The organism is Streptomyces sp. NPDC031497 (assembly GCF_055580905.1).
The window spans coordinates 228,716-341,596 of sequence record NZ_JBVIKO010000004.1 but is presented as its reverse complement, the minus strand read 5'-3'; the positions used below and the strand labels follow the sequence as shown (position 1 = coordinate 341,596).

The following is a 112,881-nucleotide window of genomic DNA, read 5'->3' as shown; positions in this document are numbered from 1 at the left end:
TGGGCGTGGCGGAGCTCCCGACGCGGCCGTGGCGGGAACGGCGGTCGGCCGACGGTGAGGTGGAGAGCGTCGGCTTGTCCGCTCGCCGGCCCCGCCGGGCCTCCGGCGCGTGCTGCGGGCTGACGTACCTCTCGACGGGCCAACTCGACGAGGCGCGCGCGGTGTTGCGCCGCACCCTCGACCTCCTGGGCCCCTTCGTGCTGCCGGAACTGGCGGACGTGGAGGACCCGCCCCTCTTCGTCGTCCTGGAACCCAGCTGCGCGGCCGCCCTCCGCGCGGACCTGCCGGAACTCCTCCCGGACGACCCGCGCGCGGCCCGCCTGGCGGGGGCGGTGATCACCTTCGCGGAGGCCCTGGAACGCCTGGCCCCCGACTGGACCCCACCCCGCCTGAACCGCCGGGTCACCGGCCAGACCCACTGCCACCAGCACGCGGTACTGGGCGACACCGCCGACCGCCGTCTCCGCGAGGCCGCCGCCCTCACCGGCGACCTGGCCGGCGGCTGCTGCGGCCTGGCAGGCAACTTCGGCTTCGAGAAAGGCCACTTCGAGGTGTCGAGGGCGTGCGCGGAGGAGCAGCTGCTGCCGGCGGTGGCCGAGGCACCGCAGGACACGGTGATCCTGGCCGACGGCTTCTCCTGCCGCACCCAGCTGGAACAGCTGGCGGGGGTGCGGGGTAGGCACCTGGCGGAGGTACTGGCCGAGGGGCTGGAACCGGAAGGGGACGGGAAGTGATCGTGCACGAGGCGGAATTGAACCGGGTGGCGGTCCTCTCCGACATCCACGGGGTGTTGCCGGCCCTGGAGGCGGTCCTCGCGGAGCCGGACGTGTGCACGGCCGACCGCATCGTCCTCACCGGCGACATCACGGCGGGCCCGCAACCGGCCCAGGTGATCGAGGCGTTGCGCGAGCTGGGCGACCGGGTGCTGTGGGTGTCGGGAAACGCGGACCGGGAGCTGGTGGAGTACCGCAGGGGCGAACGCACCGAAATCCCCGACCCGATCGGCCCGTTCGCGGCGAACGCGCTCACCGCCGAACAGGTCGACTTCCTCACCGCGCTCCCCAGGACGGCCACCCTCACGATCCGAGGCCTGGGCCGGGTCCTGTTCTGCCACGCGACGCCCCGCGACGACGAGGAGATCGTCCTGGTCGACTCCTCGCCGGACCGCTGGGCGGAGGTGCTCACCGGCATCGACCCCGCCGTCACCACCGTCGTCTGCGGCCACACCCACATGCCGTACACACGCCTCGCCCACGGCCGCCTGGTCGTCAACCCCGGCAGCGTGGGCATGCCCTACGGCCGTCCGGGCGCCCACTGGTGCCTCCTGGGCCCCGGCACCGACCTGCGTGTGACGTCGTACGACATCCCGGCGGCGGTGGCCCGGCTCCGCGCCGAGTGCGCGTACCCGGACATCGCGGAGTGGGCGGACTGCTACCTCAACTCCCGGGTGACCGACACGGAGGCGCTGACGGTGTTCGGGCCGGGTGACGGGAGGGCGGCGGCCACCGGGGCTCCGTAGCGGGGCGCGGCGGGGGGTGGTCGGGCCGTTCGTGCTGGCGAGGGCGGGCGCGGGCGGGGGTGGCCGTGCCGGAGCGAGCGGGCGCCGGGGCTGCCGGGTCGTTCGTGCCGGAGCGGTGGTGGGGGTTTGCGCGACACGCGGTTCCTGGGCGGCGTGGGGAAAGCGGCCGCCCGGGGTGCGTCTGTTGTCCTTGACGGAAATGACCGGTTTCGCAGTCCGAGGAGTTCTCCGCCGATGACAGCAGCCCTTCGCCTTCGGACGATCACCCGTGCCGAACACCTCGCCTTCGTCGGCTCCCGGCCGTCCGTCAGCCATATGCAGGTGCCGTCCTGGGGGGACGTGAAGCCCGACTGGCGGGCGGAGAGTCTCGGCTGGTGCGACGGGGAAGGGCGGATCGTCGGGGCCGGGCTGGTGTTGTTGCGGGCGTTGCCCAAGGTGAAGCGGTATCTCGCCTATCTGCCGGAGGGGCCCGTCATCGACTGGCACGACCCGGCGCTGGAGCGCTGGCTCGATCCGCTGCTCGCGTACCTGAAGGGGCGCGGGGCCTTCACGGTGAAGATGGGGCCGCCGGTCGTCGTACGACGGTGGAGCGCGGAGGCGGTGAAGGAGGCGATCGCCGACCCCGCCGCCCGGCGGCTGCGGGACGCCGAGGCGACCTCGGAGGAACCCCGTGCCCTCGAACTCGCCGACCGGCTGCGCCGGACGGGATGGCGGCAGGCGGCGGCCGGCGGGGAGGAGGGGTTCGCGGCCGGGCAGCCCCGGTACGTGTTCCAGGTGCCGTTCGCCGGGCGGCCGTTGGAGGACATCCGGAGCGGGCTCAACCAGCAGTGGCGGCGCAACGTGAAGAAGGCCGAGAAGGCGGGGGTCAAGGTGGTCCGCGGCGGCTACGAGGACCTGCCCGCCTTCTACACCCTCTACGCCGAGACCGCCGAACGCGACCGCTTCATCCCGCGCCCCCTCCCCTACTTCCAGCGCATGTGGACCGCCCTCACCACGGAACACCCCGACCGTATGCGCCTCTACCTCGCCCACCACGAGGGCGAGGTCCTCGCCGCCGCGACCATGCTCACCGTCGGCCGGCACGTCTGGTACTCCTACGGCGCCTCCACCAGCCGCAGGCGCGAGGTCCAGCCCAACAACGCCATCCAGTGGCGGATGATGAGCGACGCCCACGAACTCGGCGCCTCCGTATACGACTTCAGGGGCATCACCGACACCCTGGAGGAGTCCGACCACCTGCTGGGGCTGCTCCGCTTCAAGGTCGGCACCGGCGGCGAGGCCGTCGAGTACCTGGGGGAGTGGGACTTCCCCCTCAACAAGCTGCTCCACAAGGCGTTCGACTTGTACCTGGCCCGCCGCGCTTCATAAGCCGGCTCTCAGGTTCATAAGAGAACTCTCAGGTTCGGGGTCGTTATACAGCTGTTACCCAGGTATTCACAGCACCTGTTTGCCGTTCGCAAGCCGACTTTGCTGTTCCTTGAGATCCGGGCCGTGTAAGTTCATCGGTGTCGGGCGGCGGGGATTGCCGAGGATGACGATCCGAAATCTCCGTACGTTGCCCAAGAGAATTCTCGTACCATCCCGCACCACTTGCACCTCGAACTCTCAAGGAGTCGGAATGAGCCTCAAGAAGCTCGCCCCGCTGCCCCCCAAGCCCAAGAAGCAGCTGCCCCCGCCGCCCCCGCCGAAGCCGAAGAAGAAGGCCCACAAGCCGCTTCCGAAGCCGATCCCCGGCCAGGACAACTGAGTCAGCCGTAAAGAGGACCGACGGTTCGCCGTCGGTCCTTTTTCACTCCTGAATTCCCGTAATTCCAGCGTCGGAGAGCGGAGGTAGTGAGAAATGCGCGCAAAGGAGAGTGCAGGCACGGAATACGAGTACGAAGTCGACACCTCGAAATACGAGGACGGCGACGAGTACGACGGGGACCAGTACGACGGGGACGACGAGGACGACGAGTACGCACCCGTCATCCCGGCCCGCACCGCCTTCCGCCGCTTCTGGCCGCTGACCCGGGGCCTGCGCGGCTGGCTGGTGATCGTCTGGGTGTGCACGGTGATCGCCGCGCTCGCCGAGACCGAGGCCATCCTGCTCTTCAGCGACCTCACCGACCACGCCCTGCAGAAGGGTTCGCTCAGCGCCTTCTGGAGCCCGGCCGGCCAGTGGCTGGGCATCGCGATCGTCGGCGCGATCGTCGCGTACGCCGGGAACTCCATCGCCGCCTGGGTCACCGAACGCTTCGTCATGCGGCTGCGCGAGCACGTCTTCGACCACGTCCAGCAGCTGCCCCCGCACTTCTTCCAGCGCCACCGCCAGGGCGACCTGCTCTCCCGCCTGACCAGCGACGTCGAGGCCATCGAGACCATGGTGGTGTCCGGGCTCGTCGGCGCCGCGTCGGCCCTGTTCAGCGCCCTGTTCTACGCGGCCGCCGCGTTCTGGCTGCGCTGGGACCTGGCCGCCGCCACCTTCGTCCTCGCCCCGCTGTTCTGGCTGGCCGCCCGCCGCTTCTCCGGCTCCATCAAGGACGTGTCCAGGGAGGGCCGGGTCGCCGACGGCGCGATCACCTCCGTGGTCGAGGAGTCCCTCGGCAACATCGTGCTGACCCAGGCGTACGACCGCCGTGACGCCGAGCGCCGCCGCCTGCACGAGGAGGCGAGCGCCTGGTTCCGCGCCTCCGTCCGCTCCACCCGCCTCAACGAGGCCTACGAGCAGCTCGTCCAGGTCATCGAGACGATCTGCGTCCTCGCGGTGATCGGCATCGGCGCCTGGGAGATCTCCACCGGCCGGATGACCCTCGGCCAGCTCCTCGCCTTCTCCGCCTTCCTCGGCTACCTCTACCCGCCCGTGCGCGGCCTCGCCCAGCTCGGCCTCACCGTCACCGCCGCCACGGCCGGCGCGGAACGGCTGATCGAGATCCTCGACGTCCGGCCGTCGGTCGCCGACCCCCGCCGCGGCACCGGCACGGACACCGGCCGCCCCGACGGCACCGTCGAACTCCGCGACGTCGGCTTCCGGTACCCCGGCGCCGACCAGGCCGCCCTGGAGGGCCTCTCCTTCACGGTCAGCCCCGGCGAACTCGTGATCATCACCGGGCCCAGCGGCGCCGGCAAGTCCACCGTCTCCAAGATGCTGCTCCGGTTCTACGACCCCGACAGCGGCGAGATCCTCCTCGACGGCGTCCCGATCCGCGACTTCCCGCTGGCCCGCCTGCGCGAGTACGTCACTCTCCTCCCCCAGGAGACCCTCGTCCTGCACGACACCGTGCGCGCCAACATCGCCTGCGGCCGCCCCGGCGCCAGCGAGCAGGCCATCGAGGAGGCCGCCAGGGCCGCCGACGCGCACGACTTCATCGTCCGGCTCCCCGACGGCTACGACACCAGGGTCGACCCCAACTCGGCCCGGCTCTCCGGCGGCCAGCTCCAGCGCCTGGCCATCGCCCGCGCGATCCTGCGCGACGCCCCCGTGCTGGTCCTCGACGAGCCGACCACCGGCCTGGACGCGATGGCCGCGCGCCGCGTCGTCAAGCCGCTGCGGCGCCTGATGGCCGGCCGCACGACCATCATGATCACCCACGACCTGAACCTCGCCCCCGACGCCGACCGCATCCTCGTCGTCGACCGCGGCCGCATCGTCGAGACCGGCCGCCACGACGAACTCCTCGCCCGCGGCGGCTCCTACTCCCGGCTGCACCGCTCCCAGAACAACGCGGTGATGGACACCGGTGAACTGCGGCTGCCGCTGTTCATGGACCAGGGCACACCGGCCGAGCCCGTCGCGGTGCCCCAAACCTCCTACGCGGGGGCGCAGGGCGGCGAGTACGTCCACCAGCAGCCGTACGGGAACATGTACGACTACGACGTGTACGCGGCGGCGGGGCTGTGGCCGCAGCCCGTGTACGACGCCTACACCGGGCCGGCCATGGAGCCCGACTACGGGGCGAACGTACCCACCACGCTCCCCGACGGCCGGCCTCTGTTCCGTGACGAGGAGCCGTGGCCGGGCATCTGAGCCCGCGGGTGCTGAATGCCTGTCAAAAGCATCCTGTTACACACCTATTGCACAAAGAATCTTCAAGGGTTCTCCATTCGATTTGTACGCTGCGTAGATCCGTGGCCCGGCGGGGCGAGACCCCGGCGGGCCTCTCGCGATCCCAGGGGATTCACATGCGCATACGCGTCGCGGCCACTGTTCTCTCCGGCGCGGTCGTTCTGTCCGCGCTCGCTGTTCCGGTGGCCGCTCAGGCGGCGGAACGTTCCGGCGCGCAGGACGGACTCGGCTCCTTCTCCGCCAAGACCGTCCAGCCGAAGGACGCAGAGGGGAACATCAAGTTCTCGAAGGGCGTCGTCAACGGCGGCAAGGACATCGTCCTCGGCACCACCACGAAGAAGGCCGTCACCGCCACCTACACCGCCACCAGCTCCAGCGGCGTCGCGCTCACAGTGGCCTACCTCTGGCAGGGCACCGACCCCTCCAATGACCTCACCGGCGAACTGGACATCGACGACGACCCCATCTGCACAGAGTCGACCACCCAGACCGGCGTCTACAGCTGCAAGGCCGTCTTCAACATCAACGCTGCCAAAGACCTGAAGAACAACGGCGTCGCCGGAACCTGGAAGTTCGCCCTCGGCGGCTGGGACCTCTACGCCAACGCCAGCTTCGACGACAACGTCGCCACCACCAAGATCAAGAAGGCGTCCCAGCTGACCGCCGACGCCACCCCGGAGCCCGTGAAGAAGGGCAAGACCATCACCGTCACCGGCAAGCTGACGCGCGCCAACTGGAACACCGGGACGTACGGCGGCTACGCGAGCCAGAAGGTGGAGCTGCAGTTCCGTAAGAAGGGCAGCACCACCTACACCAACGTCAAGGCCATCACCGCCGGCACCGGCGGCGCGCTCAAGACCACCACCAAGGCCACGGTCGACGGCTACTACCGCTTCTCCTTCGCGACCAACGCCACCACCGGCGCCTCGACGGCCACGGGTGACTACGTCGACGTGAAGTAACCCGAAGATTCGTTTCACCACCGTTCGGCCTCGCCCCTGCCAGGAATGAGGCCGAACGGTATGGATCGACAAATTCCCGGAGGGTGACCATGACGGCGGAGTTCGGGCTCTCCTGGCTGTCCATGCAGTGCGACGGCATGGACCTGACCATGACCGTGGCGGAACTGGACTGCCTCGTGGAAAGCAGCAGCAAGAGCGCCCTGCTCATGATCGCCGCCCGTTCGGTGACCGACGTTCCCGCGCCGCGCCACACCCTGCTCGGCCGGGACGTACGACGCCTGCTGGAGTCACCCCTCGACGACGCGGTGCTGCGCACGGTGTGGGTCGGCGGCGCGGACCATGCCTTCGATCCCCGATGGGACGAGGAGAGCATGCGGGACTGGCCGGCCGGGATCGAGGCGGCCTGGCTGGACGCCGAACGGCTGACGGACCCGGGTTTCCTCCCGCCTTCGTCGGCGCCGGCGTCTGATCCAGGTCTGCGCGCGGCGGTGCTGGAAGTCATCGACGGCGTGGCGGCCCGGCTGGCGGCCGCGACGCAGAACCGCGTCTGGCCTCCCAAGCTCCCCGGCTTGGTGCCCGCTCTGGCCGAGGTGGTCGAGAAGGTCGACGCGGACCTGGGTTTCCGGCTCTTTCTGCGGGTGCTGAAGTCCTCGGCCCTGCCCATCGGCCCGCGTGAGCACCAGGCGTTCCTCGCGGTCGGCGAACGGTTCGGCTACCCGGACCTGGTCGAGGAAGGCTATCTCCACGTTGTCCCGGCCGTGACATAGCGCAGTCGACATCTCACCGTCCAGGACAGCTCCATAAGGGGTTCACGCGCCTGCCTGAGTCCACTACCCTGGACTGGTTAGTGCATCGTAATGAACGACGAATCCCATGGACCGCCCGTGACCACCCCCAGCACCTCACAGCCGACGTCGACGCCCACGGTCACTTCGGTGGCCGCGCCTGCCGCCACCGGCGCTCCGGGCCGGCTCGGCTCGCTCGGGCCCGTCGGGCTGGTCCTGGCCGGCGGGATCTCCGTGCAGTTCGGCGGTGCCCTGGCGGTGACCCTGATGCCCAGGGCGGGTGCGCTCGGCGTGGTGACCCTGCGGCTGCTCGCGGCCGCGGTGATCCTGCTTGTCGTCTGCCGGCCACGGCTGCGCGGCCACTCCCGCAGCGACTGGGGCACGGTGATCGTCTTCGGTATCACCATGGGCGCGATGAACGGCCTCTTCTACGAGGCCGTCGACCGCATCCCGCTGGGCCTCGCCGTCACCCTCGAAGTGCTCGGACCGCTCGCCCTGTCCGTACTGGCCTCCCGGCGCCTGATCAACGCCCTCTGGGCGGGACTCGCGCTGGGCGGTGTGTTCCTGCTCGGCGGCGGAGACTTCAGCGGCCTCGACCCCGTGGGTGTCGGCCTGGCCCTGGGCGCCGGTGCCATGTGGGCCACCTACATCATCTTCAGCGCCCGCACCGGCCGCCGTTTCCCGCAGGCCGACGGTCTGGCCCTGGCCATGGCGGTCGCGGCTCTGTTGTTCCTCCCGCTGGGCATCGCCGGAGCCGGCAGCAGGCTCCTGGACCCGACCACCGTCGCCCTGGGGTCGTCGGTCGCGGTCCTCTCCTCGGTCCTGCCCTACACCCTCGAACTCCTCGCCCTGCGCCGCCTTCCGGCCCACACCTTCGCCGTCCTCATGAGCCTGGAACCTGCCATCGCCGCCACCGCCGGCTTCCTCGTCCTCGGCCAGGCCCTGTCGGCCACCCAGGCGGCCGCCGTCGCCCTCGTCATCGCGGCGAGCATCGGCGCGGTCCGCTCCCAGGTGGGACGACGCCGGCAGGCGGCGGCCGGTGCGCAGCCGGACCCGGTGGCCGTGGCCCAGCCGGAGCCCGTCGTCGGCGCTCAGCCGGAGGGGAACGGCAGCGCGTCCTGATAGCCGTTCGAGGGTCGCTGGATCTTCTTCACGTTTGGGCGTCCAGCGTGACCGGCGCGGACTTCGTACGAGGCACACCGTCTGCCAGGCCTGCAACGCGGCGTTGCTCACGCCCTGGCCGAGGAGGAAGAGGCCGGTACCGGGGAGGACGGCGGCGGCCATGAGGAGGAGGGGCCGGTAACGGGGAGTTGACGCGAGGGTGTGCCCGCGACCTCCTCGGCAGTCGTACGACCGCTTGCCGTGGGCTCCACGACGATCGTCGCGTTCGCCCCCGCGCCGAGTTCGTCTGTCCTCCGCATACGGGCGTCGGTGCCGCGACGGGTCGTCCCAAGGAATGCCCCCCGGAATGCCCCAGGAATGGCCGCGGATGCCGCAGGAAGGGCCGCGCATGTCCCCGGGCAACCCCGGGATCGCCCCGGGGAGGCTCCTGCTCCCGGGCACGGGCGCAAATTCATGCAAGCGTGCTTGATTGTTTCTCGGGTCGCTGCCATGCTCCTCCCCATGTCCGATCCGACGCCCGTCATCGACGACCTGCGTGAGGAGAGTGCGGAACTCGACCGGCTGGTAGCCGAGTTGGGAGCCGAGCAGTGGGCTCTCGCCACCCCCGCGCCCCGCTGGACCGTCGCCCACCAGATCGCGCACCTCGCCTGGACCGACCACTCCTCGCTGCTGGCCGTGACCGATCAGGACGCCTTCGCCCGCGAGGTCGAGAAGGCGCTGGCCCAGCCCGGCGACTTCGTGGACAACGGGGCCGAGGAAAGCGCGGCCAGGCCCCCCGCACAGTTGCTGGCGGACTGGCGGGCCGGGCGCGAGGCCCTGGACCAGGCACTGCGCGCGGCGCCGGTCCGGGCGCGTTTCCCCTGGTACGGCCCCCCTATGTCGGTCGCCTCCATGGCCACCGCCCGGCTGATGGAGACCTGGGCGCACGGCCTGGACATCGCCGACGCGCTGGGCGTGACCCGCACGCCCACCGACCGGCTCCGGCACATCGCCCGCCTCGGCGTCCGCACCCGCGACTTCGCCTTCGGCGTGCACGGACAGCCCGTGCCCTTCGAGGAGTTCCGCGTCGAACTGACCGCCCCCTCCGGCGAGCTGTGGACATACGGCCCCGAGGACGCCGACGACCGGGTCACCGGCCCTGCCCTCGACTTCTGCCTCCTGGTCACCCAGCGCGCCCACCGCACCGACCTCGCCGTGCGGGCCGTCGGCGCCGACGCCGACCGCTGGCTCGACATCGCCCAGGCATTCGCGGGGCCGCCCGGCCCCGGCCGCACCCCGAAGGGCGGTGCCGCGTGACCCTGCGGATAGGCAACGCCTCCGGCTTCTACGGCGACCGTTTCGACGCCCTGCGCGAGATGCTCACCGGCGGCGAACTCGACGTCCTCACCGGCGACTACCTCGCCGAGCTGACCATGCTCATCCTGGGCCGCGACCGGCTGAAGGACCCCGGCGCCGGATACGCCCGCACCTTCCTCCGCCAGCTGGAGGACTGCCTGGGCCTCGCCCACGAACGCGGCGTACGGATCGTCACCAACGCCGGCGGCCTCAACCCGGCCGGACTCGCCGACGCGGTACGGACGTTGGCCGACCGGCTCGGCATACCTGTGCGCGTCGCACATGTGGAGGGCGACGACCTCACCGCCGCCCACCCCGGCAGCCTCGCCGCCCACGCCTACCTCGGCGGCTTCGGGATCGCCGAGTGCCTGCGGGCCGGCGCCGACATCGTGGTCACCGGCCGGGTCACCGACGCCGCCCTCGTCACCGGACCCGCCGCCGCCCACTTCGGCTGGCAGCCGGGGGAGTACGACCGGCTCGCGGGCGCCGTCGTCGCCGGACACGTCCTGGAGTGCGGAACCCAGGCCACCGGCGGCAACTACGCCTTCTTCGCCGAAGCAGCAGCCGCAGCCGCAGTGGGGGCCGGCCGGGACCTGCGGCGGCCCGGCTTCCCGCTCGCCGAACTCCACGAGGACGGCGGCTGCGTCATCACCAAGCACCCCGGCACCGGCGGCTTCGTCGACGTCGGCACGGTGACCGCCCAGCTCCTGTACGAGACCGGCGGCGCCCGGTACGCGGGCCCCGACGTCACCGCCCGCCTCGACACCGTACGGCTGAGCCAGGACGGCCCGGACCGGGTACGGATCGAGGGCGTGCGGGGCGAGGCACCGCCCCCGACCCTCAAGGTCGGCCGCAACCGCCTGGGCGGCTTCCGCAACGAGGTCGTCTTCGTCCTCACCGGCCTCGACATCGAGGCCAAGGCGGCACTGGTACGCGAGCAGATGACCGACGCCCTCGCCAAGTCGCCCCCGCAGGAGGTGCGATGGGAGCTGGTGCGCACCGACCGGGCCGACGCGGACACCGAGGAGACGGCCAGCGCGCTGCTCCGGCTCGTCGTACGGGACCGGGACCAGGAGGCCGTCGGGCGGGCGCTGAGCGGAGCCGCCGTGGAGCTGGCGCTCGCCAGCTACCCCGGCTTCCATGTGCTCGCGCCACCTGGGAAGGGCGCGCCCTATGGGGTCTTCGAGGATGTGTACGTCCCCCAGGGCGAGGTGCCTCATATGGCCATCCTCCATGACGGGCGACGGATCCCTGTGCCGCCGGCCCAGGACACCCTCGTACTCCAGGATCTGCCCGAACCGCCGCTGCCCGAGCCGCTCCCGGCCGGTCCCACCCGGCGGGCGCCCCTCGGGCTGGTGGCCGGGGCCCGCAGCGGCGACAAGGGCGGGAACGCCAACGTCGGCGTCTGGGTGCGCTCGGACGAGGCCTGGCGCTGGCTCGCGCACACCCTGACCGTCGACACCTTCCGGCACCTCATACCCGAGAGCCGCGAGTTGACCGTCACCCGGCACCTCCTGCCCGACCTCCGCGCCGTCAACTTCACCGTCGAAGGCATCCTCGGCCGGGGTGTGGCCGCCCAACACCGTTTCGACCCCCAGGCCAAGGCCCTCGGCGAATGGCTTCGCTCCCGCCACCTGGAGATCCCGGAGGCCCTGCTGTGACGGTCATCGAGACCACGCTCGACACCCGCGACCCCGACTACCGGGCGAACCGCGACACCATGCTCGCCAAGCTCACCGACCTGGAGGCCGAGCACGCCAAGGCACTCGCGGGTGGTGGCGAGAAGTACGTCGCCCGGCACCGCAAGCGCGGCAAACTCCTCGCCCGCGAGCGCGTCGAGCTCCTCCTCGACCCCGACACGCCCTTCCTGGAGCTGTCGCCGCTGGCCGCCTGGGGCAGCGACTACGCCGTCGGCGCCTCGCTCGTCACCGGGATCGGCGTCGTCGAGGGCGTGGAGTGCCTGATCACCGCCAACGACCCGACCGTGCGCGGCGGCGCCAGCAACCCCTGGTCGCTGAAGAAGGCCCTGCGCGCCAACGACATCGCCCTCGCCAACCGGCTGCCCTGCATCAGCCTGGTCGAGTCGGGAGGTGCCGATCTGCCGTCCCAGAAGGAGATCTTCATCCCCGGAGGCGCCATCTTCCGGGACCTCACCCGGCTCTCGGCCGCCGGCATCCCCACCATCGCGGTCGTCTTCGGCAACTCCACGGCAGGCGGCGCCTACATCCCCGGCATGTCCGACCACGTGATCATGGTCAAGGAGCGCGCGAAGGTCTTCCTCGGCGGACCGCCCCTGGTGAAGATGGCCACCGGCGAGGAGAGCGACGACGAGTCCCTGGGCGGCGCGGAGATGCACGCGCGCGTGTCGGGTCTCGCCGACTACTTCGCCGTCGACGAACCGGACGCCCTGCGCCAGGCACGCCGCGTGGTCGCCCGTCTCAACCACCGCAAGGCGCACCAGGATCCGGGGCCGGCCGAGCCCCCCAAGTACGCCGCCGACGAACTCCTCGGCATCGTCCCCGGCGACCTCAAGATCCCCTTCGATCCACGCGAGGTGATCGCCCGGCTCGTCGACGCCTCCGACTTCGACGAGTTCAAGCCGCTGTACGGGACCAGCCTGACGACGGGCTGGGCCACCCTGCACGGCTATCCCGTGGGGGTGCTCGCGAACGCCCAGGGCGTCCTGTTCTCCGCGGAGTCGCAGAAGGCGGCCCAGTTCATCCAGCTCGCCAACCAGCGCGACATCCCGCTCCTGTTCCTGCACAACACCACCGGCTACATGGTCGGCAAGGAGTACGAGCAGGGCGGCATCATCAAGCACGGCGCGATGATGATCAACGCGGTGAGCAACAGCCGTGTCCCGCACATCTCCGTCCTCATGGGCGCCTCCTACGGCGCCGGCCACTACGGCATGTGCGGGCGCGCCTACGACCCCCGTTTCCTGTTCGCCTGGCCCAGCGCCAAGTCCGCCGTCATGGGCCCGCAGCAGCTCGCCGGCGTGCTCTCGATCGTCGCCCGCCAGTCGGCCGCCGCGAAGGGACAGCCGTACGACGAGGACGGCGACGCCGCCCTGCGCGCCATGGTCGAGCAGCAGATCGAGTCCGAGTCGCTGCCGATGTTCCTGTCCGGGCGGCTGTACGACGACGGCGTCATCGACCCGCGCGACACCCGCACCGTCCTCGGCCTGTGCCTGTCCGCCATCCACACCGCCCCCTACGAGGGCGCGCGGGGCGGCTTCGGCGTCTTCCGGATGTGAGGGATCACATGATTTCGACTCTGCTGGTCGCCAACCGCGGCGAGATCGCCTGTCGGGTCTTCCGCACCTGCGCCGACCTCGGCATCCGGACCGTCGCCGTGCACTCGGACGCCGACGAGAACGCGCTCCACGCGCGCGTGGCCGACACCGCGGTACGACTGCCGGGCGCCACGCCCGCGGACACCTACCTGCGCGGCGACCTGGTGGTGAAGGCCGCCGTGAGCGCCGGCGCGGACGCCGTGCACCCCGGGTACGGCTTCCTCTCCGAGAACGTCGACTTCGCCCGCGCCGTCCTCGACGCCGGTCTGGTCTGGATCGGGCCGCCCCCGAAGGCGATCGAGGCGATGGCGTCCAAGACGCGCGCCAAGGAGCTGATGGGGATCGCGCCGCTCGGCGAGGTCACCGAGTCCGACCTGCCGGTGCTGGTGAAGGCGGCCGCGGGCGGCGGGGGGCGCGGGATGCGCATCGTGCGCCGCCTTGAGGAGCTGAGCGCCGCGTTGGACGGCGCGCGTGCCGAGGCCGCGAGCGCCTTCGGTGACGGCGAGGTCTTCGTCGAGCCGTACATCGAACGCGGCCGCCATGTGGAGGTGCAGATCCTCGCCGACGCGCACGGCACGGTGTGGCCGTTGGGCACCCGCGACTGCTCACTCCAGCGCAGGCACCAGAAGGTGATCGAGGAAGCGCCGGCGCCCGGGCTCCCCGAAGGGCTCACGAAGGAGCTGTACGCGCTGGCCGTGCGCGCCGCGCGCGCCGTCTCCTATGTCGGCGCGGGCACCGTCGAGTTCCTCGTCGCCGACGGAAAGGCGCACTTCCTGGAGATGAACACCCGCCTCCAGGTGGAACACCCGGTCACCGAGGCCGTCTTCGGTATCGACCTGGTCGCCGAACAGATCCGCGTCGCCGAGGGCCACGCCCTTCCGCTCGAAGCCCCGCGCGCGCACGGTCACGCGATCGAGGCCCGCCTCTACGCCGAGGACCCCGCCCACGACTGGGCCCCGCAGACCGGAACCCTGCACCGCCTCGCCGTCCCCGGCAGCGTCCGCCTGGACACCGGCTACACCGACGGCGACGAGATCGGCGTCCACTACGACGCGATGCTCGCGAAAGCGGTCGCGCACGCTCCCACGCGTACGGAAGCGCTGCGCAAGCTGGCGCACGCGCTCGACAACACCACCCTGCACGGCCCCGTCACCAACCGCGACCTCCTCGTCCGCTCCCTGCGCCACGAGGAGTTCACCGCCGCCCGCATGGACACCGGCTTCTACGACCGCCACCTCACCACCCTCACGGCGCCCGCCGCCGACCCGCACGCCCCCCTCGCGGCCGCCCTGGCCGACGCCCATGGCCGCTCCCGCTTCGGCGGCTGGCGCAACGTCTCCTCCCAGCCGCAGACCAAGCGCTACCTGATGGCGGGCGAGGAACACGAGGTCCACTACCGGCACGCGCGCGAGGGCCTCACGGCAGAGGGCGTGCGGGTCGTGCACGCGGGCGCGCGTCTGGTCGTACTCGACATCGACGGCGTACACCGGAAGTTCGAGGTGTCCCGGTACGGCGACCAGGTCCACGTCAACAACACCGCCCTCACCGCACTCCCGCGCTTCCCCGACCCGAAGGCCCAGCTGGCGCCCGGTTCGCTTCTGGCGCCGATGCCGGGGACGGTCGTCCGGATGGCGGAGGGCTTGGAGGAGGGGGCGACGGTAGAGGCCGGCCAGCCCCTGTTGTGGCTTGAGGCGATGAAGATGCAGCACCAGATCACAGCCCCGGTCGCCGGCACGCTGAGCGAACTGCGGGTCGTGGTCGGCCAACAGGTGGAGCCCGGCTCTCTACTGGCGGTGGTGCAAGCGCCCCTTTAGGGGCGCGGGGCGGTATTCGATATGCGGCTACCGCCGCGTGAGCGCGACCAGCCACCGACAACCCGCACGCGAAGGAGCCACCGTGACCCCCCAAATCGAATCCGACGAGCACAAGGCACTCCGCGAAGCGGTGGCCACCCTCGGCAAGAAGTACGGCCGCGACTACATCACCCGCACCATCGCGGAGGGCCGCGCCCCCGCCGAACTTTGGCAGGAGGCCGGAAAACTCGGCTACCTCGGCGTCAACCTCCCGGAGGAACACGGCGGCGGAGGCGGCGGCATCACCGAACTCTCCATCGTGCTCGAAGAACTCGGCGCCGCGGGCTCCCCGCTCCTCATGCTGGTGGTCTCACCCGCGATCTGCGGCACGGTGATCGCCCGCTTCGGCACCGAGGAACAGAAGCGGACCTGGCTGCCCGCACTCTCCGACGGTTCCCGCCTCATGGCCTTCGGCATCACCGAACCCGACGCCGGCTCCAACTCCCACCGCATCACCACCACCGCCCGCCGCGACCCCGACACCGGCGACTGGCTGCTCACCGGCCGCAAGGTCTTCATCTCCGGCGTCGACATGGCCGACGCCGTCCTGATCGTCGGCCGTACCGAAGACGCTCGTACCGGACGTCTCAAGCCCTGCCTGTTCATCGTCCCGACCGACGCCGAGGGCTTCCACAAGCACCCCATCGACATGGAACTCAGCGCCGCCGAGAAGCAGTTCGAGCTGGTCCTCGACGACGTACGGCTGCCCGCCGACGCACTCGTCGGCGACGAGGACGCCGGCCTGCTGCAGCTCTTCGCCGGACTCAACCCGGAGCGGATCATGACGGCCGCCTTCGCGATCGGCATGGGACGCTACGCGCTGTCCAAGGCCGTCGAGTACGCGCGCGACCGCACCGTCTGGAAGACCCCCATCGGCGCGCACCAGGCCATCGCCCACCCCCTCGCCCAGGCGCACATCGAACTCGAACTCGCGCGCCTGATGATGCAGAAGGCGGCCCATCTCTACGACGCCGGGGACGACATCGGCGCAGGCGAGGCAGCCAACATGGCCAAGTACGCGGCGGGCGAGGCATGCGTGCGCGCCGTCGACCAGGCCGTGCACACCCTCGGCGGCAACGGACTCACCCGGGAATTCGGGCTCGCTTCGTTGATAACGGCCGCGCGTGTGGCTCGTATTGCTCCGGTGAGCAGGGAGATGATTCTCAACTACGTCTCCCACCAGACGCTTGGCCTTCCCAAGTCGTACTAGGCCACGCACTGGCACTGGCAGCCGCTTGGAGGAACCGTGTTCCGCAGCGAGTACGCAGACGTTCCACCCGTAGAACTCCCCATCCATGAGGCGGTGCTGGGCCGGGCCGCCGCGTTCGGTGACACGCCCGCCCTGATCGACGGCACCGACGGCACCACCCTCACCTACGAGCAACTGGACCGGTTCCACCGCAGGGTCGCGGCCGCACTCGCCGACGCGGGTGTCCGCAAGGGCGATGTGCTGGCCCTGCACAGCCCGAACACGGTCGCCTTCCCGACGGCGTTCTACGCGGCCACGCGCGCGGGTGCCTCCGTCACCACCGTGCACCCCCTCGCCACGCCCGAGGAGTTCGCCAAACAGCTCAGGGACTCCGCGGCCCGCTGGATCGTCACCGTCGCACCGCTGCTGGAGGCCGCTCGCCGGGCCGCCGAACTCGCCGGCGGCATAGCGGAGATATTCGTCTGCGACAGCGCCCCCGGACACCGCTCGCTGATCGACATGCTGGCCGGCGACGCCCCCGAACCACAGGTCGACATCGACCCCGCCGAGGACGTCGCCGCACTGCCGTACTCCTCCGGCACCACCGGCGTCCCCAAGGGCGTGATGCTCACCCACCGGCAGATCGCCACCAACCTGGCCCAACTGGAACCCGCCGTCCCCACCGGCCCCGGCGACCGCATCCTCGCCGTACTCCCCCTCTTCCACATCTACGGCCTCACCGCGCTCATGAACGCGCCCCTGCGGATGGGCGCCACCGTGGTCGTACTGCCCCGCTTCGACCTGCAGACCTTCCTCGCGGCAATCCAGAACCACCGCATCACCGGCCTGTACGTCGCCCCGCCGATCGTCCTCGCCCTCGCCAAGCACCCGCTGGTCGAGCAGTACGACCTGTCGTCCCTGAAGTACGTCATGAGCGCCGCCGCCCCTCTGGACGCCGGCCTGGCCGCCGCCTGCTCCGAGCGCCTCGGCCTGCCGCCCGTCGCGCAGGCCTACGGCATGACGGAGCTCTCGCCCGGCACCCACGTCGTCCCGCTCGACACCATGCACCAGGCACCGCCCGGTACCGTCGGCAAACTCATCGCCGGCACGGAGATGCGGATCGTCTCCCTCGACGACCCGCACAAGGACCTCGACATCGGCGAACCCGGCGAGATCCTCATCCGCGGCCCCCAGGTCATGAAGGGCTACCTCGGCCAGCCCGACGCCACCGCCGCGATGATCGACAGCGACGGCTGGCTGCACACCGGGGACGTCGGCCACGCCGACGCCGACGGCTGGCTGTTCGTCGTCGACCGGGTCAAGGAACTCATCAAGTACAAGGGCTTCCAGGTCGCCCCGGCCGAACTGGAGGCGCTTCTGCTCACCCACCCCGGCATCGCCGACGCCGCCGTGATCGGCGCCTACAACGAGGACGGCAACGAGATCCCGCACGCCTTCGTCGTCCGCCAGCCCACCGCCGCCGACCTCACCGAGAACGAGACCATGCTCTACGTCGCCGAACGCGTCGCACCCTACAAACGCGTCCGCAAGGTCACCTTCATCGCCGGCGTGCCCCGCGCGGCCTCCGGGAAGATACTCCGCCGCGAACTGCGCGCACTCGGCCGGACCGGGGAACCGGGGGAGCGGCCATGACGTTGATCGGACAGACAAGCGCGCGTGCCGTCGCCACCCTCAGCCTCGACTCCGCCCCTACCCGCAACGCCCTGTCCGCCGCCCTCGTCGCCGAACTCGCCGAGGCCCTCACCGACTGCGCCAAGGACCCCGACGTCCGCGCCGTCGTCCTCACCCACACCGGTACGACCTTCTGCGCCGGCGCCGACCTGCGCGACCCGCCCCACCCCGACGCCCTCGTCGGCCTCCTGCGCCAGATCGTCGAACTGCCCAGACCGGTCGTCGCCCGCGTCACCGGCCACGTCCGCGCCGGCGGCCTCGGCCTCCTCGCCGCCTGCGACATCGCGGCCGCCGCCACCGCGGCCACCTTCGCCTTCACCGAGGTACGCATCGGCGTCGCCCCCGCCGTCATCTCCCTGCCCCTCCTCCCGCGCACCGACCCCCGCGCCCTGGCCCGCTACTACCTCACCGGCGAACGCTTCGAAGCCCCCGAAGCCGTACGCCTCGGCCTTCTCACCACCACCGCCGACGACGTCGACACCGCCCTGGAACCCATCCTCGACGGCCTCCGCCGCTCCGCCCCCCAGGCCCTGACCGAGACGAAACAGCTGCTCACAGCTAGGGTGCTGGAAACATTCGACCGGGACGCGGCCACCCTGACCGCACTCTCGGCCCGGCTGTTCTCCTCCGACCAGGCCCGCGAGGGGATGACGGCCTTCCTCGAACGACGGGATGCGGCGTGGGTGGTGTGAGTACGGCCGGCGTGAACACGGCGGAACACGCGCGCGGACCTCAACAGGACCGCGCCCCCAAACAGGACCGCAGCCGGGCCACCCGGCAACGGCTCCTGGAAGCCGCCGTGGCCTGCCTCGCCGAACACGGCTGGGCAGGCTCCACTGTCGCCGTCGTCGCCGAACGCGCCGGCGTCTCCCGGGGCGCCGCCCAGCACCACTTCCGCACCCGCGAGGACCTCTTCACCGCCGCCGTCGAATACGTCGCCGAAGAACGCTCCACCGCTCTGCGCGCCCTGTTCCCGCAGGGCGCGGAGGGCGACCGCCGGGCCGTCGTCTCGGCCCTGGTCGACCTCTACACCGGCCCTCTCTTCCGCGCCGCCCTGCACCTCTGGGTCGCCGCCTCCAACGAGGAGCAGCTCCGCCCCCGGGTCACCGAACTGGAAGCCCGGGTGGGCCGCGAGACCCACCGCATCGCCGTGGACCTCCTGTCCGCCGACGAATCCCGCCCAGGCACCCGGGAAACCGTCCAGGGCCTCCTGGACATGGCCAGAGGCCTGGGCCTCGCCAACCTCCTGACGGACGACGGGACGAGGAGAGAACGAGTGGTGAGCCAGTGGGCGGCGTTGCTGGACGAGACCCTGGGCTGAGCGCCCCTCCGGGCGGCGACTCCGCCGGCCGCCTCCGGCTCGGTCAGCTGCCGACGGCGGCGTCCCCGCGGAACGCTCCGGCCACCACGGGGACCAGCCGCCGCTCGATCTGCTCGGCGGACATGGCGGCCAGCTCGGTGCCGATGGGTGCCAGCGCGAGCCAGTTCAGCAGGCCGGCCGCGCAGCGCGTACGGAAGTTCAGTTCCTGCTCGTCCACTCCGGGAAGGTTCGGTGCCAGCACCCGGACGGCGCCCCGGCGGCTCTGGTCGAACTTGCCGTTCAGCCGCTCCCATCCCTGGGGCGGATCGATGCCGACCCGCGCCACGGTCCGCATCACAGCCAGGTCCTGACCGCCGGCCGCCAGTGCGCGCACCATCGGCCGTGCGAAGGCCGTCGCCACCTCGTGGAGCGTCGCGGTGGAGGCGAGGGAATCCAGTTCCAGGATCTTCTCGTCCAGATACCGTTCCAGCGCGTGCTCGATCGCGGAGTCGCACAGCGCCTTCAGCGACCCGTAGTGGTAGCTCACCGCGGCGACGTTGGCTCCGGCGCGATCGGTGATCTCGCGGAGCGTCACGCCCTCCTGGCCTCGCTGCGAGAGCAACTCCAGGGCGGCCGTCTGCAGGCCGTCCCGCGTGCGCTGCCCGGCCTCCCGGCGTAGGTCCGTCTTCTCCACCCGTGTCATGCAATGTACTCAATCATATGCTTGAGTACATTGTCAACGACCGTGTCGCGCGACCATGGAATTCAAACAGTGGCTTGACAGCCTGTACGGCCGTTCATAAGGTTAAGCGAGCGTTTGAATTACTAAGGACGCGACCGAGACCGTTGCGACGGATCTCGAATCCTGAGTACCTGACCTGGAGGAACACGACATGAAGCTGCTCAGCCGGAAGTCGATCACCGCCGCGACCGCGATAGCTGTCCTGGGTGGTCTTTCCATCGCCGCCGTGCCGTCACAGGCCGCGAGCCCCGCACACGACAAGGCAGCGGTCCACAGCACCACGGCCGCCCCGACCCTGACCGCACGCCAGCTGGCGAAGCTGCCGCTCACCGACCGCCACCTGACCAAGCACGAGAAGGCCAACCTCGCGGTCGTCCTGCGCGACTACTACGTGGCGGACGGCAGCCACATCGACGTCCCGACGTTCGTCAACAGCTTCACCAAGGACGGCGTCTTCAACGACATGGTCGCCGGCCAGGCCTATCGGGGGGAGAAGCTCGGCAACGTCCTGCCCTACATGAAGAGCCTCTTCTCCGACGTGCACCGTGACCTCAAGCGCATCACCGTGAACGGCGACGTGGTCAGCATCGAGCTGTCGATCGACGGCACGTTCGACGGTCAGCTCCAGACGCCGGCGGGCGTCCTCAAGGGGAACGGCAACAAGGTCGCCGCGCCGACCGCCGACTTCTGGTACCTGAAGAACGGCAAGGTCAAGATGTTCAACTGCTTCGTGGGGTACTCGAAGATGTACTCCGACATGGGCGTGGACTTCGACTGGGCCTCCGCCGTCAACAAGCACTGAAACCCGCTCGTCCGGCGGGTGATGCCCGGCGCCACCGGCCGCGCATCACCCGCCGAGCCCGACCGCCGGCACGCCCGCGCAGGCCGGGCCGTGCGGCTCCTGGGGGCGAGGCGCGGTCACCGGTCGGAGTACCTCACGACCTGGCCGGCGATCCGGCCCTAGCGGGCGATGTCCCCGTACCCCTCGATGTCCTGAGGCCCCCGCACACCCGGCCCCACATACTCCGCCGACGGCCGCACCAACCGCCCCGTCCGCTTCTGCTCGAGAATGTGCGCCGACCACCCAGCGGTGCGCGCACACGTGAACATCGACGTGAACATGTGCGCCGGCACCTCCGCGAAGTCCAGCATGATCGCAGCCCAGAACTCCACATTGGTGGCGAGCACACGATCCGGCCGACGGTTGTGGAGCTCCTCCAGCGCCGCCTTCTCCAACGCCTCCGCGATCTCGAACCGCGGCGCCCCCAGCTCCCGCGCCGTCCGCCGCAGCACCCGCGCCCGCGGATCCTCCGCCCGGTACACCCGGTGCCCGAACCCCATCAGCCGCTCGCCCCGGTCCAGCGCACCCTTGACGTAGGCCTCGGCGTCCCCGGTCCGCTCGATCTCCTCGATCATCCCCAGCACCCGGGACGGCGCGCCCCCGTGCAGCGGCCCCGACATGGCCCCCACCGCACCCGACAGCGCGGCGGCGACATCCGCGCCGGTGGAAGCGATGACCCGCGCGGTGAACGTGGACGCGTTCATGCCGTGCTCGGCGGCCGACGTCCAGTACGCGTCCACGGCCGCCACATGCTTGGGATCCGGCTCCCCCCGCCACCGGATCATGAACCGCTCCACCACCGAGCTCGCCTTGTCGATCTCCCGCTGCGGCACCATCGCCAGCCCCTGCCCACGCGCGGACTGGGCGACGTACGACAGCGCCATGACCGCGGCCCGCGCCAGGTCCTCCCGGGCCTGCTCCGCGTCGATGTCCAGGAGCGGCTTCAGCCCCCACACCGGCGCGAGCATGGCGAGCGCGGACTGCACATCGACCCGGATGTCACCCGAATGGACCGGGATCGGAAACGGCTCGGCGGGCGGCAGACCGGGATTGAAGGCACCGTCGACGAGCAGCCCCCACACGTTCCCGAACGAGACGTGCCCGACCAGGTCCTCGATGTCCACGCCCCGGTACCGCAGGGCGCCCCCCTCCTTGTCCGGTTCGGCGATCTCCGTCTCGAACGCGACGACTCCTTCGAGCCCAGGTACGAAGTCGGACATGGGGCGGCTCCTCGATGAGGTGTATGGCGGAGGCATCAGCACCATAACCCCGAGTGCCAAAGATGGGGAGCCCAGCGGCACTCAGTGCCACATCAGGTAGGCGCCCACATGTGGCCCGGACCTATATGTGCATACGGCAGGATGACCGCGTGACCGACCCCGACGCTGCCGCCGCCGACCCCATCCTCAACCCCGCGCTGATGCGCAAGCACTACCAGGCCGAGGGCCTCGCCGAGAACGACCTCGCCGCACACCCCATGGACCAGTTCACCCGCTGGTTCGAGCAAGCCGCGCGGGCGGCCGCCGACGGCATGATCTACGAACCCAACGCGATGATCGTCTCCACCGCCGACACCGAGGGCCGCCCCAGCTCACGTACGGTCCTGATGAAGCAGTACGACACCCAGGGCTTCGTCTTCTACACCAACTACGACTCCCGCAAGGCCCGGGACCTCGCCGCGAACCCGCACATCTCGCTGCTCTTCCCCTGGCACGGGATCGCCCGTCAGGTCATCGTCACCGGCACCGCCCGCCGCACCGGCCGCGACGAGACCGCCGCCTACTTCCGCACCCGCCCGCACGGCTCCCAGCTCGGCGCCTGGGCCAGCGCCCAGTCCTCGGTCATCCGCTCCCGCACCGAACTCGACACCGCCTACGCCGAGCTGAGCGCCCGCTACCCCGAGGGCGAACAGGTCCCGGTCCCTCCGCACTGGGGCGGCTTCCGCGTCGAACCCCGCACGGTCGAGTTCTGGCAGGGCCGCCACAACCGTCTCCACGACCGCCTCCGCTACGTCACCGGCGCCGACGGCGCCTGGCACGTGGAACGCCTCAGCCCCTGAGGCCCCGACGGGGCAGGGCCGGAAACGCAGACGACCCGCGAGCTCGGGTCTCTCCGTCTGACGACGGAGAAGCCGGCCGGACGTACCGGCGAGCTCGCGGGTCGGGTGACTGCGTCGGATTGGCCGGCTGCGTGCGTCTCGCGCACGCTGGTCCGGCACCGCACATCGTGTGGTGGCGAGCCGCTAGCCCGCAGCCACCTCTTCCGTCCGATATGCATACATCTACCGAACCACCTCCCTTCCGAAGTACCAGCCACTCTAGGAAGCTGCCGGGAAAGGCTCAACTGTTTTTTTGGAGACGTTGGCGGAATGAGCTCCCGCCGAGCGCCGTATCCGTCCCCTCTTCAGGGTTTCCTCCGGCGCTGCTTGATCGACTTCTGAGTCACCCCCTAGCGTTTCGTACATGACAAAGCGGCAGGTGATTCTCAGCGGATCGGTGTTCGAGGAGCAGATCGGGTACGCGCGAGCCGTGGTGGACGGGGACTGGGTGCATGTGTCCGGGACCACGGGGTTCGACTACGCGGAGATGACCATCTCCGAGGACGTGGTGGAGCAGGCCGAGCAGTGTCTGCGGAACATCGGGGCGGCGCTGGCCGAGGCCCGGTGCGGGTTCAAGGATGTGGTGCGGGTGCGGTACCTGCTGCCCGCGCGGGAGGACTTCGAGCCGTGCTGGCCGGTGTTGCGCCGGGTGTTCGGGGATGTGCGGCCGGCCGCGACGATGATGGTGTGCGGGCTCGCGGATCAGCGGATGAAGATCGAGATCGAGGTGTGCGCGCGGCGGGCGGCGGGAGCGGCGGGCGACGCGTGAGCGGTGTGCTGAGGGTCGTCGGCGTCGGTGGGGACGAGGCGCTGGAGGAGTGGCGGTACGTGCACAACGTCGTCGTACCGCCGGCCGCGATGTCGACTGCCGAGGCGCGGGAGCGGCTGGCGCGGGGATACCGGCTGGAGAACGCGTATCTCGGGGACGTGCTCGTGGGGTGTTCCACCGTGCGGCCCGCGGTCGACGGGGCGGTGACCGTGATCGCCCGGGTGCTGCCGGGGTTTCGGGGGCGGGGGTTCGGCAAGGCGTTGTACGAGCGGGGGCTCGCGCACGCGCGCGTGCAGGGTGCCGAGGCCATCGAGACGTGTGTGCTGGCGGTCAACGAGGACGGGCTGCGGTTCGCCGGGCGGCACGGGTTCGTCGAGGTGGAGCGGTATGTGCTCGACGGAGGGAACGATGAGTGGGTGGATCTTCGGCTCGGGTTGTGAGCGTCGGCTTGCAACGATTCCTTCAATCTTGCGGGAACACAGTGTGGGCTGCGTCACGTTCGAGTTGAATGAAGGGCAGCGAGGAACCGGCGCGCCGTGCGTGCGGACGCAGCCTGATGGGGGTCCAGGTGAGTGCTTCCCGGCGTAGTGGGACCACCGACGAGCTGGGGCCCGACGAGCCCGAGCCGGAACCGGAGCGGGACGGTCCGGAGGACTCGGGCGGGTCCGATCTGCTCGCCGCGCTCCTCGACGGCATGGACGCGGCCCTGTGCGCGTTCGACGCGGACGGCTTCGTCACGCACTGGAACCGTGAGGCCGAGCGGATCCTGGGGTGGACGGCGGCCGAGGCGGTGGGCCGGCACGGGTTCGCCGGCTGGGCGGTGCGTGAGGCGGACGCCGACGAGGTCGAGGGGCGGCTGCTGTCGGCCATGCACGCCCCGGGGCGCCAGGTGCATGAGTTCGCGCTGCTCACCAAGGACGGCGGGCGGGTGCTCGTACGGACGCAGTCGGCGGCCGTGCGCGGCCCGGACGGGAAGCCCGCGGGGGTGTACTGCGCGTTCAGCGAGGTGCATACGCAGATCGACCTGGAGCGGTCGATCGCGCTGAGCGAGGCGCTGTTCGAGGACGCGGCCTGGGGTGTCGTCCTGGTGGACGCGGATCTGCGGCCCGCCGTCGTCAACGCGCATGCCGCGCGGGCGCTCGGGACCGGGCGTACGTCGGCGCTGGGGCGCCCCCTCGGGGAGCTGCTGGCGCAGGGCGTGGAGGATCTGGAGGCCGCGCTCACGCATGTGCTGGCCGAGGGCGCGCCGCCGGCACCGGCCGAGATGTGGGTGAGCGTGCGGACGGCCGAGGGCGAGCAGCGGCGCTGCTGGCGGTCCGGGTTCGTGCGGCTGGCGTCGCCGCTCGCGGAGGAGCCGGTGCCGCTGGGGGTGGGCTGGCTGTTCCAGGACGTCACGGAGGCCAAGCAGGCCGAGCAGGAGGCGGCCATGCTGCGCTTCCGCGCGAACCAGCTGCATCGTGCGGGCCGGGCGGCCTCCGAGTGCGAGGATTCGGTGGAGGCGGCCACCGTCCACCTGGACTTCGCGCTGGCCGGGTTCGCCGATCACGCGGTGGTCGACCGGGTGGTGGGCGGTGCCCGGGCGGACGGCGACGTGGGTCCGGTACGGCTGGTGCGGATCGCGGGCACGCCCTCCGGGGCGCCCGGACCGAGCCTGCTGACGGGCGCGGCGGGGCTGCCGGTGCGCTACGAGGAGGGGCATCCGGCGCTGCAGTGCGTGGCGCGCGCCGGGAGTGTGCGGGCGGACGCCGGGAGCGTGCCGGCGGACCGCGCGCGGGAGTGGGCGCTGGAGCGGCAGTGGCCGGGGGACGCGGTGCACGCGTTGTGCGCGGTGCTGCGCAGCCGGGGGCGGACGCTGGGTGTGCTGACGTTCCTGCGCGGGTCGGCGCGCAGCCGCTTCGAGCGGGTGGACGCGACGTACGCGGAGGACGTGGCCGTGCGGATCGCCACGGCGCTGGATCTGGCCCAGCTGGCGAAGGAACAGCAGCAGCAGTAGCAGTCCAGTGGCTGCGTCTCAGTGCTGGTAGAAGATCCGGTCGCGGTACTCCTCGAACACCCGGGCGTTCCACTCGTGGCCGCCGTCGACGTTGCCGGAGCGCAGCAGCGGGGGTTCGATGCCGCGGTCGGCGAGGGTGGCCGCGGTGGTCGCCAGGACCGCCTGGAGCAGGGCGCTGGTGACGACCGTGGAGGCGGGGGCGAAGGGCGCCGGGATGGTGTCGAGGGTGAGTTCGGCGTCCCCGATGGCGATCTTCGAGTCGAGTACGACGTCGCAGTGGTCCTTGAGATACGTGCCGGAGGAGTGCCGGGACGCGGTCTCGGCGGCGTAGGCCACGGAGGTCACGCCGATGACCCTGGCGCCGCGGGTGCGGGCGCTGACGGCCATTTCGACGGGCAGGGCGTTGCGGCCGGAGAGGGAGATGATCACGAGGGTGTCCCCGGCGCGCAGGGGTGAGGTGTCGAGGACGGCGGTGGCGAGTCCGTCGACGCGTTCCAGGCGGGAGCCGAGGGTGGCGGGCATCACGTCGACGCCGACCAGGCCGGGGGCGGCGAGGAGGTTCATGAGGGCGAGGCCGCCCGCGCGGTAGACCACGTCCTGGGCGGCGAGGGAGGAGTGCCCGGCGCCGAAGGCGAACAGCCGGCCGCCGGAGGCGACGGTGTCGGCGAGAAGGGTGCCGGCGGCGGTGATCGCCTCGGCCTCCTCGTCGCGGACGCGTTGCAGGAGGCCGATCGCGGCGTCGAAGAACAGGTCGGCGGGTGTGCCGTCGCTCATGCGGTGCCCCTTTGCGCGGTCGACGCCGTGGCCCGTGTCGCGGAGATCCGTGGCACGGAAGTCTGTGTCGCCGATCACCCTCCGGTCTGGACCATCTCGGTGTCAATACGGCCGGGGACGGCAGCGGCGGCCGGGATGTCCGACCTCTGTTCTCCCGGCGTCCCCCGCTTGTCAGTGGGATCCGGCAGAATTGGTGACAGGGCCAGCGCACGCACGCGGCCGGGCTTCCGGCAGAGGTAATCGAGGGGCACGTATGTCCGGACTGATCGACACCACGGAGATGTATCTCCGCACCATCCTCGAGCTTGAAGAGGAAGGCGTGGTCCCCATGCGCGCCCGCATCGCGGAGCGGCTCGACCAGAGCGGGCCGACGGTGAGCCAGACGGTGGCGCGGATGGAGCGGGACGGCCTGGTGTCCGTCGCCAGCGACCGCCATCTGGAGCTGACCGACGAGGGCCGCCGGCTGGCGACGCGCGTGATGCGCAAGCACCGGCTCGCCGAGTGCCTGCTGGTCGATGTGATCGGCCTGGAGTGGGAGCAGGTGCACGCCGAGGCGTGTCGCTGGGAGCACGTGATGAGCGAGGCCGTGGAGCGGCGGGTGCTGGAGCTGCTGCGCCACCCGACCGAGTCGCCGTACGGCAACCCGATCCCGGGACTGGAGGAGCTGGGCGAGAAGGACGGCGCGGACCCCTTCCTCGACGAGGGCATGGTGTCGCTGGCCGACCTGGACCCGGGTGCGGACGGCAAGACCGTGGTCGTACGCCGGATCGGCGAGCCCATCCAGACCGATGCGCAGCTGATGTACACGCTGCGGCGGGCGGGTGTGCAGCCGGGTTCGGTGGTGAGCGTGACGGAGGCGGCCGGCGGGGTGCTGGTGGGCAGCGGCGGCGAGGCGGCCGAGCTGGAGGCGGACGTGGCCTCCCACGTGTTCGTCGCCAAGCGCTGAGACCGGAGGGCCGTTCAACTTCCCTTGCTCGTGGGGGAGTTGACGCCCCCTGTCGCCGTCTCTCCCGGGTCGGTCGAACGTGTCGAATCCAAGATTCAGTGCGCCGAATCGCAGCGCTGGAACGTTTCGCGTGCCAGGCTGTCGCGAGAGGCGTATGACCTGAGGGGGGCGGGGAGGATGTGCCGAAGACATGGACATGGGCCTGGGGTTGGCCCCGGCACCCTTCGGTGCCGGGGCCTGTCCTCCCCAGTGCTGACCCGGAGCCCCGAGCTCTCAGGGTCATCCCCTCGGACCGTCTTCCCCGAGCGGTCCGCCCCCCGCAGAACAAATCCCCCTGGTGGCGCCGATCATGCCTGGGAAGGGGTCACTCGAACGAGGGGTGTTGCCCGCAGGGACCCGATTTTCGAATAGATATTCGATAGTCTGCAGCGGTACCGAAGCATCACGAAGCGATACGAGGCGACACTAGGCACGCGGAGCTAGGGGGGTGCCAGGCTCATGGCACGACGCATCGACGTGACAGGAGCCGGCGGCGTACACCTCGCCGCCTGGGAGTTCGCGGACCCGCCCAAGGAGGGGGACCCGGCGCGGCCGCACGGTGATCGTGCCGACCCGGACCGCTCGCTCCCCGGCGTGCTGTTACTGCACGGCCTGATGGGCCGTGCCTCGCACTGGGCCTCCACCGCCCGCTGGCTCTCCGACCGGCACCGCGCCGTCGCTCTCGACCAGCGCGGCCACGGCCAGAGCGACAAGCCCCCGCAGGCCGCGTACACCCGTGAGGCGTACGTCGAGGACGCCGCGGCCGCCATCGAGCAGCTGGACCTCGCCCCGGCCGTGCTCATCGGCCACGCCATGGGCGCGCTGACCGCCTGGCAGCTCGCCGCGAAGCGCCCCGAACTGGTCCGGGGCCTGATCATCTGCGATATGCGGGCCTCCGCGCTGGGCGCGGCCTCGCAGCGCGAGTGGGCCGACTGGTTCAAGTCCTGGCCCGTCCCCTTCGCCACGCTCGCCGACGTACGCAAGTGGTTCGGCGAGGACGACCCGTGGGTGGAGCGGCCGAACCCGGCGCGCGGGGAGTTCTACGCCGAGGTGATGCACGAGTGCGCCGACGGGTGGCGGCCCGTCTTCGACCCCGACCAGATGCTGAAGTCCCGGGAGACCTGGGTGTACGACGCGCACTGGGAGGAACTGGCCCAGGTGCCGTGTCCCTCGCTGGTGGTGCGCGGGGTGGACGGGGAGCTGGGGCGGGCGGAGGCGCAGGAGATGGTGCGGGTCCTTTCCAAGGGGGAGTACGCCGAGGTGGCCGAGGCGGGGCATCTGCTGCCGTATGACCGGCCGGAGGCCTGGCGGGCGGCGGTCGAGCCGTTTCTTGATCGGGTGGGGGAGTGAAGGGTGCCTACGGGGGAGGGTGTGCAGGAGGTTCGGCGGGTGCGGGTGCGGGTGCGGGTGCGGGTGCGGGTGCGTTGTGGTTGCTCGCGCCCACGCGGCGGAGCCGCAAATTCATCACAGCCCCGCGCCCCTGAAGGGCGCATGTTCCGCCTGTCGGCTGAGAGGGGTCGCGTCCATGCGGCGGTAGCCGGAAGTCGGTACAGCCCCGCGCCGCTGAGGGGCGCTGCGGTCAGCCCCTGCTGACAGCCGTCAGGATCTCCGGCAGGTTTGCCGCCGTCCGCGGTGCCGCCGCGCGCAGCCCCGACCACGTGATCGCCGCCCCGTAGGCCGCCCCCACCGGCAGTAGCACCCATGTCCACTCCCTGCCTCCCGCGCTCACGTTCAACGCGATCGTCAGGGCGATGACGGGGGCGCACAGCAGGGCCGCCGAGACCATGCCGCCGAAGATCGCGATCCAGGCGAGGCCGGCCTGGCCGGGGGCGACGTTCTTGTGGCCCTCCTGGGGGATGGAGTACGGGAAGCGGGCCGAGGTCCAGGCGCCGGTCGCCAGCATCGCGCCGAGCAGGGCGAAGGACAGGCCGAGCACCTCGGGCAGCCGCGGCCAGTCGCCCAGCATGGCCGTGGTCAGGACGGTCACCAGCGCCGCGTACGGCAGCGTGATCACCAGCAGGGCCAGCGCCCGCCCGCGCAGCTCGACATAGGCGTCCCGCGGGGACGAGATGGTCATCGCGACCATCCAGAAGGCCGAGGTGTCCTGCCCGAACTGGTTGTACATCTGGATGCCGAGCATCCCGGCGGCGAAGCACGCGAAGTAGATCGACCCGGTGCCCTGGAGGGCGTTGAAGACGGGCACGATCAAGCCGATGGCCAGGGACGTCACCCACGCGGCCTTGGTCTTGGGGTCGCGCCAGACATAGCGCAGGCTGCGCGCCATGACCGTTCCGGTGCGGCCGGCCGGCAGCAGGCGCCCCAGGCCCGCGCCGTCGGAGGCACGGCTCCGGACGGCCGAGTCGGGCGCCTGGAGCGTCGAGCCGTCCGGCGAGGTCATCAGCCGGGTCAGGGTCCGCGCCCAGGCGCCGATCAGCAACACCAGCGCGGTGACGGACAGGCCCAGCTGTGCGGCGGCCGTGCCGTACGACCCCTCGCTCGCCGAGTGCACCGCGCCGATCGCCGACGCCGGCGGCAGCCAGCGCACCACGTCGGCCACCGGCGCGAGTTCCCCGAGCCCGGCCGCACCGAGGCTGCGGGCACCGAAGTTGACCAGCTGCGCCCCGATCGCGATGACCAGGCCGCTCAGTACCGCGAGGTCACGGCCCTTGCGGCTGCTGAGCAGCCGTACGTTCGCGGCGGCCACGGCCCGCGCGAGGGCCACGCAGACCAGCAGCGCGAGGGCGACCGCGACGACCGCGACACCGTACCCGGCCGCCCCGTGCGCCACGGACACCACACAGCCCACCAGCAGCAACAGCGAGAACAGCGGGCCGATGCCGACCAGGGAGGCGGCCAGCAGGGCCCGTACCAGCGGTCGTGGCCGCAGCGGGAGCATCACCAGGCGGGTCGGGTCCAGAGTCTCGTCGCCGCTCGGGAAGAACAGCGGCATGACCGCCCACCCGAGCGCCAGCACGGCCGACGTCAGCATGGCCACGGCGTCCGCGTGCGCATGCCCGCGCAGCAGGATCAGCCCCAGCAGCTGCACCGCCCCGAACAGCAGCGCGAGCACGGCCGACGCGACGAACGCGGCCCGCCGGCCACCGGACTGCCGCAGCCCGTTGCGCAACAGCGACAGCTTCAGCCGTACGACGGTGGAGGTCACGTCCGTCATCGGGCCGCCCCGCCGCCCAGCCAGTCCAGGTCCGCCCCGGCGTTCCGCCCGCTCGCCCCGACCAGTTCGAGGAACGCGGCCTGGAGGGTGCCGTGCGCCCCGCGCACGTCCTCCAACGTCCCCGTCGCGCGGATCCGCCCGGCGGCCAGCACCGCCACCCAGTCGCACAGCGACTCGACGAGTTCCATGACGTGGGAGGAGAAGACGACGGTCGCGCCGGAGGCCGTGTAGCGCTCCAGGACGCCCCGGATGGTCTGCGCGGACACCGGGTCGACGCCCTCGAACGGCTCGTCCAGGAAGAGGGCTTCGGGGTTGTGGAGGAGAGCCGCCGCGAGCCCGATCTTCTTGCGCATGCCGGTCGAGTAGTCGACGACGAGCTTGTGCTGGGAGCCGGCGAGATCGAGGACGTCGAGGAGTTGCGTGGCCCGCTTGTCGACCTCGGCGCCGGGCAGTCCGCGCAGGCGGCCGCTGTAGCCGAGCAGTTCGCGTCCGGAGAGCCGCTCGAAGAGCCGGAGCCCTTCGGGCAGTACGCCGATACGGGCCTTCACCGCGACCGGGTCCTGCCAGACGTCGTGCCCGACCACCTCGACGCTCCCCTGGTCCGGCCGGAGCAGCCCGGTCACCATCGAGAGGGTGGTGGTCTTCCCGGCCCCGTTGGGCCCGACCAGTCCGACGAACTTCCCGGCGGGCAGCGACAGATCGATCCCACCGACGGCGACCTGCTGCCCAAACCGCTTCCAGAGCCCACGAACACGTACGGCATCGGTCATGCCAGAACCCTACGGGGGAGTCGGGTCTACGAGGGTGCGGGTGGGCGGGGGCTGAGGGCCGGGGGAGGGGCGCTTACCGGCGCTGGCAGGGTGCCTCCCCAGAGGGGGTACCCCCAGCGCCCACCCGTGCCGCCCGACGGCACGCCTGCCCGCAGCTACGACGGGCCCCGTCAGGGGCGCGGGGAACTGCGCGACCAGCCACGACGCACCCGCGCTCGCCTACGACACCGCACCCGCGGTCGCCGATGGCACCGCACCCGCGCTCGCCGACGACACCGCACCCGGCAGCCCAAAAGGCGCTACCGGTCCCGCCCACACGCATAAGCCAACGGCGAGATCAACTCCTCCGCATCCGGCAGCCACCGGTTCGCCGGTGTCGGCCGGCAGGCCCACTGCACCGCACCCCGGGAGCCCAGCCGCGTAGGCGGCGCCGGCACGTACGCGCCCTCACCCAGCGCCGTGAGGTCCAGCGACGCCGGCGCCCAGCCCAGCTTCCGTACCAGCTCCGGCACCTTCGCCGACCCGCCCGGCAGCACGAAGAACTGCATCCGGCGATCGGGCGTGAGCGTCACCGGCCCGAGCGTCAGCTCCATCCGCTCCATCCGCGCCAGCGCCAGGAACCCGGCCGTCTCCGGGACGGACAACGCGTCGAAGGTCCGCCCCGTCGGCAGCAGGATCGACGCCGTCGGCTGCTTCTGCCACATCCGGCGCGCGACCGTCGCACTACCGGTCGCCTGCGTCGCCCAGTCCGGGCGCGCCGCGTGCGCGCCGGGCGCGCCGCACGCGACCTCACCACAGGAACAGTGCTGCACCCCCTCGACCGCTTCCAGCCAGGTCCCGGGGAAGACGTCCCAGTGGCGCTCCTCGGCGTAGCGTACGGCGGTCTCCAGCAGCGATTCCCCGCGCTGCTTCGGAATCTGAGCGGCTTCGGTGCCAACGATCGTCTCTTCCACGCTCAACACAACTCCCGCACCCACCTGGAGTTACGGGCGTAGCGCGCGCGGGGGAGGAGCATCTTTTCCGCAACTGGGGCGCATGGATGCACGTGTGGGGGCGCGCAGGAGGAACCGGGGCGTGAGCGGGTAGTCACACATGGGGGGTTGGCAGCGGTCGTACCCGTGAATCCGCTGCCTTTACCCGGCAATCCTCGCATGTCCCGCATTTTCGGTATGTCCGCTGGGCAGTGATCGTCAAGGCCGGATCTTTTCCCTACAGGGAGTTCGCAGGGGGTACGCCATGGCCGCAAGGCCGCTTGTCGCGCGGCAGCCGAACGAACGGTTGCAGGCGCTCATCCAGGAGGCGGGGTGCTCGAACGCCGGGCTCGCCCGCCGGGTCAACATGTGCGGCGCGGAGCACGGTCTCGACCTCCGGTACGACAAGACGTCCGTGGCCCGCTGGCTGCGCGGACAGCAGCCGCGGGGCCGCGCGCCCGCGATCATCGCCGAGGCGCTGGGACGCAAGCTGGGCCGTACGGTCACGATCGACGAGATCGGCATGGCCAACGGCAAGAACCTCGCGTCGGGCGTCGGCCTCCAGTTCTCGCCGACGGTCCTGGGGGCCATCGAGCAGGTCTGCGAGCTGTGGCGCAGTGACGTGGGCCGCCGGGACTTCCTGTCCGGCTCCTCGGTCGCCGCGTCCGCGCTGGTGGAGCCCAGCCGGGACTGGCTGATCTCGGCGCCGGACGCGCAGGTGGCACGGCAGGCCGGGCCGCGGGTCGGGCCGTCGGACGTCGCGGCCGTGAAGGCCATGACGCAGGCGCTCACCGACCTGGACCACCAGTACGGCAGCGGGCATGTGCGCCCGGTCGTCGTGCACTACCTCAACAGCGTGGTCTCCGGGCTGCTCGCCGGGTCCTACCGGGAGTCCGTCGGACGGGACCTGTTCGCCGCCGTCGCCCGGCTCACCGAGCTCGCCGGGTACATGGCCGTCGACACCGGTCAACCCGGGCTCGCCCAGCGGTACTACATCCAGTCGCTGCGTCTCGCGCAGGCCGCCGGCGACCGCGGCTACGGCGGCTATGTGCTCGCCGCCTCCATGAGCCACCTCGCCGCGCAGCTCGGAAACCCGCGGGAGATCGCCCAGTTGGCGCGGGCGGCGCAGGAGGGGGCGCGCGGGCGCGTGACTCCGCGCGCGGAGGCCATGTTCTACGCGGCCGAGGCCCGCGGGCACGCGCTGCTGGGGGACGCGCGGTCGGCGCAGCTGGCTTCGGGGCGCGCGGTGTCGGCGATGGAGGCGGCCGATCCGTCGTCCGGGGACGACCCGGCGTGGATCGCGCACTTCGACGAGGCCTATCTGGCCGACGAGTTGGCGCACTGCCACCGTGACCTGGGCCAGGCCGAGGCGGCCGCGAGGACCGCGGAGCAGTCGCTGGCCGGGCACCCGCCGACGCGGGCACGGCGCCGCGCGATCGGCTATGTGCTCCTCGCCACGGCGCAGGTGCAGCAGCGCGAGATCGAACAGGCCTGTGCCACGGGGCTCAAGGCGGTGGAACTCCTTGAGACGGTCCGTTCCAACCGGGGCGCCGAGTACCTGGAGGACTTCCAGCAGCGTCTGGAGCCGTTCCGGGACGAACCGGTCGTCAGGGAGTTCGGCGCCCGGCTGGATCTGCAGGCGGCCGCATGAATTCATGCCCCGCGGATGCGTGAACGTGTGGGAAACCACACCTTGCCGGGCGAGAGACGGCATATACAGCGCACCGCGGGGCGGTTTTGTTACTGCTGTCCCAGGGAAGAAGATCGCGTCCTTGGCCGCGTGGCACCTGGCTGAGGGGACCCGGTAGCGTGAGCCGACGATTCACAAGGTCCCCCATTAGTAGGAGTCCCGGTGACGCAGAGTGGACAGGGCGAGCCCGCACGCGAAGGCATCGTGCTGCCCTCCGACGGTGGCGAGCCGCTGCTGCCGGGCATGACGGGCGTTCCCGCCCCCCTGTCGCAGCCGCCCGCGGCGGCCCCGGCGCCGACCACCGCGCCCTCCGAGGGCCAGGCCTGGGGGCAGCCGTGGGGTCCCGGTCACCAGCAGGGCGCGCCGCAGCCCGAGCAGGGCTGGCCGCAGGCGGCCGGCCAGGAGTGGAACACCCAGGAGCCGGCGCCGGAGCTGCCGCCCGCCTGGAACGCCCAGTCGCACGCCGCGCAGGCCCAGGCGCAGGCGCAGGCCGACCAGTACCAGTCCCCCGCCTCCGGCGGCGGCCCGCTCCCGCCGGAGGGGGCGCCCGCCCCGTCGTACGGCGGCGGCTACGAGCAGTCGTACGGCTACGGCGCCCAGCCCCAGCAGCCGTACGGTGCCCCGCTGCCCCCGGCCGGCGGCCAGGACCCCTACGGCGCTCCGGGTGCCGCGCTGCCGCCCGCCGTCCCGCACGGAGGCCACGGCGGGTACCCCGGTGCCCTGCCGTCCGCCGACGAGGGCGCGACCCAGTACATCCCGCCGGTGCCCGCCGCGCCGGTGGACGAGGGCGCCACGCAGTACATACCGCCGGTGGCCGCGGCTCCCGAGGGGGCCACCCAGCTGATACCGCCGATCGGCCCGGGTGCGCTGCCGCCGGAGACATCCCACGAGCAGACCGCATTCCTGGGGCGGCCGTCCGCCCCCGCCGGGCACTCCGACGCCGAGGCCACGCAGTACATACCGCCGTACCAGGCCGGGGCCGAGCAGGGCGGGGACCGGCAGCCGCCCGCCGAGTTCGACAACCTCTTCCGCAGCGGGCCGGGCGGCGAGCCCCCGGCCGCGTCCACGGCCCAGCTGCCGCGCTACCAGCAGCAGCCGCAGAGCTTCCAGCAGCAGCCGCCGCCGGCCTACACCCCGCCCCCGTCGTCGTACGACCACGATCACGACGGTGACGGCGGTGGCCGGGGCGGTCGTGGCCGGTCGAAGGTGCCGCTGATCGCGGCCGTCGGGATCGGGATCGTCGTCCTCGGCATCGGGGCCGGTGCCCTGTTCAGCGGGGGCGGCGGGGGCTCGGACGACGCCAACAAGACGGTCGCCGCGTCCGTGGGCGCCACCGGCGGGTCCGCGTCCGCCGCGGGCGACCCGGCGAAGGCGCAGGCCGCTGCCCTGGACCAGCTGCTCGCCGACAGCGGCAGCAGCCGCGCCTCGGTGATCAACGCCGTCGCCCAGGTGAAGCAGTGCAAGAACCTGGACGGTTCCGCCTCCGACCTGCGCAACGCCGCCCAGCAGCGCACCGAGCTGGTCACCCGGCTGGCGAAGCTGTCCGTCGACAAGCTGCCGGGCAACGCCGAGCTGACCACCGCCCTCACCAAGGCCTGGCAGGCCTCCGCGAACGCCGACAACCACTACGCGGCCTGGGCCGACCAGGCCAAGGGCAAGCACGGCTGCCGCAAGGGCCAGGCCCGCACCACCGGCCAGACCGCGGCCGGCAACCAGGAGAGCGGCACCGCCAGCGCCCAGAAGGTGAAGGCGGCCGCGCTGTGGAACACGATCGCGAGCAAGTACGGGCTGACCCAGCGGCAGCCGACCCAGCTGTGAGAGCGGGCCGGCTGTAGGAGCCGGTCGGGCCGACCGGGCGGTCAGCTGAGGTTCGCGCTCTCCAGGATCTTGGTCATGTCGAGGGCTTCCTTGTTGGCCGACTGGAGCAGGCCGCCCTTGACGGTCTGGACGTTCACATCGGTGTTGACCAGCCGGGAGAAGCCGGCCGCGGACAGCTTGCCCTGGTAGGGCCAGGACAGCGACGGGGTGAGGTTGCCGGTGGAGACCTTCAGGCCGTCGTTGAGGGTGCGGCGCACACTGTCGGCGGTCACCTCGCCGCCGCCGATCTTCTCCAGGGCGGCGGCCAGGACCTTGTAGGCGATCCAGGTCGTCTGCACCCCGGCGTCGGCCGGGTCGATCCGGTTGTCGCCGAAGGCCTCCTTGCTGATGACCTTCTTCATCTCGTCCCAGCGCGCGTCCGAGGCCGCCGGGTACCACCCGGTGATGTACGACCCCTCGTACGGGCCGGACGCACCGCCGGTGGAGTTGATCACCGTCTGGTCGACGCTGCCGACCTCGGCGGCCGTCTTCACCTTCGGGTAGTCCTGGCGGGCCCGCTGGAAGTTGTCCATGAAGGTGGCCGTGCGGTCACCGAGCTCGGGCACCACACAGCCCGTCTTCAGCGAGTCCGAGGTGGCGCTCTCCAGCGCCGACTGCGACTGCCTGTCGTACTCGGTGAGGTCCTCGGCCGCGAGCTGGTCGACCGCCTTGGCGTGGTTGCCGGCCTGCAGGCCCGAGTCGAGGAGCTGGGGCAGCTGGTCGCCGGCGATGGTGTCCGGCCGGACCAGGGTGACCGGGCCGCACTTGTCGGCCAGCGCCTCCCCGAGCCCGGACAGCAGGGTGAGCTGGCCGCCGTTGACCGGGTAGGAGACGGGGCTGGTGAACTCCTGGTTCGACGCCCCGTAGCCGCCTATGTAGGGGATGGCGGCGCCTTCCAGCGGGGCGAAGTAGGAGTCGCCGAACTGGCTGTAGGAGCCGACGACGGCGACGACGTTCTGGTCGGCCGCCTTCTGTGCGCAGTTCGCGGCGCCCACGCTGGTGTTGTGGTCGTTGCAGGTCAGCAGCTTGAGCTTGCGGCCGCTGATACCGCCCTGGGAGTTGATCCAGCGGACGACGGCCGACGCCATGGCGGGCATGCCGGGCTTGTTGGTGGCGGTGGTCTTCTGCGGCGCCCAGGTCATCACCTTGATCTCTTCGTCCCCCGAGCCCGAGAATCCTGGGACGACGCCGCAGCCGGCGGCGAGTGACGCACAGGCCGTCATGGCCACCGCGGACAGCGCGGTCGCTCTGACGCGCCGGTGGGTCGTGGGGAGGATGGTGCCGAGGGTGGTGCTGAGGGTGGGGCGCCTGCCGGTCATGGACACGCACGATTCCCTCACATCGCTAACCGGCGAGTGACCCATGCTCAACAAGGAGTGACGCGCAGGTGAATTGCGGGGGGCGGTGACGGGCGTGTGACGAGGAACGTACGATCGATGACCGTGCAAGGTTCGGAGAACTCTTCCCGTCGCGGCCGTCGCTCCTCCACCATGGGCGGCATGCCACTCAATGACATGCCATGGTGGCGCTGGCGCAGCAATGTGCGCTCCGCGCTGCACATGCTCTCCGACCCGGAGTTCCAGCGGAACGTCTGGCTGGTCGGCACGGACGGCTACGGCGACGTGACCGACGCGGTCTACCGGCTGGTCGAGGACACCTGGCTGGACAGCTGGTCCGCGGAGAAGTACGTCGGGACGATATTCCGCGACTCGCAGGAGGCGGCGCTCGTCGACACCGCCGTGCTGCGGGTGCTGCGGATCATGCACCAGGTCGGGCCGGACGCGCCGGTCTCCGCGTACCTCGACCACCAGGCGTGGCCGGACGCGGTCCGGGCGGCCCGGGACGCGCACATACGCCTGGCGACGAGCGACGGCGACGACCCGGAGGCGCCGCCGCGCAGCCTTGAGGTGCTGCGGATCATGACGCGGGCGGCGTGAGTCCGCGAAGCGGACGCTGACCGCCCTGGGCGGCCGGGCATGAGATTCTGTGGTGCATGACTGAACAGTCCACCCGAGCCCAGGCCGCCCTGGCCGACCAGTACGTCCTCACCCTTTCCTGCCCGGACAGGCAGGGCATCGTGCACGCCGTGTCGAGCTACCTGTTCATGACCGGCTGCAACATCGAGGACAGCCAGCAGTTCGGGGACCACGACACGGGTCTGTTCTTCATGCGCGTCCACTTCTCGGCCGAGGAACCGGTGACGGTCGACAAGCTGCGGGCCAGCTTCGCGGCGGTCGGTGACTCCTTCCACATGGACTGGCAGATCAACCGGGCCGACGAGCGGATGCGGGTCGTCCTCATGGTCAGCAAGTTCGGGCACTGCCTGAACGACCTGCTCTTCCGCGCGCGCATCGGCGCGCTGCCGGTGGACATCGCCGCGGTGGTCTCCAACCACACCGACTTCGCGGAGCTGGTGGAGTCGTACCACGTGCCTTTCCGCCACATTCCGGTGACGAAGGAGACGAAGGCCGACGCGGAGGCCCAGCTTCTTGAACTCGTCCGCGAGGAGAACGTCGAGCTGGTGGTCCTGGCCCGGTACATGCAGGTCCTCTCGGACGACCTGTGCAAGCAGCTCAGCGGCCGGATCATCAACATCCACCACTCGTTCCTGCCGAGCTTCAAGGGTGCGAAGCCGTACCACCAGGCGCATGCGCGGGGCGTCAAGCTGATCGGGGCGACGGCGCACTACGTCACGGCGGACCTCGACGAGGGCCCGATCATCGAGCAGGAGGTCGAGCGGGTGGGCCACGGCGTCACCCCGGACCAACTGGTCGCGATCGGGCGTGACGTGGAGTGCCAGGCGCTGGCGCGGGCGGTGAAGTGGCACGCGGAGCGCCGCATCCTGCTCAATGGCCGGCGAACGGTCGTCTTCGCCTGACCGTTCGGCCCGCCCGAGGGGCGGGTCGGTTGCGGTCGTACGGCGACCGCGGGTGGCTCGTGGCCGTTCGCGCCGTTCCCCGCGCCCCTGGAAAAGACGGGGCTGCGCCCCGCTTTTGGCTTTCAGGGGCGCGGGGAACTGCGCGAACAGCCCCCACGTACCCGCGGCCGCCGGCGAAACCGAACCACCCGCCCCTCGGGCGAACGTCTCTACATCCGGCTCAGGCTCGCCGCCGCGAACAACACGTCCCTGATCGCCGCCCGGTCTCCCAGCTGCCCCGCCGCCGCATCCTCCGGAGGAACGTGGCCCGCGGCCAGCCGGCAGAACTCCACGTCGTCCAGCGCCACGTGCGCCACCTCGAACTCCTCCGAGCCCACCGCCCCCGGCGAGTCCAGCGGGATCAGCCACTCGCCGCCCCCGTGGCCCTCGATCTCCAGCCGCAGGCTGCGGCCGGGCTGTCCCGCGGGGACCAGGTGCGGGGTCGGCCCGGGCGCCGCCAGCCCCGCCTGCCGGCGTGCCGCCAGCGCAGCGGGAAGCATCCGTGCCGCGAGGTCGATCATCCGGTGCAGATACCTCGGCGCCGGCGGCCCGTAGGGGTAGTCCACGGCCTCCGCGATGTCCTCCGCGTGCACCCAGCACTCGAAGGCGCGGTCCAGCATCGCGTCGTGCAAGGGCAGCGCGAAGTCGCCGTACGACACCCCGAGGCGCCCGGCACCGCCGCCGGTGAAGGAGACGGTCTGCACGAGCCGGTGGCTCTGCTCCCGCCAGGGGCCCCGCACCGCGCGGGTCGGCGGGAAGTGCGAGGCCCGCCAGAAGGCCTCGGTGCGGGCGGAGGGGCCCTGTGCGGCTCCCTCCCCCAGGGGGTCGTCGAGGCCGAGTGCCCGCGCCACCAGGCCGTCGACGGACAGCAGGTGCACGATGACCCCGGCGACCGTCGTACGGCGGCTCGTCGGTGCCGCGCCGTCGAACCAGCGCAGCCGTACCGGTGCGTGCCACTCCGCGTCGCCGATGTCCTGGAGCAGGGCGTCCAGGCGGGCGGTCTCGGCGTCGTAGGGCGCCGCCCACGCGGGGATCGGGATGCGCGGCGGACGGCGGTCCAGACAGGCCTCCAGGACGCGGGTGCGCAGGCCGGGGTCGAGGTCGAGGCTCTCCGGCTGGTGCAGCAGGCCGACCGCCTCGCGCAGCCGCCGTGCCTCGTCCGCGCAGGCCCCGCAGTCGCCGAGGTGGATCTCGACGGCGAGGGCCTCCGCGGTCGAGCAGGCGGCCAGCGCCCACGCGCCGAGCAGCGACTTCAGGACGTCGTGCGGCAGTTCCAGCGGCACCGGCGGCAGGTCGTCGAGTCCGGGCAGCGGCTGCCCGCCGTCCTCGACGGAGGCCCGGGGCAGCGGGATGCGCGGCGGGCCGCCCGGCTCGCCGCCGTCGCGCGGCACGTCGCCCGCTCCGGCGCCGGAGCCCGTGTCGTCGTGCCCGTCGAAGGGGTCGGCGCCGGTCACACCGCACCTCCGTACCCCGGCGGTCTCCCGGCGTCGTGCGCGGTGGCGAGCAGTTGCAGGCCGAGGCGCAGCCGGCGGCGGGCCTCGTCCTCGGTGACCCCCAGGTCCACCGCGGTCTGGCGGTAGTCACGGCGCTGGAAGTAGGCGAGGTCCAGGGCGGCGCGCAGCGGGGTCGGCATGGAGTGCACGATGTAGTCCGCGCGGGCGGCGACGGAGGCGCGCCGCACCTTGCGCTCCAGCTCCTCCGTGGCCTCCGCGCCGGTGTCGCCCGGGGTGAGCGCGGCGGTCTCGGTGGCCCTGAGGCGCTGCACGGCGAGCCGGTGGGTCAGCGCGGCGACCCAGGAGCGCAGCGGGCCCTGCCTGGGGTCGTAGGCGTCCGGATGCTCCCAGACATGGGCGAAGACCTCGCGGGTTATGGAGTCCGCGGCCCGCTCGTCGCCGAGGACGCGGTGTGCGAGGCCGTGCACGAGCGAGGCGAAGCGGTCGTAGAGCTCGCCGAGGGCGGCGGCCTCGCCGCGCGCGAGCCGCTGCTGCATCTTGCGGTCCCAGCGGGGCGGTACGTCCTTCTTCGCCATGCGGCCCCCTCCCCGTGCCCGTATCCAGCGTGTCTCCACCGTCTCCTCGAATGTAGTCGGCACGTCCGACAACGCACGCCCCTTTGTGGCAATGCGCGCCCCCTGAGGGACCGCGAGTGGTAATGGTCCTTCGGTGCTCCTCCGACGCCTCTCCGTGCGCTGGTCAGTGCGCTCCCCGGGATGCTTCCCCGGTGTCACGGTCGTGCCCGGGTGAACCCTCCGTTTCTGATCGAACAGGATCGTCGGTGACCGAAACAAGACCCCTGCCGATCGTCGCCCGTTTGTCGTCCGGGGTTTCGGGGAACGGCCGCTGGGCAGCCGCGCGAAAAGAAGCGAAGGAACTGGCTCCGTTTCCGGGCGGTTCCGGAGATCCGGCGAGCGAAGGGCTGAGCCGTGGCTTTCAAGGTGACCGACGGCGAACAGGGTGAGTGGGTCGTGCTCGGGGTGTCGGGCGAACTGGACCTGGTGACCTCGCCGGTGCTGCGCCAGCGGGTGCACGACGCGGTGGCCGAGGGCCATCACAGCCTGGTCCTCGACCTCTCCGACGTCTTCTTCTGCGACTCCAGCGGCGTCGGCGTCCTCATCGCGGCCCGCCGCCTGATCCGCTCCTGCCGGGGCCGGCTGCGGCTGATACTGCCCGCCCACGGCGCGAGTGACGGTTCTCACGTCAACCGGGTCCTCGGCGCCCTCGGCGTACGACGGCTGTTCGACGTCTACCCCGACATGGACAGCGCGGTCAGTGACGAGGAGGGCCCGCTCTCGGCGTAGCGGGCTCGCCCCCTGCGAAGCCGGTGGGCCGGCGGCCGCGACGTGCCCCCCATAGCCGACGATCACGGCATTGCCACATTGTTGTCGCAGAATTCCCCCGGTCTTGGCACAAGGGTCGTTTTCCCGCTCTCCGACCGCCGCGCGCGTCGTACGCTCCCTGCGAGAGGAACCCCCACGTCACGTAAGGCGGCCCGAACACACATGGTCAGCACCGAGTACGAGCGACGGATCGCCGCCCGGTTCGCAACCTTCGACCAGGACGGCAACGGCTCGATCGACCGCGAGGACTTCAACACGGCGGCCAAGGCGCTGCTCGCCGAGTTCGGCACCCCCGCCCGCTCCGACAAGGGCCAGGCCCTGTACGCGGGCGCGGAGGCCTTCTGGCAGGGCATGGCCGGCATGGCGGACCGGGACGGCGACCAGCGCATCACCCGCGAGGAGTTCGTGAGCGGCGCGGTCAAGCGGCTGCACGACAACCCCGACCGGTTCGGCGAGATCGCCCGCCCCTTCCTGCACGCGGCCCTGGCCCTCGCGGACACCGCGGGCGACGGCACCGCGACCGTCACCGACACCGTGCGCGTGCTGCGCGTCCTCGGGGTGCCGCCGGAGATCGCGCAGGCGGTCGCGGCCGGCCTCGACATCGACGGCGACGGGAAGGTCGCGGAGGCGCAGATCGTCCCGGCGTTCGCCCGCTACTTCACGATTCCGGAGTAGCACTCCGGGAGACGGAATCTCCCGGGCTCCCCGACGCGGGTGCCTCCCGGCCCGGAGGCGCGGGAGCCGCCGGGCTCCCTGGTGCGGGAGTCGCCGGGCTCCGCGGCGTGGGAGCCATCGCGTCCCCCGGCGTGGACGCCGTCGAGAAGCGGTCGCGCAGCTGGTACTTGAGCACCTTGCGCAGGGTCTCGTTGCGTGGAAGGGCGTCCACCACCTCCAGCCGCTCCGGCAGTTTGTGCACCGACAGCCCTTCCGCGCGCAGGTACGCCACCACCTCCGGGAGCGTCAACGCGGCCGCCCCCGGCGGCTGTTCGACCACCGCGCACACCAGCTCCCCGCGCTCCGCGTCCGGCAGCCCCACCACCGCCGCGTCGCCCACCGCCGGATGCGCGGCGAGCAGATCCTCGATCTCCTTCGCCGAGATGTTCTCGCCCTTGCGGATGATCACGTCCTTGAGGCGGCCGGTGAGCACGAGGTGACCGCTCTCGGTCATCCGCCCGAGGTCACCGGTGCGCAGGAACCCCTCCTCGTCGAAGGCCTCGGCGGTCTGGGCCGGATCCAGATACCCCTGGCACACCGCCTCCCCGCGCAACCGCACCTCACCGCCCGCGGCGATCCGTATCTCCATCCCCTCCGGCGGCTTCCCCTCGGTCCTCGCCAGGTTCTCCGCCGTGTCGTCCGGCGCCCCCATCGTGATCATCGGCACCTCGGTCATGCCGTACCCGTGGGTCAGCTGCACCCCCATCTCGCGCACCACCGCGTGGTACACCTCCGGCGGCTTGGGCGCCCCGCCGCCGGCCAGCAGCCGCAGCGAGGGAATCACCGGAACCCCCGGTTCCTTGCGCTGCTCCGCCAGGAACATCGAGTAGAACGCCGTCGACCCGCCCGCCACCGTCACCCCGTGCCTGCGGTACTCCGGCAGCGCGTCCGGCAGGGCGAACTGCTCGAACATGAGCGCCGGGAAGCCGTACAGCAGCAGCATCACCGTGTAGTCGGGGCCCGCGATGTGCGCGTAGGGGAAGGCCATCGAGCCCACGTCGGCGGCCGTGAGCCGCAGCGCGTGCGCCAGGCACGAACCGCCCGCGATCAGTGAACGGTCCGTGTGGAGAACGCCCTTGGGGTCCGAGGTGGTTCCCGAGGTCCAGTAGATCCACCGTACGGAGGTGCCCTCGGCGGGCGGGGCGGGCAGCACGGACGGATCGCCGTCGGGCAGTTCGTCGTACGCCTCGAAGATCCCCTTCGCGCCCAGCCGCCGGGCCATCTCCGTGTGGTCGAAGCCGCGCCACACGCCCGGTACGGCGAAGAACTCGGCCCGTGACTCGCGCAGGGCGAAGCCGACCTCGCGGTCCCGGTAGAAGGGGATGACGGGCGACTGGACGGCGCCGAGCCTGGCCAGCGCGAAGGACAGCACGGCCGTCTCGATCCGGGTCGGCAGCTGCCAGGCGACGACCGTGCCGGGGCGCACGCCCATGGCGTACAGCCCGGCCGCCGCGCGCTCGGCACGCGCGCGCAGGTCGCCGAAGGACAGCGTGCGCTCGCCCTGGAGGAACACCGGGCGACCCGGGGTGAGTTCGGCACGGCGGGCGACCAGGTCCCAGAGGGTGCGGGAGGCGCTCAGCTCACGCGCCACAGTGTTCGCTTCGTTCATGGCCGGGCCCCCTGCCGCCGTTAACTGACGAGTCGTCAGATCGTAGGTCCTGGCACCTTGTCGGTCCAGGGGTGCGGGGCTAGCCTGCGAGATCTGACGAACCATCAGCTCCGTGGGGGTGTCTGCCGGTGGACCTGTCGTACACGCCCGAGGAGGAGGCCTTCCGGGCCCGGCTGCGGGAGTGGCTCGCCAAGGTGCTCCCCGGCCTGCCGCCGAAGCCGCGACCCGAGGACTGGCCGGGCCGCCGCGCCTACGACCTCGGCTGGCAGCGGACGCTGTACGACGCCGGGTACGCCGACGTCCACTGGGACGCGTCCCCCACCATGCGGCTGATCTTCCTCGAGGAGACCGAGCGGGCCGGCGCGCCCTATGTCGGCGCCAACTTCGTGGGCCTGCTGCACGCGGGCCCCACCATCGCCGCCGAGGGCACCGAGGAGCAGCGGGCACGCTGGCTGGCGCCGATCCTGCGCGGTGACGAGGTGTGGTGCCAGGGGTTCAGCGAACCGGGCGCCGGCTCCGACCTGGCGGCGCTGCGCACGCGCGCGTGGCGCGACGGGGACGACTACGTGGTGAGCGGCGCCAAGATCTGGACCTCGCACGCGGAGGTCGCCGACTGGTGCGAGCTGCTGGTGCGCACGGACCCGGAGGCGCCCAGACACCAGGGCATCAGCTGGCTGGCCATGCCCATGGCGGCGCCGGGCATCACCGTACGGCCGCTGCGCACGCTCGCCGGGTCGGCCGAGTTCGCCGAGGTGTTCCTCGACGAGGTGCGGGTGCCCGTGGCCAACCGGGTGGGCGCCGAGAACGACGGCTGGCGCGTCACCATGGTGACCCTCTCCTTCGAACGCGGCACCGCCTTCGTCGGCGAGGTCGTCGCCTGCCGCCGGGTACTCGGCGACCTCGCGCGCGCGGCGCGGGCGAACGGCACCTGGGACGACCCCGTGCTGCGCCGCCGCCTCGGCCGGCTGAACGCCGAGTTCCGGGCGCTGTGGCGGCTGACCCAGTGGAACGTCAGCGAGGCGGAGGGCAGGGGCGTGCCCGGCGTCGGCGGCTCGGTCTTCAAACTGCGCTACTCGCACGCGCGCCAGGAGCTGTACGACGCGGCCGCCGCCGTGCTCGGCCCGGACGCCCTGGACCTGGACCGGCCGTGGGTCCTCGACCGGCTCTCCTCCCTCTCGTACACCATCGCGGCCGGGACCTCGCAGATCCAGCGGAACATCGTGGCCGAGCGGATCCTCGGGCTGCCGAAGGGGCGGTGAGCGGGCGTGCGCTTTCAACTCAGCGACGACCAGAAGGCGTTGCGGGACGGGATGCGGGAGCTGCTCGCACGCCGGTTCGACGGTGCGGTGCTGCGGACGGCGGTCGGCGTGCCCGGCCTGGACCGGGGCCTGTGGCGGGAGCTGGGGGCGGCCGGGTTCTTCGCGCTGCGACTGCCGGAGGCGGACGGCGGCGTCGGACTCGGGCTGCCCGAGGCGGTGTTGGTCTTCGAGGAGGCGGGCCGGGCCCTGCTGACCGGCCCGTTGACGGCCACCCACCTCGCGGCGGCCGACGTGCCCGGTGCGGCCGCCGGGGAGGCCGTGGTGGCCCGCGTGGACGGCGGCCTGGTGGAGTGGCTGGCCGAGGCCGATGTTGTACGAGGGGACGCGTCGGGCGCCGTACCGCTGCGCTCCGTGGACCCGTTGACGCCCCTGCACCGGGTGCCGGGGGCGGCGGCCACACCACCCGACCCGGTCGCCGTACTCCTGACCGCCGCCGAGCAGCTCGGCACCGCCACGCGCGCGTGCGAGCTCGCCGTGCAACACGCGCGGACCCGCGAACAGTTCGGGCAGCCCATCGGGGCGTTCCAGGCGGTCAAGCATCTGTGCGCCGAGATGCTGGTGCGCGCCGAGACCGCGCGTGCGGCCGTCTACGCGGCCGCCGTGACCGCCGACCCGGTGGACATCGCGGCGGCCCGGCTGCTCGCCGACGAGGCCGCCGTGCGCGGCACCCGGGACTGTCTCCAGGTGCACGGCGGGATGGGCTTCACCTGGGAGGCAGAGGTGCATCTGCACATGAAAAGGGCCTGGCTGCGGGCTCAGCGTGGCGGAGGGAACACGGAGAGTGAGGAAGTGCTCGCTGCCGAGCTGCTCGGGTGAGCGTTCGAAACGGCTCTGGTCTGCGCATTCGAGGGTCCGGGCGGTCGGGGTGTCGCGGATCGTGGCATACCGGAGTCACGGAGCGTTGATATCGGGTTGTGTCCAACGCGTGACTCGTCACGGCCTGGAGTCGGGCGTCCCCTCGGGTACCTTCTGTGGGATGCGAGTGGTTCCGAGGACGAGCCATGCCGGCGGTGCCGTCGAAGCGGCCCCGCGGCTCATGGTGCGTACCGCCGCCCGCAAGGCGGTAAGGGCTTGCGCCCCCGCCTGTTCGACTCCCCGCAGCGAGCGTCGCACAGTATGCCGTACGCGTAATCCTTCACGTTGGAATATGCCCGAAGCGCTTGTTGGGGTGACTGTACGTCAACCATGCTGTCTCGTAAGGGAATCACGTTCCGTGACCCTTGCTCTGGCCGTTGTTCTGGCCATGCAGAAAATGGCTACGATCGTGGCCCTCGCCGTCTTTGTCGTCGCGGTCCTTGTCGTGGCGCTCGCTCGGTGCGGGTTCATGTGTCCGCCGGTTCGGATGGTGTGAGCGGTGCAGGTGCTTCAAGTGCAGCTGGAGATCCGGCCCGACCCCGCGGAGGTGGGACGGGCCAGGAGGTGGGCGCGCTCGCGCCTCGCCGGGTCCGGTATAGCGGCGGACGAGCCGCTGGCCGAGACGCTGATCCTGCTCGTCTCCGAGCTGGTCACCAACGCCGTGGTGCACACCGGCTGCCCGGCCGTGCTGCGCCTCTCGCTGCCGGGCGCGGACCGCGCGGACGCCGAGGAGTCGGCCACCGTACGGCTGGAGGTCGCCGACAGCAGCGACCGCGCGCCCGTACCGCGGTGCGTCGACAGTGACGCGACCGGCGGCCGCGGTCTCGCCCTCGTCGACGGGCTCGCCGACCGCTGGGGCTGGAGCCCCGAAGGCGCCGGCAAGCGCATCTGGTGCGAACTCGACCGATGTTCGGAACCCCGGCAGGGCGCGGCGGTGGCGTACGGAGGCGGGCTTGCCTCGTTCGAGGGGCTGGCGTTCGAGGCGGTGTGATCCCGGTGTGCGGTGATGCGCCGGGGAATGCATCCGTGCGCGCCCATGATGAACCGGGGCATAAGTCCTAAAACCCCGAACGGGTGTTGACGCCTTGTGACCACATGCTCACGCTTGAGGTCTGCGATTCGCCGCGAGGGGACGGCGAGGGGACGGACACCCTCGTCGAGCGTGGGTCGAGCCGGACGGAGGCGCGCGGGACCGGGCTCGGGGCGGGCCGGTGCGCGCAGCCGTCCGGGTTTCAGGGGGAATGGGGGAGGGGCGGTGTCACGCCGGTCTCGGCGTGGCACCGACCTCGAACGGCGACGGCGCGCGGACCTCGGGAACGGCCGCGCGCGGACCTCAGAGCACGGCCACGGGGGCGACCGGCGTGCCCGTCGCCCCGACGAACGGCTCCGGCATCGCCGACAGCAGGAACGCGTACCGGCCGGTTTCTCCACAGGCTGTGGACAACTCTTCGAGATTCCAGTTCTGGCCCTGCAGCATCCCCATCTCGACCAGGTCCAGGGCGTGCACGGGCAGCCACAGGTCCTCGATCTCGGGCGGGAAGATCTCGAACGTGAGGGTGTCGTTGGCGACGGCGGCGACATCGCGCGCGTGGAACCACTCCGGGGTGCGCACCGACAGCCCTGGCGACGGGTAGCCGTACCCGTGCTTGTCCCCGGCCAGATACACCTGCACCTGCCCGGTCCGCACCAGCACGATGTCACCGCCGCGGACCGTGGTCCCGGCCAGCTCTTCCGCCGCCTCCAGATCCTCCGGCGTGACCGCGTGGCCGCCCGCGAGCCGGTCCACACCACGCGCGCGTGCCACATCCAGGAGCACCCCGCGCGAGACGATGTGCCGCGCCTTGTCGATCCCGCCGAACTCGGCACCACCGTGCGCGGTGACGGTCCCCGCCGGGCGGCCGTTGTAGAGCTTGCCCGAGTGCGAGACATGGGTGAGCGCGTCCCAGTGGGTGCCGGCCTGCAGCCCCATGGTCACGGCGTCGTCGCTGCACGCCACCGTCCCCGGGCCGAAGAGCTCCTGGTTGACCTGCACCATGACGTGCAGCGGGTTGACCCGCCCCGGGATCATGCCGGTCTGCACGCCGTCCTGCCGGAGCGGGAGGGCGAGCGGGACACGGCGGCCGGTCCGGACGGTCGCCGCCGCCTCCCGTGCCACCTCGTCGGTGATCAGGTTCAGCGTGCCGATCTCGTCGTCGGCACCCCAGCGGCCCCAGTTGTTGACGCGCTTGGCGATGTCGTGAAACGCCGAACGGGCTGTAGGCAGTGACATCCGGTTCCTCCCCGGGGCTTGTGTCCGCGCATCCGGCGCGCCATAAAATCTAACGGTCCGTCAGAAACCGCGGGAAGGGGCCGGGCGTGGGGAACTTCTTGGCAGGCAAGGTCGTCGCCGTGACGGGTGCGGGGCGCGGGATCGGACGGGCGGTCGCGCTGGGAGCGGCGGCCGAAGGGGCGAAGGTCGTCGTCAACGACTACGGCGTCTCGGTCGACGGCGGATCGCCCACCAGCGAGGTCGCCGAGGCCGTCGTCAAGGAGATCGAGGCGGCGGGCGGGGACGCGGTCGCGGTGGCCGACGACATCTCCACGATGGCGGGCGGCCAGCGGGTCGTGGACGCGGCGCTGTCGGCGTACGGCCGCCTCGACGGGGTCGTGTGCGTGGCCGGGATCCTGCGCGAGCGGATGCTGTTCAACATGACCGAGGAGGAGTGGGACCCGGTGGTCGCCACCCACCTCAAGGGCACGTTCACGGTGTTCCGGGCGGCGTCGGCCGTGATGCGCACCCAGCGCGCCGGCACACTGATCGGCTTCACCAGCGGCAACCACCAGGGCTCGGTCTCGCAGGCCAACTACAGCGCGGCCAAGGGCGGGATCATCTCGCTGGTGCGCAGTGCCGCGCTGGGCCTGCACAAGTACGGGGTGACCGCGAACGCGGTGGCGCCGGTGGCCCGGACCCGGATGTCGGCCGGAGTGCCGACGGAACTGACGGAGATCGGCGAACCGGAGGACGTCGCGGCGTTCGTGGTCTACCTGCTGTCGGACGCGGCGCGGGACGCGGACATCACCGGGCAGGTGTACACGGTGGCCGGCCCGAAGATCGCGGTCTGGGCCCAGCCGAGGGAGTTGCGCGCCGCGTACGCCGACGGTGGCTCCTGGACCCCTCAGCGCATCGCGGAGGTGCTGCCGGCGAGCGTGGGGGCGGATCCGATGCCGATGCTGGCACGGCTGACAGCGATGGAAACAGCGGCACGAGCCGGAAGCCGACCGAACGCCTAGGGGGCAGGGGGGTGCGGTGGGTGCGCGGGTGCGGTGTCGTTCGGGTTGTTCGCGCAGTTCCCCGCGCCCCTGGGCCGGCTGGTCACAGGGGTGTTCACGGTTTCCGCGCCCGCTGGGTTGGCTGTCCACACGGGTGTTCACGGTTCCCGCCCGCCGGGCCGCCGATCAGCTCACCCGTTTCCGCGCTCCATGCACCCTGTCGGCCCCTGACTTCTCTCCGCCGCGACGGCGATCGGCCAAGACGGCGGTGTCCGGCGGTTCTCGTACGGCCGTAGCCCCGACGTTTTTCTGGAGGTCACCGTGGAGTTCGGCTTCGCGCCGGAGGACGACGCGTTTCGCCGCGAAGTCCGTGCCTGGCTCGACACGCACGTCACAGCCGACGCGGACCGGCGCGGCTGGGAGCGCACGCTCGGGGCCGCCGGGTGGATCGGGCTGGGCTGGCCGGAGGGCGGGTACGGGAACCGGACCGCCACGCTCACCCAGCAGGTCGTCTGGGCCGAGGAGTACGCCCGGTCCGCCGCGCCCCCGCGCTCCGGGCACATCGGGGAGAACCTGCTCGCCCCGACGCTCATCGCCCACGGCAGCGCGGAGCAGAAGGCACGCTTCCTGCCGCCCGTCGCCGCCGGCGAGGAGCTGTGGTGCCAGGGGTACAGCGAGCCCGGCGCCGGTTCCGACCTCGCCGGCGTGCGGACCGCGGCCGTACGCGAGGCGGACGGCTACCGCGTCACCGGGCAGAAGATCTGGACCTCGCTCGCGCACGAGGCCGACTGGTGTTTCGTGCTCGCGCGGACCGAACCCGGCTCGCGGCGCCACCACGGACTGAGCTTCCTGCTCGTGCCCATGGACCAGCCGGGCCGCATAGAGGTCCGCCCCATCCGTCAGCTGACCGGCACCAGCGACTTCAACGAGGTCTTCTTCGACGGGGCGCACGCGCACCTGGAGCATGTCGTCGGCGGCGAGGGCGACGGCTGGCGCGTCGCCATGAGCCTGCTCGGCTTCGAGCGCGGGGTGTCGACCCTCGCCCAGCAGATCGGGTTCGCCGAGGAACTGGGACGGGTGGTGCGGGACGCCGTGGCGACCGGCGCCGCCGACGATCCCGTCGTACGGGCGCGGCTCGTGCGGCAGTGGGCCGAGCTGCGGGTCATGCGCTGGAACGCCCTGCGCACGCTGGGCGGTTCGGCCGCCGAGCCCGGTGCGCCCAGCGTGGCCAAGCTGCTGTGGGCCGGCTGGCACCAGCGGCTCGGGGAGCTCGCCGTGCTGGTGCGGGGCGCCGGTGCGAGCGTCGGCCCGGCCGACTGGTCGGCCGCCGCGCCGTACGAACTGGACGCCGCCCAGCACCTGTTCCTCTTCTCCCGGGCCGACACCGTCTACGGCGGCTCGGACCAGGTGCAGCGCACGATCATCGCCGAGCGCGTGCTCGGTCTGCCGAGGGAACCGAAGGGGGTCGAGTCGTGATGCGTGGTGTGGTGTTCGACGGGAAACAGGTGCAGGTCGTCGACGATCTGGACGTACGGGAGCCGGGGGCCGGGGAGGTGCTGGTCTCCGTCGCGGCGGCCGGGCTGTGCCACAGCGATCTGTCCGTGGTGGACGGGACCATACCCTTCCCCGTTCCTGTGGTGCTCGGACATGAGGGTGCCGGGGTGGTGGAAGCGGTCGGTGTGGGCGTCAGCCATGTCGCGCCCGGGGACCATGTCGCGCTGTCCACCCTCGCCAACTGTGGTACCTGCGCCGACTGTGACCGTGGGCGGCCCACCATGTGCCGGAAGGCCATAGGGCGGCCGCAGAAGCCGTTCATGCGCGGCGGCCGGGCCGTCTACCAGTTCGCGTCCAACTCGGCCTTCGCGGAACGGACGGTCGTCAAGGCCGTGCAGGCGGTACGGATCCCGAAGGACATCCCGCTGACCTCGGCCGCCCTCATCGGCTGCGGCGTACTGACCGGGGTGGGCGCCGTACTGAACCGCGCCCGCGTCGACCGCGGCGACACCGTGCTGGTCATCGGCACCGGCGGGATCGGGCTCAACGTCATCCAGGGCGCCCGGATCGCGGGAGCGCTGCGGATCGTGGCCGTGGACGCCAATCCGGCCAAGGAGGAGGTGGCCCGGCAGTTCGGCGCCACCGACTTCCTGACCGCGACGGACGGCGTCAGGGACCTGCTGCCGACCGGCGTGGACCACGCGTTCGAGTGCGTCGGCCGGGTCGAACTGGTCCGGCAGGCCGTCGACCTCCTGGACCGGCACGGCCAGGCCGTCCTCCTCGGCACGCCCGCCGCCACCGCCGAGGCGTCCTTCGTCGTCGCCTCGATGTTCCTCGACAAGTCCATCCTCGGCTGCCGCTACGGCTCCTCGCGCCCCCAGCGGGACATCGCCCTGTACGCCGAGCTGTACCGCCAGGGGCACCTGATGCTCGACGAGCTGGTGACCGAGACCTACCCGGCGGAGGACTTCGAGAAGGCCCGCGCTGACGCGGAGGCGGGACGGGTGGCACGGGGGGTGCTCACGTTCTGACGGGGGTGTTCACGTTCTGGTGGACCGCGGCGGAGCGGAAGGTCCGGCGGTAGGCGGTCGGGGTGACGCCGAGCGCTGCCTGCAGGTGCTGCCGCATCGACTGGGCCGTGCCGAAGCCGGCGTCCCGGGCCACCTGGTCCATCGAGAGCTCGGTGGACTCCAGGAGGTGCCGGGCGCGTTCGACGCGCTGCTGGGTGAGCCACTGGCCGGGGCTGATGCCGGTCTCCTCGCGGAAGCGGCGCGTGAAGGTCCGTACCGACATGGCCTCCTGCTCGGCCATGTCCCGCAGCTGGATGGGCTCGTGCAGGCGGGCGAGGGCCCAGGCGCGAGCCGCGGTGGTGCCGGCGACCTGCGGGTCGGGGACCGGGCGGTGGATGTACTGGGCCTGGCCGCCGTCCCGGTGCGGGGGTACGACCGTACGGCGGGCCACCTCGTTGGCGACGGCCGTGCCGTGGTCGCGGCGGACCATGTGCAGGCACAGGTCGATGCCGGCCGCCACCCCGGCGGAGGTCAGCACGTCCCCGTCGTCGATGAACAGCACGTCCGCGTCCACCTTGACCTGCGGGAACAGTCGCTGGAGATGGTCCGCTTCGGCCCAGTGCGTGGTCGCCGGGCGGCCGTCCAGGTAACCGGCGGCGGCCAGCACGTAGACGCCGGTGCAGATGGAGGCGAGGCGGGTGCCGGGGCGGATGCGGGCGAGGGCGGCGGCCAGTTCGGGCGTGAGGACGCCCTGTTCGAAGACCGGGCCCAGCTCGTACGACGCCGGGATGACCACCGTGTCGGCGGTGGCCAGCGCCTCCGGGCCGTGCGGCACGTGGACCGCGAAGTCGGCGTCGGTCTCGACCGGCCCCGGCGGCCGGACCGAGCAGGTCACGACCTCGTACAGGTGCCGTCCCCGCGCGTCCTTGGGCCGGCCGAAGATGCGGTGCGGGATGCCCAGTTCGAAGGGGAGCAGACCGTCCAGGGCGAGGACGACGACTCGGTGCGGGCGGAAGCCTGGGGCACTGCTCATGGCCCGATCCTAGCGAATACTGTCCTCCGGGCCACTCGATGGAGTGAATCCGCCGGCCGAAGCTTTATGGCGTGACCCAGACAAGCGAAGCCGCAGCCCTCGCCGAGGACTCGAAGCCGACCCGCTCACCGCGTATCAACCGTGCCTGGTTCGTCGCCGCCGTCACCTTCGTCACGATCGTCGGTGCGGCCGCCTTCCGCTCCCTGCCCGGTCTGCTCATCGACCCCCTGCACCAGGAGTTCGGCTGGTCGCGCGGCACGATCGGCGCGGCCGTCTCGGTCAACCTCGCGCTGTACGGGCTCACCGCGCCGTTCGCGGCCGCGCTGATGGATCGTTTCGGCATCCGCCGGGTGGTGGCCATGGCCCTGACCGTGATCGCGGTCGGTTCGGGCCTGACCGTGTGGATGACGGCGGCCTGGCAACTGATGCTGTGCTGGGGCCTGCTGGTGGGCCTCGGCTCCGGCTCGATGGCCCTCGCCTTCGCCGCCACGGTCACCAACCGCTGGTTCACCACCCGGCGCGGCCTGGTCAGCGGCATCCTCACCGCCGGCTCCGCCTCCGGCCAGCTGATCTTCCTGCCGCTGCTGTCCTGGATGGTCGAGCGGTACGACTGGCGCCCGGCCGCCGTCACGGTCGCCCTCGCCGCCCTCGCGGTCGTCCCCTTCGTCTGGCTGCTGCTGCGCGACCACCCGGCCGACGTGGGCCTGAAGCCGTACGGCGCGACGGACTTCGTGCCGAAGCCGGCGCCGGTCACCGGAGCCGCGCGCCGGACGGTCGGGGTGCTGCTCTCCGCCGTCCGCACCGGGCCCTTCTGGCTGCTCGCCGGCACCTTCGCGATCTGCGGCGCCTCCACCAACGGCCTGGTCCAGACCCACTTCGTGCCCGCCGCCCACGACCACGGCATGCCGGTCACCACGGCGGCCTCGCTGCTCGCGGTCATCGGCGTCTTCGACGTCGTCGGCACGATCGCCTCCGGCTGGTTCACCGACCGCTTCGAACCGCGTCGGCTGCTCGCCGTCTACTACGCCCTGCGCGGCCTCTCCCTCCTCTGCCTCCCCATGCTGCTGGGCCCCGCCATCCACCCCCCGATGATCTTCTTCATCGTCTTCTACGGCCTCGACTGGGTCGCCACCGTCCCGCCCACCCTGGCCCTGTGCCGGGAGAACTACGGCGAGGACAGCGCCATCGTCTTCGGCTGGGTCCTCGCCTCCCACCAGATCGGCGCGGCCCTCGTCGCCTACCTCGGCGGGGTCGCCCGCGACGCCTTCGGCACGTACGACATGGTCTGGTACGCCTCCGGCGCGCTGTGCGCGGCGGCGGCCCTGATGGCCCTGGTGATCCGGCGCCGGCCGGTGACGGCGGCGGGGCGACTCGGCGCCGTCAGCCGGCCGGCGAGCGCCTAGGCCGGAACCCCTGTCGGCACGGCCCTGCCGTACAACTCGTCCAGGCCGATCAGCAGCACTCCGCTGCGAGCCGCCTCGGCTCGCAGCGCGTCGCTGAAACCCGCCGCACTGAAACAGGCCAACCCGCAGTGCGAGGTGTCCAGGCCGCGTCCGGCGAGCAGTTCCCTTGCCCGTGCGAGGCGTTCGAGGTGGTTCACCCCCATGACCGTGCCCCACTTCGCCTCCCCGAGCAGCGCGACCGACGGGCGGTTTCCCCCGGACCCCTGCTCGACGACGGCCACGTCGACCTGGATCTGCCGACGCTCCTTCGCATCGGTCACGACGCCGCTGCCCACCTCGCCCAGAGAGGTACTCAGCAGGGTCCGCCCGGGCCCCAGGACGTACTCACGGCACATCGCCTCGAAGTGCGGCCCGGCCACCTGCGCCGCGAAACGCTGTCCTGCCTGGGCCCACACCTCGGCGGCCTGGCCCGCTTCCAGCCGGGCCCAGGCCGGACGCATGACGGCCTCGTAGAAGGTGATCAGGGGTTCGGTGATGCGGTACTGGGATTTCCCGGCCCGGAAGATGTCGGCCTCCCGCACCAGGAGATGGCTGTCCTCCAGGACATTGAGCGGGTGCGAGATGTCGACGGACTTGCGGCCGATGTAACCCGCGATGCCTCCGCGCGTGGTGTTGCCCTGTGCCACGGCGGCCAGCACCGAGTGGTACAGCGCCGTGTCCCGGATGTCGGCCTCCTCGGCAAGCAGGTAGCGGGCCTCCCGGAAGAGGGGGCTGAACGGGGAGAGAACAGTGCGGCAGATCCATTCGTCGAAGCCGTCCAGGTCGGCGGGGACATCGTCCGCCAGGAACTGGCGACGGTAGGCGGGGGTGCCGCCGAGGACCGCGTGCAGCCGGGCCGCCAGAGCGGGATCCGTGGCGACACCCCAGAAATCCGCCGCTGCCCGGTATCCGAAGGGCCGTACGACGAGTTCGAGCTGGGCCCGGCCCCGCAGCGGCGCACTGCTGGCCAGCAGTCCGCCCATGACGGACATCGCCGAGCCGCACAGCAGCAGTCGCATGTGGCTCTCCTCCACCTGGGCGCGGTCGACCGCGCGCTGGATCAGGGAGGGAAGTTCCGGAGCCGCCCGCACCAGATACGGGAACTCGTCGATGACCACGAGAAAAGGAGCGTCAGGTGTCGGACCGCCGGGTGTCCGGGCGCCGGCGGCGAGCCCGAAAAGATAGGTGACGGCGTCGTCCCAGGTGGCGAAGGAGAAGGGCACCGGGGAGCCCGCGTGTTCGGCCAGGGCGGCACTGAACTGCCGCAGAGACTCCGCCTCGGTGGCGTCGGTGGCTCCGAAGTAGAACCCGCCGCACTGTTCGACGAGCGCCCGCAGCAGATACGTCTTCCCCATGCGACGCCTGCCGCTGAGGACTCCGAGCGTGGCGTGCGGTACGGGCCGGTCGGCGAAGGCCGTGAGCGCGTCCCACTCGGCGCCCCGGTCGAAGACGCGCGACGGCTTGGCCGGCCTCGGCTGCTGCATGGCCACTCCCGGGGGTCCTGCTCCCGCTGGCGACTCCTTAGGAGCACACTCCTAAGGAGTGTATCCCTAATTGCTCAGGGGTTCAGGAAGCCCGTGCCCGCTGGGGCACGGCCACCGAGCGAGCAGGCCGGAATCTGCCTCTTTCAGGAGGGAGAGCACGCACTTCAAAGGAAGCGCCCTCTGTGGAACAGCAGCGGTGCCTGCTGCGGATCGCCACCCGTGCCCAGCGCGTCCACCCGGCCCACCACGATCAGGTGATCGCCGCCCGTGTGGACGGCGTGGATCGCGCAGTCGATCCAGGCGGCGGCGCCGGTCAGGCGGGGGGCGCCGGACACCGGGGCCGTGTCGTACGCGACCCCCGCGAACTTGTCCGCGCCGCTCACCGCGAAGGCACGGCACAGCTCGCCCTGGCCCGCGCCGAGGACGTTGACGCAGAAGACGCCCGCGCGGGCGATGCGCGGCCAGGTGGCCGACGTACGGCCGACCATGAAGCAGATCAGGGGCGGGTCGAGGGAGAGGGAGGAGAAGGACTGGCAGGCGAAACCGGCGGGGGAGGGTTCGCCTGCGGCGGCCGGTGAGGTGACAACGGTCACCCCGGTCGCGAAGTTCCCCAGTACCCGCCGGAACTCCGCCGGGTCGACCGGCGCCCGCTCGTCCGCGCGTACGCATCGCAACTCCGGGCGCGGCAACGCCTCCACGGGCCCCGGTGAGGGGGCCGACCTGAGGTAGCGGACAGCGGCCGCGGCCGCCCCTGCGTGTCCCATCATCCATTCATTGAAGCTGACGGTACGTCAGATGGGAAGGTCGGTGCCGGACGTCGTACGACTGCTTCGTACGCTGCGCCCATGGGGGGGGGAGAGACACGTGACCGGCGCGGAGAACAGCTTCGTGACCGGCTAGGAGACCGGCGGCCGGTCTGGTCGGCCGGCGATCTGAACGCGGCGGTCGCGCTGGCGGCGGCCCGGCTGCCGGCGGCCGGGCTGCTGATCGGTCATCGGGTCCGGCCGGCCGGCCGTCGCCGGCCGGCCGGAACGACGGCTGGGCTCACCGTCCCCGGAACTCCGGGCTTCTGCGTTCCACGAAGGCCCGCAGCCCCTCCTGGGCGTCCCGCGTCGTCATGTTGATCTCCTGGGCGGCGGACTCGGCCGCGAAGGCCGAGGCCCGGTCGCTGTCCAGGGACGTGTTGACCAGCTGCTTGGTCAGGGCGAGGGTGCGGGTCGGACCGGTGGCGAGCCGGACGGCCCACTCGCGTGCCGTCTTCGCCAGCTCCTCGTCCGGTACGACCCGGTTGACCAGCCCGAGCCGCTCGGCCTCCGGGGCGGAGAGGGCGTCGCCGAAGAACATCAGCTCCTTGGCGCGGTGCGGGCCGATCAGGCGGGGGAGGAGATAGGCGCCGCCGCCGTCGGGGACCAGGGCGCGGCGGACGAACACCTCGATGAAACGGGCGGATTCGGCGGCCAGGACCAGGTCGCAGGCGAGCGCGAGATGGGCGCCCAGGCCGGCGGCGGTGCCGTTGACCGCCGCGATCACCGGCTTCTCGCAGTCGAGGACGGCGGCGACCAGACGCTGGGCGCCGAGCCGGATGGTGCGGGCCACGTCGCCGGGGAGGCGCTCGGCCGGGGCGCCGCCGCGGAGGTCGGCGCCCGCGCAGAAACCCCGGCCGGTTCCGGTGACGACCACGGCCCGTACCGAAGGGTCCGCGGAGGCTTCGGAAAGCAGGTGGATGATGCGTTCTCGCTGGTCAGGGGTGATGGCGTTGAGGGCCTCGGGGCGGTTGAGGGTGATCTGCGCGACCTGGTTGTCAGTGGCGTGCAGTACCAATGACTCAACGGAAATTTCCGGCTCGTCGTTCTTTGCGGGCTCACGGGGGGAATTAGGCATGTTCATCTCAGCGGCACACCGCCAGCGCGTCCAGCGCCACCGCGCCCTGGCCCTCGGGCAGCACCATCAGCGGGTTGATGTCGAGTTCGGCGAGCTGGTCGCCGAGTTCCAGGGCCATCCGCTGGACGCGCAGGATCACCTCGACGAGCGCTTCGAGGTCGGCCGGCGGCCGCCCCCGGACCCCGTCCAGCAGGGCCCGCCCACGCAGTTCGGCGAGCATGTCCCGGGCCTGGTCCTCGCCGAACGGCGGCACGCGTACGGCCGCGTCGTGCAGGACCTCGACCAGGACCCCACCGAGCCCCACGGTCACCGTCGGCCCGAACAGGGCGTCGTGCGTGACCCCGACCACCATCTCCACGCCCCGCTCGACCATCTGGCAGACCAGCACACCGTCGAGGGTGACGCCCTCGTAGCGGGCGATGTCCGTCAGCTCCCGGTAGGCGTCCCGGACCTGACTGGCGGAGGTCAGCCCGATCTTCACCAGGCCCAGCTCGGTCTTGTGGGCGATCTGCGCGCCGGACGCCTTCATCACCACCGGGTACCCGACCAGGCCCGCCGCGCGTACGGCGGCGGCCGCGCTGGTCACCAACTGCTCGCGCGGCACCCGTATGCCGTACGCGCGCAGCAGCTGCTTCGCCGCGTGCTCGCTCAGCTGCTGCCCCGGCCGCATCAGCGCGAGCGCCTTGCGGTACGAGGGCGAGGGCGTGCGCGGGGCCTCGTCGAAGGGGGAGTGGTAGGCGCGGACGAAGCGGTGGTGGTCGAGGTAGGCGCGGACGGCGGTGAGGCAGTTGCCGACCGTGCGGAAGGTGGCCACCCGGGAGGAGCCCAGCAGGACCTCGCGGTAGGCGGGTTCGGTGCCGACCGGCGAACCCCACACCACGCACACCAGCTTGTCGGTCGCCTCGGCCGCGTCGACCAGGTCCCGCACGAGCCGGTCGCTGAGCGGCGGGAAGGGGCCGGTGATCGGACAGATCAGCACCCCGACCTCGGGGTCGGCGAGGATCGCGTCGATGATCTTCCGGCCGCGCCAGTCGCCCACCGGATGACCGCCGTTGTCGACCGGGTTGGCCACGCTCAGATACTCCGGTATCCACTGGTGCAGCTCGGCCTGCCGTGCCTCGGACAGCACCGGCAGCCGGAGCCCCGCGCCGGACGCCAGGTCGGCGACGTGCGCGCCCGTGCCGCCCGAGATCGAATAGACGACCACCCCGTCGGCGTGCGGCGGCCGTGCCCGGGCCAGCAGGGCGGCGGTGTCCTGGAGTTCGTCGAGGCCGTCGACGCGGATCACCCCGTACTGGCGCAGCGCCGCGTCGATCACGTCGTCCGCGCCGGTCAGCTTGCCGGTGTGGGAGGCGGCGGTGCGGGCCCCGGCCTCGGTGCGGCCGACCTTCACGGCGACCACCGGCACCTTGCGGCGGGCCGCGCGGTCGGCGGCCAGCAGGAAGGCGCGGCCGTCCTTGAGACCCTCGACATAGCAGGCGATGGCGCCGACCTCGGGGCGCTCGGCGAAGTACGAGATGAAGTCGGCGGTCTCCAGGTCGGCCTCGTTGCCGGTGGGCGCCCAGTGCGAGAGTCGGATGCCGAGCTCCTGGGCGGCGAAGACGGGCCGGCCCTGGTGCCCTGACTGGGTGATCAGCGCGATCGCCGGTCCGTCCAGGTCGTCCCGGAAGCGCTCGAAGGCGTTCAGGTTGGTGTTCGGGCCGAGCAGCCGCAGCCCGGAGCGGCGTACGGCGGCCGCGAGCCGGACCTGGGCCGCCGCCCCCTCCTCGCCGGTCTCGGCGAACCCGGAGGCGAAGGCCACGGCGAACTTCACCTTGGCCTCGGCCAGTTCCTCGAGCACCGGAAGGGGGTCGGCGACCAGGAGTACGGCGAGGTCGACCTGCTCGGGCAGGTCGGCGACGGAAGGAGCGCAGGCGATGCCGAAGACCGACGGCCGGGCCGGATGCACCGGGTGCACCCGGGCCCCGACCCGCTCGGCCCAGTCGAGGATCTGCCGGGTGATACCGGTGTTGGGCCGCCCATCCGCGTCCGAGGCGCCGATCACGGCGACGGACTCGGGCCGGAAGAACCTGTCCAGATCCGGTACGTCCGCGTACAGCGGCCGTCCGCTGACGTCCTGCTCGTCCGCGTCGGCCGTCCGGCCGTGGACGGCGGGCCCGGGTCGCTGCTCACCGCAGGCGATGACCCGGGCCCGGCGGGAGTCGGTGGTGAGGGTGCCGTGGGTTGATCCAAGCATCGTTCCGCCCGCTCCTGTGTGACAGCACAATTAACTGACGCAGTGTCAGATTACTGAACTGACACTGCGTCAGGAACTGGTCTGCACGCAAAGTTGAGACCGAAAGCAGCCCGTCTTCTCACCCGAGGGCGGCCAGCACCTCCTTCGCCACCCGCTCGCCCGACCGCACCGCCCCGTCCATGAAGCCCGTCCAGAACGTGGAGGTCTCCGTCCCGGCCCAGTGGATCCCGCCCACCGGCTCGCGCAGCGCGGCCCCGTACTCGGTCAGCACACCGGGCGGCGCGTAGGCCACCGGGCCGCCCCGTGAGAAGCCCTCATTGTCCCAGCGCTGCAGCACGAAGGAGGTGGGAGATCCGGCCTTGTTCCCGAAGTACTTGACGTAGTCGGCCAGGACGGCGGCCTTGACGTCGGCGACGCTCGCCGCGTCGTACGCCCGCATCTCGTCGGCCTCGATGAAGCCCATCAGCGCCCCGTAGGAGGCGTCCGGCGGGGAGTTGTCGAAGGTCGAGCGGACCACGCCGGAGTCACTGACGGCCTGCCCGTTGAGGCCGTCGGCCCGCCAGAAGGGGGTGTCGTAGACGGCGATGGCCTTGCCGATCGAGCCCATCGGCATCCGCTGGGTGAGCTGGTCGCGGACGGCCGGAAGCAGCGGATCGTAGGTGATGCGGGCGGCCAGCGGCGGCGGCACGGCGACCACGACCCGGGTCGCGTTGACCGTGATCCCGTCCGCCGTGACGACGTAGGAGCCGCCGGACCCGACGATCGACCGCACCGGCGCGCTCAGCACCACCCGGTCGCCGAGGGTCGCGGCGAGCTTGATCGGGACCTGCTGGGAGCCGCCGACGAAGCGGGACTCCTGGGCGCCGCCCGCGGTGTCGGTGAGCCGCTCCAGGGTGCCGGCGGTGGACTCGTTGCCGGCGGCGGCGATGTAGGAGAGGACGTAGAGGAGGGAGAGTTCGCGGGGCTGGGCCGAGAAGATCGATGTGCAGGCGAGGTCAAGGAGGAACTTGGCGGACGGGACGATCGCGTGGGCGTTCAGCCAGCTCTCGAAGGTCTGCCTGTCCCACTCGGCGGCCTTGGCGGCGGTCCAGGGCGCACCCACCGGCACCTGTGCCGCCATGCTGTCCAGCTCGGACTGCACGATCGCCGCGTTGGCGAGCCCGGCCGCGTCGACCGGCGGCACCGAGCCGAGCAGGCCGCTGGTGTCGTAGGGCGTGCGCTTGCCGTCCTTGTAGAGGAGGTTGTCGCCCGTGTTGTAGGTGGCGAAGGTTGCCACGCCCAGGGAGTCGGCGAGGGCCTTCATACGGTCCTGGGTGGGGCCGATGAACTCGCCGCCGCCCTCGGTGTGACCGCCGCCCGCCAGCGCCAGGTTCACCACCCGGCCGCCGACCCGGTCCCGGGCCTCCAGAACGGCCACCGACCTGCCGCCGGCCACCAGGTCGCGGGCCGCGGTGAGCCCGGCGAGACCGCCGCCGACGATCACGACGTCGACGGTCCGGGAGGCGGCCGAGGTGGCTGGGGCGGCCGAGGCGGCCGGGGTGGCTGCGGTGGCCGTACCGGCGGAGACGGCGGTGAGGCCGGCCGCCCCGGCGGCGGCACCGCCGAGGAGGGAGCGGCGGGAGAGGGACCTCGCGGGGGAGAGCTGTCTTTCGAGTGCCACGTGCGTCCTCCGTCAGGAGCGAGAGGGGGTGGAGCCGGAAAGGTGAGCAGGGCTCACATTCTGGGCTCGGGCACACGGATAGTGCTACCGCCGGTAACAAACAACTCCGGTCGCATCCGTCACATGAGCAACGGGGCGCATAGGTCCGGAGGTTGAGGATCCCTATGCCGCCCGGGGTGTTCGGCCCCCGCTGTCCGGGGCGGTCGGCCTATGCCGCTCGGTGTCGCTTGGCGACGGTCTTCGCGATCTTCTGCGCGTCGATCGCCATCTCCCGGAACATGCCGCTGATGGGGTTGGTGTAGCCGGTGAAGTAGAGGCCGGGGGCGTTCTTCGGGGTGCGGGGGCCGTGGGTGACCGGGTGGCCGCGGTCGTCGAGGACGTCGAGGTGGCCGACCAGGTCCTCCAGCGCGCGTACGTATCCGGTCGCGGCGATCACCGTGTCGGGGGAGACGAGGGTGCCGTCGGCGAGGGTGACCTTGCCGTCCTCGAAGCCGTCGACGGCGGCCACGATCTCCACCTTCCCCTCCCGCACCGCGTCGATGAGGCCGACGTCCAGGACCGGGATGGCGCCCTGCCCGACCCGGCTGTAGAGGCCGGTGCCGGGGCGGGGCAGGCCCTGGGCGGCGAGGTCGGGCACGCTGACCTTGGCCAACGTGCGGGCCAGCCGGTCGACGAGGGACACCGGGAGGCGTCGTACCAGGATCGAGTTGTACTGGGCGGCCCAGCCGGCGGTGGAACGGCGCACGACGTGCGGGACCGTGCGGACCGCGAGCCGTACCCGGGAGGCGCCGCCCTCCACCAGGTCGACGGCGATCTCGGCGCCGGTGTTGCCGACGCCGACGACGAGGACGTCCTGCCCGGCGAAGGGCTCGGCGTTCCGGTACTCGCCGGCGTGCAGGAACCGGCTGCCGTAGGTGGCCAGGCCGGGCCAGTCCGGGATGCGCGGGGTGTGGTTGAAGCCGGTGGCGACCACCACCGCGGAGCCGGTCAGCTCCCGGCCGCCGGAGGCGTGCAGCAGCCAGCCGTCGCCGTCGGGCGAGCGCTCGATGCGGGAGACCTCGACGCCGGTGACGATCTCCAGTTCGTGGTGCTCGGCGTACTTCTCCAGATAGCGCACCACGTCGTCACGGGAGACCCAGCGGCCGAAGCGGCGCGGCATGGGCAGCCCGGGCAGCGCGGAGAGACGGCGGGTGGTGTGCAGACGCAGGCGGTCGTAGTGGTGGCGCCAGGAGAAGCCGACGTCGTCGGACTTCTCCAGGACGACGGCGCGGATGCCCCGGGCTCGCAGCGCGTACGCGGCGGCGAGACCTCCGGGGCCGGCGCCGATGACGTAGACGGGCGAAACGGTGGGGGGAAACACGGCCATGGGCGGGAGCGTAATCACGCGCCACGTTGATGGGTCTCGGTCAAGACCGGAATTGGTTGCGGATTGATCACACCCGTAGGAGAAGTGAGTGGAACTTGTGACGTAGCCCACTTCATCTGAACGGAAGCAGAAGAGAAGGGGCGGAAAAAGGTCCACGCCGCCGGGCTCCGGTGCGCGGGAGCCCGACGGCGCGGGTGGGCGGTGTCCTTAGACAGACGGGAAAAGAACACCGCGTTCAGGGAGGCTATCGCGGTCGTGAGGGGCCTATCTCGATTGTGAGAGGTTCTTACTTCCGCGGCGGTTTCTCAGTCCCGCTCGCCCTTCTTGCCGTTGCTGTCGTTGCTGTTTCCCTTGCCCTTGCCGAAGCCCGTCACCTCGGCGATCCAGGTGATGAAGTCGCCCGGGTCGGTGTTGGCGCCATGACCCTGGTCCCAGTAGTAGAGGTGGTTCACGTCGTCGCCCAGGTTGTCCAGGCGGGCCGCCAGGTTCGCGGAGATGACGTGCGAGGTGTCGGTGTCATTGGTGCCGAGACGGATCCACCAGTGCTTCGAGCGCTTGCCGTTGACCTTCTCCACCAGGTGGTACATCGGGTTCATCAGGTTCAGCTTCTCGGGGATGTCGCCCGCGACCCGCTTGGTGCTGAGCCCGGTGGAGTCATTCTTCGCGCCGTAGGCGGTGAAGTGGCGGCTTTCGGTCGTACCCGCTCCGAACTCATTGTTTTCGCCGGCGGACAGGTCGAAGGCGTCGAAGGCGGGGGTGGTCTTCTTGCGGGCGCCGACGTGGGTGAGGTAGCCGTCCCAGTCGAAGGCGGCCTTGCCGCCGGACCAGGTGATGAAGGTGTTGGCGGCCAGGTAGGTCTCGCGGTCCGAGTCCGACAGGGCGGCGAGGTAGGTGGTGGCGGACGGCTCCAGGTACTGCTTGAGCAGGTACGCGTCGTAGTTGCGGGCGGTCAGCGGGCCGAAGCCGTCCAGGCCGCGCAGCTTCAGGCTCGCCTGGTACTCGGCGAACTGCGCCCGCAGGTCCTTCGAGACCGTCTGGTCGACGACCTTGCCGGTGGACTGGGTGACGTTGGAGCCCCAGTTCCACTCGTAGGCGCCGTCGGCGTGCTCCAGGTCGGTGATCGGGCACCAGGCGCCGGTCGCGAAGATCGCGTCCGAGGCGTCGGCCGCGCCGATCTCCTTGAGGTACTTGTCGTAGACCGGGCTGTCGCCGGAGGCGCCGAGCAGTGAGGACAGGGCGCCGCCCGCACTGGTGCCGGCCGACACGATCCGGTCGACGTCGCCGGGGATGAGGCCGCGGTTGGCCTTCACGTACCGCACGGCCGCCTTGAGGTCGACGATCGCGGCGGGGGCGGTGCCGTAGTACTCGCCGTCGGAGTTCTTGAGGGTACGGCCGCGGGCGCCGGGCTCGACCACCACGTAGCCGGCGGCCAGGGCCAGCAGCTGGTTGGAGGCGGTGGCGCCGCCGGTGGTGTTGGTGTTGCCGTTCGCGTTGGAGGTGGTGGAGGCCGAGGCGCTGGGCGCGGCGCTGCCGGTGGGCGCACCGCTCGGGGCACCGCCGCCGGCGCTCATGCCGCCGGCGCCGACACCGGTGGCGTCCGCCACGGAGGAGGGCATGTACCCGCCGACGGAGTTGGCGAACAGGATCGGCGCGTTCGTCGGGTCGACCGTCTCGCCGTCGATCTCGACCGGGGCGCTGACGACGAGCGACTGGTAGGTCTCGTCCACCGGGTTGGCGACATAGGTGATCGCCTTCCAGAAGTGGTACGTCACCGAGTGGTCGTCGCCGTCCGTGTCCGTGACGGTCGTCGTCAGCTTCGTGTACGCGTCCGGGTCGAACGTCAGGGAGCCCGAGGAGCCCGACGAGGAGTCGCTCGACGCCTGTGCGCTGAGGGCGATGCCGCCGACTGCTGCGACACCGGCCGTGGCGCCGATGCCCATGATCACGGTCCTGCGCTTCACTGCCCTGTGCTTCACCTTGCTGCCTCTCGTGTGCGGGCTCCTTGGCCTTGCGCATGCGAACGTAATTCTGTGCCGACGAAATCGTCAACAATCTGCCGGGATTCATGGCGGACCCACAGTCCCATGGGAATCACACAGCTTTTGCCCAGCACCCTCTGGGCTCCCGCATCCATCTGACATAACGTCAGATTCATGGATGCGACGAGTGCGCCGACCGCGCCGGCCGCCGACCGGGCCCGCCCGGCCGCCCGGCGGTACGACCTCCCCGAACCGGACGCCTTCACCCGCCCCTACTGGGAGGCGGCGGCCGAGGGCAGGCTCCTGCTCCGCCGCTGCGGCTCCTGCGGCCGGGCCCACCACTACCCCCGGGAGTTCTGCCCGCACTGCTGGGGCGAGGACGTCACCTGGGAGACCGCGTCCGGCCGCGCGTACCTCTACACCTGGTCCGTCGTGCACCGCAACGACCTCCCGCCCTTCGGCGACCGCGTCCCGTACGTCGCCGCCGTGGTCGACCTGGCGGAGGGTCCGCGCATGATGACCGAGCTGGTGGACACGCCCGAGCCGCGCGCCGGACTGGAGTTGGCGGTCGCCTTCCGGGAGGGCGTGCCGGTCTTCCGCCCCGCGGCACGCTGAACAGGGAGCGGCCGGGGCGGAGGCGGCCAGAACAGGGGGCGGCCGGCACACGGAGCGGTGAGCACGGGGAGCGGCCGGCGCACGGAGCGGTGAGCGCGGGGAGCGGCCGGAACAGGGGACGCGCCGGAACGGGCTGGGCCGTCACCCGGCACAGAGGTTTCAATGACCCCATGGCCCAGACCGACGAACAGCCCGCCGCCCGCCGCCCCGACGTCACCCCGCACGGTCACGGCCTGCGCCTCGACCACTGGAACCCGGACTCGCGGCCCCACGCCGAGGCCTGGCTGTGCGGCCGTACCGACCTGGACTTCCTCCGCTGGAACACCCCGCTCCAGCCGGACATCGACCTCGCCGGAGCCCGTACCGCGCTGCTGAGGCAGCGGGAGCAGGCGGCCGCCGGCGGCTGCGTGCCGTTCCGGATCGCGGACGCGGAGAGCGGTACGACCCTCGGGCACATCGGCATCAACATGATCGACCGGGTGTCCCGTTCCGCCCGGGTCGGCTACTGGGTGCTCCCCGAGGCGCGGGGCCGCCGGGTCGCCACCCACGCCCTGGCCCTGGCCGCCCGCTGGACCTTCACCGAGCTGGGCCTCTACCGGCTGGAGCTGGGGCACGCCGTCGGCCACGAGGCGTCCTGCCGGATAGCGCAGACGTGTGGATTCCCGTACGAGGGGACGCTGCGGGGTGCGATGTTCGAGGCGGGCCGGCCGAACGCGTTCCGGGACGCCCATCTGCACGCCCGCCTCGCCTCGGACCCGGAGCCGTCGCTGGACTAATTCACGTGCGGTGGACGGCGGCCGACCGCGACCATCGACCATGGCCTCCGAGACACCCACATCCGAAGCGTCCGAAGCAACTGGCGCGTCCGAAGCAACCGTCGCGTCCGACTGGCACTTCACCTCCGACGTGGACGAATTCCTCGACCACGCCGAGGAGTTCCTCGGCTCCCGCCCGGACCTGCACACCATCCATCTGACGGTGACTCAGCAATTGCGGCACCGCGGCCCGTCGGGGTACGGCGACCAGCCCCCGTTCCTCGGCTACCTGACCCGGAGGGACGGCAGCGTGGGCGCGGCCCTGCTGCACACCCCGCCGTACGCCCTGCGCACCACCCGCCTCACGGCCGGGGAGTGCCAGGCGCTGGCCTCCCGGCTCCTCGCCCTCGGCCACCCGGTCTCCGGATTCGCCGCGGAACGCGCCACGGCGGAGGCGTTCGTGGCGGTCTGGGAACGGCGGACCGGGACGCCCGGGAAGCTCCAGGACCTGGAACGGCTCTACCGGCTGGACGAGTTGACGGTCCCCGCACCGGTGCCGGAGGGCCGGGCGAGGGTGGCCGGGCCGTCGGACCGGGAGCTGCTGATCCGCTGGTACGGCGGCTTCGTCGCCGACGCGGGCATGCCGGGCGGCCGGGACGCCGGGGACTGGGCCGACTTCCGGCTCTCCTACGGCGGCGTCACGCTCTGGGAGACCTCCGACGGCACTCCGGTGTCCATGGCCGGTGTGACCCCGACGGTCGCCGGCCAGGCCCGGGTCGCGCCCGTCTACACCCCGCGCGAGCTGCGCGGCCGCGGTTACGCCGGTGCGGTGACGGCGGAGGTCAGCCGGGCGGCCCTGGCGAGGGGCGTCGGCGAGGTCCTCCTCTTCACGGACCTGGCGAACCCGACGAGCAACGCGCTCTACCAGCGCATCGGCTACCGGCAGGTGGCCGACTGGGCGGTGTACGACTTCGAAGAGCGGGCGTAGGGGCGGGGGCTGGCGGCCGGCGCCTGGGGCTTGCGTGCGCCGTGCGGTCCGGCGCTCACGGCTGGCGTGCGCTCCGTGTGGGACCGGCGCCTGCGGTCGGCGTACGTGGCGAGGGACCGGCGCTCGCGGCGGGGTGTGCGCCGTGCGGAACCGGCGCTCACGACCGGCGTGCGCTCCGTGTGGGACCGGCGCCTGTGGTCGGCGTATGTAGCGAGGGATCGGCGCTCGCGGCGGGGTGTGCGCCGTGGGGTCCGGCGGTTACGGCCACAGCAGTTGCTTCCGCCAAGTCCCGTTCTCCTCCTCGACGTACCGGAGCCGGACGTGGCGCCGGTCCGGGTCGCCCTGGAAGAACTCGGCCTCCTCCGGGCGCAGCCGGTAGAGGGTCCAGGTGGGGGAGGGGGCGGTCGGGTCGGCGCGGGCCCGTTCCCAGGCCGCCTCCGACTCCTCCCGCAGCTCCTCCAGCGAGGACAGGACGCCGCTCTGCCTGCCGGTGAGCGCCGCCGCCAGGGCACCCGTCGAGCGGGCGTGCAGGTCCGCCTGGCCCTCCTCCGACGGGGCCGCGGTGACCGGCCCGCGGAGCCGGACCTGGCGGCCCAGCACCGGCCAGTAGAAGGCCAGCGCCGCGTACGGGCGGGCGTTCAGCTGATGCCCCTTGCGGCTGGTCAGATGCGACGCGAAGGACCAGCCGTCCGGGTCCGCGCCGTGCAGCATCACGATCCGTACGTCCGCCCGGCCCGCCTCGTCCGCCGTGGCCAGCGACACGGTGTGCGGCTCCGGCTGCCCTGCCGCCACCGCCTCCGCGAACCACGTGGTGAAGAGGGGGAGCGGGGCATCGGGCGCCGACGCCGGGTCGAACGGCCGTAGCTCGGTGGTCTCGGGGGACCAGACCCGGAGCGACTTCAGGAGCGTGTGAAGATCCGTTGCTGCCATGTGCCGAGTATCACTCGGGGACCGCGCGCGGCCGCACCAGCAGCACGTCGTGCGGCGGCCCGGCGTGCCCCGGGGGACCCGGGAACCGAACTCCCGGGCACAACCGAGCAAACCCCTGCGAACACCTGTGCCCCGGCCCCACACTGTCCGGCATGAGAGGACCCAGGACCGTGCGGGTGGCCGTACGCCACGTACTCGGCGATGCCGGGCGGCCCAGGACGCGGACCGTCACCTGGGCCGCGCGTGACTTCCGGCTGGTCCGGCCGGCTGAGGGCCGGGACCGCGTCGAGCTGGAGTGCCCGGTCTGCTCGGCCGCGCTCGTCGCCGAGGTCCGCGACCACGCCCGCACCCGGCGCGTCCGCCTGACCTGGGGCACGGTCTCCCTGCTCGCGCTGGTCCTGTTCGCCGTCTCGCTGGCCTACGCCGTCCACGAGGCCGGCCGGACCCTCCCGGCCGGGCAGTCGCCGCCCCTGCTCCTCCCGATCAGCGTGGCCGCGGCCGCCGTGACCCTGATCGTCGCGCCCGCCGCCTGGGTGATCGCCCGCACCCGCATCGGCGTCACCCTCGTCGACGCCCCCGGCCCCCGCCGCGGCCACCGCATCGTGCCGGTGCGCCGCTGAGGCACTCCTCAGTGCCGGGCGAACTGGACCCCGGTCCGCTGGACCGTGTCCGGGCGTACCGGGAGTGCGGGCACAGTGAGTTGCTCGCCGTAGATGTCGGTGAGGCGGAGCTCGCCGCCGCAGCCGGTGCCCTGTTCGGAGAGGAAGTAGTTGTACCCGGTGCGGGTCAGCGCCAGCCAGCCGCCGCCGGTGCGGACCTCCAGACGGGCCAGCGGGTTGCGGTGGCCGATCGCCTGGATGCCGCACCAGTACTGGGTGGAACCGGTCTTGTAGCGGATCGACACCGTGTCCGAGGTGGCCGGGCTCAGCAGGCTCCAGGTGATCGCGATCCGGCCCGCCGAGAGCGGCGCGAGCTTCGCGAACGCCTGTCGGCTGAGGTCGAGCTGGCCGACCGCACAGGGCGCCGGGCACTCGTTGGTGATGCGTACGGTGATCGACTTACCGCTCGCCGCGCGGACCGAGACGTACGCCCCGCAGGCCTTCGCCGTCTCGTAGTCGGCGGTGTTCATCGCCGCGGTCATGACGTCGTCGGTCGGGCCGAACGAGCAGGCGCCGTCGCCGTTGCCGACGTCGTAGGAGGTGGCGACGCCCTGGTAGGAGGCCCCGGGGCGGATCCGGCCGGCCGCGGGGGCCGTGGTGGTGGACGGGGTGCGGGCGGCGCCGGCCGCCGCGCGCCGGGCCGGGGTGGCGGAAGGAGCCGCGGACGCCGTCGGCGTGGTCCGTGCGCTCGGCGTGGGCTTCGACGACGCCGACGATCCCTTCGAGGGCGTCGCCGATGCCGTCTCCGTCGTACTCGCCTCGGCTTTCGACGAGGCCGTGGACGAGGCCGCGGACACCGCCCGGTCCGCGGCCCCCCGCCCGGCGCCGGCCGTGTCGCCGGGGCGGAGGGCGACGATCAGGGTCACGACCAGGGCGACGGCGGCCACGGCGGCCACCGCGAGGAGGGGGCCGCGGACCGGCCGCCACTCGAAGTTCTGGTCCGGACGCGGACGACGGCGATGTGAGGAGGAGACCACGGAGCGATCCTTACGCGGTTCGGCGGTGCACGTCCTTCGAACGTCTCGTTCTGAACAACGGAATCCGAACGTCGAATTGCACGTCGAATCACACGTCGGATTCCGAACGTCGAAGCTTCCGGAACGCAGTCGCCGCCGTGGCCCGAAAGGTTGCCGTGGCCTGAAAAGCTGCCGTGGCCCGAAAGATCGCCGTGGCCCGAAAGGTCGCCGCCGTCCTTCCCCGCCCCCGGTGTCACCCCCGCCCCTCGGCCCCCGGTGTCACCCCCGCCCCTCGGCCCCCGGTGTCACCCCACCCCCCGCCCCCGGTGTCACCCCCGCCCCAGTACCACCGTCCCCGACGAGCAGAACCAACCCCCCGTCCCCGACGCCACCCCCAGCTCCGGAAGCCCCCCGTCCGCCCGGCGCACCTGCCGGTCACCGGCCTCGCCGCGCAGCTGCCGTACCGCCTCCACCAGCAGGAACAGCCCCCGCATGCCGGGGTGTTGGGCCGACAGCCCGCCCCCGTCCGTGTTCACGGGAAGCTCTCCCCCCGCGACCCGCAGCCGCCCCTTCTCCACGAACGCCCCGCCCTCGCCCTTCGCGCAGAAGCCCAGGTCCTCCAGGGTCACCAGCGTCATGTAGGTGAAGGCGTCGTAGATCTCGGCGAAGTCCACCTCCGAGGGCCGTACACCCGCCCGCCGGAAGGCCAGTTCGCCGCTCACCGCCGCCGGGGACACCGTGAAGTCCGCCCACTCCGACATGGTCGCGTGCGAGACGCACTCACCCGTGCCGAGGACCCACACCGGGGAGGTCCGGCAGTCCCGTACGTACTCCTCGGCCGCCAGCAGCACGGCCGCGCCGCCGTCGGAGCGGATGCAGCAGTGCAGCTTGGTGAAGGGGTCGGCGATCATCGGGCCGGACAGGACCTCGTCGACCGTGACCGGGGTGCGGAACATCGCCTCCGGGTTCAGCGCCGCGTTCGCCCGTGCCTGGACCGCCACCTCCGCCAACTGCTCGATGGTGGTGCCGTGTTCGATCATGTGCCGGCGGGCCGCCATCGCGTACTTGGCGATGAGGGTGTGGCCGTAGGGGACCTCGAACTGGAGCGGGCCCCCGGCGCCGAAGGAGAGGTTGCCGGTCCTGCGGCCCGCCTTGATGTCGGCGCGGGCCGTCGAGCCGTACACCAGCAGGACCGCGTTGGCATGGCCGGCCGCGATCGCGTCCGCCGCGTGCGCCGCCATGACCTCCCAGGTGGAGCCGCCGACCGAGGTGGAGTCGGCCCAGGTGGGGCGCAGGCCCAGGTACTCGGCCACCTCCACCGGGGCCAGGGTGCCCAGGCCCGCGGAGGCGAAGCCGTCGACCACCTCCCGGCCGAGGCCCGCGTCGGCGAGCGCGCGGCGGGCCGCCTGGGCGTGCAGGGCGTAGGCGGTGGCGTCGTCCACGCGGCCGCAGTCGGACAGGGCCACGCCGACCACGGCGACCTTGCGGGGTCCGGTCATGAATCTGACGGTACATCAGATCCTTCGCACTCCGCCCCTGTGCATCTGCATCCAACGCCCCTAGCATGACGGGCCGTCAGATCGTCAGGAGGTCCGGTCATGGACGCCCGCTTCACCGACGAGCAGGACGAGATCCGGCGCGCCCTGCGTGAACTGCTCCACAAGCGATGCGGGACGGAGGACGTACGGGCCGCCGTCGACAGGCCGGAGGGGCACGACCCCGCCCTGTGGACCGCCCTCGGCGAACAACTCGGCCTGCCCGGAATCGCCCTGCCCGAGGCGTACGGCGGGGCTGGCTGCTCCGCCACGGAAGTCGCGCTGGCCGCAGAGGAGTTGGGGCGCGCGCTCGCCCCCTCCCCCTTTCTCGCCACCGCCGTCCTCGCCGCCCCGCTGCTGCTCGCCCTCGGCACCGACGCCCAACGCGCCGAACTGCTCCCGAGGATCGCCGACGGCGGCCTCACCGCCGCCCTCGCCGTCCCCGGCACCCGGCTCGGCACCGCCCTCGCGCTCACCGGCCCCGGCGGCGGTGACTGGGCCGGCGGCGGACGGGCCGGCGGCGTCCAGGCGCGGCACCGGGGGGACCGGTGGCAGCTGTACGGAGAGGCCGACCAGGTGCTGGACGGGCACAGTGCCGGCGTCCTGCTGGTCCCGGCGCACGCCGGTGGGTACGCCCGCTCGCGCGTCCTGCTCTTCCTGGTGGCGGGGGACGCCGACGGGGTCGTACGGACCCGGCGCACCACCCTCGATCCGACCCGCCCCCAGGCCAGGGTCCAACTGCGCCATGTGGCCGCGGAACCGCTGGGCGACGAGGACACCGACGTCCGGCCCGCCCTCGCCGCACTGGGCGATTCCGTGGCCGCGGTACTCGCGGGCGAGGCCGTGGGGGCCGCGGACCGGGCGCTGGAGCGGACGGTGGAGTACGTGAAGCAGCGGGAGCAGTTCGGGCGGGCGATCGGGTCGTTCCAGGCCGTCAAGCACCGGCTGGCCGATGTGCACGTCGCGGTCCGGGCGGCCCGGTCGGCCGCCTACTACGCGGCCTGGGCGACGGCCCAGGGGGAGCCGGTGGGCGCGCTGGCCCTGGCCCAGGCGCTGGAGGCGCTGCGGACCGCCGCGGCGGAGGGGATCCAGCTGCACGGCGGGATCGGGTTCACCTGGGAGCACGAGGCACATCTGTCCTTCAAGCGGGCGGCCGGGGACGAGCTGCTCTTCGGGCCCGTGCACCGGCTGCGCGGGCAGGCCGCCGACGCGGCGGGGCTGTTCGGGGGACGGGGGGTGGCGGTGTGATCGGCCAACGCCTGGTGCGGAAGGCGGCGGCCAGCCGCGGGTTCCTGAAGGTCGCCCCGCACGTGGTCCCGGCCCTGGACCGGGCCGTGCACCGGCTCAGCGGGGGCCGGCTGCTGCTCAGCGCGCAGATGCTGCCGGGGGCGATCCTGACCTCCACGGGGGCGCGCAGCGGGCTGCCCCGGCGTACGCCGCTCGCGTGCATGCCCCAGGAGGACGGCTGGCTGCTCGTCGGGTCCAACTACGGCCGGACCGACCACCCCGCCTGGACCTACAACCTCCTCAGGCATCCCGCCGCCGAGATCAGCTGGAAGGGCCGGGACATACCGGTCACAGCCCGGCTGCTGACGGGGGCGGAACGGGCGGCCGCCTGGCGTGAACTCCTGGACTTCTGGCCGCCGTACGCCACGTACCAGGAGCGGGTGGACAGGGAGCTGCGGGTCTTCCGGCTCACCGCGTCGTAGCGGGAGCGCCGGGTGCAGTGGGAGCACCGGGAGTGGCGGGAGCACCGGGTGCGGCGGGAGCAGCGGCGGCTCGCGGCGCGCGGCGGTCACGGCGCGTGCTGCGCGGCTCGCCGGGGCGCGGCGGTCGGACACAGCGCGTGCTGCGCGGCTCGCCGAGGCGCGGCGGTCGGTCACAGCGCGTGCTGGGCCAGCAGCAGGGCGCCGATGCCCAGCATCGCCGCCCCCGAGGTGCGGGTGACCGCCCGGGCCGCCCTCGGGCGCGCCGACAGCAGGCGGCGGGCCAGGGTGCCGACGGCGAGGTAGACGGCCGCGCAGGCCGCCATGTGGAGGGCGCCGAGTACGGCCGTCTGGGCGGCCACCGGGGCGTGGTCGCCCTTCGTCACCAGGAACTGGGGGAGCACGGAGAGGTAGAGCAGCAGGCCCTTGGGGTTGAGGCCGCTGATCGCCGCACCCCGCCAGAAACCCGGCCCCTCCGGCCCGGCCGCCGCCTCTTCCCCCTCCGCCGGTACCGCCGGGCGCCGCAGCACGCTCCACCCCAGCCACACCAGATACCCGGCGCCGGCCACCGTCAGGACGGTGAGCAGCGTGGGCGAGCTCGCCACCAGCACCGCGAGCCCCGCGACCGCGAGCGCCGTGTGCAGCGCGTACCCGGCGACCAGGCCCGCCACCGCGCGCGGCACCGAACGGCCGCGCACTCCGGCGGCGATCACGAACGCCCAGTCGGCGCCCGGCACGCACACCAGCAGCAGGTCCACGGCGAGGAAGGAAATCAGGGGTCCGGCGTCCATGGCAGGGACATTAGGCGCGAACGGCCCGAAAGTGTTGTCGAAATTTGCTCGCGACCAGCCGTTCCGGGGGAGAATCTTCCCCATGGACGAGGTGGACCGGAAAATTCTTGCCGAGCTGCAGCAGGACGGGCGGCTGACCGTGACCGAGCTGGCCGGGCGGGTGCGGCTGAGTGTCTCGCCGTGCCACCGGCGGCTGCGCGAGCTGGAGCGGTCGGGGGCGATCGGCGGGTACCGGGCGGTGGTGGATCCGGCGTCCGTGGGGCTGACCTTCGAGGCGCTGGTCTTCGTGTCCATGCGGCAGGAGGACCGGGACACGGTCGCCGACTTCGAGCGGGCGATCGCCGAGATCCCCCATGTACTGGACGCGCAGCGGCTGTTCGGCGAGCCCGACTACCTGCTGCGGGTGGCCACCGCCGACCTCGCCGCCTTCCAGCGGCTCTACGACGAACGGCTCGCGACCCTGCCGGGCGTGCAGCGCCTCACCTCGACCCTGGTGATGAAGCACGTGGTCCGGGACCGGCCCCTCCCGGCATAGCGCAACAGGCGGTGGCCCACCTCCGGTGAACCACCGCCTGCCAGACAGGACCCAGTGCGCGGGTTACTTCGTGGGCTTCTTCCCGGTCACGCCCAGGTGCACCAACAGCGCGAGGTTCGGCTTGAGTTCGGCCTGCTTCACACCCCAGGACTGGAAGCCCTTCTGGTGCGAGGCGACCGCCGCGAGCATCGCGACCAGCGAACCGGCCATGGCCGCCGGGTTCACGTCCTTGTCGACCTTGCCCTTGGACTGCAACTCCGTGATGGAGTCGGTCAGGGAGTTGTTCACCGAGTTCAGGATCTTCATACGGATCTTGTAGAACCGTTTGTCCCCTTCGGCCGCGCCGAGGTCGACCACGCGCAGGATCGCGTCGTTCTTGCGCCAGAACTCCAGGAAACCGTCCACGAGTTCCTGCGCGGTCGCCCAGCCGGCCTTGCCGACCCAGGAGCGCCCTGCCAGCAGCTCGGTCAACTGGCCGCCCTCGGTGGCCATTTGCTCGGCGATCTCCAGGACGGCGCCCTCGACGTCCGGGAAGTACTGGTAGAAGGTCGCGGGCGAAGTACCCGCCTTCCGGGCGACATCGATGACCTTGACGTCCCGGTAAGGGGAGGAGCTGAGCATCTCGCTGAGGCAGTCGAGCAGCTTCTGCCGGGTCGCCTGCCCACGCCGGCCGGCCACGCGGCCGTCGACGGTACGCACTTGTCCTGTCATGCCGTCAGCTTACCGAGGGGTGATCGGAGCGCGATTCGGCCGACTGCAAATGGGGTGCACGGGTGTATGGGGGGTGGGTGAGGGGCGCGTGGGCGGTGCCACCCCAGGTGGTGCGGCTGGTCTGCGGGGTGCGAGCCGGGCGGTTACTTTGACGACATGGCCGAAAACAGGGCATCCGCATACAGGGAGGGCGTCCCGTGCTGGGTGGACGTGCAGCTTCCCGACGTCGAGGCGGGCAAGCGGTTCTACGGCGGGCTCTTCGGATGGACCTTCGAGGACGCCGGACCGGGGGCCGTGTGGGCCCGGCTGGACGGCGCGGCCGTCGCCAGGCTGGCGCGGAAGCGGGACGGCCGGATGCCCACCGTCTGGACGGTCTACTTCGCGACCCCGGACGCCCGGAACCTCGCCCGGCGGGTCCTGGCCGCCGGCGGCCAGATCGTGAACGACCCGGTCCCCGTCCGTGACCTCGGCACCGCCGCCCTGGTCGCCGACCCCCAGGGTGCCGTCTTCGGCCTCTGGCAGGCCGCGAGCCACCCCGGCTTCGGCGTCCGGCACGCCCCCGGCACCTTCGCCTGGGCGCAGCTCTACACCACCGACATCGACGCGGCCAACGCCTTCTACGGCCACCTCTTCGCCGACGCCCTGTTCGGCGCGGGCGCCGACCCGGACTTCGGCCGCGCCCCCGTCTCCGACGTCTTCCACGCCGGGATGCCACCGCAGTTCGTCGTCCACTTCCGCACCGGGGACGTGGGGGCCGCGGTCGAGGCCGTACGGCAGTTGGGCGGCCGGCTCCAGGCGCCGCCCTTCGAGACGTCGTACGGAAAAGCGGCCGTCGTGACCGACAATCAGGGGGCGTCCTTCGCGCTGCTGCAACGCTGAGGCCGGAAACCGCCGGCTCTTGGTGGATAAATGTCTCACTTTGTCATGTGACACCCCGATTGGTCGCCGGGTTCGCAACCTGTGCCCGGGCCAGGAAGAATCGGGGTGCGTGCCGCCACGGCGGTGCGGTGGTGAGACGCTGCACGGGGTCGCGTACATATGTGGGTGGACGGGGCCCGTACGGGGAGGTGGCAGGCAAGTGGTGGATCAGCTGACGCAGCACGATCCGCGGCGGATCGGGCCGTTCGAGGTGCTGGGACGGCTGGGGGCCGGCGGCATGGGGCTGGTCTATCTCGCGCGCTCGGCGTCCGGCCGGCGCGTGGCGATCAAGACGGTCCGGACCGAACTCGCCGAGGACCAGCTGTTCCGGGTCCGCTTCACCCGCGAGGTGGAGGCGGCCCGCGCGGTCTCCGGCTTCTACACGGCGGCCGTGGTCGACGCCGACCCGCGCGCGGCGGTGCCGTGGCTGGCGACCGCGTACGTTCCCGCGCCCTCGCTCGAAGAGATAGTGAACGACTGCGGGCCGCTCCCGGCCCAGGCGGTCCGCTGGCTCGCGGCGGGCGTCGCGGAGGCGCTCCAGTCGATCCACGGCGCCGGACTGGTGCACCGGGACCTGAAGCCGTCGAACGTCCTCGTCGTGGAGGACGGCCCCCGGGTCATCGACTTCGGTATCGCGTCCGGCGTCTCGAACACCCGTTTGACGATGACGAACGTCGCGGTCGGCACCCCCGCCTACATGTCCCCCGAGCAGGCCAAGGACTCCCGCAGCGTCACCGGCGCCAGCGACGTCTTCTCCCTCGGCTCCATGCTCGTCTTCGCCGCCACCGGCCACCCGCCCTTCCACGGCGCCAACCCGGTCGAGACCGTCTTCATGCTGCTGCGCGAGGGCCCGGACCTCGAAGGCCTCCCGGAGGAACTCCGCCCCCTCATCGAGTCCTGTATGCAGATGGAGGCCGTCGGGCGCCCCAACCCGGCCGACCTCCAGGCCCAGCTGGCCCCCCATCTCTTCGGCTCCGGCTCCGACGACAGCGGTACGGCGTCCGCGTGGCTGCCCGAGAAGGCGGTCGCGCTGATCGAGTCCCGGCGCGGCGGCCGCCCGGCCGTGAAGCCCTCCGCCAACCCGTCCGGCGCCCGCAGCGGCGGCCGGCTCGCGGTCCCCCCGCCGCCCTCCTACGACCCCGTCGTCCCGGCCCCGGTCCCGGTCGGTGCCCCCGGCCCCGGCCCCGACGCCGGCCCGGTCCGGCTGGCCGGCGCCCCGGTGCCGATCGGCCCCGGCCCGCGGGTCGCCGACGCCCGCGCCGCCGCCGTCAAGGCACCCCCGCCCGAGGCCGGCCTGGTGGCCAACTGGTCCCGGCCGCGCCCCGGCGTCAACGGCGCCGATCCCGCCGTACCGCCCGTGCCTGTCCAGCCCCCGGAGACGGCGTCCGGCTGGCGGCCCTGGCGGTTCCGGATGTCCAACGACGTCTGGGGCACCCCGGCCGTCGACGGCGACCTCGTCTACGTCACCTCCTTCGAGGTGCACGCCCTCGACGTCGCCACCGGCCGGCGCCGCTTCAAGACGAGGGACGTCGCCTGGTCCATGGCGGTCGCGGACGGCCGTATCCACGCCTCCGACGGGCCCACCCTGTTCGCCCTGGAGGCCCGCGAGGGCGGCGACCTGTGGCGGCTGTCCACCGACGCCTGGGTGTACGCCCTCAAGGCCGACCGCGGCACCCTCGTCACCGGCACCCGGGGCGGCGGCGTCCAGGCCTGGGAGGCCTCCAACGGGCAGAGGCTCTGGGAGCTGTCCGGCGCCCAGACCGACTTCGAGGCCCCCGAGTCCGGGCCCTCCCTGCACGAGGGCACGGTCTTCGTCTGGCAGGACGCCCGCCTGCGCGCGCTGGACGCCCGGACCGGCGACGAGCGCTGGTCCTACCCCATCGGCGACGCGGCCTCCTGCGGCGGCGTCCCGGTCCGCCTCACCCACGCCCCCGACGGCTTCGTGTACGCCTCCGCGGGCACCCGCGTCATCGCCCTCGACACGGCGACGGGGCGCGTCCGCTGGCACTTCGAGGCGCCGGCCGTCTTCCTCTCCCCGCCGGCCTTCGTACCCGGCCCCGCGGTCACCGGCGGCGGCGTCTACCTCGCGGACTACCTCGGCACCGTGTACGCCCTCGACGCCACCGACGGCCGCGACCGCTGGCGCATCGCGACGGAGGCCCGCGCGTCGATCGAGCCGGTCCTGGTGGCCGCCGGGCACGTGCACGTCGGCAGCGGCAAGGGGCTGTACACCCTGGACGCGGTCACGGGGACGCCCAAGTGGCGCTTCCAGGCGGGCGGGGACGTGGTGGGGGCGCCGGTGGTGGCGGAGGGCCGGATCCACTTCGGCTCCACCGACCATCTCCTCTACACCCTCAAGGCCGACGACGGCCGGCTGCGGTGGAAGCTGGCGACCGGCGGGGAGATCACCGGGTCGCCGGTGGTGCGGGACGGGGTGGTGTACGCGTGCAGCAAGGACCGGTGCGTGTACGCCTTGGACGCCGAGAAAGGCACCGGTACGGCACGGACCGCGTGAGCGCCGTGGGGGTGGTGCGGGTCGTACGGCCACTGCGGCGCCGTGGGGGCCGTTCGCGCAGTTCCCCGCGCCCCTAAAGGCGCACGAGAGCAGCGCCCCTTCTTTCAGGGGCGCGGGGAACTGCGCGACAAGCCACGACGTGCCCGCAGCCGCCCGGCGGCCGTCGGCCCCCCGCCCCGCGGCGACTCAGCGAATGCGGGGCGGCGTGGTCCGGGACCGGTTCCCGAACAGCTCGGCCTGCCGGTCGTCCGGCAGGTTCCCCAGCGCGATGAGGTACGGCGCCTGCCCGTACCCCCGCTCCCGCGCGGCCTCCTTCGCCGCCCACAGTGCCCGCACGCTCCCCTGCACCCCCTCGGCCGGATACCCGGCGATCACGGTCGCGCATCGTAGGGCCGCCTCCAACGCCCCGCCGGCGGGCGTCACTTCGGACACCAGCCCCACCTCGTACGCCCGCCGGGCCGAGACACGCTCGGCGTTGCCCATCAGCACCAGCCGGGCCACCTCCCCGTACGGCATCCGCTGCGCCATCAGCACCGACTCGTACGCGCTGACCATGCCGTAGGAGGTGTGCGGGTCGAAGAAGGCGGCCGTCTCGTCGGCGATGACGAAGTCCGCCTCGCCGAGGAGATAGAAGGCACCCCCGCAGGCCATTCCGGCCACGGCGGCGATCACCGGCTTCCACAGGTCGTTCGTCTTGGGGCCGATCGCGATCAGCGGATCGTCCTGGCTGTACGGCGAGGACGGCTGCGGCACGACCGCGTCCCGGTCGAGTCCGGTGCTGAAGGCGCGCCCGCCGGCCCCGGTGAGGACGACGGCCCGTACGGCGTCGTCGAAGCGCAACGCCCGCCAGGCGGCGGCGAGTTCGGCGGCGGTCTCCAGGTCGATGGCGTTGAGTTTCTCGGGACGGTCCAGGGTGACGACGGCGACCCCGGCGTCCTTGTCGGTGTCGAGGCGCAGGCTCACGGCCGCTCCAGGACCCACTGCGGAAGACCGCCCGCGAACACCGCCTGCACCCGGGCGCCGATCCGGATCCGGTCGGGGGGGAAGGAGTCGAGCGGCGCCCCCGCCGCGCTGACCAGGTTTCCCACCAGGCGGATGCGCGGTGCGTCCGCCAGCTCCACGACCACGACGTTGTACGGCGCCTGGGCCGCGTACTCCGGGAGGAGCGGCGGGTGCGGGACGACGTACGACCAGATCCGCCCCCGGCCGCTCGTCGGCCGCCACTCGCTCGCGAAGGACCGGCAGTGTGGGCAGCACGGGCGGGGCGGGAAGCGGGGCTCGTGGCAGTCGGCGCAGACCTGGACGCGGAGTTCGCCGAGCGCCGCGTACTCCCAGAAGGGGGCGCCGTCGGTGTCGATGGCCGGTCGCAGCATCTCAGCTCCGGTTGGTGAGGAGGAGGGCGGAGGTCGGCACGCCCTCGCCCGCGGTGACCAGGCAGGTGGCGGCGCCGGGGACCTGCGCGGTACTGGTACCGCGCAGCTGCTTGACGCCTTCGGTGATGAGGTTGAACCCGTGCACGTAGGCCTCGCTGAGCCCGCCGCCCCCGGTGTTGACGGGCAGCCGCCCGCCGATCTCCAGCGCCCCCTGCTCGGTGAAGGCCCCGCCCTCCCCGCGGCCGCAGAAGCCGTACCCCTCCAGGGAGAGCGGGATCAGCGCGCTGAAGGCGTCGTAGATCTGGGCGACGTCGACGTCCTCCGGGGTGAAGTCGGCGTGCTTCCACAGGTGCCGGGCGGCGGTCCAGGCCGGTCCGGTGAGCGGGTCGTCGTTCCAGTAGTTGACCATGCCGTGGTGCTGGGCGGGGAGGCCCTGGGCGGCGGAGTGGACGTAGACGGGTTTGCGGGGGCAGTCGCGGGCGCGTTCCCTGCTGACCACCACGCAGGCCAACGCCCCGTCCGTCTCCAGGCAGTTGTCGAAGAGGCAGAGGGGCTCGCTGATCCACCGGGAGGTCATGTACATCTCGCGGGTCAGGGGGCGGTCGTACATGACGGCGGCGGGGTTCTGGTTGGCGCGGTTGCGGCAGGCGAGGGCGACGTTGAAGAGGTGGTCGCGGGTGGCGCCGTACTCGTGCATGTAGCGGCGGGTGAGCATGGCTATCTCGTCGGCGGGCCGGAGCAGGCCGAAGGGCCGGGTCCACTGGGCCGGGGTGGGCAGCTGGACGGTGGTGTTGGTCCAGGGGCGGGGTCCGGAGCCGCGCTTCCGCGACCGCCAGGCGACGCCGACCGTGGCCTGCCCGGAGGCGATGGCCGTGGCGAGGTGGGCGACGGTGGCGCAGGAGCCCCCGCCCCCGTACCCCACCTTGCTGAAGAAGGTCAGGTCCCCGAACCCGACCGCCTTGGCCAGCTCCACCTCGTCGGTCTCCTCCATGGTGAAGGAGGCGAGGGCGTCGACCTCGCCGGGGGCGATCCCGGCGTCGTCGAGGGCGGCCAGGACGGCACGGCAGGCGAGGGTCTTCTCGTCCTCGTCGAGCCGTTTGGCGAAGGGGGTCTGCCCGATCCCGACGATGGCGGTGGCGTCCCGGATCCCGGCCATGTGCACACCTCCGCGAGCTGCTGAAGGGCTGCTGACAGTCCGTCAGGCTACAGCTAATCTGACGTACCGTCAGCTATGCGTTCTGTGCTCTCGCCTGGGGAGGCCGTTGTGCGCGGTGACATGGAGTGGGGGACCGTTCCGGGGCTGGTGCGGTCGGCGGCCCGGCGGTACGCGGACGCCGAGGCGGTGGTGGACGGCCGTACCCGCATCACCTACGCGGAGCTGGGCGCCCGGGTGGAACGGGCGGCGGCCGCCTGTATGGCGGCCGGCGTCGAGGCGGGCGACCGGGTGGCCGTCTGGGCGCCCAACTCCCTGGACTGGATCGTCGCGGCGCTGGGCGCGGTCTCGGCGGGCGGGGTACTGGTCCCGCTGAACACCCGCTTCAAGGGCGCGGAGGCGGCGGACGTGCTGCGGCGGAGCGGGGCGCGCCTGCTGTTCGTGACGGGGACGTTCCTGGGCACGTCGTACGTGGCCTCGCTCAGGCGGGCGGCGGGGGAGGGGGACTCCCCGGGCCCGCTGCCGGGGCTGCCGCTGCTGCGGGACGTGGTGGTGCTGTCGGAGGACGCGCCGGTGGACTTCCGCACCTGGAAGGACTTCCTGGCGGCCGGGGAGGGCGTGCCGGCCGGAGAAGTCGCCGCCCGCGCGGCCGCGTTGGACGGCGACTCGCTCTCCGACATCGTCTTCACCTCCGGTACGACGGGCCGCCCCAAGGGCGCGGTGATCACACACGCGCAGACCCTGCGCGCCTACGAGGTGTGGGCCGACCTGGCGGGCCTGCGCACGGGCGACCGCTACCTGATCGTGAACCCCTTCTTCCACACGTTCGGCTACAAGGCCGGGGTGATCGCCTGCCTGATGCGCGGGGCGACGATGATCCCGCAGCCGGTGTTCAACGTGGAGACGGTGCTGGCGAACGTCGCGGCGGAGCGCGTCTCGGTACTGCCCGGTCCCCCGACCCTCCACCAGTCGCTCCTCGACCACCCGGCGCGCGACACCCACGACCTCTCGGCGCTGCGGCTGGTGGTGACGGGAGCGGCGGTCGTGCCCCTGCTCCTCGTCGAGCGCCTGCGCGGCGAGCTGGGCGTCGAGACGGTCCTCACCGCGTACGGCCTCTCGGAGGCGAGCGGCATCGTGACGATGTGCCGCCGCGGCGACCCCCCTTCGGTGATCGCGTCGACGTCGGGGAGGGCGATCCCCGGCACGGAGGTACGGGTGGACGCGGCGCCGGGCGAGCCGGGCGAGGTCCTGGTCCGGGGCTTCAACGTGATGCGCGGCTACTACGAGGACGCGGCCGCGACCGCCGAGACGCTGACGGCGGACGGCTGGCTGCGCACGGGCGACGTCGGCGTCCTGGACACGGCCGGGAACCTGCGGATCACCGACCGGCTGAAGGACATGTTCATCGTCGGCGGCTTCAACGCCTACCCGGCGGAGATCGAGCAACTGCTGGGCCTGCACCCGGATGTGGCGGACGTGGCGGTGATCGGCGTACCGGACGGGCGGCTGGGCGAGGTCGGCAGGGCGTTCGTGGTGCGCCGCCGGGGCTCGGTGCTGACCGGGGACGACCTGATCGCCTGGGCGCGCCGGGAGATGGCGAACTACAAGGTGCCGCGAGTGGTGGAGTTCGTGGCAGAGCTGCCGCGGAACGCGAGCGGGAAGGTGGTGAAGGGGGAGCTGCGGGGGCGGGCCTCGTGATGTGCCACTCGGCGACCGCCGAGGCCGATGTGCCACCGATCGCGGCGACGGCACGGCCAACGCTGATGTGGTGTCGTCGCGGATCTGGCTCCTGACACACCTCGGCCGCGACGGCTCCCCCCTGGTGCCGCCGCGGCCGTAGTTCCCCCGGGTCCCGGTTCAGCCGGCGGCTTCCGTGGTGGCGTGGTTCTCCAGCAGCACCTTCTGCGCGCCTGTCGCGTGGTTCTCCAGTGTCACGACGGCCTCGGCGTCGGCCGTGTCGTTCTCCAGGACCGCCTTTTCCGCGCCCGTCGCGTGGTTCTCCAGCGCCACCACCGACTCGATGTCGGTCGCGTGGTTCTCGTCGGGCGTGGCGACCGGCTGGCTCGTCTTCTCGTCGCTCATCGGTTGTGCTCCTCTGTGTCAAAGTCGGCAAGGCCTGTCCGGCGACTCCCCCGGGGGCCGCCGGACAGGCGCGGCGGCCGTCACCCTAATGGGTGGGCCTGCCGTGTCGACCCGCCTGCCCCCCGAAGCGCCGGATCGATGGATCGATGATGGCGCGCGGCGATAAACGAACGATGAACGCGCGACGGTGCAGGTCAGGCAGCCGCCGTCGGCGCGAGAAGCGTGCGCACCTCATCGGCCTCGTGGGCACCCAGTTGGTCGAACACCGCCAGCGCCTCGTGCCAGCAGGCGCGGGCCCGGTCCGAGTGCCCGATGTCCTGCAGACTGCGGCCCAGAACGGTCAGCACGTTGGCGTGCCGCCACTCGCCGCCGATGCCGCGCAGCAAGGACAGCGACTGCTCCGCCATCGTGGCGGCCTGGGCGGGGCGGTGCGCCCCCAGATGCACCTCCGCCATGCGGAAGATGGTCATGCCCTCCCAGAGACGCTGGCGGCTCTCCCTGAACACGCTCAGGGCGTCCTCCAGGCAGTCGAGGGCCTCGTCCGTCTGCCCGGACTTGGTCAGGGCGAGTCCCAGGGCATACCGCGCGTTCGCACCCCTGAGGGAGTGCCCGAGAGATTCGTAGATCGCCACACCCTCACCGGCCAGCCGCACCGCGTCGGCGACGCGGCCGGTGGCCAGCTGGATACGGGACATGTTGCACAGGGCGCTGGCCTCGCCCGGCCGGTTGCCGTCGGCCCGGTAGTTGGCGATGGCCTCGTTCAGATGTCCCTCGCCGTCGCGGTGACGTCCCTGGTAGAGCGCGATGATCCCGCGGTCGTTCGGAGTGACGCCGCTGGGCAGCGGATCCCCGGTCGCCTTGGCCAGCTCCATGGCCTGCGCGGCCTCCGCGTCGGCCTGGTCGAAGCGCCCCGCGACGATGTGGACGTTGGTGATCGCCATCCGGGCCCGGCCCTCGGCCAGTGGGTCGGCCTGCGTCCGGGCGGCGTCGCGGGCGGCTGTGGCCGCGACCTCGTACTCGCGCGCGTTGGCCCCGGACTCGGCGAGGTCCTTGGCCGCCCACAACAGGTCGATCGCGGCACGCCGCCTTTCGCCCCGGACGGACTGCCGTACGCACGCCAGCAGGCAGTCCGCCTCCGAGTACAGCCAGTCCAGTGCCGCGCGGTGGTCGGCGAAGGACAGGCCGGGGTATCTCGTCGGCTCCAGGTGCTCCACGGTCCGGTCCCCCGGCCGCTCGATCGCGTAGACCCCCGCCGCCGTCACCAGGTAGAAGTCCAGGAGGCGGGACACCGCCGCCTCCCTTTCGCCGGGGGGCTGTTCGTCGCGTTCCGCGCACGCACGCGCGTAGAGGCGGACCAGGTCGTGGAAGCGGTAGCGGCCGGGGGCCGCCGATTCCAGGAGGGACGTGTCGACCAGGGCCTCCAGGAGGTCCTCCGCGACCTCCGTCGGGAGGTCGAGGACCGCGGCGGCGGCCGCCAGGGAGATGTCCGGGCCGTCCGCCAGGCCCAGCAGGCGGAAGGCGCGGGCCTGGGCCGGTTCCAGCTGGCCGTAGCCGAGTTCGAAGGTGGCCTTCACGGCCAGGTCGCCGGCCTGGAGTTCGTCGAGGCGGCGGCGTTCGTCGGCGAGCTTCGCCGCGAGGACGGAGACCGTCCAGGTGCGGCGGGCCGCGAGGCGGGACGCGGCGATGCGGATGGCGAGGGGGAGGAAACCGCAGGCCGCCACCACGTCGAGGGCCGCCTCGCGCTCGGCGGCGACCCGCTCCGCACCGACGATCTTCGTGAAGAGCTGCAGTGCCTCGTCGGGGGACATCACGTCCAGGTCCACCAGGTGCGCCCCGGCCAGGTCCACCATCCGTACCCGGGCGGTGACCAGGGCCGCGCAGCCTTCCATGCCGGGAAGCAGGGGGCGTACCTGGGCCGCGTCCTTCGCGTTGTCGAGGAGGACGAGGACACGGCGGCCGTCCAGGACCGAGCGGTACAGCGCCGAACGCTCCTCCAGGGAGTCGGGGATGGCGGAGTCCGGGGTGCCCAGGGCGCGCAGGAAGGAACCCAGTACCGTCTCCGGCTCGGCGGCGCGGGGGCCGGCCCCCTGCAGGTCCACGTACAACTGGCCGTCCGGGAAGGCGGACCGGGCCTGGTGGGCGACGTGCACGGCGAGGGTCGTCTTGCCGACGCCCCCGATGCCCGCCAGCGCCGATACGGCCATCACCCGGCCCTCGGCCGACGCCAGCACCTCGCTCAACTCCGTGACGAAGGCGGCGCGCCCGGTGAAGTCGGGCACGGTGGCGGGGAGTTGGGCGGGTCGGACCTGGACGGCGGTGGGTTCCGCCGCCGGGGTCGAGGGCTCCGCGAGGGCCGGGTCGGCCTGGAGGATGCGCTGCTGGAGTTCGCGCAGGCCGGGGCGCGGGTCGACGCCCAGCTCCTCTGCCAGCAGACGGCGGGTGTCCGCGTACACCGCGAGGGCCTCCGCCTGCCGGCCGCTGCGGTACAGGGCGAGCATGAGGAGTTCGCGGAAGCGCTCGCGGAGGGGATGGGCCGCGGTGAGGGCCGTCAACTCGGAGACCGCCTCCGCGTGGCAGCCCTGTTCCAGGTCCATGTCCAGCCGGGTTTCGAGGAGTTGCAGCCGCAGCTCCTCCAGGCGGACCCGCTGCGTCTCCGCGTACGGCCCCGGCACTCCGGCCAGCGGCTCACCGTCCCACTGGCCGAGCGCCCGCCCGAGCACCTCCCGTGCCTGGTGCAGGTCCCCGGCGCTCTTCGCCTTCTCCGCCTCCGCCGCCAGGTCCTGGGCGACCGCCAGGTCCAGGGCGCCCTCGCCGAGTCCGCGCATCGCGTACCCGCCGGACTCACTGACCAGGACCCCCGGGTCCAGGACCTTGCGCAGCCGGGACGCGTACGTGCGCACCGCCGCCAGTGCCTGCGACGGCGGCTCGGGACCCCACAGGGCGTCGATCAGCTCGGCCGCGGTCGCCGTCCGGCCCTCGCGCAGCAACAGGGCGGCGAGCAGCGCGCGTTGCTGCGGGGAGCCGGTGTTGAGGGGTTCCTCGGCACGCCAGGCGCGCACCGGACCGAGCACACTGAAGCGCAACGCCGCCGCCTCCGTCGAGGAGGGGGCGCGCCTCTGCTCCGGTACCCGTGGTCCACCGTCCATGCCCGTCCCCCTAGACATCCCGCTTCACCCCGTCAGTCTGCCTTGTCCGGGCGGGCCGCGTCAGTCGGGGGAGACGCCGATCACAGGGCGACACACGGTGGTCCACACAGTCTTCACACGGCCGCGACCCCCGCCAGCAGGGCGGACGTCTGGCGGAACGATTCCGCGGGCAGATCGACGTCCTCCGCGCCGGAGTCGGTGAATCCCGCCGGGGGAGTGGGCCGCCATCGCCGAATCGCCTGACGAGCCGTCACCGTCATAGCTGACGGTTCGTCAGATCGGCGCTACCGTGAGCGCCATGGACACCCCGAATGGCGCCTTTCCGCTGATCATCTCCGTCGACGACCACACCGTGGAGCCGCCGGACGTCTGGCAGTCCCGCCTCCCGAAGAAGTACCTGGACACCGGGCCGCGCATAGTCCGGGCCCCGCTGAAGGAAATGAGCTTTCTCGGCGGCCGGTTCAAGCCCGTTATGGGCAGGGCGGGTGAGGACGGCCCCATCGGCGACTGGTGGATCTACGAGGACCTGCACCGCCCCCTCACCCGCCTCGACACCGCGGTCGGCTACAGCCGGGACGAGATCAAGCTGGAGGTGATCACCTACGAGCAGATGCGGGCGGGGTCGTACGACGTCCCGCAGCGGCTCGCCGACATGGACGTCAACCACGTCCAGTCCGCGCTCTGCTTCCCGACCTTCCCGCGCTTCTGCGGGCAGACCTTCACCGAGGCCAAGGACCGCGAACTGGCCCTGCTCTGCGTCCAGGCCTACAACGACTGGATGGTGGAGGAGTGGTGCGGCCCGCTGGCCCAGGGGCGTCAGATACCCCTCGCCCTCATCCCGCTGTGGGATGCCGGACTGGCCGCCGCCGAGGTCCGCCGCAACGCGGCCCGGGGTGTCCGCGCCGTCGCCTTCTCCGAGATCCCCCCGCACCTCGGGCTGCCCTCCGTCCACACCGACGACTGGGACCCCTTCCTCGCCGCCTGCGACGAGACCGGCACGGTCGTCGCCATGCACATCGGCTCCAGCAGCCGGATGCCCTCCACCTCCGCCGACGCCCCGCCGGCCGTCGGCTCCACGATCACCTTCGCCAACTGCTGCTTCTCGATGGTCGACTGGCTGATGAGCGGCAAGTTCGAGCGCTTCCCGAACCTGAAGGTGATGTACGCGGAGGGCCAGATCGGCTGGATCCCCTACATCCTGGAGCGCGCCGACGTCGTCTGGGAGGAGAACCGTGCCTGGGGCGGCGTCGCCGACAAGGTCACCCGGCCGCCCTCCGAACTCTTCGCCGAGCACGTCTACGGCTGCTTCTTCGACGACGCCTTCGGCCTGAAGAACCTGGACGCCATCGGCGTCGGCAACGTCCTCTACGAGACCGACTACCCGCACTCCGACTCCACCTGGCCGAAGTCACGCGAGGTCGGCGAGGCTCAGATGGGCCACCTCGCCCCGGACGTGGTGGAGAGGATCGTGCGGGGGAACGCGATCGAGCTGCTGGGGCTGACGGCCGACGGGCTGTGGGCGGGGCATCCCGCGACCCGCTGAGGATCGTCCCGCCACCCCGCCACCCCGCCACCCCGCCACCCCGCCGTCCCGCCGTCCCGCCACCCCGCCCACGGTGCACCGGCCCGGGGCCGCCCGGCGTCAGCCGAGGAACACCGACGAGATCTTGTTGTCGAACCCGATCGACGCCAGGTCGGCGATGTCGCCCTGGACCACCTTGGACTCGCCCTTGCAGTTCTTCTCCGACCAGATCTTCAGGGCGCCGGAGGCCCGGAGGGAGGAGGCGGAGTCGTCGCGGGCGACGTTCTGGCAGCCGGAGCCGGCCAGCCCCTCGGAAGGGTCGCCGAAGTCGGTCTCGTCGGAGAGGACGACGCTGGTCGAGGCGGCCGTACCGGTCCCGGTGCCACCGGTGCCTCCCTGGTTCTGGGCCCCGGCCTTCTGCCCGTCCGGCGTCACGCCGAACCAGGTGCCGCCCACGCCCTGCCCGTTGGTGTCGCCGGGCTTGAGGTCCTTGCTGAAGCGGTAGACCGGCCAGCCGCCGACGGTCACCTGGAGGTTGCCGTCGGCCCGCTTGACCACGCCGACGTCGGATTTGTCCACCCCGTCGATGAAGATCTTGCCGCCCGGGGCGACGACGACCGGCGGCCAGGTGGTCGCGCACGCGTCGTTGCAGTTGGACTTGGACGGGTTCGCGGTGTCCTTGTCGAAGCGGTAGAGGGTGAAGCCCGCGCCGTTGACGACGACCGGGTTCAGGTCGCCCGCCTTGGACGCGCTCAGCTGCACCCACTTCTTGGCGGCCGGCGTCGCCGCCGGCTTGCCGGCGGCGACGGCCCAGTCGCCGGTCTTGGCGGGTGCGTGGTTCTGCTTCGCGGTGCCGCTGTTGAAGTGCAGGCTCTGCAGCGCGGTGCCGACCCCGTCCTTGGCCGCCGAGGCGGCCTCGTCGGTGGCGTTGCAGGCGGTCAGCAGCAGGGACGCGGCGACTGCGGTGGCGGCCAGCGCGGCGATGCGGTTGCGGATCACGTCGATCTCCCGGTGTTCCGGTGCGACCCGGACCCCCCGAGCCGTCGCCAGCCAGTACGAGCCCCGGCCGGGCCGCCCTCAGCCGGTGACAGGCCCGGGACATGACCACGACGGCTCCGGGTCAATCGGTCAGAGAGGTGGACATTCTTCACCGGACGATCATCGTCCCCGACCCTTGTCTGACGGAGCGTCAGGCAAGACGATGGCTCCGACAGCTCTGATGTGACGGCCCATCAGATTCAGGAGGGTGTGTGTCCATCCAAGGCCTGCCGGACGGGCGTCCGGCGTACGGGATACAACTCCCCGTCCAGTCCCAGTCCACCATCTACGCGGAGCCCTGGGAGGCCGCCGCCGGTCCGGAGGACCTGGTGGCGATCGCCCGCGCCGCCGAGCACGCGGGCTTCGCCTACCTCGCCGTCTGCGACCACGTGGCGATCCCGCACCGGCTCGCCGCCGCCATGAGCACGGTCTGGTACGACCCGGTCGCCACCCTGGCCCACCTGGCCGCCGTGACCGAGCGGATACGCCTGCTCAGCCATGTCGCCGTCGTGGGACTCCGGCACCCCCTCCTCTCCGCCAAGCAGTACGCGACCCTCGACCACCTCTCCGGCGGCCGGCTGATCCTCGGGGTCGGGGCCGGGCATGTGCGGGAGGAGTTCGAGGTGCTGGGGGTGGACTTCGGGCAGCGGGGGGCGGTGCTCGACGAGGCGGTCGACGCGTTGCGCGCCGCGCTCGGACCGGATGAGTTCCCTTCCCACCACGGCAAGTTCTACGACTTCGAGGGGCTCGGGCAGCGGCCCCGGCCCGCGCAGGAGCGGGTGCCGGTGTGGGTCGGCGGCTCGTCACCGGCCGCGGTGCGGCGGGCCGCGCTCAAGGGCGACGGCTGGCTGCCGCAGGGTGACCCGAGAGACCGGCTCCCGGCGCAGATCGCCCGCCTGCGGCGGCTGCGCGAGGAGGCCGGCATCGGGGAGCCGATCACCGTCGGCGCGATCGCCGAACCGCTGTACGTCGGCACGCCGGACTGGGCGGTCGGCCGCCGCACCCTCACCGGTGCCCCCGAGGCCCTGGCCGAGTCGCTGCGGGCCTACGGCGCGATGGGCGTGCACCAGATCCAGGTGCGGTTCCGCAGCCGGAGCCGAGCCGAACTCATCGACCAGATAAGCGTGTTCGGGGCGGACGTCGCGCCCCGGCTGAGCTGAGGAGCGGGTGGCATGGGCAAGCTGGACGGGCGGGTCGTCATCGTCACCGGGGCGGCGCGCGGACAGGGCGAGCAGGAGGCGCGGCTCTTCGCCGAGGAGGGCGCGAGCGTGGTCGTGGCGGACGTGCTGGACGACCTGGGCGAGGCGCTCGCCAAGGAGATCGGGGCGCGCTACGTCCACCTGGACGTGGGCGTAGAGGAGGAGTGGCAGGCTGCCGTCGCCGCGACGAAACAGGCGTACGGCCGGCTCGACGGGCTGGTGAACAACGCGGGCATCCTGCGGTTCAACGCGCTGGTGGACACCCCTCTCGACGAGTTCATGCAGGTCGTGCAGGTGAACCAGGTCGGCTGCTTCCTGGGTATGAAGACGGTGGCGCCGGAGCTGGCCGACGGCGGGACCATCGTCAACACCGCGTCCTACACCGCGCTCACCGGCATGGCGGCCGTCGGCACCTACGCCGCGACCAAGCACGCGGTGCTCGGTCTCACCCGGGTCGCCGCGCTGGAGCTGGCCGGCCGGCGGATACGGGTCAACGCGATCTGCCCGGGGGCCATCGACACCGCGATGTCCAACCCGGCCCGGCTGGACCCCACCGCCGATCCGGCGGAGATGAGCCGGGCCCTGGACGAGCTGTACCGCAAGCTGGTGCCGCTGGGCCGGATCGGGCGGGCGGAGGAGGTGGCCAGGCTGGCGCTCTTCCTGACCTCGGACGACTCGTCGTACATCACCGGGCAGCCGTTCGTGATCGACGGGGGCTGGCTGGCCGGGGTCTCGGTCATCTGACGGTTCATCAGCTATTGACGGTGGAAGCGGCCGGTGCGACAGTCGGCCAACGAACGGTATCTGACGGAGCGTCAGGAAATATGGGACGGTGAACCGCCTTGGAATTCGGGCTCTTTGTACAGGGATACGTGGGCAAGCGCGCCGAGACCGACCCGCTGGCCGAGCACAAGGCACTGATGGAGGAGACCGAGTACGTCATCGAGGCGGACAAGTCCGGCTTCAAGTACGCCTGGGCCTCCGAGCACCACTTCCTGGACGAGTACTCGCACCTGTCGGCGAACGACGTCTTCCTGGGGTACCTCGCGCACGCGACCGAGCGCATCCACCTCGGGTCCGGCATCTTCAACCCCCTCGCCCAGGTCAACCACCCCGTGAAGGTCGCCGAGAAGGTCGCCATGCTCGACCATCTCACCGGCAACCGCTTCGAGTTCGGCAGCGGCCGGGGGGCCGGGTCGCACGAGATCCTCGGGTTCATACCGGGCGTGACCGACATGAACTACACCAAGGAGATCTGGGAGGAGACCATCGCCGAGTTCCCCAAGATGTGGCTCCAGGACGAGTACGCCGGCTTCCAGGGCAAGCACTGGCAGCTGCCGCCGCGGAAGGTGCTGCCGAAGCCGTACGGCAGGTCCCACCCGGCGATGTGGTACGCGGCCGGGTCACCGCCGTCGTACGCCATGGCGGCGAGGAAGGGCCTGGGCGTGCTCGGCTTCAGCATCCAGAAGGTCTCCGACATGGAGTGGGTGCTCGAGCAGTACAAGACGGCGATCGTGAACGCGGAGCCGGTGGGTGACTTCGTCAACGACAACGTGATGGTGACGACGACGGCGATCTGCGCGCCGACCCACGACGAGGCGATCCGGATCGCCGCGTCCGGTGGGCTGCACTACCTCCCCTCGCTGGTGTTCCGCTACCACGACACGTTCCCCCGGCCCGAGGGCTTCCCGGTGTGGCCGGAGACGCTGCCGGAGTACACGCCGGAGTTCGTGGAGCTGCTCGTCGAGGAGGAGCTGCTGATCTGCGGCGATCCGGACGAGGTGCTGCGGCAGTGCAAGCGGTGGGAGCAGGCCGGGGCGGACCAGTTGAGCTTCGGGCTGCCGGTGGGGGTGCCGAAGGAGGAGACGCTGCAGACGATCCGGCTGATCGGGGAGCACGTGATTCCGAAGATCGATACGGATCCGGTGCACCGGACTTCGCGGTTCCGCCAAGGGGCTTGAGGTTTCGTCGGCGGGTGCGGGTGCGTTGTGGCTGGTCGCGCAGTTCCCCGCGCCCCTTCAGGTAGGGCAGGTCGCCGTGTTGAAAGGGAGCCCCATGCTTGATCATGTCATTCGGGGTGCGACCGTCGTCGACGGGACGGGCGCGCCCTCGTACACCGCGGACGTCGGTATACGAGACGGCCGTATCGCCGCCATAGGCCAGATCGACGGCGAAGCCCGCACCACCGAGGACGCCGCCGGGCTCGTTCTCGCCCCCGGGTTCGTCGACCCGCACACCCACTACGACGCGCAGCTCTTCTGGGACCCGTACGCCACCCCCTCCCTCAACCACGGGGTGACGACGGTCGCCGCCGGGAACTGCGGGTTCACCCTCGCCCCGCTGAAACCGGGGGACGCCGACTACACGCGCCGCATGATGTCCAAGGTCGAGGGGATGTCGCTGGTCGCGCTGGAGGAGGGGGCGCCCTGGAGCTGGCGTGGCTTCGGGGAGTATCTGGACGCGCTCGAAGGGCGGATCGCCGTCAACGCCGGGTTCATGGTCGGGCACTGTGCCCTGCGCCGGTACGTGATGGGGCCCGACGCGGTCGGCGGGCAGCCCAGCGAGGAGCAGCTCGCCGAGATCGTACGGCTGCTGCACGAGGCCATGGACGCGGGCGCCTGGGGCTTCTCCACCACCCAGTCCAGCACGCACTCGGACGGCGACGGACAGCCGGTCGCCTCCCGGCACGCCCGCCCGGCGGAACTGCTGGCCCTCTCGCGGGCCGTCGGGGAGCACGAGGGCACGCAGATCGAGGCGATCGTCGCCGGCTGCCTCGACCAGTTCAGCGACGCCGAGATCGAGCTGTTCGCCGAGATGAGCGCGGCGGCCGGGCGGCCCCTGAACTGGAACGTGCTCACCGTGGACGCCGCCGTGCCGGAGCGGGTGCCCCGGCAGCTCCAGGCCAGTGAGCGGGCCCGGAAGGCGGGCGGCCGGGTCGTGGCGCTGACCATGCCGATCCTCACGCCGATGAACATGTCCCTGGGCACCTTCTGCGCGCTGAACCTGATCCCCGGCTGGGGCCCGATCCTCGGGCTGCCGGTACCGGAGCGGATCGACAAGCTCCGGGACCCGGACGTCCGCGCCCGGATGCTGGAGCGTGCCCACTCGAAGGAGGCCGGTGTCTTCAGGCGGCTGGCGAACTTCGGCCGGTACGTCATCGGCGACACCTACAGCGAGGCCAACGCCGGGCTGTCGGGCCGGGTGGTCAAGGACATCGCGGCGGAGCGCGGGCAGGACCCCTTCCACTGCCTGGTCGAGATCTGCGCCGCCGACGGACTCCGTACGGTCCTGTGGCCCATGCCCACCGACAACGACCCCGCCTCCTGGGCGCTGCGAGCCGAGACCTGGCAGCACGAGGACGTGCTGCTGGGCGGGTCCGACGCGGGAGCTCATCTGGACCGGATGTGCGGGGCGCCGTACACGACCCGGTTCCTCGGCGACTGTCTGCGCGGCCGCAAGCTGCTCGGCCTGGAACAGGCCGTGAAGATGCTGACCGACGATCCCGCCCGGCTCTTCGGACTGCGGGAGCGGGGGCGGATCACGGAGGGCTGGCATGCGGACCTCGTGCTCTTCGACCCGGAACGGATCGCCGCCGGCCAGGCCACCCTGGTGCACGACCTGCCGGGAGACAGTCCCCGCCTGGACGCGAAGGCGATCGGGGTGCGGGCGGTCTGGGTGAACGGGGTCGAGGCCATCCGCGACGACGTGGTCAGCGGTGCCGTACCCGGGAGGGTGCTGCGGTCCGGGCGGGACACCAGGACGGTGAGCACCCGGTGAGCGACACGGCCGACGGGCAGCGGCTGTTCGTCGGAGGGCGCTGGGTGGACCCCGACGGCGGGCACTACGAGGTCGTCGACCCGGCGACCGAGGGGACCGTCGGCTGGGCCCCCGAGGCCTCCGAGGAGCAGGTCCTGGCCGCCTGCGCGGCCGCCCGGGAGGCCTTCGACGGCTGGTCGCGGACGCCGGCGGCGGAGCGGGCGGCGGTGCTCGGCCGGGCCGCCGACATCATCCGGGGCCGGCTGAAGGAGTACGCCGACCTGGCCCGGGCGGAGACCGGGGCGACGACCGGGACCGCCCGGGCGATGCAGGTGGGGGTGGCCGCGGCCCGGTTGCGCCGCTACGCCACCGTCGAACCCTCCGAGTGGGCGATCCCCCCGCAGATCAACGAGGCCGGCCCGATGGGGAAGGCCGGGGTGATGGGCGCGCTGGCGGTGCGCCAGCCGGTGGGCGTGGTCAGCTGCATCACGTCGTACAACAACCCCTGGGCCAACCCGGCGGGCAAGGTCGCGCCCGCGCTGGCCATGGGCAACACGGTGGTGGTGAAACCGGCCCCGCAGGACCCGCTCTCCGTCTACCGCATGGCGGAGGCACTGGAGGCGGCGGGCGCTCCGCCGGGCGTGGTGAACGTAGTCTCCGGACGGTCGGCCGGCGTCGGCGAGACCGCCGTGGCCTCGCCCGACGTCGACATGGTGAGCTTCACCGGCTCCACGGCCGTCGGGCAGCGCATCGCCGAGGTGTGCGGGCGGGACATGAAACGGCAGCTGATGGAGCTGGGCGGGAAGGGCGCGGCGGTCGTCCTCGCGGACGCGGACGTCGGCTCCGCGGTGGCGGGCATCGGCACCACCTTCTCCTTCTACAGCGGACAGATCTGCACGGCGCCCACCCGGGTCCTGGTGCAGCGACCGCTGTACGACCGGCTGGTGGAGCAACTCGCCGCCTACGCACGCCGGTTGAAGGTGGGCGACCCGGCGGAACCGGACACGGTGGTCGGACCGCTGATCACGGCCGAACACCGGGCGCGGGTGGAGTCGTACGTCGAACTCGCGCGCAAGGAGGGGGCGACAGTGGTGACGGGCGGCGAACGGCCCTCCCTGGAGAGGGGGTTCTACCTCGGGCCCGCGGTGCTCGCCGACTGCCGTAACGACATGCGCGCCGCCCGCGAGGAGATCTTCGGCCCGGTCGTCTCCGTCATCCCCTTCGACGACGAGGAAGAGGGCATCGCCCTCGCCAACGACTCCGACTACGGCCTCATCGACTACGTCTGGTCGGGGGACGTGGCCCGTGCCTTCCGGGTGGCGCGGCGGCTTCGGGCCGGGGGCGTCGGGATCAACACCGTCGGGCGGAACATGGAGGCCCCCTTCGGCGGCTTCAAGAAGAGCGGGGTGGGCCGGGACGTGGGCTCCTACGCCCTGCACGCCTACAGCGAGGTGCAGGCGATCGTCTGGCCGGGGTGAGGGGACGCGTCGGCGAAGGCGGCTACTCCTGGCGTGTGGCCTCCGCGGCGGGGTGTGCCGGGGAGGCGGTCCGCGTGCCGTAGAAAGACGGGGCGGGTTGCCGACTCTGGGAGGACGTCTTGCCGAGTGCTGATCCGATCCTGGTCACCGGTGCCGCCGGTGGTGTCGGAGGCGTGGGCGGGAGGGTCGTCACGGAGCTGCGCCGACACGGGTTGCCGGTCCGCGCCCTCGTCCACCACGACGACGACCGTGCCACCGCGCTGCGGGCCGTCGACGGCGTCGAGGTGGTCGTCGGTGACCTCACGCGCGGGGCGGACGTGGTGGCGGCCCTGGAGGGGTGCCGCAGGGCCTACTTCGGGATGAGCCCGTCGCCCGACTACCTGGAGGCCACGGCGACCGTGGCGGCGGCGGCCCTCGCGGGCGGGCACCTCGAACTGCTGGTGCACATGTCACAGATGACCGTCTCCCAGATGAGCCTCACCAGCAGCGCGGAGTCGCACCAGCAGCGACTGCACTGGCTCTGCGAACACGTCCTCAACTGGTCCGGGCTGCCGGTCGTCCACGTCCGGCCGACGGTGTTCATGGAGAACCCGCTCTTCGGCATGCTCGCCGTGGCCTCCGTCCGGCGCGACGGCACCATCCGCCTCCCCTTCGGCACCGCACGCACCTCGCCGGTGGCCGCCCGCGACGTGGCCGCGGTGGTCGCCCGCCTGCTGCTCGACCCTTCACCGCAGGCCGGCCGGGTCTACGAACTGACCGGCGCCGCCTCCCGCGACATGACCGCGATCGCCGCCGAGTTCTCCGCCCTGCTGGGCCGCCCCGTGACGTACGTCGATGTGCCGTACGACGAATGGATCGAGCACGACCTCAAGCCGCTGGGCCTGACGCCGCATCTCTTCGACCACATCGCCACGATGGCCCGGCTGCACGGGGAGAACCGCTACGACCGCGCGACCGACGACGTGACGGAACTCCTGGGCCGCCCGCCGTCGGGATTCGACAGCCTGCTCGACGCCACGCCCGGACTGCGGGCAGGGCAGGGGTAGACGCCAGGGCGGCGGCAGAGCGGGTCGGGTCCGGCGGCCGGCACCCCTGGCCCGCTCAGCCGTCCAGGTCCACCCGCACCGTCAGCAGGTTCGTCCCGAGCAGCCGTACGGCCGCGCTGTTGCCCCGGGGCAGGGTGCGCAGCCGGGCCACCGGGTCGTCGTCGGGCAGGAGATGGGCCGTCCCCGCGTGCCACTTCCCCCCGATGCGGACCCGCACCCTCGGGTCGGCCTTGATGTTGCGGACGTACTGCGAGTGCTCGCCGAACTCCGACACCAGCCAGAAGGCCCCGCCGACCCGCCGGCCGCCCAGCGGCGTACGGCGGGGCAGCCCGGAGGTGCGCCCGGTGGTCTCCAGGAGGGTCTGGAAGGGGAGGAGCCGGGTCAGCGGATTGGCGACATGACGCTGGAAGGCGGTGGTGGCGCGGAAACGGGTGTCGGTGGGGCGGGGCATGGTCCGTGCGACTCCTCATGGTTGCTGCCGTAGCTGCCTTTGCTTTTATTTCTTCCATGGTCCCCGACACGCACGCGAGGTGCTTGCGGCATCGGGAAACCGGGTGGCCGCCGATGCCGTCTCTCATGCCGACAGCAGGCACTTTCGTTGGAGGCACCGATGGCCCTGGTCGGCCTGTTCTGGATCACCGAGGACGCCGTGTACCTGGGGGCCGAGCCCGTCGGCACGGCGTCCGGGGTACGACTGACGGAGGACGGCGTCGAAGCCCTCGGGACCGGCCACGGCACGTACCGGAGCTGGAGCGAGGTGCGGCGGATCGACGTCCGTGACGTGCCCGTGCGGTCCGCCGGCCGGCGCCTGGTGTCCATGGCCATCGACTCGCTGCTCGTGGCGGTGACCGGCGACGGCGAACTTCCGCCCGCCTACACCGTGCGGGTGGAGACCGCCGAGGACACCGTCGAGGTGAGCGTTCTCTCGGCCGTCGCCGGCGGCATCTACCAGCCGGTCGAGTACGACCTCTCCCGCACCCTTTTGGCCCGGCTCGCCGACGGCCGCACGACCGTCGCCGACCTGCTGGCATGGCGCCGGGACCACGCGGACGGCACCCCGCCCCGCGAGGAACGCGAGGCGCTGCTGCGCAAGTGGGCCGAAGGCTAGCCCTCGGTTTCCGGGGGTCTTGCCTGCGCCGCGCGGGCAACCGAGCCGCACCTCGGTCTGGACGGGGTGAGGTGTCAACGAGGGCTGTTCGCTTGCCCTTTGGGGTCCAGGAGGCGTCCTGCGCGGGCAGGGATCGGGCAATCGGCTCCGGAAGCGGTGGCGGATCCGTAGCGTTCGGACAGACAAGGGGGACGGCCGGTTTCCGTTTCGTCGATGTCCGGCCGCTCCCTTCCTCTGCTCCTCTGCCACGCACGAAATCCTTGGAGACCACTCCATGAAGCACGCCAAGAGAATCGCCCTGACCACCACGGCCGTCGCCGCCGCGGCCGCCGCCACGCTGCTCGGCACGACGGCCGTCCAGGCCTCGTCCGCGAAGCCCGCCGCCCTCCCGGCGGTGCACGCCCCCGCCGCGCTGGCGGTGCCCGACGGCAACAAGCTGACCGGCGTCTACTCCGCGCACGGCGTACAGACCTACACCTGCACCGACGGCGCCTGGAAGCTCCTGGAGCCCGCCGCCACCCTCTCCGACAAGAGGGACCGCGCCCACCGCCCGGTCGCCCTGCACTCCCGTGGCCCGGTCTGGGTCTCCACGGTCGACGGCAGCGCGGTCAACGCCTCGGCGCTCGTCACCTCCCCCAAGGAGGGCACCATCCCCGAGCTGCTCCTGAAGGCCACGGCCACCCGCGGCGCCGGGACGTTCGAGGGCGTCACCTACGTCCAGCGCCTGAACACGGAGGGCGGCGTCGCCCCGGCCGCCGCCTGCACCGGCACCGACCAGGTGTCGGTGCCGTACTCGGCGACGTACGCGTTCTACAAGGCGACCGCGTGACCTAGCCGCTGGCCGCTGGTCACTGGTCGCCGAGATCGACCCGGATCGTCAGCAGCCGTGTCCCCAGCGCCTTCACGGCCGCGGTGTCGCCCCGGGGCAGGGTGCGCGGAGGGGCGACCGGGTCGCCGTCGGGCGGCAGGTGGGCGGTGCCGTGGTGCCACCGCCCACCGATCCGCACCCGCACCCGGCGGGATGCGCCGGGGCTCCCGGAGACCCGTCCGGTGGTCTCCAGCAGGGTCTGGAAGGGATCCGGTCCGACGCGGTTCCTCGGTTTTCTCTTCTGCCGTCCTTCGGCGCCGGTGTCCTCTTCAATGTCTCTTACGCCTCCCCGAGGAGAGACGGTGGCCCGTGCGGATCATGACCTGGAACCTGTGGTGGCGCTTCGGGCCCTGGGCGGAACGGCAGAAGGCGATCCTCGCCGTGCTGCGTGAGCTGCGGCCGGACGTGATCGGCCTGCAGGAGGTGTGGGCGGCCGACGGCGAGAACCTTGCCGGGTGGCTCGCCGGTGAACTCGGTCTGCACTGGGCCTGGGCCGCCTCCCCGGCCTCCGAGCGCTGGCAGCGGCGGATCGGGGAGCCGGGCACCGAGATCGGCAACGCGGTGCTCAGCCGCTGGCCAGTGTTGGAGAGTGCGGTGCTGCGCCTCCCGGCGCCACCGGAACTCGACGACGGACGCCTCGCTCTCTACGCCCGCCTCGCCGCCCCCGCCCACCACGTGCCCTTCTTCACCGTCCACCTGACCTCGCAGCTGCACCTGTCGGCCGTACGCGGCGAACAGGTCACCGCGCTGGCCGAGTTCGTCGCCGCGCACCGTGCGGGTACCGACTTCCCGCCCGTCGTCACCGGTGACTTCAACGCCTGGCCGGACTCCGACGAGATCCGCCGGTTCTGCGGGGTCCGCACCGCACCTGTCGTACCGGGCCAGGTCTTCCTGGACGCCTGGGAGTACGCCGACCCGACCGCCCCCTCCGCCACCTGGGACAACGCCAACCCGTATGTCCGTCCGAGCCTCGGCCCCAGCGTCCGCGTCGACTACATCCACGTCGGCGCACCGGCCGGCCCCGACGGCATCGGGACGATCAAGAGGGTGCGGCGGGCCGGGGACGGGCCGGTCGACGGGGTGTGGCCGTCGGACCACGCGGCGGTCGTCGCGGATCTGGGCTGGGGCGGCCGTGCGAACTGGTGATGACGGCCGTGACCACGGTGGCGGCCTTTGTCGGCCTCGGGATGATGTGGTCCGCCCAGCGGGGCACCGGGCGACCAGGGTTGTCTCACTTCCCTGCTGAGGGCAGGGAGCACCGCGTGGTTCGGTGGATCAGTAGCGGTGGCCGGGCCAGTGCGGGTCCTCCCAACGATCGACACCGGTGAGGCCGAGCAGCCGTATGCGGTGGAGCAGCTCCTCTGATACGCCGTGGGCCCGGAGCCGGGCAGGGGCATTGCGGACCAGCCAGGCGGTCAGCTCGGTGCGTGTCTCCTCCTCGTTCTCGTTCTCCCAGGAGTCCCAGGGGAGTTGGTCTCCGAGCAGGTCGTACTCCCACTTCGCCGCCGCCTCGGCCAGATGGTCGTCGGCGGGGTGGCCGGTCAGCGCTTCCCATGTGGTGAGCCACGGGGTGAGCGTGGCGGATGCCTCGGTGATCAACGCCAGGACCTCGTACGCGGGTACCGCGGGATCGGGATCGGTGAGTGTGTGGGCCCACCAGGCGTGCAGGAAGTCCCTGACCGCTTCGGCTTGCACGGGGGGCCACTGCTGCCAATGACCGCGAGCGAACGAGCGGCCGGCTTCCTCCAGGCCGAAGAGCGGCTCGACGGATCCTTCGACGAGGGCCGTGGCGAACTGGGGCAGGATCCGGCGTAGTACGGATGCGTGGTCGCTCCAGTCGGGGGCCTGCCAGGTGCGGCGTAGGAGGTCAGGGTCCAGCTCCGTGTCCGGAACCTTGAGCTGCGCGAGTTCTTCGGCGCTGCCCCAGTGGCACTCGCAGTTGTGCTCGTCGGGGTGGGCCGTCATGCCGCCGAAGGCCGCGGCCAGGCCGTCAAGCGCGGTAGCGAGGTGAAGTCGTGCGGGGGGCTGGGCGGGGTTCGTCATGGCGTTCGCATTCAGGGACTCCGGCAGCTTCCACCATCCGAAGATCGACAACTTACCCGGGGGATTGTCAGAGCGCCATCGACATGATGGTCGTAGGCGCGGTGGGGGGGCGGGTGCAGCGGGGATGAGGAGGATTCCGCTCGCCGTTGCGAGGCAGACGGCCGTGGTCGTCAGCGCGCGGTGACCAGTTTCTGTGTGCTGGTGACCGCGCCGTCGGCGTGCTGGGTGAGCCGGACGACCAGGACATGCCGGCGGTCGGCCGCGTGGTTGACCGCCGCCGTGCTGCGACGGCTCTGGTCCGGCTGTCTGCCGGCGTGCCCAACGTCCGCCCCCGCACCGGGACTTGCGCACGCCGCGTGAGTGGGGACGCCACGGACGGGGTGCACGGTTCATTGCCGCCGGTGTCTCAAGCGGAGGCGGTTACACGTCCGTCTTTCACTCGCCTGTGCCGGGGGACGACGGTCCCGGTGCCCACGACGTCGTCAACGCCGCCCGTCGCGCCTTGAAAGCGCGTTGACGTCGGTGTGCTCTCTCACCGGCCCAGGAAGATCGGGTTCGTCAGTGCCGCCAGGGCGCCGGGTACCGGGCCCGCTGCCGTCTCGTGGCGCAACTCCGCGCGGACGTACGCCGCGTACTGCGGGGTCGTCTGCCACTCGACCACGCCCGAGCCGGCCACCGGGAGCGGGTCGCTGGTCAGCAGGACGCCCTCGTCGGTGATGAGGCGGACCGTGCAGCGCGGCACCCCGGAGGCCTCCAGGCGGACGGTCACCGGGGTGTCGGCGGCGACGGCGAGGCGCTCGCCGATGCCGGCCCGCTCACCGCGCCCGCCCGTCGCCGTGAAGCTCACCTGCACGTTCTTCGACTCGGCGATGTACGAGCGGCCCGCGCGCAGGCCATCCTGGATCGCCTCGCGGGTCAGGTCGTCGGCGAGGACGACGGTCTGGGGCACGCCGACGGGGTCCGGGTCGCGGTGCGCGTCACTGTTGCCCATCGCCGGCAGCCACTGCTTGTTGTCGCGCACCGAGGCGACCAGCGTGGCGTCCCAGGCGGACAGGGCCACCTCGTCGTCGGGGGTGTAGGGGCCGTTCCACACCTCGACCGCGTCCGCGTCCCCGAACCCGAACTTCCAGGCGCAGCCCACGCAGGTGGCGTGCGGATGCGCCGGTACGACCAGACCGCCGGCCTTGTGGATCTGGTGCGCGAACTTCCCGAACCGGTTGTCGCGGGCCCGGTAGCGCCAGTCGACGAAGGTCCCGGGGTCCGTGCCGAGGGCGACGACGTGGCCGTTGCGGGTGGTGATCTCCTCGCCGAGCATGATCAGCAGGTCGTCGCCGGCCTGGTCCGCCCAGTGCGCGTGCGAGGAGTGCGTGTTGTGGTCCGAGGAGTTGATGAAGTCCAGACCGGCGGCGCGGGCGAGGGCCGCGATCTCGGCGGGGGTGCGGCGGCCGTCGGAGTACCAGGAGTGCAGGTGGCAGTCGCCGCGGTACCAGTCCCGGCCCCGGCCCTTCGCGCGGGACGGCGGGTACACGGGGCGGACGGGGGTGCCGGGCTCGCCGTACGTCAGCGTGATCGTCAGCTCGTAGGTCAGGCCCTGCGGGGCGACCGTGTAGGGGCCGAGGGCGACATACCAGGTGCCGGCGTGCACCGGGCCGGGGATGTAGCCGGGGGTCGCGTCGTCGGCGCGGACGAAGAACTCCGTGCGCGCCCCGCCCGACCAGCCCCGGAAGCCCTTGCCGCCCAGCTCGGTGCCGTGCTGGTCGAAGAGGCCGATGTCGAGCGCGTTGCCCGTGGTGCCGGCCGGGACGCTCGGCCGGTCGTAGGTGTAGGAGACCTTGATCTCCCGGACGCCGGCGGGGACCTCGACCGGGACGTACACGAAGTCCGGGCAGCCGGGCGGCAGCGTGCCGCGTACCGTCTTCGTCTCCTGGGTCCCCGGAGTCCCCTGGCCCTGACCGTCCGCCGCTGCGAAGCTCACGCTTCCCAACGTAAGGGCTGCCGCCGCGCCCGTCACGAACAGTGCCCGTCTGCCGATGCCGTGCGTGTCCTCACACATGCCGGTGACTCTCCTCTCCCGACGTGAACTCCCATGGAAGGACAGGGAATCCACAGGCATCCGTATCGCATGTGCGGAGCCGTGTGAAAGATGGGGCGGGTGATGCCGACCAGTCGGTATGGACATATCGAGCCACCCCCGGTACAGATGGCCCATGCGTATAGCCGTCACGATCTTCCTCACCGACGAGACCATCACCCCCGTCCGGCTCGCCCGTGAGCTGGAAACACGCGGTTTCGCCGGGCTGTACCTGCCCGAGCACACGCATATCCCGGTCGAGCGGACCACCCCGTACCCGGTCGGCGGCGACCTGCCCCGCGAGTACGGCCGTACCCTCGACCCCTTCGTCGCCCTCGGCCAGGCGGCCGCCGTCACCGAACGCCTCGGCCTCGGCACCGGCGTCACCCTGGTCGCCCAGCACGACCCGATCGACCTCGCCAAGCAGATCGCCACCCTCGACCACCTGTCCGGCGGCCGCTTCACGCTCGGCGTCGGCTTCGGCTGGAACGTCGAGGAGGCCGCGGACCACGGCGTGGCCTGGCGGACGCGGCGGGAGCTGGGCCGGGACCGGATGGCGTTGATGCGGGCGCTGTGGACGGACGAGCCGACCGCCTACGAGGGGGAGTTCGGGAGCGTACGGGCGTCCTCCGCGTATCCCAAGCCCGTCCAGAAGCCGCGCGGACCGGTCGTCGGTCCGCGCACGCTGGTCGGCGGGGCGGCGGGGCCGAAGCTGTTCGCGCACATCGCGGAGTACGCCGACGGGTGGCTGCCGATCGGGGGGCGCGGGCTCACCGAGTCGCTGCCGGTCCTGCGGGGCGTGTGGGCGGACGCTGGGCGCGACCCGGCGGCGCTTCAGGTGGTGCCGTACGCCGTCTTCCCGAGCGCCGGGAAGCTCGCGCACTACGCCGAACTGGGCATCGAGGAGGTCGTGGTGCAGCTGCCTCCGGCGGGGGAGGGGGAGGTGCTGGGGGTGCTGGACGCGTACGCGGAGTATCTGTAGTCGTCCGCGGGTGGGTGGGGGTTGCTCGCGCGGTTCCCCGCGCCCCTGAAAGCGCCCCTGAAAGCAAGGGGCGCTGCAGCAAGCGCCCCTTCAGGGGCGCGGGGAACCGCGCGACCAGCCGTCGCGCACCGGCACGTGCCCACGTACCGCACGCCCCCCAGCCCCCACTGAACCCGCCGAGCCCGAACGTATGCTCAAGGAATGACGACTTCCGCGACTCCCGGAACCGGCCCCACCGACCGCCCCGGCGGTACCGGCCCCACCGAGAACTCCATGCGTCGCGCCCTCAAACGCGCCCGGGACGGCGTCGCCCTCGACGTCTCCGAGGCCGCCGTTCTGCTCCAGGCGCGCGGCGAGGCACTCGACGACCTCGCCGCGTCCGCCGCCCGGGTACGCGACGCCGGTCTCGAACAGGCGGGCCGCCCGGGTGTCATCACGTACTCGAAGAGCGTCTTCATCCCCCTCACCCGCCTGTGCCGCGACAAGTGCCACTACTGCACGTTCGTCACCGTCCCCGGCAAGCTCCGCCGGGCCGGGCACGGCATGTTCATGTCCCCGGACGAGGTCCTCGACGTGGCCCGCAAGGGCGCGGCCCTCGGCTGCAAGGAAGCCCTGATCACCCTCGGCGACAAGCCGGAGGACCGCTGGCCGGAGGCGCGCGAGTGGCTCGACGCGCACGGTTACGACGACACGATCGCCTACGTCCGGGCCATCTCCATCCGCATCCTGGAGGAGACCGGCCTGCTGCCCCACCTCAACCCGGGCGTGCTGTCCTGGACCGACTTCCAGCGGCTGAAGCCGGTCGCGCCGTCCATGGGCATGATGCTGGAGACGACGGCCACCCGGCTGTGGTCCGAGCCCGGCGGCCCGCACCACGGTTCCCCCGACAAGGAGCCCGCCGTCCGGCTGCGGGTCCTGGAGGACGCGGGCCGTTCCTCGGTCCCGTTCACCTCGGGCATCCTGATCGGCATCGGCGAGACGTACGAGGAGCGGGCCGAGTCCCTCTTCGCACTGCGCCGCGTGGCCCGGTCGTACCACGGCGTCCAGGAACTGATCATCCAGAACTTCCGCGCCAAGCCGGACACGGCGATGCGCGGCATGCCCGACGCCGAGCTGGACGAACTGGTCGCGGCGGTCGCGGTGGCCCGTCTCGTCATGGGCCCGGCCGGCAACATCCAGGCACCGCCCAACCTCGTCGACAGCGAGTACGAACGCCTGATCGCGGCCGGCATCGACGACTGGGGCGGGGTCTCCCCGCTCACGATCGACCACGTCAACCCCGAACGCCCCTGGCCCCAGATCGAGGAGCTCACCGAACGGTCCCGGGCCGCCGGCTTCGAGTTGCGGGAACGTCTCTGCGTGTACCCGGAGTTCGTCCGCCGCGGCGAGCCCTGGCTGGACCCGCGGCTGCGCCCGCACGTGGCCGCGCTGGCCGACCCGGAGACGGGGCTGGCGCGGGCGGACGCGACCGTCGAGGGCCACCCGTGGCAGGAGCCCGAGGAGGTCTTCGTCGCGACCGGCCGCACCGACCTGCACACCACCATCGACACCGAGGGCCGTACCGGCGACCGCCGAGACGACTTCGACGAGGTGTACGGCGACTGGGGCGCCCTGCGCGAGGCGGCCGCCCCCGGCATGGCACCCGAGCGCATCGACACGGACGTCCGCCAGGCCCTGGCGACCGCCGCCGACGACCCCACGAAGCTGACGGACACCGAGGCCCTCGCCCTGTTCCACGCGGACGGCCCGGCGCTGGACGCGCTGACCAGGATCGCCGACGACGTCCGGAAGTCGGCGGTCGGCGACGACGTCACCTACATCGTCACCCGCAACATCAACTTCACCAACGTCTGCTACACCGGCTGCCGGTTCTGCGCCTTCGCCCAGCGCCGCACGGACGCCGACGCCTACACCCTCTCCCTGGACCAGGTCGCCGACCGGGCCCAGCAGGCGTGGGACCTCGGCGCGGTCGAGGTCTGCATGCAGGGCGGTATCCACCCCGACCTGCCCGGCACGGCGTACTTCGACATCGCGAAGGCGGTGAAGGAGCGGGTCCCCGGCATGCACGTGCACGCCTTCTCGCCGATGGAGGTGGTGAACGGCGCGACCCGCACCGGCATGTCGATCCGGGAGTGGCTGACCGCGGCGAAGGAGGCGGGCCTGGACACCATTCCCGGGACGGCGGCGGAGATCCTGGACGACGAGGTCCGCTGGGTCCTGACCAAGGGCAAGCTTCCCACCGCCACCTGGATCGAGGTCGTCACGACCGCCCACGAGGTGGGCATCCGCTCCTCGTCCACGATGATGTACGGCCATGTCGACCAGCCCCGCCACTGGCTGGGCCACCTGCGCACCCTGGCCCGCATCCAGCAGCAGACCGGCGGCTTCACGGAGTTCGTGACCCTGCCCTTCATCCACACCAACGCCCCCGTCTACCTGGCAGGCATCTCCCGCCCCGGTCCGACCATGCGTGACAACCGGGCGGTGACGGCGATGGCCCGGCTCCTCCTCCACCCCTACATCCCGAACATCCAGACAAGCTGGGTGAAACTGGGCACGGAGGGTGCGGCGGAGATGCTCCGCTCGGGCGCGAACGACCTGGGCGGCACGCTGATGGAGGAGACGATCTCGCGGATGGCGGGCTCGTCGTACGGCTCGTACAAGTCGGTACGGGACCTGATCGCCGTGGCCGAGGCGGCGGGCCGTCCGGCGAGGCCCCGTACGACGGTGTACGGCGAGGTGTCGGAGGAGCGCCGGCGGGCGGCGGAGGCGTCCGACGGGCACCTGCCGGAGCTGCTGCCGGTGCTGGACTGAGCGGGCCGGGACCGGACCGGGAGCGGACCGAGCGGGCGGGCAGCGCACAGTACGATGATCCGACCCCTGTGCGAATACGTAGGGGGCCCTCATAACGGAGGAGATGCGTACCCGTGGCTGCCCGACTGCTGCCCTCCTGGGTCTGGGTCACCGGTCTGACGACCGGGGCGACGGTGGCCGTCGTCCTCCTCGCCGTACAGGCCGACAAGGGGCCGCACCCCACGGCCGCGGCGGTCCGGCCGTCCGCGAGCGCGTCGGCGGGCGCCCACCCCTCCGCGTCCCCGAAGCCCACGAAGGCCCCCGCCGTGCCGGCCGCCTCCGGCACGGGCCGCCGGATCGTCTACTCGCTCGGCGACAAGCGGGTGTGGACGGTCGACGCGAGCGACAAGGCGATCCGCACGTTCACGGTGTGGCCGGGGACGGTGAGCCCTGACCCCGGCACCTACACGATCTCCAGGACCCTGTCCGCCACGACCGGCTCGGACGGCGTCCAGATCGAGCACATCCTGTACTTCGCCGGGAAGTCGGGGCTGTCGATCGCCTTCTCCAACGCGGTCGACGGCTCGTCCCCGCCGCCCGCCGCAGGCAAGCAGACCAGCGGCATCCGCATGCACAAGGCGGACGGCGCGGCCCTGTGGACGTTCGGCACGGAGCCGAACACCAAGGTGACGGTGGTCAAGTAGCTGTCGGTGCCTGTCGGTGCCTGTCGGTGGCTGTCGGTGGCTGTCAGTAGCTGTCAGTGGCTGTCAGTGGCTGTCAGTAGCGCCGGTGCCGCCACCGGCAGCCGTCAGTGGCCTTCACCGGCCGTCGGATCCGTCAGGAGATGGCGCGCAGTCTTGGGGCCGGGAGCCGGCGGAGTCGCTCGACGGCCTCCGCCGTCTCCTCGTCCGCGGGCAGCAGGACGACCAACTGCTGGGCGTCCTCGGTGAGTTCGAGAGTCTGGCGGCGCAGCCGGAGTTCGGGGCCGGCCGGGTGGGCGAGGCGCAGCATGCCGCGTTTCGGGATCGTGTGCCGGTTGAGGCGCCGGGTGAACTCGGGCCCGGCGACCGGGGCGAGTTCGGTCGTGAACCACTCGGAGTTCTCGATGGACGGCCCGAGCCGGATGTCGAAGGCCTGCTCGTCCGCGATGTCCTCCCAGTCGCGGAAGAGGGCGCGGGCGCGGGGGTCGGTGAAGACGTACCGGGTGAGGTTCGGGGTGTCGCCGGCGTCGAGCAGCCCGGTCTCCCTCATCACCGTCTCGTAGGCGCCGGTGCGGGCGAGGATGTCGCCGAGCCGGTTGGTGACCAGGGCGAGGCCGGGGTCGAGGAGGCGGAGTGTCTCCCTGACGGTGGGCCGTACCTCACGGTTCGGGGGCGCGGGCCGGGGGTGGGACACGCACTCACCGCCGGTGATCTTGGTGAGATAGCGCAGATGGGTCCGCTCGGCGGGGTCGAGGCTGAGGGCGTCGGCGAGGGCGTTGACCACGGCCACCGACGGATGGCGGTCCCGCCCCTGCTCGATACGGGTCAGATACTCGACGCTGATCCCGGCCCGGTTGGCGAGGTCGAGCCGGCGCAGCCCCGGCGACCGGCGACGCCCGCGCTCGGGCAGCCCGAGCGCCGCCGGCTGGATACTGTCCCGCTTCGCCCGGACGAAGTCCCCCAGTGGTGTCCCCATGCCGTCGAGGATAGGCGGGGCGGGTGTCGCTCAGCGTGGCCCTGCGGGGGCCAGCCTGGCCTCGGTCTGGCTGGGGCCGCGCGGGTCCCCGATGGTGAAGTCCATGGATGAGAACAAGCGGCACAGGCTCGTGATTCTGATCGGAAGCGTCCGGGAGGGCCGATTCGGCCCGGTGGTGGCTCAGTGGGTGGCCGAACAGGCGCGCACCCACGGCGGGTTCGAGGTGGAGGTCGTGGACCTGGCCGCCTACGACATTCCTCTCGCGCTCCCCGCCGAGTCACCGAAGCACTCGGGCGACGCCTACCCCCGCCCCTCCGGAATGCGGTCCCTGACGGCGGCCCTGGCGGCGGCGGACGCGTTCGTGATCGTCACCCCCGAGTACAACCACAGCTACCCGGCGGCGCTGAAGGCCGCCATCGACTGGCACTTCGACCAGTGGGCGGCGAAGCCGGTCGCGTTCGTGAGCTACGGCGGCGCGGCGGGCGGCCGGCACGCGGTGCTGCACCTGGAGAACGTGCTCACGGAACTCCACGCGGTGACCGTCCGGGACGGCCTCGCCTTCCCGAACTACTTCACCGCGTGGCAGGACGGCCGCCCGCTGGACGCCGGGACGGCGGGTTACGCCAAGACCCTGCTGGATCAACTGGCGTGGTGGACGGCCACCCTGCGCGCGGGCCGTGAGGCGGCGCCCTATCCCTCCTGATCCGCAGGGCTCAGCTGTACGACGACGAGCGCGATCCCGGTGAGCACCAGCACCCGGGTCGCCGCGTCGAGACCGTTCCAGGTCTTGGACTGCCACATGGAGAACCACTCACCGCCGATGGCGATGAACCCGGCGCCGAAGAGCAGCACGAGCATCAGCAGACCGTAGGTGGACAGCCGCCGCGCCCGGCCGTTGTCACGCCGGAACCACAGCGCGGTCCCGGCGACGAGTACGAGCGCGGCGACGGTCTCCCACACGATGATGACGACGTAAGCGGCGTTCTGCAGCCCTCTGTTGGTAATGGCCCGCCACATCAGGTCGTCGTCCTTGAACGTCGTGTCCATGGCCAGCACATGCTGGACGAACGCCTGGTTGGTGCCGAAGTCGGTGATGTTCCCCAGGGCGACGAGGGCGATGTAGAGAGCGACGGTGCCGGTGAGAAGGGCAGCGGCGAGCGAGAGCGCACGAGGCGCGTGGGAGGTGGACATGCCACGGTCCTTCCCGCTCCTCGCCGTTCACACCCCCTGCTCAGTCGATACAGAACTCGTTGCCCTCGATGTCCTGCATCGGGATGCACGACTCGTTGACGCCGTCGGCATACAGCGTTTGCACGTGTACCGCGCCGAGCGGGACCAGTCGCGCGCATTCGGCCTCAAGCGCGGCGAGGCGCTCCGCACCCACGAGGCCGGTGCCGACCCGCACGTCAAGATGCACCCGGTTCTTGACGACCTTCCCCTCGGGGACACGCTGGAAGTACAGGCGCGGGCCCACCCCGGTGGGATCGAGGCAGGCGAACCACGCATCCCGCTGCTCCGGCGGCTGCGAGGAGTTGTAGTCGTCCCAGGTGGCGAACCCCTCCGGTGGCGGTGGCACGACGTACCCCAACACCTCGCACCAGAAGCGAGCGAGCCGCTCGGGTTCCGCGCAGTCAAAGGTGACTTGGAACTTCCTGATCTCTGACATCGGCGCAACATACCAGGGGGGATGGCCGTTTGGCCGCCGGAGCCTCTGCCAGACTTTGCCCGGAGCGGCTGCGGGGGTGGTTCTGATGGGGTCGACACGGCCGTCGATGCAGGAGCTGATCGAGCGGCGCCGGAGGGCCGGGTTCGTCGGGCGGGTCCACGAGCGGGCCGCGTTCCGGCGGAACCTCGCCCTGCCACCGGAGGACGAGCGACACCGGTTCCTCTTCCATGTGCACGGTGACGCCGGCGTCGGGAAGACCCGCCTGGTAAGGGAGTTGGAGCAGATCGCCCGGGAGACCGGGGCGCTGACCGCGTACGTCGACGAGGGCGCGGCCAGTGTGCCCGAGGCGATGACGGCGATGACGCGTCGATTCGCCACGCAAGGACGGCGGTTCAAGGAGCTGGAGCGGCTGCTGGCCGCGCATCGGGAGCGGCGGCACGAGGCAGAGTCCGCCCTGGTGATGGGCGGACCGGAGGAGCGGGAGGGGCCGTCGGCGGGAAGCCTGACGGTGGCGCGGGCGGCGCAGGTGGGGCTCGGGATGGTCCCGGTGGCCGGCGCCTTCGCCGCCGCTCTGGACACGGACCGCCTCGCCCAGGGCGCCGACCGGCTCCGAGCCCGCTTCCGCAGCCAGGAGGACGCCCAACTAGTGCTGTCCCCTGAGCGGGTGCTCACTCCCGTACTGCTGTCGGAGCTGGCGGGGGCGGCCGACATCGCCCCCTGGATCGTCCTCTTCCTCGACACCTACGAGCGCACCGGCCCGTTCCTCGACCCCTGGCTGCACGACGTGATGACCACCGACCGGTACGGCGCCCTCCCCGCCAACGTCGTCGTGGTCACCTCCGGCCAGCACCCGTTCGACACGGCCCGCTGGGGCAGCTTCGTGGACTTCAGGACGGACCTGCCGCTCGGCCCGTTCACGGAGGCGGAGGCCCGGGGGCTGCTCGCGGACAAGGGGGTGCGGGACGAACCGGTGGTCGCCGAGGTGCTGCGGCTGACGGGCGGGCTTCCGGTGCTCGTCTCCACCCTGGCCGAGTCCGGGCCCGTCGGCCCCGAGGAAGTGGGGGATCCGAGCGCCACGGCGGTCGACCGGTTCCTGAAATGGGAGCGGGACCCCGTGCGCAGAGCCGCCGCGCTGGCGGGCGCGCTGCCCCGGCAGCTGGACGAGGACGTGTTCCGGACGGCCGTGGACTGTCCCGAGGACGACGCCCGGTCGCTGTTCGCCTGGCTGATGGGCATGCCGTTCGTGAGCGAGCGCGTGGAAGGCGTGCAGTACCACGACGTCGTACGGGCCCCGATGCTCCGCCTGCAGCGCCTGCGTTCTCCGCGCTGGTGGCGGGAGAGCCACACCCGCCTCGCCGAAGCGTTCGGCCGATGGCGAGCGGAGGCCGAGACGGACCGGCACCCGGATGAGTTGTGGCCCGACGAACGGTGGCGGGAGCTCCGCCTCGCCGAGTCGTATCACCTGCTGTGCGCGGGGCCCCCGTCCCCGCTGCCCGCGGTGTCACGGGACCTGGTGGATGCCTGTGCCGAGGGTGATGCGGTGGCGCGGCGGTGGGCACGGACCCTGGTACAGGCGGGCGAGGACGCGGATGCGGAGAAGACCGGTGTCCTGGGGAGCGACGTGCTCGCGGCGCTGGACAGCGGCGGGGTCCTCGAAGCGCTGGGGGTGCTGCTGGCGAAGGGGAGCCTCGATGCGCGGGGGCGAGCCGCGGCGTACAAAGTACGGGGAGCCGTGCTCGGCACCGCGGGGGAGCATGCCGCGGCCCTGAACCAGTTCGACCGGGCCATCGAACTCGACCCGGCGTCGGCGTCGGCGTACGAGGGCCGGGCAGTGGCGCGAGCGAACCAGCGTGACTACGCAGGAGCCGTGGCCGACATGGACGTGGCCGTCCGGCTGGTCCCGGACACCGCCAGACTCCTCGCCATCCGAGGTGACTACCACCGGATGACAGGGGACTTCGAAGCGGCCCTGCGGGATCTGGACACGGCGATCGAGCTCGATCCGACGAGACAGACGGCGTGGGCGGTCCGAGGAGTCGCCCGGCACCAGCTCGGCGACCTCGACTCGGCGATGTCGGACCTGGACCGGGCGCTCGACCTGGAACCGGAGTTCGGGTGGGCCCTGGTACGCCGAGCGCGTCTTTGGCGAACACGCGGCGATCACGAACGACGCCTTGCCGACCTGGACCGCGCCGTCGCCCTGGAGCGTGACCTGCCGTGGGTGCTGTGCGAGCGTGGCGACGCCTTGGTCCGTGCCGGTCGCCACGAAGCCGCTCTCGCGGACTACGACCGTGCCCTCGCCCTGAACGGCGAGTACGCCTCGGCGTACGCGAGCCGCGGAGCCTGCCGAACGGCGATGGGCGAACCGGATCGGGCACTGGCCGACCTGGACCGCGCACTGGAACTCAACCCGGAGTATTTCTGGGCACTGTGGCAGCGAGCCGGAACGTACCTCGCGCTCGGCACGCTCGAAAGGGCCGCGTCCGATGCCGCCCGCATGCAGGCCCTCGACCCCGACCACTGGCAGTCACATCAGATTGTCCTGCGTATCCGCATACGACAACTGGTGAACGGCGAGTCGTGGGACCGCCTCACGCGGCTTCGGGACGGGCTGGACACCACGCACCCGGAACTCCCGGCGGCCGAACGGGCCGACATCACCGAGCGCCTGACCGAACTCCTCGCCGGGCGATCAGCGCCTGGCGAACGCCATGAACTCGACCCATGAGGCGTCCCCGAACGCGAGCCGCGCGCCGTCCTTGTCCTTGGAGTCGCGGACGTGGACGGTGGTGGTGACGGGGGATATGGCGACCTCGACGCACTCGGGGCCGTCGTTGCTGCTGTAGCTGCTCTTGAACCAGTTCAGCGCGGTGGGGGTCATGCCTTTTCTCCCAGCGCTTTGTCAATGAAGGCCAGCGACTCCCGGGGCGTGAGAGCCTGCGCCCGGATCATTCGATAGCGCATCTCCAGGATCTGTACTTCCCGGGGATCACTGATCAGGCGACTGTGCAGCTGGGCCTCCGAGTGCCCGAGCGTTTTGCCGTCCCGGAGTTTCAGCAGCTGGAGCGAGCCGCCCATTCCCGCGTGGTCCTCACGGTCCGTGGGCAAGGAACGTCTTCCGTCGGGCCGGGTCGTGACCCGGACGTTCGCGTACAACAGGCCGCGCCGCGCGGCGGTCGAGGCCGCCGAGGCCCCTGAGCCCCGTGCCCGGCAACCCGAGCGCCGAGTACGTCATGGCCGGCCTGCCGCCCGGAGTGGTTGCGGAAGTGGAGCGGCTTGCGGCCGAACTGGCAGCCCTTGGGCAGGACTCCGTGAAGATCGGTAGGCCACTCGACCGGGAGGGCGGGTTGCGAGAGTTCGACATCCTCGGTGGCCGCGGCTTCATCAGTTCTCTGCCCGTACCGCGCCACGAGTGTGTGTACG

The 112,881-nt window shown here is 72.0% G+C and carries 100 protein-coding genes and 2 pseudogenes (2 of these 102 only partly in view); 62 read left to right on the top strand and 40 right to left on the bottom strand.

Annotated elements, in window-relative coordinates:
• From ACZ5K7_RS10185 to ACZ5K7_RS10110, 16 genes are all read left to right on the top strand, one after another.
• A protein-coding gene (locus ACZ5K7_RS10185; protein WP_468912349.1) for an FAD-binding and (Fe-S)-binding domain-containing protein crosses the window boundary here: on the top strand, positions 1-734 show its final stretch. It extends 2,209 nt beyond the left edge of the window; 734 of the gene's 2,943 nt are visible here — the last part of the coding sequence; its start codon lies off the left edge, out of view; its stop codon occupies positions 732-734.
• On the top strand, positions 731-1,519 hold the full coding sequence (locus ACZ5K7_RS10180; RefSeq protein WP_468912347.1) for a metallophosphoesterase family protein: 789 nt from the start codon (positions 731-733) through the stop codon (positions 1,517-1,519). Before ACZ5K7_RS10185 ends, ACZ5K7_RS10180 begins: the two co-directional genes overlap by 4 nt.
• Before the next feature lie 234 nt (positions 1,520-1,753).
• Complete coding sequence (locus tag ACZ5K7_RS10175) at positions 1,754-2,887, top strand: lipid II:glycine glycyltransferase FemX (RefSeq protein ID WP_468912345.1); 1,134 nt, start codon at positions 1,754-1,756, stop codon at positions 2,885-2,887.
• A gap of 250 nt (positions 2,888-3,137) precedes the next feature.
• Positions 3,138-3,266 (top strand): hypothetical protein, encoded by a 129-nt coding sequence (locus ACZ5K7_RS10170; RefSeq protein WP_351711793.1) that lies wholly within the window; start codon positions 3,138-3,140, stop codon positions 3,264-3,266.
• 93 nt (positions 3,267-3,359) lie between these two features.
• On the top strand, positions 3,360-5,525 hold the full coding sequence (locus ACZ5K7_RS10165; protein ID WP_468912344.1) for an ABC transporter ATP-binding protein: 2,166 nt from the start codon (positions 3,360-3,362) through the stop codon (positions 5,523-5,525).
• 155 nt (positions 5,526-5,680) lie between these two features.
• Positions 5,681-6,526 carry a hypothetical protein gene (locus ACZ5K7_RS10160; protein WP_468912343.1) on the top strand — a complete coding sequence of 282 codons (846 nt, stop codon included), beginning with the start codon at positions 5,681-5,683 and terminating at the stop codon, positions 6,524-6,526.
• 89 nt (positions 6,527-6,615) lie between these two features.
• A complete protein-coding gene (locus tag ACZ5K7_RS10155; RefSeq protein WP_468912342.1) occupies positions 6,616-7,293 on the top strand; it encodes a hypothetical protein in 678 nt (225 codons plus the stop codon).
• Between the two features lie 117 nt (positions 7,294-7,410).
• Positions 7,411-8,433: an EamA family transporter gene (locus ACZ5K7_RS10150; RefSeq protein ID WP_351711801.1), complete on the top strand. Its 1,023-nt coding sequence runs from the start codon at positions 7,411-7,413 to the stop codon at positions 8,431-8,433.
• Between the two features lie 501 nt (positions 8,434-8,934).
• Positions 8,935-9,729: a TIGR03084 family metal-binding protein gene (locus tag ACZ5K7_RS10145; protein ID WP_468912340.1), complete on the top strand. Its 795-nt coding sequence runs from the start codon at positions 8,935-8,937 to the stop codon at positions 9,727-9,729.
• A complete protein-coding gene (locus tag ACZ5K7_RS10140; protein ID WP_468912339.1) occupies positions 9,726-11,429 on the top strand; it encodes an acyclic terpene utilization AtuA family protein in 1,704 nt (567 codons plus the stop codon). The genes ACZ5K7_RS10145 and ACZ5K7_RS10140 overlap by 4 nt, the downstream gene beginning before the upstream one ends.
• Entirely contained in the window at positions 11,426-13,024 is a 1,599-nt protein-coding gene (locus ACZ5K7_RS10135) for an acyl-CoA carboxylase subunit beta (RefSeq protein WP_468912337.1), read from the top strand. Before ACZ5K7_RS10140 ends, ACZ5K7_RS10135 begins: the two co-directional genes overlap by 4 nt.
• Positions 13,025-13,032: 8 nt before the next feature.
• On the top strand, positions 13,033-14,877 hold the full coding sequence (locus ACZ5K7_RS10130; RefSeq protein WP_468912335.1) for an acetyl/propionyl/methylcrotonyl-CoA carboxylase subunit alpha: 1,845 nt from the start codon (positions 13,033-13,035) through the stop codon (positions 14,875-14,877).
• Positions 14,878-14,959: 82 nt separating this feature from the next.
• On the top strand, positions 14,960-16,126 hold the full coding sequence (locus tag ACZ5K7_RS10125; protein ID WP_468912333.1) for an acyl-CoA dehydrogenase family protein: 1,167 nt from the start codon (positions 14,960-14,962) through the stop codon (positions 16,124-16,126).
• 36 nt (positions 16,127-16,162) lie between these two features.
• A complete protein-coding gene (locus ACZ5K7_RS10120; RefSeq protein WP_351711809.1) occupies positions 16,163-17,758 on the top strand; it encodes a 4-coumarate--CoA ligase family protein in 1,596 nt (531 codons plus the stop codon).
• Positions 17,755-18,489: an enoyl-CoA hydratase family protein gene (locus ACZ5K7_RS10115; protein ID WP_468912332.1), complete on the top strand. Its 735-nt coding sequence runs from the start codon at positions 17,755-17,757 to the stop codon at positions 18,487-18,489. The genes ACZ5K7_RS10120 and ACZ5K7_RS10115 overlap by 4 nt, the downstream gene beginning before the upstream one ends.
• Positions 18,477-19,118, top strand: a complete 642-nt coding sequence (locus ACZ5K7_RS10110; RefSeq protein ID WP_468912330.1) for a TetR/AcrR family transcriptional regulator — start codon at positions 18,477-18,479, stop codon at positions 19,116-19,118. Before ACZ5K7_RS10115 ends, ACZ5K7_RS10110 begins: the two co-directional genes overlap by 13 nt.
• A 43-nt stretch (positions 19,119-19,161) precedes the next feature.
• On the opposite strand, the gene ACZ5K7_RS10105 is transcribed toward ACZ5K7_RS10110, so the two are convergent.
• Complete coding sequence (locus ACZ5K7_RS10105; protein WP_468912328.1) at positions 19,162-19,800, bottom strand: TetR/AcrR family transcriptional regulator; 639 nt, start codon at positions 19,798-19,800, stop codon at positions 19,162-19,164.
• Between the two features lie 190 nt (positions 19,801-19,990).
• On the opposite strand from ACZ5K7_RS10105, the gene ACZ5K7_RS10100 reads away from it, so the two are divergent.
• On the top strand, positions 19,991-20,641 hold the full coding sequence (locus tag ACZ5K7_RS10100) for a nuclear transport factor 2 family protein (RefSeq protein WP_468912326.1): 651 nt from the start codon (positions 19,991-19,993) through the stop codon (positions 20,639-20,641).
• Positions 20,642-20,799: 158 nt separating this feature from the next.
• On the opposite strand, the gene ACZ5K7_RS10095 is transcribed toward ACZ5K7_RS10100, so the two are convergent.
• Positions 20,800-21,900, bottom strand: coding sequence for a citrate synthase 2 (locus ACZ5K7_RS10095; RefSeq protein WP_468912325.1), 1,101 nt, complete (start codon positions 21,898-21,900; stop codon positions 20,800-20,802).
• A 125-nt stretch (positions 21,901-22,025) separates the two neighbouring features.
• Here ACZ5K7_RS10095 and pdxH point away from each other — a divergent pair, with 125 nt between their 5' ends.
• The 4 genes from pdxH to ACZ5K7_RS10075 all read left to right on the top strand — a co-directional run bounded on the left by pdxH (position 22,026) and on the right by ACZ5K7_RS10075 (position 25,540).
• Positions 22,026-22,739 (top strand): pyridoxamine 5'-phosphate oxidase, encoded by a 714-nt coding sequence (gene pdxH, locus ACZ5K7_RS10090; RefSeq protein WP_468912602.1) that lies wholly within the window; start codon positions 22,026-22,028, stop codon positions 22,737-22,739.
• Between the two features lie 403 nt (positions 22,740-23,142).
• On the top strand, positions 23,143-23,547 hold the full coding sequence (locus ACZ5K7_RS10085; protein ID WP_468912323.1) for a RidA family protein: 405 nt from the start codon (positions 23,143-23,145) through the stop codon (positions 23,545-23,547).
• Positions 23,544-23,987, top strand: coding sequence for a GNAT family N-acetyltransferase (locus ACZ5K7_RS10080; protein ID WP_468912321.1), 444 nt, complete (start codon positions 23,544-23,546; stop codon positions 23,985-23,987). Before ACZ5K7_RS10085 ends, ACZ5K7_RS10080 begins: the two co-directional genes overlap by 4 nt.
• 128 nt (positions 23,988-24,115) lie before the next feature.
• Positions 24,116-25,540, top strand: a complete 1,425-nt coding sequence (locus ACZ5K7_RS10075; protein WP_468912319.1) for a PAS domain-containing protein — start codon at positions 24,116-24,118, stop codon at positions 25,538-25,540.
• Positions 25,541-25,558: 18 nt separating this feature from the next.
• On the opposite strand, the gene ACZ5K7_RS10070 is transcribed toward ACZ5K7_RS10075, so the two are convergent.
• Complete coding sequence (locus tag ACZ5K7_RS10070; protein ID WP_468912318.1) at positions 25,559-26,314, bottom strand: SIS domain-containing protein; 756 nt, start codon at positions 26,312-26,314, stop codon at positions 25,559-25,561.
• A gap of 253 nt (positions 26,315-26,567) precedes the next feature.
• Here ACZ5K7_RS10070 and ACZ5K7_RS10065 point away from each other — a divergent pair, with 253 nt between their 5' ends.
• A complete protein-coding gene (locus ACZ5K7_RS10065) occupies positions 26,568-27,260 on the top strand; it encodes a metal-dependent transcriptional regulator (protein ID WP_351321325.1) in 693 nt (230 codons plus the stop codon).
• 498 nt (positions 27,261-27,758) lie between these two features.
• On the top strand, positions 27,759-28,649 hold the full coding sequence (locus tag ACZ5K7_RS10060) for an alpha/beta fold hydrolase (protein WP_468912316.1): 891 nt from the start codon (positions 27,759-27,761) through the stop codon (positions 28,647-28,649).
• Between the two features lie 229 nt (positions 28,650-28,878).
• On the opposite strand, the gene ACZ5K7_RS10055 is transcribed toward ACZ5K7_RS10060, so the two are convergent.
• From ACZ5K7_RS10055 to ACZ5K7_RS10045, 3 genes are all read right to left on the bottom strand, one after another.
• A complete protein-coding gene (locus ACZ5K7_RS10055; protein ID WP_468912314.1) occupies positions 28,879-30,471 on the bottom strand; it encodes a transporter in 1,593 nt (530 codons plus the stop codon).
• A complete protein-coding gene (locus ACZ5K7_RS10050; RefSeq protein ID WP_468912312.1) occupies positions 30,468-31,241 on the bottom strand; it encodes an ABC transporter ATP-binding protein in 774 nt (257 codons plus the stop codon). The genes ACZ5K7_RS10055 and ACZ5K7_RS10050 overlap by 4 nt, the downstream gene beginning before the upstream one ends.
• Before the next feature lie 299 nt (positions 31,242-31,540).
• The gene (locus ACZ5K7_RS10045) at positions 31,541-32,203 is read right to left on the bottom strand and encodes a bifunctional DNA primase/polymerase (RefSeq protein WP_351711833.1); all 663 of its coding nucleotides are present in this window, start codon (positions 32,201-32,203) and stop codon (positions 31,541-31,543) included.
• A gap of 274 nt (positions 32,204-32,477) precedes the next feature.
• Here ACZ5K7_RS10045 and ACZ5K7_RS10040 point away from each other — a divergent pair, with 274 nt between their 5' ends.
• Together ACZ5K7_RS10040 and ACZ5K7_RS10035 are read left to right on the top strand one after the other, a co-directional pair.
• Entirely contained in the window at positions 32,478-33,863 is a 1,386-nt protein-coding gene (locus ACZ5K7_RS10040) for a transcriptional regulator (RefSeq protein ID WP_351711835.1), read from the top strand.
• Positions 33,864-34,064: 201 nt separating this feature from the next.
• On the top strand, positions 34,065-35,720 hold the full coding sequence (locus ACZ5K7_RS10035; RefSeq protein WP_468912310.1) for a hypothetical protein: 1,656 nt from the start codon (positions 34,065-34,067) through the stop codon (positions 35,718-35,720).
• Between the two features lie 41 nt (positions 35,721-35,761).
• Here the strand turns inward: ACZ5K7_RS10035 and ACZ5K7_RS10030 are convergent, their stop codons facing one another.
• A complete protein-coding gene (locus ACZ5K7_RS10030) occupies positions 35,762-37,078 on the bottom strand; it encodes an ABC transporter substrate-binding protein (protein ID WP_468912308.1) in 1,317 nt (438 codons plus the stop codon).
• 117 nt (positions 37,079-37,195) lie between these two features.
• Here ACZ5K7_RS10030 and ACZ5K7_RS10025 point away from each other — a divergent pair, with 117 nt between their 5' ends.
• Positions 37,196-37,696 carry an SCO4402 family protein gene (locus ACZ5K7_RS10025; protein ID WP_351711841.1) on the top strand — a complete coding sequence of 167 codons (501 nt, stop codon included), beginning with the start codon at positions 37,196-37,198 and terminating at the stop codon, positions 37,694-37,696.
• A gap of 56 nt (positions 37,697-37,752) precedes the next feature.
• Positions 37,753-38,637 (top strand): formyltetrahydrofolate deformylase, encoded by an 885-nt coding sequence (gene purU / locus ACZ5K7_RS10020; RefSeq protein WP_468912306.1) that lies wholly within the window; start codon positions 37,753-37,755, stop codon positions 38,635-38,637.
• 209 nt (positions 38,638-38,846) lie between these two features.
• On the opposite strand, the gene ACZ5K7_RS10015 is transcribed toward purU, so the two are convergent.
• Both ACZ5K7_RS10015 and ACZ5K7_RS10010 read right to left on the bottom strand, forming a co-directional pair.
• Positions 38,847-40,130 carry a maleylpyruvate isomerase N-terminal domain-containing protein gene (locus ACZ5K7_RS10015; protein ID WP_468912304.1) on the bottom strand — a complete coding sequence of 428 codons (1,284 nt, stop codon included), beginning with the start codon at positions 40,128-40,130 and terminating at the stop codon, positions 38,847-38,849.
• Positions 40,127-40,705, bottom strand: coding sequence for a sigma-70 family RNA polymerase sigma factor (locus ACZ5K7_RS10010; protein ID WP_351711845.1), 579 nt, complete (start codon positions 40,703-40,705; stop codon positions 40,127-40,129). The genes ACZ5K7_RS10015 and ACZ5K7_RS10010 overlap by 4 nt, the downstream gene beginning before the upstream one ends.
• 393 nt (positions 40,706-41,098) lie before the next feature.
• On the opposite strand from ACZ5K7_RS10010, the gene ACZ5K7_RS10005 reads away from it, so the two are divergent.
• Complete coding sequence (locus ACZ5K7_RS10005; protein ID WP_351711847.1) at positions 41,099-41,473, top strand: STAS domain-containing protein; 375 nt, start codon at positions 41,099-41,101, stop codon at positions 41,471-41,473.
• A gap of 201 nt (positions 41,474-41,674) precedes the next feature.
• On the top strand, positions 41,675-42,187 hold the full coding sequence (locus tag ACZ5K7_RS10000) for an EF-hand domain-containing protein (protein ID WP_351711849.1): 513 nt from the start codon (positions 41,675-41,677) through the stop codon (positions 42,185-42,187).
• On the opposite strand, the gene ACZ5K7_RS09995 is transcribed toward ACZ5K7_RS10000, so the two are convergent.
• Positions 42,171-43,835, bottom strand: coding sequence for a class I adenylate-forming enzyme family protein (locus ACZ5K7_RS09995; protein WP_468912301.1), 1,665 nt, complete (start codon positions 43,833-43,835; stop codon positions 42,171-42,173). The genes ACZ5K7_RS10000 and ACZ5K7_RS09995 overlap by 17 nt on opposite strands.
• A 128-nt stretch (positions 43,836-43,963) precedes the next feature.
• Here ACZ5K7_RS09995 and ACZ5K7_RS09990 point away from each other — a divergent pair, with 128 nt between their 5' ends.
• The 3 genes from ACZ5K7_RS09990 to ACZ5K7_RS09980 all read left to right on the top strand — a co-directional run bounded on the left by ACZ5K7_RS09990 (position 43,964) and on the right by ACZ5K7_RS09980 (position 47,000).
• Complete coding sequence (locus ACZ5K7_RS09990; RefSeq protein ID WP_468912299.1) at positions 43,964-45,094, top strand: acyl-CoA dehydrogenase family protein; 1,131 nt, start codon at positions 43,964-43,966, stop codon at positions 45,092-45,094.
• A gap of 6 nt (positions 45,095-45,100) precedes the next feature.
• Positions 45,101-45,970, top strand: a complete 870-nt coding sequence (locus ACZ5K7_RS09985; RefSeq protein ID WP_468912297.1) for an acyl-CoA dehydrogenase family protein — start codon at positions 45,101-45,103, stop codon at positions 45,968-45,970.
• A 553-nt stretch (positions 45,971-46,523) separates the two neighbouring features.
• The gene (locus ACZ5K7_RS09980) at positions 46,524-47,000 is read left to right on the top strand and encodes an ATP-binding protein (protein WP_351711927.1); all 477 of its coding nucleotides are present in this window, start codon (positions 46,524-46,526) and stop codon (positions 46,998-47,000) included.
• Between the two features lie 342 nt (positions 47,001-47,342).
• Here the strand turns inward: ACZ5K7_RS09980 and ACZ5K7_RS09975 are convergent, their stop codons facing one another.
• Entirely contained in the window at positions 47,343-48,278 is a 936-nt protein-coding gene (locus ACZ5K7_RS09975; protein ID WP_468912295.1) for a cyclase family protein, read from the bottom strand.
• Positions 48,279-48,364: 86 nt separating this feature from the next.
• On the opposite strand from ACZ5K7_RS09975, the gene ACZ5K7_RS09970 reads away from it, so the two are divergent.
• The 3 genes from ACZ5K7_RS09970 to ACZ5K7_RS09960 all read left to right on the top strand — a co-directional run bounded on the left by ACZ5K7_RS09970 (position 48,365) and on the right by ACZ5K7_RS09960 (position 51,783).
• Entirely contained in the window at positions 48,365-49,279 is a 915-nt protein-coding gene (locus ACZ5K7_RS09970; RefSeq protein WP_468912293.1) for an SDR family NAD(P)-dependent oxidoreductase, read from the top strand.
• Positions 49,280-49,579: 300 nt separating this feature from the next.
• Positions 49,580-50,734 (top strand): acyl-CoA dehydrogenase family protein, encoded by a 1,155-nt coding sequence (locus tag ACZ5K7_RS09965; protein WP_468912291.1) that lies wholly within the window; start codon positions 49,580-49,582, stop codon positions 50,732-50,734.
• Positions 50,734-51,783, top strand: coding sequence for a Zn-dependent alcohol dehydrogenase (locus ACZ5K7_RS09960; RefSeq protein ID WP_351711929.1), 1,050 nt, complete (start codon positions 50,734-50,736; stop codon positions 51,781-51,783). Before ACZ5K7_RS09965 ends, ACZ5K7_RS09960 begins: the two co-directional genes overlap by 1 nt.
• Here the strand turns inward: ACZ5K7_RS09960 and ACZ5K7_RS09955 are convergent.
• Positions 51,773-52,795 (bottom strand): GlxA family transcriptional regulator, encoded by a 1,023-nt coding sequence (locus ACZ5K7_RS09955; protein ID WP_351711863.1) that lies wholly within the window; start codon positions 52,793-52,795, stop codon positions 51,773-51,775. The two genes, ACZ5K7_RS09960 and ACZ5K7_RS09955, sit on opposite strands and share 11 nt — an antisense overlap.
• A 71-nt stretch (positions 52,796-52,866) precedes the next feature.
• On the opposite strand from ACZ5K7_RS09955, the gene ACZ5K7_RS09950 reads away from it, so the two are divergent.
• Positions 52,867-54,198, top strand: a complete 1,332-nt coding sequence (locus tag ACZ5K7_RS09950; RefSeq protein WP_468912288.1) for an MFS transporter — start codon at positions 52,867-52,869, stop codon at positions 54,196-54,198.
• Here the strand turns inward: ACZ5K7_RS09950 and ACZ5K7_RS09945 are convergent.
• From ACZ5K7_RS09945 to ACZ5K7_RS09915, 7 genes are all read right to left on the bottom strand, one after another.
• Positions 54,195-55,721, bottom strand: coding sequence for an AAA family ATPase (locus tag ACZ5K7_RS09945; RefSeq protein WP_468912286.1), 1,527 nt, complete (start codon positions 55,719-55,721; stop codon positions 54,195-54,197). The two genes, ACZ5K7_RS09950 and ACZ5K7_RS09945, sit on opposite strands and share 4 nt — an antisense overlap.
• Positions 55,722-55,885: 164 nt before the next feature.
• Positions 55,886-56,485 (bottom strand): flavin reductase family protein, encoded by a 600-nt coding sequence (locus ACZ5K7_RS09940; RefSeq protein WP_468912599.1) that lies wholly within the window; start codon positions 56,483-56,485, stop codon positions 55,886-55,888.
• Positions 56,486-56,765: 280 nt separating this feature from the next.
• A complete protein-coding gene (locus ACZ5K7_RS09935) occupies positions 56,766-57,602 on the bottom strand; it encodes an enoyl-CoA hydratase/isomerase family protein (RefSeq protein WP_468912284.1) in 837 nt (278 codons plus the stop codon).
• A 7-nt stretch (positions 57,603-57,609) separates the two neighbouring features.
• A complete protein-coding gene (locus tag ACZ5K7_RS09930) occupies positions 57,610-59,838 on the bottom strand; it encodes an acetate--CoA ligase family protein (RefSeq protein ID WP_468912282.1) in 2,229 nt (742 codons plus the stop codon).
• 118 nt (positions 59,839-59,956) lie between these two features.
• Positions 59,957-61,498, bottom strand: a complete 1,542-nt coding sequence (locus ACZ5K7_RS09925) for a flavin monoamine oxidase family protein (RefSeq protein WP_468912280.1) — start codon at positions 61,496-61,498, stop codon at positions 59,957-59,959.
• A 208-nt stretch (positions 61,499-61,706) separates the two neighbouring features.
• The gene (locus ACZ5K7_RS09920; protein WP_468912279.1) at positions 61,707-62,864 is read right to left on the bottom strand and encodes a flavin-containing monooxygenase; all 1,158 of its coding nucleotides are present in this window, start codon (positions 62,862-62,864) and stop codon (positions 61,707-61,709) included.
• A 305-nt stretch (positions 62,865-63,169) separates the two neighbouring features.
• A complete protein-coding gene (locus ACZ5K7_RS09915; protein ID WP_468912598.1) occupies positions 63,170-64,804 on the bottom strand; it encodes a subtype B tannase in 1,635 nt (544 codons plus the stop codon).
• 213 nt (positions 64,805-65,017) lie between these two features.
• On the opposite strand from ACZ5K7_RS09915, the gene ACZ5K7_RS09910 reads away from it, so the two are divergent.
• The 3 genes from ACZ5K7_RS09910 (at position 65,018) to ACZ5K7_RS09900 (ending at position 67,201) form a co-directional block, all read left to right on the top strand.
• Positions 65,018-65,458, top strand: a complete 441-nt coding sequence (locus tag ACZ5K7_RS09910) for a Zn-ribbon domain-containing OB-fold protein (RefSeq protein WP_468912277.1) — start codon at positions 65,018-65,020, stop codon at positions 65,456-65,458.
• Between the two features lie 170 nt (positions 65,459-65,628).
• On the top strand, positions 65,629-66,234 hold the full coding sequence (locus ACZ5K7_RS09905) for a GNAT family N-acetyltransferase (RefSeq protein ID WP_351711879.1): 606 nt from the start codon (positions 65,629-65,631) through the stop codon (positions 66,232-66,234).
• Between the two features lie 40 nt (positions 66,235-66,274).
• Complete coding sequence (locus ACZ5K7_RS09900; protein ID WP_468912274.1) at positions 66,275-67,201, top strand: GNAT family N-acetyltransferase; 927 nt, start codon at positions 66,275-66,277, stop codon at positions 67,199-67,201.
• Between the two features lie 258 nt (positions 67,202-67,459).
• Here ACZ5K7_RS09900 and ACZ5K7_RS09895 read toward each other — a convergent pair whose 3' ends face one another.
• Entirely contained in the window at positions 67,460-68,131 is a 672-nt protein-coding gene (locus tag ACZ5K7_RS09895) for a pyridoxine/pyridoxamine 5'-phosphate oxidase (protein WP_351711883.1), read from the bottom strand.
• Between the two features lie 152 nt (positions 68,132-68,283).
• On the opposite strand from ACZ5K7_RS09895, the gene ACZ5K7_RS09890 reads away from it, so the two are divergent.
• A complete protein-coding gene (locus ACZ5K7_RS09890; RefSeq protein ID WP_468912272.1) occupies positions 68,284-68,751 on the top strand; it encodes a hypothetical protein in 468 nt (155 codons plus the stop codon).
• Positions 68,752-68,759: 8 nt separating this feature from the next.
• Here ACZ5K7_RS09890 and ACZ5K7_RS09885 read toward each other — a convergent pair whose 3' ends face one another.
• Entirely contained in the window at positions 68,760-69,767 is a 1,008-nt protein-coding gene (locus ACZ5K7_RS09885; protein ID WP_468912270.1) for an expansin EXLX1 family cellulose-binding protein, read from the bottom strand.
• Between the two features lie 308 nt (positions 69,768-70,075).
• Complete coding sequence (locus tag ACZ5K7_RS09880; RefSeq protein ID WP_468912268.1) at positions 70,076-71,245, bottom strand: thiolase C-terminal domain-containing protein; 1,170 nt, start codon at positions 71,243-71,245, stop codon at positions 70,076-70,078.
• Positions 71,246-71,344: 99 nt separating this feature from the next.
• On the opposite strand from ACZ5K7_RS09880, the gene ACZ5K7_RS09875 reads away from it, so the two are divergent.
• Positions 71,345-72,529 (top strand): acyl-CoA dehydrogenase family protein, encoded by a 1,185-nt coding sequence (locus ACZ5K7_RS09875; protein ID WP_468912266.1) that lies wholly within the window; start codon positions 71,345-71,347, stop codon positions 72,527-72,529.
• The gene (locus tag ACZ5K7_RS09870; protein ID WP_468912265.1) at positions 72,526-72,990 is read left to right on the top strand and encodes a nitroreductase family deazaflavin-dependent oxidoreductase; all 465 of its coding nucleotides are present in this window, start codon (positions 72,526-72,528) and stop codon (positions 72,988-72,990) included. Before ACZ5K7_RS09875 ends, ACZ5K7_RS09870 begins: the two co-directional genes overlap by 4 nt.
• Before the next feature lie 170 nt (positions 72,991-73,160).
• On the opposite strand, the gene ACZ5K7_RS09865 is transcribed toward ACZ5K7_RS09870, so the two are convergent.
• Positions 73,161-73,778 (bottom strand): LysE family translocator, encoded by a 618-nt coding sequence (locus ACZ5K7_RS09865; RefSeq protein WP_468912263.1) that lies wholly within the window; start codon positions 73,776-73,778, stop codon positions 73,161-73,163.
• Between the two features lie 82 nt (positions 73,779-73,860).
• Here ACZ5K7_RS09865 and ACZ5K7_RS09860 point away from each other — a divergent pair, with 82 nt between their 5' ends.
• Positions 73,861-74,313 carry an Lrp/AsnC family transcriptional regulator gene (locus ACZ5K7_RS09860; RefSeq protein WP_351711897.1) on the top strand — a complete coding sequence of 151 codons (453 nt, stop codon included), beginning with the start codon at positions 73,861-73,863 and terminating at the stop codon, positions 74,311-74,313.
• Between the two features lie 63 nt (positions 74,314-74,376).
• Here ACZ5K7_RS09860 and ACZ5K7_RS09855 read toward each other — a convergent pair whose 3' ends face one another.
• The gene (locus ACZ5K7_RS09855) at positions 74,377-75,024 is read right to left on the bottom strand and encodes a TetR family transcriptional regulator (RefSeq protein WP_351711899.1); all 648 of its coding nucleotides are present in this window, start codon (positions 75,022-75,024) and stop codon (positions 74,377-74,379) included.
• Between the two features lie 156 nt (positions 75,025-75,180).
• Between ACZ5K7_RS09855 and kbpA the strand changes: the two genes are divergently transcribed.
• Both kbpA and afsK read left to right on the top strand, forming a co-directional pair.
• Positions 75,181-75,903, top strand: a complete 723-nt coding sequence (gene kbpA, locus ACZ5K7_RS09850; RefSeq protein WP_468912260.1) for an AfsK-binding protein KbpA — start codon at positions 75,181-75,183, stop codon at positions 75,901-75,903.
• 199 nt (positions 75,904-76,102) lie between these two features.
• Positions 76,103-78,457, top strand: coding sequence for a protein serine/threonine kinase AfsK (afsK, locus tag ACZ5K7_RS09845; RefSeq protein ID WP_468912258.1), 2,355 nt, complete (start codon positions 76,103-76,105; stop codon positions 78,455-78,457).
• A gap of 186 nt (positions 78,458-78,643) precedes the next feature.
• Here afsK and ACZ5K7_RS09840 read toward each other — a convergent pair whose 3' ends face one another.
• From ACZ5K7_RS09840 to ACZ5K7_RS09830, 3 genes are read right to left on the bottom strand one after another with little or no spacing between them, the layout of a single operon-like run.
• On the bottom strand, positions 78,644-79,420 hold the full coding sequence (locus ACZ5K7_RS09840) for an enoyl-CoA hydratase/isomerase family protein (RefSeq protein ID WP_468912257.1): 777 nt from the start codon (positions 79,418-79,420) through the stop codon (positions 78,644-78,646).
• Positions 79,417-79,830: a Zn-ribbon domain-containing OB-fold protein gene (locus tag ACZ5K7_RS09835; RefSeq protein WP_468912256.1), complete on the bottom strand. Its 414-nt coding sequence runs from the start codon at positions 79,828-79,830 to the stop codon at positions 79,417-79,419. The genes ACZ5K7_RS09840 and ACZ5K7_RS09835 overlap by 4 nt, the downstream gene beginning before the upstream one ends.
• 1 nt (position 79,831) lies before the next feature.
• Positions 79,832-80,986 carry a lipid-transfer protein gene (locus ACZ5K7_RS09830; protein ID WP_468912254.1) on the bottom strand — a complete coding sequence of 385 codons (1,155 nt, stop codon included), beginning with the start codon at positions 80,984-80,986 and terminating at the stop codon, positions 79,832-79,834.
• A 120-nt stretch (positions 80,987-81,106) separates the two neighbouring features.
• On the opposite strand from ACZ5K7_RS09830, the gene ACZ5K7_RS09825 reads away from it, so the two are divergent.
• Complete coding sequence (locus ACZ5K7_RS09825; RefSeq protein WP_450972076.1) at positions 81,107-82,681, top strand: FadD3 family acyl-CoA ligase; 1,575 nt, start codon at positions 81,107-81,109, stop codon at positions 82,679-82,681.
• Positions 82,682-82,840: 159 nt separating this feature from the next.
• On the opposite strand, the gene ACZ5K7_RS09820 is transcribed toward ACZ5K7_RS09825, so the two are convergent.
• Together ACZ5K7_RS09820 and afsR are read right to left on the bottom strand one after the other, a co-directional pair.
• Positions 82,841-83,065, bottom strand: a complete 225-nt coding sequence (locus tag ACZ5K7_RS09820; protein WP_351711911.1) for a hypothetical protein — start codon at positions 83,063-83,065, stop codon at positions 82,841-82,843.
• Positions 83,066-83,259: 194 nt separating this feature from the next.
• Positions 83,260-86,211: an SARP-family global regulator AfsR gene (gene afsR / locus ACZ5K7_RS09815; protein WP_468912253.1), complete on the bottom strand. Its 2,952-nt coding sequence runs from the start codon at positions 86,209-86,211 to the stop codon at positions 83,260-83,262.
• Positions 86,212-86,509: 298 nt separating this feature from the next.
• Here afsR and ACZ5K7_RS09810 point away from each other — a divergent pair, with 298 nt between their 5' ends.
• Positions 86,510-87,754, top strand: a complete 1,245-nt coding sequence (locus ACZ5K7_RS09810; RefSeq protein ID WP_351711915.1) for an amidohydrolase family protein — start codon at positions 86,510-86,512, stop codon at positions 87,752-87,754.
• A gap of 99 nt (positions 87,755-87,853) precedes the next feature.
• Here the strand turns inward: ACZ5K7_RS09810 and ACZ5K7_RS09805 are convergent, their stop codons facing one another.
• Positions 87,854-88,732, bottom strand: a complete 879-nt coding sequence (locus tag ACZ5K7_RS09805) for a hypothetical protein (RefSeq protein ID WP_450972052.1) — start codon at positions 88,730-88,732, stop codon at positions 87,854-87,856.
• A gap of 251 nt (positions 88,733-88,983) precedes the next feature.
• On the opposite strand from ACZ5K7_RS09805, the gene ACZ5K7_RS09800 reads away from it, so the two are divergent.
• The 6 genes from ACZ5K7_RS09800 (at position 88,984) to ACZ5K7_RS09775 (ending at position 96,250) form a co-directional block, all read left to right on the top strand.
• Positions 88,984-89,931 carry an LLM class F420-dependent oxidoreductase gene (locus ACZ5K7_RS09800; RefSeq protein WP_450972053.1) on the top strand — a complete coding sequence of 316 codons (948 nt, stop codon included), beginning with the start codon at positions 88,984-88,986 and terminating at the stop codon, positions 89,929-89,931.
• Between the two features lie 12 nt (positions 89,932-89,943).
• Complete coding sequence (locus tag ACZ5K7_RS09795) at positions 89,944-90,714, top strand: SDR family NAD(P)-dependent oxidoreductase (RefSeq protein WP_351711616.1); 771 nt, start codon at positions 89,944-89,946, stop codon at positions 90,712-90,714.
• A gap of 98 nt (positions 90,715-90,812) precedes the next feature.
• Entirely contained in the window at positions 90,813-91,931 is a 1,119-nt protein-coding gene (locus tag ACZ5K7_RS09790) for an LLM class flavin-dependent oxidoreductase (RefSeq protein ID WP_351711618.1), read from the top strand.
• A gap of 76 nt (positions 91,932-92,007) precedes the next feature.
• Positions 92,008-93,747 (top strand): N-acyl-D-amino-acid deacylase family protein, encoded by a 1,740-nt coding sequence (locus ACZ5K7_RS09785; protein ID WP_468912249.1) that lies wholly within the window; start codon positions 92,008-92,010, stop codon positions 93,745-93,747.
• Positions 93,744-95,204, top strand: a complete 1,461-nt coding sequence (locus tag ACZ5K7_RS09780; protein ID WP_468912247.1) for an aldehyde dehydrogenase family protein — start codon at positions 93,744-93,746, stop codon at positions 95,202-95,204. The genes ACZ5K7_RS09785 and ACZ5K7_RS09780 overlap by 4 nt, the downstream gene beginning before the upstream one ends.
• A 119-nt stretch (positions 95,205-95,323) precedes the next feature.
• Positions 95,324-96,250: an NmrA family NAD(P)-binding protein gene (locus ACZ5K7_RS09775; RefSeq protein WP_468912246.1), complete on the top strand. Its 927-nt coding sequence runs from the start codon at positions 95,324-95,326 to the stop codon at positions 96,248-96,250.
• A 55-nt stretch (positions 96,251-96,305) separates the two neighbouring features.
• Here the strand turns inward: ACZ5K7_RS09775 and ACZ5K7_RS09770 are convergent, their stop codons facing one another.
• Positions 96,306-96,701 carry a nitroreductase family deazaflavin-dependent oxidoreductase gene (locus ACZ5K7_RS09770; protein WP_351711626.1) on the bottom strand — a complete coding sequence of 132 codons (396 nt, stop codon included), beginning with the start codon at positions 96,699-96,701 and terminating at the stop codon, positions 96,306-96,308.
• Between the two features lie 159 nt (positions 96,702-96,860).
• On the opposite strand from ACZ5K7_RS09770, the gene ACZ5K7_RS09765 reads away from it, so the two are divergent.
• Together ACZ5K7_RS09765 and ACZ5K7_RS09760 are read left to right on the top strand one after the other, a co-directional pair.
• A complete protein-coding gene (locus tag ACZ5K7_RS09765; protein WP_468912244.1) occupies positions 96,861-97,358 on the top strand; it encodes a hypothetical protein in 498 nt (165 codons plus the stop codon).
• A 274-nt stretch (positions 97,359-97,632) separates the two neighbouring features.
• Entirely contained in the window at positions 97,633-98,187 is a 555-nt protein-coding gene (locus ACZ5K7_RS09760; RefSeq protein WP_351711630.1) for a DUF3455 domain-containing protein, read from the top strand.
• Positions 98,188-98,206: 19 nt separating this feature from the next.
• On the opposite strand, the pseudogene ACZ5K7_RS09755 reads toward ACZ5K7_RS09760, so the two are convergent.
• Positions 98,207-98,434: pseudogene (locus ACZ5K7_RS09755) on the bottom strand (nitroreductase family deazaflavin-dependent oxidoreductase); the annotation flags it as partial.
• 110 nt (positions 98,435-98,544) lie between these two features.
• Between ACZ5K7_RS09755 and ACZ5K7_RS09750 the strand changes: the two are divergent.
• Positions 98,545-99,372 carry an endonuclease/exonuclease/phosphatase family protein gene (locus ACZ5K7_RS09750; protein WP_468912597.1) on the top strand — a complete coding sequence of 276 codons (828 nt, stop codon included), beginning with the start codon at positions 98,545-98,547 and terminating at the stop codon, positions 99,370-99,372.
• Between the two features lie 129 nt (positions 99,373-99,501).
• On the opposite strand, the gene ACZ5K7_RS09745 is transcribed toward ACZ5K7_RS09750, so the two are convergent.
• The 3 genes from ACZ5K7_RS09745 to ACZ5K7_RS09735 form a co-directional block, all read right to left on the bottom strand.
• Complete coding sequence (locus ACZ5K7_RS09745; RefSeq protein WP_468912242.1) at positions 99,502-100,269, bottom strand: hypothetical protein; 768 nt, start codon at positions 100,267-100,269, stop codon at positions 99,502-99,504.
• A gap of 170 nt (positions 100,270-100,439) precedes the next feature.
• A complete protein-coding gene (locus ACZ5K7_RS09740) occupies positions 100,440-100,655 on the bottom strand; it encodes a hypothetical protein (protein ID WP_468912241.1) in 216 nt (71 codons plus the stop codon).
• A gap of 146 nt (positions 100,656-100,801) precedes the next feature.
• Positions 100,802-102,322, bottom strand: a complete 1,521-nt coding sequence (locus tag ACZ5K7_RS09735) for a CehA/McbA family metallohydrolase (protein WP_468912240.1) — start codon at positions 102,320-102,322, stop codon at positions 100,802-100,804.
• Positions 102,323-102,476: 154 nt separating this feature from the next.
• Here ACZ5K7_RS09735 and ACZ5K7_RS09730 point away from each other — a divergent pair, with 154 nt between their 5' ends.
• From ACZ5K7_RS09730 to ACZ5K7_RS09720, 3 genes are all read left to right on the top strand, one after another.
• A complete protein-coding gene (locus ACZ5K7_RS09730) occupies positions 102,477-103,322 on the top strand; it encodes an LLM class F420-dependent oxidoreductase (RefSeq protein WP_351711636.1) in 846 nt (281 codons plus the stop codon).
• 201 nt (positions 103,323-103,523) lie between these two features.
• Positions 103,524-106,136: a bifunctional FO biosynthesis protein CofGH gene (locus tag ACZ5K7_RS09725; RefSeq protein ID WP_351711638.1), complete on the top strand. Its 2,613-nt coding sequence runs from the start codon at positions 103,524-103,526 to the stop codon at positions 106,134-106,136.
• Positions 106,137-106,249: 113 nt separating this feature from the next.
• A complete protein-coding gene (locus tag ACZ5K7_RS09720) occupies positions 106,250-106,819 on the top strand; it encodes a hypothetical protein (RefSeq protein WP_351711640.1) in 570 nt (189 codons plus the stop codon).
• A 133-nt stretch (positions 106,820-106,952) separates the two neighbouring features.
• Here the strand turns inward: ACZ5K7_RS09720 and ACZ5K7_RS09715 are convergent, their stop codons facing one another.
• Positions 106,953-107,792, bottom strand: coding sequence for a helix-turn-helix domain-containing protein (locus ACZ5K7_RS09715; protein WP_468912237.1), 840 nt, complete (start codon positions 107,790-107,792; stop codon positions 106,953-106,955).
• A 103-nt stretch (positions 107,793-107,895) separates the two neighbouring features.
• Here ACZ5K7_RS09715 and ACZ5K7_RS09710 point away from each other — a divergent pair, with 103 nt between their 5' ends.
• On the top strand, positions 107,896-108,495 hold the full coding sequence (locus ACZ5K7_RS09710; RefSeq protein ID WP_351711644.1) for an NADPH-dependent FMN reductase: 600 nt from the start codon (positions 107,896-107,898) through the stop codon (positions 108,493-108,495).
• On the opposite strand, the gene ACZ5K7_RS09705 is transcribed toward ACZ5K7_RS09710, so the two are convergent.
• Positions 108,483-108,983 (bottom strand): DUF2165 domain-containing protein, encoded by a 501-nt coding sequence (locus ACZ5K7_RS09705; RefSeq protein WP_468912235.1) that lies wholly within the window; start codon positions 108,981-108,983, stop codon positions 108,483-108,485. The two genes, ACZ5K7_RS09710 and ACZ5K7_RS09705, sit on opposite strands and share 13 nt — an antisense overlap.
• Before the next feature lie 40 nt (positions 108,984-109,023).
• Positions 109,024-109,458, bottom strand: a complete 435-nt coding sequence (locus ACZ5K7_RS09700) for a VOC family protein (RefSeq protein ID WP_468912233.1) — start codon at positions 109,456-109,458, stop codon at positions 109,024-109,026.
• A gap of 85 nt (positions 109,459-109,543) precedes the next feature.
• Here ACZ5K7_RS09700 and ACZ5K7_RS09695 point away from each other — a divergent pair, with 85 nt between their 5' ends.
• Positions 109,544-112,186: a tetratricopeptide repeat protein gene (locus ACZ5K7_RS09695; RefSeq protein ID WP_468912231.1), complete on the top strand. Its 2,643-nt coding sequence runs from the start codon at positions 109,544-109,546 to the stop codon at positions 112,184-112,186.
• Here the strand turns inward: ACZ5K7_RS09695 and ACZ5K7_RS09690 are convergent.
• A complete protein-coding gene (locus tag ACZ5K7_RS09690; protein ID WP_468912229.1) occupies positions 112,151-112,339 on the bottom strand; it encodes a DUF397 domain-containing protein in 189 nt (62 codons plus the stop codon). The genes ACZ5K7_RS09695 and ACZ5K7_RS09690 overlap by 36 nt on opposite strands.
• Positions 112,336-112,566, bottom strand: a pseudogene (locus tag ACZ5K7_RS09685) (Scr1 family TA system antitoxin-like transcriptional regulator); the annotation flags it as partial. The pseudogene ACZ5K7_RS09685 and the gene ACZ5K7_RS09690, both read right to left, overlap by 4 nt.
• Before the next feature lie 95 nt (positions 112,567-112,661).
• Between ACZ5K7_RS09685 and ACZ5K7_RS09680 the strand changes: the two are divergent.
• Positions 112,662-112,881, top strand: the 5' portion of a protein-coding gene (locus tag ACZ5K7_RS09680) for a hypothetical protein (RefSeq protein WP_468912227.1). Its footprint extends 26 nt past the window's final position; only the first 220 of its 246 coding nucleotides appear in the window; the start codon lies at positions 112,662-112,664; its stop codon lies off the right edge, out of view.

Excerpts from the sequence above, each read along its gene's own strand:
- ACZ5K7_RS10175 (WP_468912345.1), top strand. The coding sequence starts at position 1,754 with ATGACAGCAGCCCTTCGCCTTCGGACGATCACCCGTGCCGAACACCTC.
- ACZ5K7_RS10170 (WP_351711793.1), top strand. The coding sequence starts at position 3,138 with ATGAGCCTCAAGAAGCTCGCCCCGCTGCCCCCCAAGCCCAAGAAGCAG.
- ACZ5K7_RS10165 (WP_468912344.1), top strand. The coding sequence starts at position 3,360 with ATGCGCGCAAAGGAGAGTGCAGGCACGGAATACGAGTACGAAGTCGAC.
- ACZ5K7_RS10160 (WP_468912343.1), top strand. The coding sequence starts at position 5,681 with ATGCGCATACGCGTCGCGGCCACTGTTCTCTCCGGCGCGGTCGTTCTG.
- ACZ5K7_RS10155 (WP_468912342.1), top strand. The coding sequence starts at position 6,616 with ATGACGGCGGAGTTCGGGCTCTCCTGGCTGTCCATGCAGTGCGACGGC.
- ACZ5K7_RS10145 (WP_468912340.1), top strand. The coding sequence starts at position 8,935 with ATGTCCGATCCGACGCCCGTCATCGACGACCTGCGTGAGGAGAGTGCG.
- ACZ5K7_RS10130 (WP_468912335.1), top strand. The coding sequence starts at position 13,033 with ATGATTTCGACTCTGCTGGTCGCCAACCGCGGCGAGATCGCCTGTCGG.
- ACZ5K7_RS10115 (WP_468912332.1), top strand. The coding sequence starts at position 17,755 with ATGACGTTGATCGGACAGACAAGCGCGCGTGCCGTCGCCACCCTCAGC.
- ACZ5K7_RS10105 (WP_468912328.1), bottom strand. The coding sequence starts at position 19,800 with ATGACACGGGTGGAGAAGACGGACCTACGCCGGGAGGCCGGGCAGCGC.
- ACZ5K7_RS10100 (WP_468912326.1), top strand. The coding sequence starts at position 19,991 with ATGAAGCTGCTCAGCCGGAAGTCGATCACCGCCGCGACCGCGATAGCT.
- ACZ5K7_RS10095 (WP_468912325.1), bottom strand. The coding sequence starts at position 21,900 with ATGTCCGACTTCGTACCTGGGCTCGAAGGAGTCGTCGCGTTCGAGACG.
- pdxH (WP_468912602.1), top strand. The coding sequence starts at position 22,026 with ATGTGCATACGGCAGGATGACCGCGTGACCGACCCCGACGCTGCCGCC.
- ACZ5K7_RS10085 (WP_468912323.1), top strand. The coding sequence starts at position 23,143 with ATGACAAAGCGGCAGGTGATTCTCAGCGGATCGGTGTTCGAGGAGCAG.
- ACZ5K7_RS10070 (WP_468912318.1), bottom strand. The coding sequence starts at position 26,314 with ATGAGCGACGGCACACCCGCCGACCTGTTCTTCGACGCCGCGATCGGC.
- ACZ5K7_RS10065 (WP_351321325.1), top strand. The coding sequence starts at position 26,568 with ATGTCCGGACTGATCGACACCACGGAGATGTATCTCCGCACCATCCTC.
- ACZ5K7_RS10060 (WP_468912316.1), top strand. The coding sequence starts at position 27,759 with ATGGCACGACGCATCGACGTGACAGGAGCCGGCGGCGTACACCTCGCC.
- ACZ5K7_RS10055 (WP_468912314.1), bottom strand. The coding sequence starts at position 30,471 with ATGACGGACGTGACCTCCACCGTCGTACGGCTGAAGCTGTCGCTGTTG.
- ACZ5K7_RS10050 (WP_468912312.1), bottom strand. The coding sequence starts at position 31,241 with ATGACCGATGCCGTACGTGTTCGTGGGCTCTGGAAGCGGTTTGGGCAG.
- ACZ5K7_RS10040 (WP_351711835.1), top strand. The coding sequence starts at position 32,478 with ATGGCCGCAAGGCCGCTTGTCGCGCGGCAGCCGAACGAACGGTTGCAG.
- ACZ5K7_RS10030 (WP_468912308.1), bottom strand. The coding sequence starts at position 37,078 with ATGACCGGCAGGCGCCCCACCCTCAGCACCACCCTCGGCACCATCCTC.
- ACZ5K7_RS10025 (WP_351711841.1), top strand. The coding sequence starts at position 37,196 with ATGACCGTGCAAGGTTCGGAGAACTCTTCCCGTCGCGGCCGTCGCTCC.
- purU (WP_468912306.1), top strand. The coding sequence starts at position 37,753 with ATGACTGAACAGTCCACCCGAGCCCAGGCCGCCCTGGCCGACCAGTAC.
- ACZ5K7_RS10010 (WP_351711845.1), bottom strand. The coding sequence starts at position 40,705 with ATGGCGAAGAAGGACGTACCGCCCCGCTGGGACCGCAAGATGCAGCAG.
- ACZ5K7_RS10000 (WP_351711849.1), top strand. The coding sequence starts at position 41,675 with ATGGTCAGCACCGAGTACGAGCGACGGATCGCCGCCCGGTTCGCAACC.
- ACZ5K7_RS09995 (WP_468912301.1), bottom strand. The coding sequence starts at position 43,835 with ATGAACGAAGCGAACACTGTGGCGCGTGAGCTGAGCGCCTCCCGCACC.
- ACZ5K7_RS09975 (WP_468912295.1), bottom strand. The coding sequence starts at position 48,278 with ATGTCACTGCCTACAGCCCGTTCGGCGTTTCACGACATCGCCAAGCGC.
- ACZ5K7_RS09960 (WP_351711929.1), top strand. The coding sequence starts at position 50,734 with ATGCGTGGTGTGGTGTTCGACGGGAAACAGGTGCAGGTCGTCGACGAT.
- ACZ5K7_RS09955 (WP_351711863.1), bottom strand. The coding sequence starts at position 52,795 with ATGAGCAGTGCCCCAGGCTTCCGCCCGCACCGAGTCGTCGTCCTCGCC.
- ACZ5K7_RS09945 (WP_468912286.1), bottom strand. The coding sequence starts at position 55,721 with ATGCAGCAGCCGAGGCCGGCCAAGCCGTCGCGCGTCTTCGACCGGGGC.
- ACZ5K7_RS09940 (WP_468912599.1), bottom strand. The coding sequence starts at position 56,485 with ATGGGACACGCAGGGGCGGCCGCGGCCGCTGTCCGCTACCTCAGGTCG.
- ACZ5K7_RS09935 (WP_468912284.1), bottom strand. The coding sequence starts at position 57,602 with ATGCCTAATTCCCCCCGTGAGCCCGCAAAGAACGACGAGCCGGAAATT.
- ACZ5K7_RS09930 (WP_468912282.1), bottom strand. The coding sequence starts at position 59,838 with ATGCTTGGATCAACCCACGGCACCCTCACCACCGACTCCCGCCGGGCC.
- ACZ5K7_RS09920 (WP_468912279.1), bottom strand. The coding sequence starts at position 62,864 with ATGGCCGTGTTTCCCCCCACCGTTTCGCCCGTCTACGTCATCGGCGCC.
- ACZ5K7_RS09915 (WP_468912598.1), bottom strand. The coding sequence starts at position 64,804 with ATGGGCATCGGCGCCACGGCCGGTGTCGCAGCAGTCGGCGGCATCGCC.
- ACZ5K7_RS09910 (WP_468912277.1), top strand. The coding sequence starts at position 65,018 with ATGGATGCGACGAGTGCGCCGACCGCGCCGGCCGCCGACCGGGCCCGC.
- ACZ5K7_RS09905 (WP_351711879.1), top strand. The coding sequence starts at position 65,629 with ATGGCCCAGACCGACGAACAGCCCGCCGCCCGCCGCCCCGACGTCACC.
- ACZ5K7_RS09900 (WP_468912274.1), top strand. The coding sequence starts at position 66,275 with ATGGCCTCCGAGACACCCACATCCGAAGCGTCCGAAGCAACTGGCGCG.
- ACZ5K7_RS09895 (WP_351711883.1), bottom strand. The coding sequence starts at position 68,131 with ATGGCAGCAACGGATCTTCACACGCTCCTGAAGTCGCTCCGGGTCTGG.
- ACZ5K7_RS09890 (WP_468912272.1), top strand. The coding sequence starts at position 68,284 with ATGAGAGGACCCAGGACCGTGCGGGTGGCCGTACGCCACGTACTCGGC.
- ACZ5K7_RS09880 (WP_468912268.1), bottom strand. The coding sequence starts at position 71,245 with ATGACCGGACCCCGCAAGGTCGCCGTGGTCGGCGTGGCCCTGTCCGAC.
- ACZ5K7_RS09875 (WP_468912266.1), top strand. The coding sequence starts at position 71,345 with ATGGACGCCCGCTTCACCGACGAGCAGGACGAGATCCGGCGCGCCCTG.
- ACZ5K7_RS09865 (WP_468912263.1), bottom strand. The coding sequence starts at position 73,778 with ATGGACGCCGGACCCCTGATTTCCTTCCTCGCCGTGGACCTGCTGCTG.
- ACZ5K7_RS09860 (WP_351711897.1), top strand. The coding sequence starts at position 73,861 with ATGGACGAGGTGGACCGGAAAATTCTTGCCGAGCTGCAGCAGGACGGG.
- ACZ5K7_RS09855 (WP_351711899.1), bottom strand. The coding sequence starts at position 75,024 with ATGACAGGACAAGTGCGTACCGTCGACGGCCGCGTGGCCGGCCGGCGT.
- kbpA (WP_468912260.1), top strand. The coding sequence starts at position 75,181 with ATGGCCGAAAACAGGGCATCCGCATACAGGGAGGGCGTCCCGTGCTGG.
- ACZ5K7_RS09835 (WP_468912256.1), bottom strand. The coding sequence starts at position 79,830 with ATGCTGCGACCGGCCATCGACACCGACGGCGCCCCCTTCTGGGAGTAC.
- ACZ5K7_RS09830 (WP_468912254.1), bottom strand. The coding sequence starts at position 80,986 with ATGGCCGGGATCCGGGACGCCACCGCCATCGTCGGGATCGGGCAGACC.
- ACZ5K7_RS09825 (WP_450972076.1), top strand. The coding sequence starts at position 81,107 with ATGGAGTGGGGGACCGTTCCGGGGCTGGTGCGGTCGGCGGCCCGGCGG.
- ACZ5K7_RS09820 (WP_351711911.1), bottom strand. The coding sequence starts at position 83,065 with ATGAGCGACGAGAAGACGAGCCAGCCGGTCGCCACGCCCGACGAGAAC.
- afsR (WP_468912253.1), bottom strand. The coding sequence starts at position 86,211 with ATGGACGGTGGACCACGGGTACCGGAGCAGAGGCGCGCCCCCTCCTCG.
- ACZ5K7_RS09810 (WP_351711915.1), top strand. The coding sequence starts at position 86,510 with ATGGACACCCCGAATGGCGCCTTTCCGCTGATCATCTCCGTCGACGAC.
- ACZ5K7_RS09795 (WP_351711616.1), top strand. The coding sequence starts at position 89,944 with ATGGGCAAGCTGGACGGGCGGGTCGTCATCGTCACCGGGGCGGCGCGC.
- ACZ5K7_RS09770 (WP_351711626.1), bottom strand. The coding sequence starts at position 96,701 with ATGCCCCGCCCCACCGACACCCGTTTCCGCGCCACCACCGCCTTCCAG.
- ACZ5K7_RS09765 (WP_468912244.1), top strand. The coding sequence starts at position 96,861 with ATGGCCCTGGTCGGCCTGTTCTGGATCACCGAGGACGCCGTGTACCTG.
- ACZ5K7_RS09760 (WP_351711630.1), top strand. The coding sequence starts at position 97,633 with ATGAAGCACGCCAAGAGAATCGCCCTGACCACCACGGCCGTCGCCGCC.
- ACZ5K7_RS09750 (WP_468912597.1), top strand. The coding sequence starts at position 98,545 with ATGACCTGGAACCTGTGGTGGCGCTTCGGGCCCTGGGCGGAACGGCAG.
- ACZ5K7_RS09745 (WP_468912242.1), bottom strand. The coding sequence starts at position 100,269 with ATGACGAACCCCGCCCAGCCCCCCGCACGACTTCACCTCGCTACCGCG.
- ACZ5K7_RS09735 (WP_468912240.1), bottom strand. The coding sequence starts at position 102,322 with ATGTGTGAGGACACGCACGGCATCGGCAGACGGGCACTGTTCGTGACG.
- ACZ5K7_RS09730 (WP_351711636.1), top strand. The coding sequence starts at position 102,477 with ATGCGTATAGCCGTCACGATCTTCCTCACCGACGAGACCATCACCCCC.
- ACZ5K7_RS09725 (WP_351711638.1), top strand. The coding sequence starts at position 103,524 with ATGACGACTTCCGCGACTCCCGGAACCGGCCCCACCGACCGCCCCGGC.
- ACZ5K7_RS09715 (WP_468912237.1), bottom strand. The coding sequence starts at position 107,792 with ATGGGGACACCACTGGGGGACTTCGTCCGGGCGAAGCGGGACAGTATC.
- ACZ5K7_RS09710 (WP_351711644.1), top strand. The coding sequence starts at position 107,896 with ATGGATGAGAACAAGCGGCACAGGCTCGTGATTCTGATCGGAAGCGTC.
- ACZ5K7_RS09705 (WP_468912235.1), bottom strand. The coding sequence starts at position 108,983 with ATGTCCACCTCCCACGCGCCTCGTGCGCTCTCGCTCGCCGCTGCCCTT.
- ACZ5K7_RS09700 (WP_468912233.1), bottom strand. The coding sequence starts at position 109,458 with ATGTCAGAGATCAGGAAGTTCCAAGTCACCTTTGACTGCGCGGAACCC.
- ACZ5K7_RS09695 (WP_468912231.1), top strand. The coding sequence starts at position 109,544 with ATGGGGTCGACACGGCCGTCGATGCAGGAGCTGATCGAGCGGCGCCGG.
- ACZ5K7_RS09690 (WP_468912229.1), bottom strand. The coding sequence starts at position 112,339 with ATGACCCCCACCGCGCTGAACTGGTTCAAGAGCAGCTACAGCAGCAAC.